Source organism: Picosynechococcus sp. PCC 11901 (assembly GCF_005577135.1).
Lineage (GTDB): Bacteria > Cyanobacteriota > Cyanobacteriia > Cyanobacteriales > MRBY01 > MRBY01.
In genome coordinates this window covers 1-115,343 of record NZ_CP040360.1, presented here as the reverse complement: position 1 = coordinate 115,343, position 115,343 = coordinate 1, and the positions used below count along the sequence as shown (strand labels likewise).

Sequence of the window (115,343 nt, the reverse complement as noted above, 5' to 3'; positions counted from 1 at the left end):
AGCGGGGGTGGAAATTGATCTGATTGTGCGGGGGATCTGTTGTCTCCGTCCCGGCGTCGAGGGCCTCAGTGAAAATATCCGCGTCATCAGTATTATTGGGCGGTTCCTGGAACACTCGCGCATTTACTATTTCCAAAACGATGGGGCTGAGGAAATGTACATCGGTAGCGCCGATTGGATGACCCGTAACCTGAGTCGTCGGGTGGAAGCAGTGACCCCCGTAGAGGATCCCAAGTTAATTGGCGATCTCAACGAGATCCTGGGGATTATGTTGTCCGATAACCGCTTATCTTGGCAGCTCCAGCAGGACGGCCATTACCACCAAAAAGAACCCCATGCCGATGGCCACAGCGACAGCACCCACGATATTTTGATGCAGATGGCTCTCCAGGACAGCTTAGATTAGTTTTCGTTGTCGCGCGTTTCAAATTCTGTGGTAGCATCCTAACGCTTTTGGCTTGAACTTTTTGTTACGGAGACACATTGAATTTAAGCGTTTTAAAACGGGAATGGTTTGCCAATGTGCGGGCGGATATGCTGGCTGGTGCAGTGGTGGGATTGGCGTTGATCCCAGAGGCGATCGCCTTTTCGATTATCGCTGGGGTTGATCCAAAGGTGGGCTTATATGCCTCGTTTATCATTGCGGTGATGACAGCCTTTCTGGGAGGCAGACCCGGCTCTATCTCGGCGGCCACAGGAGCAATGGCGCTGTTGATGATTGATTTGGTGAAAGATCATGGCCTGGAGTATTTGTTTGCGACGACCCTTTTGACGGGCGTGATTCAGGTGATCTTTGGGTTCCTCAAACTGGGCCGCCAGATGAAATATGTGCCGCGGGCGGTGGTCTTGGGCTATGTGAATGCTTTGGCGGTGTTGATTTTCTTGGCCCAACTGCCCCAACTGATCGGGAAATCGCCAATGGTTTATGTCCTCACGGCGTTATCCCTGGTGATTATCTATGGTTTGCCCCGGCTGACGACGGTGGTGCCTTCACCCTTGGTGACTTTGGCGGTGATGACGGTGGCGGCGATCGCCTTAAATCTAGACGTTCCCACGGTGGGGGATATGGGCGAACTGCCCACGGCCCTGCCCTTTTTCCGCTTACCCCAGGTGCCCCTGAACTGGGAAACGCTGCAGATTATTTTTCCCTATGCAATCACCCTGGCAATTGTCGGTCTCCTGGCTTCATTCTTAACGGCTTCTTTAGTGGATGAGTTGACCGATACCCCCAGTGATAAAAACCAAGAGGCGAAGGGGCAGGGCTTTGCCAACATTCTCACGGCCTTTTTTGGCGGCATGGCGGGCTGCGGCATGATTGGCCAATCGGTGATCAATGTCCAGTCCGGTGGCCGGGGACGTTTATCGACCCTGTGTGCGGGGATTTTTCTGTTAATTGCGATTTTGGGCCTCCAGGATTGGGTGCAACAGATGCCCATGGCGGCTTTGGTGGCAATTATGATCATGGTCTCCGTTGGGACGTTCCGCTGGTCTTCTCTCAAAAATTTATCCCGTCTGCCGCGCAGTGAATCCATGGTGATGCTGACGACGATGACAGTAATTATCCTGACCCGCAATTTTGCCCTGGGAGTCGCGACGGGCATTGTGATGAGTACGGTCTTTTTCTCCAATAAGATTGCCCAGGTTGTTTTGGTGGACAAGCGGGTGGAAGCCGGGGGCGATCGCCATGTTTATACTGTCCGGGGGCAAATCTTTTTTGTCTCTAAGGAAGAATTTTTTGACGCCTTTAATTTTGAAGAAGTCGTTGATCAAGTCGTCATCGATCTCAGCGCCGCCCATCTCTGGGATCAAGGGGCTGTGGAAATGCTTGACCGCATCGTGGCGAAGTTTCACCGTACCGGGGCCGAGGTGGAATTGCTGGGCCTCAACGCTGAAAGTGCGAAACTGGTAGATAAGCTGGCCACCTATAGTAAAAAACACACCGCGAAAGTGACCCCGGCCCCCGTAGACGTTTCTTGAAAAGCTTGAAAAACCATGCAACGAATTTTGTTATGCACCGACGGCTCCAATTTTGCCCAGAGTAATTATCAATATGCCGCTTGGTTTGGCGATCGCCTGGGGGCCACCATCGACGTACTCCATGTCACCGATGCCCGGAGTAGGGCCGCCGCCGATGCCCGTAATTTTAGTGGCAGCATTGGCCTGGGAACGTCTGAAAGTCTCCTTCAACGTTTGGTCGCCCTTGAACATGAAAAAGCCAAGCTTGATCATGAACGAGCAAAATTAATTCTCCAAGAAGCCCAAGAAACCCTAAGTGCCGCTGGCCAGCCCCCCGCAAAACTCCTCCATGAAGTGGGCTATTTTATCGATTGTCTCCAACACCTAGAACAAAATACTGATCTGATTATTTTGGGCAAGCGAGGGGAATCAGAAAATATCGCCCCCGATCACCTCGGAGCTAATTTAGAGCGTCTGATTCGGTCGAGTCATAAACCCTGCCTGGTCACTTCCCGCGAATTTCAACCCATTGATCGCCTCCTCATCGCCTACGATGACAGTCCCAGTTGCCGCAAACTCCTCGACTTTTTGAGTGAATGTGCCGCCCTCAAAGCCTTAGAAATCCATGTGCTGACCGTCACGAAAAAACCCGGTGATGCCACGACAAATCCCTGCCTTGCCCAGGCCAAGCAACGCTTGAGCGCCGCTGGCATTGAGGCCCATTACCACCTTGTTCCAGGCAACTCCGAAACGGCGATCGCCCAATTTTGTGACCAAGCCAAAATAAACCTGTTAATGATTGGTGCCTATGGCCATAGCCGCATTCGCCACTTCGTCATTGGCAGCACCACCGCCCAAATTCTCCGGAGCAGTCGTATTCCCGTCTTCGTTTATCGCTAACTGTTTACCGACCTCCGAGGAACACTCCAGAAAGTAAAAATAAAAGTATCATCTGGGACATTACAAAAAAATCATTCCTATAATTTCTAGTTATGTAGTGCACAGGGATTGGCTGTTGGCCAGGGTGATGGCTTGGGATTACCACCATTGTGAGACCAACCATGGCAACAAGTATCTCTGTGTTGACTCGCAAGAGGAAATTATTAATGCATGACCACATCACGAACACCGGCGGCAAATGTCCAGTAATGCACGGTGCCCTGACCACGAGCAGCATGGCGACAAACATGGAGTGGTGGCCAAAAGCCCTCAATCTGGACATTCTGCACCAGCACGACCACAAAACCAACCCAATGGGCGCAGATTTCAATTATCAAGATGCAGTCAAAACCCTTGATGTTGATGCTCTCAAGCGGGATCTCCATGCACTAATGACAGACAGCCAGGACTGGTGGCCCGCAGATTGGGGACATTACGGTGGGTTGATGATTCGTATGACTTGGCACGCCGCCGGCACCTATCGGATCGCAGACGGTCGGGGCGGTGCTGGGACGGGTAATCAACGTTTTGCCCCGATCAACTCTTGGCCCGACAACACCAACCTAGACAAGGCCCGTCGCCTCCTCTGGCCGATCAAAAAGAAATATGGCAATAAATTGAGTTGGGCCGATTTAATTGCCTATGCTGGCACCATTGCCTATGAATCCATGGGACTAAAGACTTTTGGCTTTGCCTTTGGCCGTGAGGACATCTGGCATCCCGAAAAAGATATTTATTGGGGTTCAGAAAAAGAATGGCTGGCTCCCAGTGATAACCCCCACAGTCGCTATTCCGGTGAGCGGGATTTAGAAAATCCGTTAGCTGCGGTAATGATGGGCTTGATCTATGTCAATCCTGAAGGCGTAGATGGTAATCCAGACCCCCTCAAAACAGCCCATGATATTCGGATCACTTTTTCGCGGATGGCGATGAACGACGAGGAAACCGTCGCCCTTACCGCTGGCGGCCATACCGTGGGTAAGTGCCATGGTAATGGGGATGCAACCTTACTTGGCCCAGAACCCGAAGCCGCCGATCTCGATGACCAGGGTTTGGGTTGGCTGAATAAGACCCAACGTGGCATTGGTCGTAACACCGTCACTAGTGGCATTGAAGGAGCCTGGACTACCTATCCAACCCAATGGGACAACGGTTATTTTCGACTATTGCTCAACTACGACTGGGAACTGAAGAAAAGCCCAGCGGGGGCCTGGCAATGGGAACCGATCAATATCAAAGAAGAGGACAAACCCGTTGATGTTGAAGATCCATCGATCCGCCTTAGCCCGATTATGACCGACGCCGACATGGCGATGAAAATGGATCCGGACTATCGACAGATTTCTGAGCGGTTTTACCAAGATCCAGCCTATTTTGCCGAAACCTTTGCCCGAGCCTGGTTCAAACTCACGCACCGGGATATGGGGCCGAAGTCCCGCTACATTGGCCCAGATGTGCCCCAGGAAGATTTATTGTGGCAAGATCCGATTCCGGCGGGCAAGACGGACTACGATCCGCAAGCGGTTAAGGACAAAATTGCGGCCAGTGGTTTAAGCGTTAGTGAAATGGTCTGTACGGCCTGGGACAGTGCGAGAACGTTTCGTGGCTCAGACAAACGCGGTGGAGCAAATGGCGCGAGAATTCGCTTGGCTCCCCAAAAGGATTGGGCAGGGAATGAACCAGCACGTCTAGCTAAGGTGTTGCCAGTACTAGAGGCGATCGCCGCCGAGACTGGAGCCAGTGTCGCAGATGTAATCGTTCTGGCAGGCAATGTTGGCATCGAGCAAGCGGCCCAAGCGGCGGGAGTGGAGATTACGGTGCCCTTTGCCCCAGGTCGTGGTGATGCGACGGCGGACATGACCGATGTCGAGGGATTCGCAGTGTTAGAGCCCCTCCACGATGGCTACCGGAACTGGCTCCAAAAAGACTATGTGGTCAGCCCCGAAGAGTTAATGCTCGACCGCACACAGTTGATGGGACTGACCGCCCCTGAGATGACTGTTTTGGTCGGCGGGATGCGTGTACTTGGCACCAATTATGGCGGCACCAAGCATGGCGTGCTCACGGACCGCGAGGGCGCATTGACCAATGATTTCTTCGTCAATCTGACGGATATGAAATATACCTGGAAGCCAGCCGGTAAGAATCTTTATGAAATTGGCGATCGCCACACCGACGAAGTCAAGTGGACAGCCACGCGGGTTGATCTCGTTTTCGGCTGTAACTCTATCCTGCGGGCCTATGCCGAAGTCTATGCCCAAGACGACAGCAACGAGAAATTTATCCAGGATTTTGTTGCGGCCTGGACAAAAGTGATGAATGCAGATCGCTTTGATCTAGCTTGATTTCCGAGTTAAATCCCCACAGGATCGCGCTTCTTTGAGTGGGTGAGTGTGGGGATTTAGAAAAAATTACTGATCCAATTTAAGAACTGCCATAAATGCCTCTTGAGGCACATCGACCGTACCAATCGACTTCATGCGCTTCTTACCTTTCGCCTGTTTCTGGAGCAGCTTTTTCTTCCGGGAAATATCACCACCGTAGCACTTGGCTAAAACGTCCTTGCGTAGGGCTGGAATATGCTCACTGGCAATGATTTTAGAACCGATCGCCGCCTGAATCGGAATCTTAAACTGGTGACGGGGGATTAATTCTTTGAGCTTCTCGGCCATTGCCCGTCCCACATTGTAGGCCTTGTCCCGATGGACAATCATCGCAAGGGAATCCACCGAATCCTTGTTCACCAAAATATCCAAGCGCACCAACTGTCCAACTCGGTAGCCAATAAGTTGATACTCCATGCTGGCATAACCCCTGGTGCGAGACTTCAACTGATCAAAAAAGTCCGTCACCACCTCTGCCAGGGGCAGTTCATAGATAATATTCGTGCGACTTTCGGTGAAATATTTCATGTCCTTGAAAATGCCCCGTCGCGTTTGGCACAGATCCATAATGGTACCCACAAACTCTTCCGGGGTAATGACATCCACTTGAATGTAGGGCTCTTCGATTTTTTCTCGTTTTTGGGGATCCGGTAATTGACTGGGATTATCAATTTCCATCACTTCCCCATCCGTCGTGGTAACTCGATAAACCACCGAAGGGGCCGTTGTAATCAAATCAAGGTTATATTCCCGCTCCAAACGTTCCTGGACAATTTCTAAGTGGAGAAGGCCCAGGAAGCCACACCGAAAACCAAACCCCATGGCGCTGGAAGTTTCTGGCTCAAAGGAAAGGGCCGCATCGTTTAGTTTCAATTTATCGAGAGCGTCCCGCAGATCTGAATATTGGTCGGCATCGGTGGGGAAAAGACCGCAGAAAACCATCGGTTTCGCTTCGGTGTAACCCGGTAGCGGTGCTGGTGCTGGGTGGACAGCGGAGGTGATCGTATCGCCGACCCGTGCGTCTTCAACGGATTTGATCGCCGCCGCAAAGTAGCCTACTTCTCCGGCGTGGAGAGCGTCTACTTGCACTTGGTTTGGTGCAAGGACGCCCAGTTCATCGATTTCATATTCTTTTTTGGAGGCCATCAGACGCACTTTGTCGCCTTTTTTAACTTCGCCATCCATCACCCGGAAATAAACAATTACGCCACGGTAGGGGTCATAGTAACTGTCAAAAATGAGCGCCCGCAACGGTTGATCGATGGTATCGGCCGGGGGCGGTACCTGTTGGACAATGGACTCTAAAATATCGTTGATGCCGAGGCCCTGTTTAGCGGAAGCTCGAATAATATCAGTGCAATCTAAACCGACCACTTCTTCAATTTCTTCGGTAACTCGATCGGGTTCAGCACCGGGCAGGTCGATTTTGTTTAAAACGGGAATGATTTCTAGGTTGTTGTCCAGGGCGAGGTAAACGTTGGCAAGGGTCTGGGCTTCAACCCCTTGAGAGGCATCTACGACCAGTAACGCCCCTTCACAGGCGGCCAAGGAGCGCGATACTTCGTAGGAAAAGTCAACGTGACCTGGGGTATCGATGAGGTTGAGGATATATTCTTCGCCATCCTTCGCCACATAACGCATCCGTGCGGCCTGGAGCTTGATGGTGATTCCCCGTTCCCGCTCCAGTTCCATATTGTCGAGGAACTGTTCTTTCATATCTCGTTGCGCCACTGTTTGGGTGTCCTGGAGCATTCGGTCTGCCAGGGTAGATTTCCCGTGGTCGATGTGGGCAATGATCGAAAAATTACGAATACGAGAGACAGGAACGTCAGTCATGGAAGATCCACTAATTTTTGAAAAACTTTACTTATTTTAACTAATGAAGGGAGTCTTCATCGCGAAAAGACGAGGGAAGGAGCCAGGATTGCCACGGATTTGGAGAGAATTTTCTGGAAAGTTAACGAGGGATTTAGGCTCGTTTGCGGCGACTGAGGTGAATCCCCTGTTCTTTGAGAATTTTACGCACGGTTTCGCGACAAATGTGTTTGACAATTTTTTGGGCTTTGAGTTCTCGCACCAGGAGACTGAGGGACCAATAGTCGTGGCCAGGGGGAGGCCCGTCGTGGTAGAGGGCAAGGAGTTTGGCGATCTTAGCGCCGCTGAGTTTGGGCTTGATTGGCGGTTGCGCCCTAGGCTTGCGACCGAGGGCTTGGGTTTCGCCGTCGCTGACAAAAAGTTTACGGACACGGGCGACGGTGTTGGGATGAACGCTCAGGGCCTGGGCGATTTGTTGGTCTTGCCAGTTGCCGTCGGGGTGGGCGCGGTCGGCCATGAGTAGAATACGGGCATGGAGCATTTTCTTGGCTGGTTGGTAACCGTTGCGGGCGATCGCCCAGAGTCTTTCCCGTTGTTCAGTGCTCAAACACACCTTGTATTTAGTCCGCCTGCCCATAGAACCCGATAAAATAAACTGAAAATTTGATTCAATCCTGCTCAAAATTCACAAAAAATCGCCCTTAATTTACCATGACTATTGCACCACGCAGACAACCTAGCCGTACCAAACGAAATCGTACCAGTCTGCTTTTTGAGCGGGGTATGGCTCTCTTGGCCTCTACTAATTTGGTGTTAGTCCTCTTTGACCTGAGTTACATCCCCCTGCGTAATTTCTGGTTACAGGGCCGAGTTCAATTTTACGCACGCATCGCTAAATATGAATGGAAATTTCCCGCCGAGCCGGTGCGCATTCTCCCGGTTAATGTAACCCACGCCTATGACTGGGTAAAGGGCATCGAAGAAAATCGCGATACTGCCTACTATCTCCAACGGGTCGAAGATCTCCAAGCAAAAATTCAGCAGATTAACGATCTGACCCTCCGGTCTACAGGTTCAAACAATGGCATTGTCGGTTCTGGCGATCGCCAAGACATCACCACCCAACTCCGCCGCTACAACCAAGAACAAGAAGCCATCCTTGCCGACCTCCGGGAACTGAGCGTTGAGATGGTGGATACCAATCCCTTTGAAATCGCCAACAAAACAGGCACCCTTGAGAAGATTAAAAACCGGATGCGTCGTCACGTTTTTGGCGATGCCTCTGCCTCCTCCAAAGACGCCTTTCAACTCTTTTGGAGCAGTGAATATCTCTCAGAAAATGGCTGGCGTGAAGAATTCAACTTTTACGAACGCGAAATCGAACCCCTCCTAGAAACCAACTATTTCCGTCCCATTGGCGAAAACGGCAAATACATTGATAACTTTGGCATTCTCGATTTTCCCTTCTTTCTCGCTTTCCTCCTCGAGTTTCTGGCCCGGAGTTGGTACATCAGTCGGCGTCGCACAGGCGTAAGTTGGTTTGATGCCATGCTCTGGCGTTGGTACGATATCTTTCTGCTGATTCCTCTTTTCCGTTGGTTACGGGTGATTCCTGTGATCGTTCGTCTCAATCAAGCCGACCTTATTGATCTCAGCGCAATCCAAAAGCAAGCCAGTCAAGGTTTTGTTGCTGGCATCGCCGAAGATATTACCGAAGTCGTTGTCATTCGGATTATCAATCAAATCCAAGGCTCCATCCACCGGGGTGAATTTGCCACTCTTTTGGCCCAAACCACCAGCCGAGAATATGTCGATTTAAATGACATTAATGAACCCGTCGAGCTCGCAAAGCTCATGGCCAACCTCTTAGTCCACCAAGTCTTACCCAAAATTCAGCCCGAGGCCGAAGCCGTCATTCGCCATACCCTGGATCGAGTCATTTCCATGTCCCCTGCCTACCAAGGCTTACAGATGCTGCCCGGCATTGGCGATCTTAAAGGCACCCTGGCCAAACAACTTTCCCATCAACTTTATCAAGTCACCGCAGACACCCTCAAAGCAGTCCTCGAAGAAGACCCTGTCTTTGAACAACTGCTCGAAGAACTCTTAACCCAACTCACCAGCAGCATCACCTCCGAGATCCAAGGCCAAGAAAGCCTCGCCCAAATGGAATCACTAATCAATGACCTCCTCGAAGAAGTCAAAATTAATTACGTTGAGAGGCTCTCTGAAGAAGATGTCGAAGACATTCTGGAACAAACCCGTGCCCTGCGGCAGATGACCCGTTAAATTCACCCATAAAAAAACGAGGGTAAATCACTTACCCCCGCTGTTTGTTTACATTGCCAATACGATTGAAATCACAATGGCGATCGCTTACTTGGTTTCAGAGAACTCTGCATCAATGACATCGTCTCCACCATCGTTGCCGCCACTACCACCGGGCGCAGCGCCACCCGCTGCCGCATTCGGGTCAAACCCTGCGGCGGAAGGATCACCACCAGCTTGTTGGTAGATGTTGCTGCCAATGGAGTAGAGCAACTGTTGCAGTTCCGGCATTAATGTCGAGATTTTCTCATCATTTTCCTGGGCAACCGCTTCTTTGAGATCTTTAATCATTTGGTCAGCTTTGCTCTTGTCGTCGGCGGGCACTTTATCACCGAGCTCTTCGAGTTGCTTTTCAGCTTGGTAAACGAGGGAATCTGCCTGATTTTTGCGGTCAATTTTTTCGCGGCGTTCCTTATCTGCTGCGGCATTGGCCTCTGCCTCGCTAACCATCCGTTCTACTTCGTCATCCGGTAATGTCGATGCACCAGTAATACTGATGGATTGTTCTTTACCAGTGCCCTTGTCTTTCGCCATGACGTTCAGGATACCGTTGGCATCAATGTCAAAGGTTACTTCGATCTGGGGTACACCACGGGGAGCCGGCGGAATGCCATCGAGACGGAAAGTCCCAAGGCTTTTGTTGTCCTTGGACATTTCTCGTTCACCCTGCAGGACATGGATTTCGACGTTGGTTTGACCATCAACAGCGGTGGAGAAGACCTCTGATTTTTTGGTCGGGATGGTGGTGTTTCTGGGGATAATCTTGGTCATCACGCCACCGAGGGTTTCTACACCCAAAGATAGGGGCGTAACGTCGAGGAGGAGAATATCTTTAACTTCACCCGCAAGGACGCCACCTTGGATCGCCGCACCGATCGCCACAACTTCGTCGGGGTTCACAGTCTGGTTGGGCTTTTTACCCAGCACGCGCTCAACGACATCTTGCACGGCGGGAATTCGGGTAGAGCCCCCAACGAGAACGATTTCATCGATGGCAGACTTGTCGAGTTTGGCATCACGGATCGCGTTTTCAACGGGGATGCGGCAGCGGTCGATTAAGTCAGCACAAAGCTCTTCAAATTTCGCCCGGGTCAAACTCATGTCGAGGTGCTTCGGGCCGTCTTGGGTCGCGGTGATGAAGGGGAGGTTGATGTCCGCTTGGGTAACGTTAGACAGTTCGATTTTTGCTTTTTCAGCAGCTTCGGTCAGACGTTGGAGGGCTTGTTTGTCTTTGCGGAGATCAATGCCTTCGGTGCGTTGGAATTCTTCGGCTAAGAAATCAACGATCTTTTTGTCGAAGTCATCCCCACCCAGGTGTGTATCACCGGAAGTCGCGAGAACTTCAAAGACACCGTCACCGACTTCTAGGATGGAAACGTCGAAGGTTCCACCACCAAGGTCAAAGACGAGGATCGTTTCGTTACTCTTCTTATCTAAACCATAGGCGAGGGAGGCCGCGGTGGGTTCGTTGATAATCCGCAGCACTTCTACCCCGGCGATTTTCCCGGCGTCCTTAGTGGCTTGACGTTGGGAGTCATTGAAGTATGCAGGAACAGTGATAACAGCCTGGGTAACGGGTTCACCGAGGTACTTACTGGCATCTTCGATCAACTTGCGGAGTACCTGGGCAGAGATTTCTTCGGGGGCGAATTTTTTCTCTTTGGCGGGGCAATCAATTTTGACGTTGCCGGTGCTGTCGCGTTCTACTTTGTAAGCAACTTCGGTGGATTCGTTGCTGACTTCACTGTGTTTGCGGCCGATGAAACGCTTCACGGAGTAAAAGGTGTTGCCAGGGTTCATCACGGCTTGACGCTTGGCGATTTGCCCTACGAGCAGGTCTCCGTTTTTGGCGTAGGCAACGACGGAGGGGGTAGTTCTAAATCCTTCTGCGTTGGCGATTACAGTCGGCTTACCGCCTTCCATAACGGATACGCAAGAGTTGGTGGTTCCGAGGTCAATACCGACAACTTTTCCCATAGCAGTGTGACTCCAAAGATCAGCGATTTAACTTGAATAAGACTTTCAAATATTGGTGCAAGTATGACGACTAGATATTCTAGGTTCGTTCATATGACTATTCCTATAGTGCTGCGTGATCTGGGGATCCTGATAGTGTAGGTTCCCGAACCTGTGGGGACGGTTTTGGGTCGCAAAATGGGTCAGCGACAAAGCACGATTCGGTAATGGGCCTCGCCACTTTTTAGGTGGGCGATCGCCTGGTTGACGTCTTCAAATTTGAAGGTTTCGATTTTGGGCTGAATTTTGTGCAATTTGGCAAATTCAAGCATTTTGGCGATGGTGGCGGGGCTACCGACGGGGGAGCCAGAGATGGAACGCTGTTGCATGATTAGGGCAAAGACGTTGATATCGAGGGGATCGAGGGCGGCACCAACGAAATGTAAGCGTCCGTGGGGTTTGAGGGTGCTGAGATAGGCATTCCAATCGAGTTTGACATTGACGGTCGAAATAATCAGATCAAATTGACCCGCAGCGGCGGCGATCGCCTCTGGATCACGGGAATTGAGGGTATGGTGGGCACCAAGCTCAAGGGCTTCGGTAATTTTTGCTTCGCTGGAGGTAAAGGCCGTCACTTCACAACCCCAGGCATTGAGGAACTGCACCGCCATGTGACCCAAGCCACCAATACCGATCACAGCGACCTTGGAAGTGGGTTGGATGCCGTATTGGACGAGGGGGTTAAAAACAGTGATGCCGCCACAAAAGAGGGGGCCAGCGGCTTCCAGGTCAATGCCATCGGGAATTGGCACCACACTATTGGCCGCCGCCCGGACTGTTTCTGCAAAACCACCATGGTGACCAACAATAGTCCCTTGGGCCGTGGCACAAAGATTCTGATCGCCTGTGGTGCATTGGGGACACTCATTGCAATAGCCTGCGTGCCAACCGAGGCCAACGATTTGCCCAACGCTGAGATTTTTGACGTTTTCCCCGACCTTGGCGATCGCCCCGACGACTTCATGGCCAGGAACCAGGGGATATTGGGTCATGCCCCACTCATTACCGATCATGCTGAGGTCACTGTGACAAATGCCGCAGTATTTCACCTCAATTTCTACCTGATCTGGCAGTAGCGCACCGGGGTCATACTCAAAGGGTTGTAAATCACCAGAAGGTTCATGGACAGCAAAGGCTTTAATCATTGGCATGGCGAGATTTTTTGGGTAATGGTCACTCTTTGCAGTGTGCCACAATTTTTTTCGCGCTGGCGTTTCGGGCGGGTGACAACCCAAGGATTTCAATGAAGCAAAACTTAACGGCAGTCGGCTTGGATGCCGGGGCTGGCAATGTGCGTCACCCAAAGATCGAGGGCTGGGTCGTTTAATTCTTGGGCAACTTGGACTTTGAGGGCTTGGGCTTGGGCGAGGGTTTCGCAGAGGGCAAACACACTGGGGCCGGAGCCCGACATCATCGTGCCGATCGCTCCATGTTTGGTAAAGCAGTCACGCAGTTGTTGCACCTGGGGAAATTCGGGTAAAACGACTTTTTCGAGATCGTTATGGAGTTCGCGGGCGATCGCCTGGATATTTTTTTGTTGAATGGCTTTGATCAGGCCGCCGGAATGGATTTGTGTCATGCGGGTATGCCAACTCGCCGCATCTTGTAAATAATGCTCCCCAAATTGAGCGCGGTAGGTTTGGTAGGCCCAGGGGGTAGAAACGGCAATGTTGCTGTACTTTGCGAGGACAATCGGGATGCCATCGAGATCGGGCAATGGGTCTAAAATTTCTCCCCGTCCGGTGGCGATCGCCGTCCCCCCACCAATGCAAAAGGGCACATCTGAACCTAATTCTGCTGCTAAGGTTTGTAATTCCGGTTGGGTTAACCCTAAATCCCAGAGCAAATTCAACCCCACCAATACCGCTGCGCCATCCGTTGACCCCCCAGCCAGTCCCGCCGCCACGGGGATATTTTTTTCGATGGTAATGTCAACTCCACCACCCACCCTGGTGTAGATATCCGCAAAGCGCATCATCATTAACTGGGCGGCTCGGTAGGCAATATTGCTGGCGGTGAGGGGGACTTCGGGGTGTTGGCAATAGAGATTAATCTCGCCGCTGCGGTTTTGTCGCACCCCAATCCGGTCGTATAAGCCAATGGTCTGCATCACCATCACCAACTCGTGGAACCCGTCGGGGCGATCGCCCAAAATTTCCAGGTAGAGATTAATTTTTGCGGGGGCAGTCAGAAGATAGGCGGACATCACACAGTACCAAGCAGTAAATCGAGACCATTATCTAGTTTCCCTTGTTTTTTTGGAAATCCCTCCGAATATGAGCCAAGCTTGACCCTTAATATTTCTTGAAAGATCCCTGGCGATCGCCCCCTACCCTTAAGGGCCAGCACCTTTCGCAGTAGCATAGATAGACGAATTGTTGTATGTGGCGGGGTAAGAACAATGCAAAAACCCATTCTTGTTGGCGGTTTAGGTTTAGCCTTATTTTTCGCAGTTTTGGGTCGCTGGCAGGGCAATATTTTCGACCTTGGGGAATGGTTATTTTGGGGGGCGATCGCCTGGGGCGGCCTCCTGCTTTGGCAAAAAAAACAACCCCAATACCCCCAGGACAATCCCCAGCATCCCCTCAAACGAAAAGACGTTGACCAAGCCATTGCAAACGCCCAACAGTGGGTGATGGCGCTCCAGCAAGAAGTGCCCGATCAAGATTTCACAACCCTCAGGCAAACCCTGGATAACCTCAATCAAGAATTTCAACGGGACCACTTCACCGTGGCGATCGCCGGTGGCCGGGGCACTGGAAAAACCACCCTCCTCAAGCAGCTCCAAGCCGCAGAATCTCCCTACAGCTTCCAGGAAACACCACCCCTATTTACCGACCTTGCCAGCTATGACCAAGCGGCCCAAAACCAAGTCTTTGCCGCCGACCTGGTGATTTTTCTGGTGAATGGGGATTTGATGGCCTCCCAATGGCAAACCCTCAACCATTGGCACCAAGCTCGCCAGACAATCCTTATCGCCTTCAACAAGCAAGATCAATATCAGCCGGAGCAACGGGAATTGATCCTGAACCAACTGCGGAACCATTGTCAGCCGGCGATCGCCCCCCAAAATATCCTCCCCATCACCGCCGCGCCTCAGGCCATCAAAGTTAAAAAAATCCAAGCCGATGGCACCGCCACCGAACATTTTGAACGCCCGGATCCAGTCGTTGCCCCCCTACAACATCAACTCCAAACTCTCCTCAGTCGGCCCGAAACCCAACAACAACTGCTGTGGTCAACCATCTGGCGCACCGCACGGCTCACCCAGCACAATGCCAAGCAAACCCTCAATCAATTCCGACGGGAACGGGCTTTACCGATCCTCGAAAAATATCAGTGGTTGGCGGCTGGGGCGACCTTTGCCAATCCCGTCGCTGCTTTAGATTTACTGGCCACGGCAGCCGTAACAGGACAAATGATTATGGATGTGGGAGCGGTCTATCAACAGCGTCTTTCTCTGGGTCAGGCCCAGGCGATCGCCACCACCCTCGGCAAACAAATGATCCAACTTGGCCTTGTGGAACTCTCCACCCAAGCCGTCGGCGGGATGCTCAAAACCAACGCGATCACCTACCTTGCCGGGGGTGCTGTCCAGGGAGTCAGTGCTGCCTATCTAACCCACATTGCGGGGCTGAGTTTAATCCAGTATTTCCAAGAACAAAACCCCCAAACTGCCGCTGAATCTCTTAATTTCGAGAAACTCGGCCAGATTCTTAAGCGAGTTTTTGAGCAAAATCAGCGATCGCAATTTTTCGGCAATTTCGTGAAAGGCACTCTAAATCGCCTATCCCCCCAAACGATTAGCTAAGATCTATAGCTAGCCCAAAAAATCATAAAATTCATAACTCCCCTAAATTCCCATGGATATCGAACTCGAAAACCTAGAGGCCTCCGTTGAAAATTTGTTATCTGCGGCGAAGACCCACCTCGAAGAAAAAAAATTACAGCAGCAGCGGGACGAACAATACCAAGATATTGTGCGCCAACGGGAAGCAAAACTGCACCCCCTGCTCAAAAAAGTCGAAGAGATGATCAGCACCTACCGGGCGGAGGGATATCATCATGCCGACATAATCCAACAATTACAAGAAAAAGCCGATGATATTCGCCGTGAAATAGCAGAAATACCCGAAAAAGCCACAGAAATTGTCGATGCCCAGCTTGTTCTCCGGGAAGAAAGACTTTTAGAAGAAAAAGCGCGGGAAAAAGTCCAACGCTGGCAGTCGGATCTCCGGGATGATCTGCTCGATATGATCTTTGAACAACAAGACTTTTTTAGTGCCACCGATGCGGCGATCGCCATCAAAGGCTATGTGGATGACCTCAAGGAAATAGGTTCCCTCGAAGAAGTGGTTGACGCCCTGATTAACCAAATAAACGAACACAGCGAAGAAGGCCCCGTGGCGCGACTGCGGGGAACCCATGAACAAACCCTAAACTTTATCTATAACAAAGCCCTCGAAAACCGTTCCCGTACAGAACACCATCCCAATATTCAACCCAAATCCCGCCACCGCAAATCGGACAAACGCCCGGAACTGTATGCAGACTTAGTTGGAAAAGTCTTAGTTTTTGGCGGACATGATCGCCTCCAAACCGCTGTAAAGAATCGCCTGCGCAGTTCCCAGGTGGAATTGCAATGGTATAGCGAACAGGATGGTCTACAACTTTCTGCCCAGGGGGAAGCCCAGGTTACCAATGTTGACCTCATTCTCATTATCACGGGTTATGCTAGCCATTCGATGACGGAGCGGGCCATGGAGGCCTGTAAAAAAGCAGACAGAAAATATGAAATTATCAACACCACAGGCATGACCAGGGTGCTAGAAGCCATCGAAGCAGGACTCAAAACCCAACAATTGGCGCAACTCTGGAATAAGTAATCGCTCTATGGCAGTTCCCCCGAAGTTTCTGATTCAAACGGCACAATTTGTTTGGCATCGCCTGTGGCAAACCCTGATGTCTCAATTGGCCCCCAGCGACCCAACGGGCAATTTTCAGCGGGTTGAGAGTCAATTTCGCCATTGGGTCGGTTCTGAGCAGTTTCCGCCAGAGCCAAACCGTTATCGACTCTACATTGGCCTTACTTGTCCCTGGGCGCACCGGGCAGCCATTACCCGTATCCTCAAGGGTCTAGAGGACGTTGTGGAGCTGAGTGTGGCGATCGCCGATGTGTCAGTGGGAGGCTGGCGTCTGGAAAATGACCCTACGGGCTGCCGCAGCATGAAAGAGCTTTATCAATTGGGCCAGGCGGGTTACAGTGGTCGCTGTTCTGTGCCGGTGCTGTGGGATTGCCAAACTTACCAGGTCGTCAATAACGAGAGCGCAGAGATTATTGTGATGCTCAATGATGCCTTTAATCGGTTTGCGAAATTCCCAGAGCGAGATTTATATCCAGAACCATTACGACCAGAAAGCGATCGCCTCAATGACCTCATCTATCACACTGTTAATAATGGCGTTTATAAATGTGGCTTTGCCCGCACCCAAGCCGCCTATAACCAAGCGATCGCAGCTCTTTTTCAAACTTTGGATCAGTTAGACCAACGCCTAGGCGATCGCCGCTATCTTTTGGGCGACCAACTCACCCTCTGCGATATCCGCCTATTTACCACCCTCATCCGCTTTGATCTCGTTTACCATGGCCTCTTTAAATGCGATCGCCGCCGCATCTGCGATTACAAAAATCTCTGGGGCTATCTACGGGATATCTATCAACTACCAGGTGTTGCTGCTACCTGCCCCCTCAAAACAATCCAGCAAGAATATTACAGTTCTTTATTTCCTCTCAATCCCAGCGGCATTATTCCCATTGGCATTGATCTTACTGAATTCCAAGCTCCCCACCACCGCTCAGAAAAGTTCACGACAAAAGAAAATTAACTTCTATGCCGACTCGTTTCCTCGAAATCGTTGCGACTGTTCAGTATATTCTGTTCCTTGTCTAAAATAATTGGCTGTGGCAAAGAGCAAGAAACCCATGGAAAATAAAAATTCTGCAAATTCCTGTTCTCTTGTTGAAATTACCGCGAATGGTAAATTACCTGTTGCATATTGAATTTCTACCAGAATATAAATAATCATTGCCACGCCAAAAAAGGACAGCAAATAAGAACCAGGAATCAAGTATTTTAATTTTCTTGCCAATGCAGGACTATCTTTTTGGCGAATTAGCGCATAGAGAACACCCAAGGCGATTAGGGCACAAATCAGAATAATGCCATCGCCCCAATAATCATTTAGCCACACTAAATTGTGGAGAGTTAGTTCTCCTTTGACATTATATTCTTCAAAAAATTCTGGTAATTGCCAGCCAAACAAGCGTTGCCCCCAACTAACCTCTTCACCACCCACCACAAAAAAGCAAAAACTATAGAAGCAGTAGGCTCCCCCAAGAAAAAATTGCTTCTTCTGGAAAAAACAACGGGCAATTAAAATGCCGATGCCCGTGGCGATAAAAAAAGCAAATACGGTGCCATATTCAAATAAACCGCCTTCGCTGTAAATTTCAATGTAATCATCTGTATTGCCTAACGCTACTTTTAGAATCACAACAACGGCGACAAAAACGAAAGGCACTAATAATATTTTTTGCTTAGTCTTATGCTTACGAATAATAATCCAATTTGACAGTCTGTTTTTAAGGTGTTTGTGCAAGCCAAACCATAAAAAAACACAACCAACAAGAATTGTTGCCCCTTGTCCCCAAGTAATATTCCACCCAGGATAAGATTCAAGCAATGGTGAAATTTGTAATAGCTGGGAAATAATTGCACCTAAGCCAAAAAGAATGCTGATGCTCTTAATGAGTACAAAAACATTTTGGAGTCGCTGTTCTAGGAAATCTTTAGGCAGAGTTGAATGTTGCATGGACGATTTCAATGAAGCTTTTGATAGTTAGTGATTTCGGCGTGTTCTTTGCCAAAGGCTGCAATAAATTATTTATTTGCCGATAGGTTTACTTAACCATATCTTAAGAAAGTTAAGACGAAAACTTTAGGGGATCTCGAAAAATAGCTTGAAGCGAAGCAAGAATATGAGATCATAGATACCAAAGTATCGCCAAAGCAGTGTCTCAAGATGAGTCAATTAGGATTCTGGGATTGGGAAAAACGACATCAGTATTTGGAGGAGAAACAAGATATCCTCGTCAAGCTCAATGAATGGATTCCTTGGGAAGAATTTAGAGAGATTCTCAATCAGGTTCAACCAAAAGAGAGAAAAAGTAAGGCGGGCAGGAAAGCAATAGATCCCGTACGAATGTTCAAATTGCTGATACTGCAAAGGCTCTACGGTATTAGTGATGAAGCTCTAGAATATCAAGTCAATGACAGGCTATCATTCATGAAGTTTGTCGGTTTGGGCATCGAAGATAAAGTACCAGATGCGACAACAGTCTGGCTATTTAGACAAAAGCTAGTAGAGCAAAAGCTAGCGGCAGCACTGTTTGAGAAATTTGAAGGCTATTTGCAAAAACAAGGATATCAAGCAGAAGAAGGACAAATAATTGATGCAACACTCATCCCAGTACCGAGACAGCGCAATCGTCGGGAAGAGAATGAAGTAGTGAAATCAGGCAAAATTCCCGAAGACTGGAAAGATAAGCCCAGGAAAAAGCGACAGAAGGATTGTGATGCTCGCTGGACAAAGAAAAATCAGGAGAATCACTTTGGCTACAAGAACCACATCAATGTCGATGTGAAATATAAACTCATCAGAAAATATGCAGTGACAGCAGCTTCAGTGCATGACAGTCAAATGTTTGCGGCAGTCTTGGATGGCAGTAATAGAGGGGATGGCATCTGGGCAGACAGTGCTTACCAAATCCAAGTACGGGAAAGAGTATTAGCACTGATGGGTATGGACAGTCATATTCATGAGAAGGGGAACCGTAATCATCCCCTAAGTGAGACACAAAAAGCCAGAAATAAAGAACGCTCTCATGTCCGTTCGAGAGTGGAGCATATCTTTGGTACTTTTGTGACCTCTATGGGGGGCAAGATGGAAAGGGTGATTGGTCATGCTCGTATTGAGACACAAATTGCCCTGAAGAACTTAGCCTACAACTTCCGACGGTACGTCTACTTGCAGCAATCTTGTGCCTAAAATCAAAAAAAATGGAGGCAAATAGGGTGAATTGACAACATCATATGAGCAAATATTTTTGCTTTTATGCTGTGACTGATAGTTTTTCTCAAAGCCTATCCATTTTTTGAAAATTTCGAGGTTCCCTTTAGACAAAAAAATCCACAAGTTAGTTGTGGATCGAGATTGCCTTCTGATTTTCTTGGAAAATTGCTCAGAACAGGTCTTTTTTAAAGATTAATCGAGGTCAGTATCATCATCGTCGTCATCATCTTCGAAGCCATCTTCATCCATCAGCTCAGATAAATCTTGATCATCTGCCATCTCATCGATCAAGTCGTCTTTTTTCTCGCGGTAAATAATGCGACCGTTTTCTTCTAGCCATTCTAGTAATGATGTCTTTTGCTCGAGGGCAATCACGGAGGCAGGCGCGTATCGAGGTTCTTGGCGCAGGGAAGGATTTTTCATAGTCAAAACTAGGCGATCGCTACGGATATGTGAGCAGCTTTTTAGTATAGCTTATTCAGGATTCGGGCAGGACTTTGGATGGGGTTATTTTTTAAGCCAAAACCGTACAAGGAGTCCCTGGCGTCGGTTCTAAAACCAGGGTGTCGGGTTGTTTTTCGTGGAGCATCTGCTTAAAGTCAGCGACCGTACCTTGGGGTTTGAGGAATTTCATCACCAGCCCTTCAAAGTTGACATCTCCACCAGCGGCGGTGGGCAAAATGACCTGGGGTTTTAGCCATTCACAAACCTGTAGGGCACTGGCTTGACCTTTGATCACGGGGCCGAGGAGGGGCAGGGTGAGATTAATTAATGGCGTCACCACAACGTCAATCGGAGCATACTGCTTCAATTCCGGGGAATGGTAGCCGTGGGGTTCGTAATAGAGCGTTTGGCCAGTGCTGAGATCCTTGAGCAGGTAGCCATTTTCCAAGGTGGTTGGCCCCACCGGAGACCCTTTCAGAGCCAGAATTTCTAAATTATCAATGGTGTATTTCTGGTGATGCTCTAGGGTGTGGATGGTTTGATAACCCAGAGACTCCACGACCTTGGCCGCATTAGGGGAAGCGACAACGGGTAATGCATGATCCAACTGCTCTAGGGTAGGTACGTGGGCATGGTCTGGTAGCCCTTGGGATAGGAGTATTAAATCTATATTTTCGGGAATGGGACGATCCTGGGGGCGATCGCCTTTAAATAACCAAGGCGTATTCCCAAACATCAACGAACCCACTAGCCAAGGATCTAGCAAAATACGTTTTCCGGCCATCTCAATGAGCCAGCTATTACTGTCGAGGTATGTCAATTCCATGGGTGAGCCTAGAGTACTTATTTACAGATCTTAACAATTTCTGTCCTGGGGTTAACGGCGAGACTCCAATACGGCCTGGGGATAAGCAATACGCTTATGGTTGTACTGCTCCCATACTTTTACAAAAACATCCACAATGGACGGCAACTCATTTTTTGCAATGCCAGATTCAGCTAATTGACCATCTTGCCAACGGGCCCGAAATATACGATTGACCATAATTGCCGCCTGGTCTGGGGTCGCTTCTTTCAAGGAACGTAGGGCTGCTTCACAACTATCTGCCAGCATTACCACCCCTGTTTCCCTTGATTGGGGGATCGGGCCAGCATAACGGAATAACTGTTCATCCACACTGTCTGGAGGGTGGCCTTCTTTTTCGGCAAGGGCACGGGCCTGATGATAAAAATACGAAATTTGCATCGTCCCTTGGTGTTCTGGGATGAAGTCACGGATTGCCTTGGGTAGCTTGTGTTTTTTGGCCATTTTTTCCCCTTCCGTTACGTGCTTGCGAATAATCTCGACGCTTTCATAGGGGCTGAGTTGGTCATGTTTATTGGGGCCACCCTGCTGATTTTCAATAAAGCCTTCGGGGTCGTGGGTCTTGCCAATGTCATGGTATAGGGTTCCGGCGCGGATTAATTCCACATCACAGCCTAATTGGCGACCAGCAGCTTCGGCGAGGGAGGCGACAAATAGCGTGTGTTGGAAGGTTCCGGGGGTTTCTTTAGCAAGCTTGGCGAGCAGAGGACGATTCGGGTTGGAAAGTTCAGCTAAGCGAATGGGGGTCAACAGTTCAAAGAAGCGTTCTAGATAGGGGGATAGTCCGAGGGCAATAATAATCCAGACGGTGCCAGAGAAGCCAAAAATTAATGCTTCTGGTAAGAGGACATACCAGAGGGTCTCGGCACTGGCACTGGCAATGAGATTCCAGGCGAGGCTGACGACAGCTTGCATGGCCCCAATGGTGAAGCCAAGGCTGGCTTGTTCTTCGCGCGATCGCAATTTGCCGCTCTGTTGGGCGGCAATGATTCCGCCGACGGTGGCCGCAATGAGGTGATCCCATTTAATGTTTTCGTTGCTAATGCCCGTAATCCCGGATAAGAGGGCCACTTGGGTGATCGCAATGTGGGGATGGTAGAGGCTACCGGTGAGTAATCCGACGGCTGGTAAGTTGTTGTTGTAGGGAAATTTCGTCAGGCCCAGGAGGGGGGTACTCAGGCTAATGAGCAGCAGCAGCACCCAATCACGCCGCCGCAGGTTTTTCTTGGTTTTGGTAACGACAAGGATGGTTATGGCAACGCCACCGCTAACTAGGAGCGCATAACCGCCGAGACCCAACCAGTTAATTTGGCGATCGCTGAGGCCAAAGCCATCGAGTAGCACAAAATCTTCCTGGCTAATTTGCTCTCCCTTGGTGACAATGACCTCGCCCGAATCAATGCTTACAACGACGGGTTCTACGGCAAGGGCTGCCTGTTCGGAACGGCGTTTGGTTTCTTCGCGGTCTTCGATCAGGTTGGGGCGCAGGGTTTGGCTTAAAGTGTCGATGGCAAAGGCGCGCCCGGATCTATCGTTTTCGAGTTGTACCTGGATAGTTTCTTGGAGGAGGCTTGGGGAAATGCCTGGGGGAATCCCTTGGGTCAAAATGCGATCGCCAGCCTGGAGAATATCATTACGAACTTGCTCCCATTCTGCGTCAGACAGGCGGAGTAAAAAGGTTTGGTGGGTTTGAAACAGGTCAGTGTTAAAGGTGGTTTGGGCTTCGGCGATCGCCTGTTGGTAGCCTTCCCGGGCCACCATGATCGTCGTGATCACCCTTTGCACTGCCGCAGGGCCAGCTCCCCCGGCATAGGCGTAGAGTTCCCGGGTCGGGGTCGCCAAATTTGCATCCGTGGGCAGCAGGGTATCAAGGGGCGGCAGGGGAGAAATTTCGAGTTGATCGGCGATTGCCAATACTGTTTCCCACTGGGCAGCGCTGGCTTGGCGGAGTGTTGTTTGGCTTGGAATCGATAAAATTTGGGGATCGAGAAAGGGAAATTCACCGGAAATGGTACGGACTCGGCTAATGTCATCGAGGAGGGTTTTGAGGTCTTGCTTGATAGCTGGCGTAACTTCTGGATCTCGCTTCAAACTAGGGATTGCGCCCTGGCGAATTTCCTGGCGTTTTGCCTCAGTGGTCTTGGTATCCTCAAATTCACCATCGCTGGGAGCCGTGATCGTCTTCGGGGCAATGGTATCCACCGCCAGTTGCGGCTGGTTATAAAAGCGATCGCCAATTACGCTAGTCAAGGACGTGACCGCAACCACTGCCAATACCGAAGCAGAAAGTTGACTAGGCGATTTCCGCCGGGTGGGAGATTGCCCTTGGCCCCGATGCTGTTTGGAATTAGACCAAAAATTCATATGCAAATTGAAAAAAGATGCGATTCATTCAGACGTCCACCCAGTGCAGAAAGATGCAATCGATCGCGGGATGCTAAACAAGGTGGCGTTGGGAAATAAGTTGAAGCTGGGGACGATATTGGAGAACGGACTGACTTGCAATAAGGGGTACCTGCTCCAACTGTAACTGATTTTCTGGGGGAAGTCCCGACCAGCGGCTCCAAAACCGTAAGACTTGGGTTTCCATTGCCTCTAAATCATGGTGTAGCCGTAAACATAGGGGTAAATGGCGATCGCCCCGGAGGACACCGACAAAAATGGCGACCCAAAGGCTGATAATACTCGATTCTGACCGGACTAGGGCGAAACTCTCTGACCAACGCCCGTCACCATAGGCGATCGCCCCATAGATTAGCAAAAGTTGTCGCGTTGCCTGATCAAGCTGTTTTTCGGCTCGAATCGTCCGACTGAAGCTTGTCCAGGTCTGTTGGGGAGTCCAGGGGGATGGTAGTAGTGTGCCGACCGGGGAATATTGCGCGATGTGGGTGCGGAATGTCCCAGGGGTGAGTTTTTCTCGGAAACAAGCACTCAAGGCTCCAGCCAAATCCAGCACCATAGGGTACTGCGCCGGGGGCAGGTCAAATTTTCCCAGGTGATCGCCTAAATCCTGGGGATCTTCATGGCAAAACACCAACAGTGGCAACAACAACAACGCATTTTCTAAGGGCTCTTCGGTGAACGGGGGCCGCCAACTGCCCGGTGTGCCGGTTTCGCTGTATTGGTTCATCAGGGTCTGCATTGGAAGGAGCAGGGGCGAGGTGTCATGGCCCTCAAATTGGCTGGCGATCGCCAACATCATGCCCAATAATCGGTGATAAAGACTCACAATCATTCCTGAACCTCCCCCTCGGAAGCCTGCCACGCTTCCCACAGATCTGGCCGCCGGGCCTGGGTGCGTTGGATTTGCTGGGCTAAACGCCATTCCGCAATTTTTTGGTGATTACCAGACCGCAAGACCGCTGGTACTTCCCACTCCCGAAACTTAGCCGGGCGCGTATATTGCGGATAGTCCAACAGCGGCACCTGAAAACTATCGGCTTTCAGGGATGCTTCTTTGCCCACCGTGCCCGGCAGTAAGCGAATCACGCCGTTGAGCAACGTTAATGCCGGAATTTCGCCACAGGTCAAGACAAAATCGCCCAAGGAAATTTCCCGGGTTACCAAATGCTCCCGCACCCGTTCATCGACCCCTTCATAATGGCCGCAGATTAGAACCAACTGGTCATAGGTGGTTAATTCCGCCAAAAGTTGTTGGTCGAGTCGTTGTCCCTGGGGTGTCATCAAGATCACTTCCCGCTTAGGTTGCATGGGTAAAGACTCGACTGCGGCGAAGAGGGGTTCTGGTTTTAATAACATCCCCGCACCGCCCCCATAGGGTTCATCATCAACGCTCCGGTGTTTATCCGTCGTGAAATCCCTGGGGTTGGTGAAGTTAACGGTGGCAATGCCTTTCCCTAAAGCTTTTCCCAGGAGGCCGGACTGGAGCGGCGAGGTAAAAAAATCTGGAAAAAGGGTCACAAGATCGAAATGTAAAGCCATAGAAAAAGGGGGAGTGAAAGTGATGGTTTTTTGACCTAAAAAAGAATAATCAGCTAATTTGAGAATGACAAGGACTATGCAATAATTGTGGGGATTTTTCTGGATTTCTCTGGTTCTTTTGGTAAGGGTTCAGACCGCAGGAATCTGGTCAATGGCTCGGCCCCCATGGTGGCTTCACCAAGTGCAAACGGATCTGGAATTTCGCCTCTCACCTGTCCTCAAGATTAAACTAATGCCGTCAGAAACTTCTCTTGCTCAGCAAACTTCTTTTAAGAGTTCCATCCTTGTCATTGGGGGAGCGGAAGATAAGGTTCATGGTAAGGAAATTCTCGCTTCGTTTTTCCGACGGTCTGGGGGCACTGGGGCGGCGATCGCCATTATTCCATCGGCATCCCGCGAACCGTTACTGATTGGCGATCGCTACCAACGGATCTTTGAGGATATGGGCGTCGCAAAGGTTAAGGTCTTAGACGTGCGCGATCGCATCCATGCTGAAGACCGCTATTACCAAGAATTTGTTGAAGATTGTACTGGCGTTTTTATGACGGGCGGCGACCAGCTTCGCCTCTGTGGTCTACTTGCAGATACGCCACTAATGGAACGCATTCGTCAACGAATTCACAGCGGCGAAATCACCCTCGCTGGCACTAGCGCCGGGGCCGCGGTGATGGGCCACCATATGATCGCTGGGGGCAGTAGCGGCGAATCTCCCAACCGGGGTCTGGTGGATTTGGCCATGGGCCTGGGGATGATTCCAGAAATTATCGTCGATCAGCATTTTCACAACCGCAATCGCATGGTGCGTCTCCTGAGTACGATCGCCGTGCATCCAGACCGCCTGGGGATTGGCATTGACGAAGATACGGCGGCGGTCTTTGAACAGGAAGGGTACTTAGAAGTCCTGGGCCGGGGGACAGTCACCATTGTTGATGCCCAGGATTTGACCCACACAAATCAGTCCCGTGTCGATACATCGGAACCGCTGAGTCTCCACAATTTGCATCTGCATATTCTCTGCCATGGCGATCGCTATGACCTCAAAAACCATCGGCCAATGTCCGGAAACCTTTAAATGATGGTCACTAACCGACAAATAATCCACGAACAAATTGTCCTAGAATAATTAGCAATTCTAGGGCGATCGCCAAATGTCATACTCCAGTTCACCATTTCCCCTTGACAGGCCACTGCTGCGGATAGCATTGGTCTAACGCCGCTTATCGTCCACCCAGCGGCATTTGCGCCCAGCCCCACCAGACTTTCAACCACGCCAACCTATGAGAATCCTCAAGACCCTAACCCTCAGAGGCCCCAATTATTGGAGTATTCGACGCAAAAAGTTGATCGTCATGCGTCTCGATCTCGAAGAAATTGCGGAAATCCCCTCCAACGAAATTAGCGGATTCTACGAAGCCCTCAGCGAAACCCTCCCGAGTCTCGTCGAACACCACTGCTCCCCCGGTTGCCGGGGTGGTTTTTTAAGCCGTGTCCGGGAAGGAACTCTCATGGGTCACATCGTGGAACATGTCGCCCTCGAACTCCAAGAATTAGCGGGTATGCCCGTTGGGTTTGGTCGCACCCGGGCCACTGGCGATCATGGTGTCTACAATGTCGTTTTTGAATATATTTATGAACAAGCCGGACGTTATGCCGGACGGGCCGCCGTACGCCTCTGTCAATCCATCCTTGATACTGGGCGCTATTCCCCCAAAGAACTAGAGCAGGATCTCGCCGATCTCAAAGATCTCTGTGCCAGTTCAGCCCTCGGCCCCAGTACCGAAACCATCGTCAAAGAAGCCGAATCCCGTGGGATTCCCTGGTCATTGCTCAGTGCCCGTTCCATGATTCAACTGGGCTATGGCCTACATCAGCGACGACTGCAAGCCACCCTCAGCAACCAATCTGGCATTTTAGCCGTTGAATTAGCCTGTGACAAAGAAGGCACCAAAAATATCCTGGCCGATGCGGGTGTCCCCGTGCCCCGTGGTACCGTGATTCGCTATTTAGATGACCTTGAGGATGCCATTGAAGATGTCGGTGGCTATCCCATTGTGATTAAACCCCTCGATGGCAACCATGGCCGTGGCATTACCATTGATATCAAAACCTGGGCCGACGCAGAACACGCCTACGATCTCGCCAGTGAAGCCTCAAAAACCCGCTCCGTCATCGTAGAACGTTACTACAAAGGTAGTGACCACCGGGTATTGGTTATCAACGGTAAGCTCGTTGCTGTCTCCGAACGGGTACCAGCCCATGTGGTCGGGGATGGTCACTCAACCATTGAAACCCTCATCGAAGAAACAAACCGCGATCCAAACCGGGGCGACGGCCATGATAATGTCCTCACTCGCATCGTCATCGACCAAACAGCCCTGAAGGTGCTCGATCGCCAAGGCTTATCCCTGGATACCGTACTCCAGGACGGAGAAATTGCCTATTTGCGAGCCACGGCGAACCTCAGTACCGGGGGTATTGCCGTTGATCGTACCGATGATATCCACCCCTACAATGTGTGGCTCTTTGAGCGGGTGGCCAAAATTATTGGCTTGGATATTGCCGGGATTGATGTGGTTACTGAAGACATTACTCAGCCCCTCCCCGATACCGATGGGGTGATTGTGGAGGTCAATGCGGCCCCTGGTTTTCGGATGCACGTGGCGCCAAGCCGTGGTTTACCCCGAAATGTGGCGGCTCCGGTACTGGATATGCTCTATCCCGATGGTGCCCCCAGTCGGATCCCCATCATTGCCCTGACGGGAACCAATGGCAAAACTACCACTACCCGTTTAACGGCCCATATCTATCGCCAAACAGGAAAAGTCGTGGGCTATACCAGCACAGATGGGGTTTACATCGGTGATTATCTCGCCCAAAAGGGTGATAATACTGGCCCCCAAAGTGCGGCGATGATTCTCCAAGACCCAACGGTGGAAGTGGCCGTCCTGGAATCAGCCCGGGGCGGTATTTTACGGGCTGGTTTAGCCTTTGATCGCTGTGATGTAGGAGTCGTCCTTAATGTCGCAGCAGATCACCTAGGTCTAGGGGATATCAATACCATTGAGCAAATGGCCCAAGTCAAGGGCGTGATTGCTGAAACGGTTAGTCCCGATGGCTATGCGGTTCTGAATGCGGATGATCCCCTCGTTGCCGCCATGGCCGAAAAGGTGCGGGGTAAGGTCACTTATTTTTCGATGCAGCCGGATAATCCCTTGGTTTTAGAGCACATACGACGGGGTGGCCTCGCAGCGGTTTATGACAATGGTTATCTGACGTTGTTAGAAGGGGAATGGAAGCTGCAGGTGGAGCATGTGAAGCACGCGCCGGTGACAATGGGGGGCATGGCTCCGTTTATGATCGCCAATGCCCTCGCTGCTTGTTTGGCCGCCTTTGCCCAGGGCGTTGATATTGAACATATTCGCCAGGGGTTACGCACCTTTAAGCCTTCGGCAGCCCAGACCCCAGGACGGATGAACCTTTTTGATTTGGGAACGCACCACGCGCTGGTGGACTATGCCCATAATCCGGCGGGTTATGAGGCCGTTGGTGCCTTTGTGAAAAACTGGCCCGGCGAACGAATCGGGGTGGTGGGTGGCCCTGGCGATCGCCGCAATGAGGATTTAATTTTGTTGGGGCGCATTGCCGCTGCGGTTTTTGACCGAATTATCGTTAAAGAAGACGATGACAAACGGGGCCGCCACGCAGGGGAAGTGGCAGATTTAATCCGCCAGGGGATTCAAGAAGAAAATCCCAATTGCCAATACGAGACCATTCTTGATGAACAACGGGCCTTGAATGTTGCCCTCGATGAAGCGCCCCAGGAGGCTCTGGTGGTGATTTTCCCCGAAAGTGTGACCAGGGCGATCGCCATGATTGAGCAGCGCCTACCCAGCCAAACTAACCCTGGCCTGAATGGGACGACGACTGTCTCTTCCGAAGCTCCGGTGAATTCTCCCTCCATCGCTAGTTAAGGGGTCGTTTGTCCGTAATTCACCTAATTTTTTCAAACAAAAAACGAGCATCCTACGCCTGGAGATCAGGGGCGGGCGTTGCCCCTAGGGAAACTAAAGGAATCGTGCGGTAGTTGCCGAGGATTTTTAAAATTTCTGTGTGGGTCTGGAGTTCCGTCAGGGCTGCTTGAACATCGGGATTTGTAAGACAACCATCGAGATCGACAAAAAATAAATATTCCCCCAGGGAGCGTTTCGTGGGGCGCGATTCAATGCGGCTGAGGTTAATTTTGCGGCGGGCAAAGACCTCTAGGGCACTCACGAGAACCCCAGGAATTTTTGCGGGCAGGGTAAAGGCAAGGGAAATCACATCCCCAGCCGTCTGGACGTCCTTCCCTAAAACCCAAAACCGGGTGCAATTTTGCGGAAAATCACCAATGGCATCTACCACGATGGGTAAGTGGTAAAGATGTGCTGCCCGGGGCGCGGCGATCGCCCCTAGGTGAGGATTGTCCTTGAGATTACCCAAGACCGCCGTGGTTGAATTCGCTTCAATGAGCGCCGCATGGGGCAGATGTTTTTCCAGCCACCGTTGGCATTGGGCCAAGGCCTGGGGGTGGGAGCGGACTTCTTTGATCTCGCTAAAGTCCTGGGCAAAGGAAATTAGGGCATGGTGGATGGGCAGAATAATTTGATGGCAGATGGATAAAGGGTGCAATTCCCAGACCAAATCTAAGGCGATCGCCACCGACCCTTGAATCGAATTTTCCACCGGGATCACTGCTAACTGCACCTCATCGTGGGCGAGGGCATACAAACTCTGGGCAATGCTTTGGCAGGGTACTAGATCCACAGCCGGCGATTGTTCCCGCTGCAACCATCCTTGATAGGTCTGTGCCGCTGCTTCGGCGTTGGTGCCCGCTGGCCCAAGGTGAGCAATTTTTATGGTCATACCCGACGATCAATCTGCGAATGTTTCCAATCCTACCAATTTTTAAGGGCGTTGCCGCTGCCGTGGTCGCGTCGTCCACCAGATCATCGCCCCACTGGCCAGGAGCAAAAGCAAGCCCAGGGCATTGAGAAAAGGATAGATCACCTCTAAATTCACAGGGCCAAAATGTCCCCGGTGGAGCTCTAACAACCAATAAAAATCCGCCGTATTGCCCGTCAAAGAAGCCACTTGAAACAGGGATCCCGTCAACACCGTAATCAACAGAGGCGCGACCATAATCGGCACAAGACGGCGGTGGATTTGACGGAGATCGCGTTGGGGAAAAGCCATAGCTGCTGTTACCTCGAAAAATAATCCCCTCTATTGTGGGATGTTTTCCAGAGATTGGTGGGCTTGGGCCGGGGCTGTGGCTTGGAAATATTTGTGGGCCGTATGGGCGAGGGTAATGACCCCTGTCAGAATTGCGCTTTCATCAATGTCAAAGAGGGGATGGTGCAGGGGATAGTTCAAGCGGTTTTGGTGGCCGACCCCCAAGCGAAACATCGTCCCGGGGAGATTTTCGAGGTACATGGAAAAATCTTCGGCCCCCAGGGAAGGCTCCGGCAAAATTTCTACATGGCGATCGCCTAGGGCTTCCCGACTCGCTTGTTCGAGGATTTTTGTCAAACCGGGATCATTTTGCACCGAAGGCACCCCCCGCTGGTAGTTGACCTTATACTTTGCGCCGTAGGTATTGCAGATATTGGCGACAATATTTTCAATCCATTGGGGTAAATCCGCATGGGTTTCTGGGTGGAGTGATCGCACGGTGCCAGTCATGTGTACTTCATCGGCGATGACATTGGCGGCCCGGCCCCCGTTAATTTTGCCAATGGTGAGGACAATAGGTCGCAGGGGATTTTGGGTGCGGCTGATCGACTGTTGCAGGGCCGTGACCACCTGGGCAGCAATCCAAATCGCATCAATGGCTTGGTGGGGTCGCGCCCCATGGCCCGATTCACCGTAGATAAAAATTTCTAAATCATCGGCGGCAGCCGTCAGGGCACCATAGCGAATCCCAATGTTTTTAGCGGGAATGGTCGGGAAAACGTGTAAGCCAATCACCCCATCGATCCCCACCAAGGCACCGTCATCAACCATCCACTTCGCCCCCTGGGCAATTTCTTCGGCGGGCTGAAATAAAAAACGAATATTACCGGCGATCGCCTCCGGGAGTTGGGCCAAGACCATCGCTGCCCCCAGACCCACCGTTGTGTGTACATCATGGCCGCAGGCGTGCATCACCCCCATGCGGGTAGAAGCGTAATCTAATTTTGTACATTCTTGGATCGGCAGCGCATCCATATCGACCCGGATCCCTAGGGTGCGCGGATCGGTGCCTTGGCCCCGGAGGTTACCAACCACCCCTGTTTTTCCCACGGACTCCTGTACCGCAATGCCGCAGGAAGACAAAACCCCAGACACATAGGCCGCTGTCTGTTGCTCCTCGCCGCTCAGTTCGGGGTGGGCGTGGATATGGCGACGGATTTCAATTAAACGGGGCGCTAAGGTTTCGGCAAGGCTTTTAATTTCGGCGAGCATAGGGGCGGTCAACTTTGGACTGGCAGTTGCAATGGAGGTTTAGCCTTTTATTTTAAAACAGCTAATTTGCTGGCGTTGTTCGGAGTTGTTGCTCACTGACGGCGATCGCCCCTGGATTTTTTCAACAACCACCCCACAACAAAAATCCCCAGAAAAACTCCGGGGATCCAACAACCTTCTCCAAAACAAAAGACAAAACGACGAATTTTAAATAATGACAAGCTCAAATCAAACCAGCAAACACAGGTTTTTTAGATGGCACCCATGCTACCTAGGCCGAGGATTACCCCAACACCGAGGATATGTCCGAAACTCGTGGTTGCGAGGAGTGCAGGGAGACCCATGCCACCGAACATATCAGGCATCGGCAATTCGGGGCCTTCGGCGGGGTGCTTAATGGTGGCTTTCCCAATGGCGATCGCCAAAACATTGCAGATCACCATCACAACGGCGACTTTGGGGCTCCAGGCCATGGTGGTGGGCACAGCAGCGGCAAGGGTAAGGGCAAGGGACATAAATCTTGACTCCTAAATAACGATTAAATAAATTTTGGATTTTTTAGCGTAATTGTCCCTAGTTTTGCCCAAAGCTGAGCCTTTGCTTTATTTCCTTTGCAATACTTAGCAACATCGTAAAGTTTTATAAATGGATCGCCCCCATCGGCTACTCAGTACGAATTAATGCCAGTTCAATTTCATCTTCTGTGGGTTGGGCGATCGCTGCCGTCACGTTCGGGCCAAAAAAACGCTCGATTTTTTCCTGACGTGTCTGCCAATCTTCCAGGGAAAATAACGGCGACTTAAATTCCAGTACCAACGCATAGCGTCCTTCCCGGGATTCCTCGCGGATGTGGTGTAATAGAGGCCGTTCCTCGTCCGTCGGGCTTAATCCTAAGCGTTCTAGGGCATCATCTAAATGACAGTCCTGACCATAGCGATACCGGGTCACATCTTTTCTGATTTGCTGTTGGGTTGCCGTTGCCTGGCTTTCCCGCAGTGCTTCTAGTTCCGGTGAAAGCGCTTTGCTGTAGGCGATCGGTTTAATTTCCGCTGCCTTGAGGGCCAACCCCCCCAAAAGAATCGGGATGCCGTAGAACATTCCCGCCAAATTCAAGGTGGCATTACCAAAGCCATAGGCCGCAAAGCCGACCACCGAGAGAATACCTCCCACCACTAAACCCACACTACCCAGGGAAATTTTGCCGAACATCCAGTTGCCCCATTAATCCTAAAAAACACAAAACGTTACTAATCTTAACATGGTGATTTTAAGTGGTTGGTAAACTGTAGTCGCTATTGGGCGTGGAAGGATCAGTAATTGTCGCCACCAAAGTCTTGATCACGTCCTTCGCGCCTTTGCCACCAGTGACAATCACCCGATGGGCTAAAACAAACGGTGCAAGGTATTTGATGTCATCGGTCGTAATGAAATCTCGATCCGCCAAGAACGCATAGGCCTGGGCCGCCCTTTGGAGAGCTACCGTGCCCCGGGGACTCACCCCCAGAATAATCCCTTCGTAATTACGGGATTTTTGGACAATTTTGACAATATATTCCTGGATCGATTTTTCGACGTGGATTTGATTCACAAGGCTTTGGAGTTCACGCATCTCCTCTAGGGAAATACAGGGCTTGAGTTCCTCTGGGGCAATGCGGGATTGGTGGAGTTGGAGCATATCCACCTCCTCAGAAAAGCCAGGATAGCCGAGGGTAAGCGAAAGAATAAAACGATCCATCTGGGCTTCTGGGAGCGGAAAGGTGCCCTGATATTCGATGGGGTTCTGGGTCGCAATCACGAAGAAAGGTTTAGGTACTTTACGGGCTTCACCATCGACGGTCACCTGTTGCTCTTCCATCACCTCAAGAAGTGCGGACTGGGTACGGGGGGTGGCCCGATTAATTTCGTCGGCGAGGAGGACATTGGCAAACACAGGGCCGGATAAAAATTCAAATTCACGGCTACTGGGGTTCCAAATGTTGGTGCCTGTAATGTCACTGGGCAAGAGATCGGGGGTGCATTGAATCCGCTGAAAGCGGCCATTGACGGAACGGGCGAGGGATTTTGCTAAAAGGGTCTTGCCAACGCCGGGGACGTCTTCGAGGAGCACATGGCCGCCACTTAACATCGCCACAAGGACAAGACGAATGGCATCTTCTTTACCGACGATGGTTTTCGAGAGGTTATCGGTGAGGTCACGAATGCGTTCTTTCATGCTGATTGGAGGTGGTGGTGAGCAGGGTACGGGCGCGATCGCCATCCTGGTGAATTTGATTTTGGAGGGCCTGGAGGGAGGCAAATTTTTGTTCTGGACGCAGGTAATGGAGGAGATCAACTTTCAGGTTGGCCCCATAGAGATCCTGGTGATAATCCAAGAGGTGCACTTCCACCGTCGGCAGGGCAGTGGTTGTGACCGTGGGACGACACCCAATGTTTAGTATGCCCCATTGGGCGGTGGGCAAAACATCGCTGGTGACTTGCACCGCATAGACTCCGTATTTCGGTAAAAATTTCGTCGCTTCTCCCTGGAGATTGGCGGTGGGAAAACCGATTTGACGGCCTAATTTTTGACCATGGGTTACGGTGCCTTGGAGGGAATAGGGACGACCGAGCAGTTGATTTGCGTATTGAATTTGTCCCGTCGCCAGGGCTTCGCGAATGGCAGAACTGCTAATTCTTGTTTCGGCTTCCCGGCACAGGGGCGTGATATGAACATCGATCCCAAAGCTTTTGGCGATCGCCTGGAGATCGGTGGCACTGCCGCTCCGCCCCCGACCAAAGGAAAAGTCACTACCGACGCTAATGGACTGGGTTTGCAGTTGCTTGACGAGGATTTCCGCCACAAACTCCTGGGGGGAGAGGGCCGCCAGTTCCCGGTCAAAGGGGAGCAATACCAATTGTTCGATGCCAAACTGCGCCAAAAAGGCTTGTTTTTCGGGGAGGGGGGTCAGGAGATGTTGAGGATTCCCAGAGAAAAATTCCCGGGGGTGAGGGTCAAAGGTGACAACGGTGGCGTAAATTTTGGGAGAACTTCGGGGGCGATCGCCAGCCACAATCCCTTGGGACAGCGCCCTGGCTTGGGTGACTGCGGGGGCAATGACCCGCTGGTGTCCCCGGTGAACCCCATCAAAATTGCCCAGGGCAATGCAAGTGGGTGTTAGCGCTTCAGTTGTTGATGAGATTACCCGCACGCTTTACAGTCCGAAACATTTGACCGTATTTTATACCGATATCAGACGGATAGTGCTTGGGCCGACCCAGGTAGCCAAGGATTTCCTTCTCCGGAGGCTTGCAAAATAATGCTATATCCCTCCTGAGCGATCGCCGTTTGGGGGAAAATAGCCCGCGCCGCTTGTTGGATGCCATCGAGGAAATCATCACCATGGCTTGGATCATGGTGAAACAGGATTAATTGCTTAACGTTGGCGGCCTGGGCCACCTTCACCGCCTCTTGCCAGGTACTATGGCCCCAGCCCACTTTGCTATGGCGCGGATCATGATATTCCTCGTCCGTGTAGGTCGCATCCATGATGAGGACATCGGCTTCCTGGGCGAGCCGTAGCACTTGATCATCGAGGCGATCGCCGTAATGTTCCGTGTCTGTGATGTAGGCAACTCCCAAGCCTTGCCAATCGACCCGATAACCCACCGCGCCACCGGGATGATTCAAAGGCCCATTGGTGACTCGTACTTCTCCGAGGGACACCGTTTCCCCCAGGGCTAAGGCAATAAAATTTAACTCTGCCCGCATCACCTGGAGAGGCACCGGAAAGTTGGGATGGAGCATTTGGTCATGGAGCCGTTTTTGAATCGGGATCTCGTCGTCCGCAGTGACGCCATAGATATTGAAACGATTTTGCGGCTGAAAAGCGGGCGTAAAAAAAGGAAACCCCTGGATGTGATCCCAATGGGAGTGGGAGAAAAATAAATGGGCAGCAATCGGTACCGATTCAGCGACCAACGCTTCACCCAGCAGGCGCAGTCCCGTACCGCCATCAAAGATTAGGCGTTGATTTCCCGCGCACATTTCCACACAGGAGGTATTGCCCCCGTAGCGGACGGTTTCTCGTCCGGGACAAGGAATACTGCCACGCACCCCCCAAAACTTGATCTTAAATTCCGTCTGGGCCTGGGCCATGGCTCGTAAATATTACGTGAACATTAAATGAATTGACGTGGGAAGGGGGTCTTGCCTGAGATCGTTGGTTTTTGGCGATGCTAAGACTGCCCTAGAGCTTCGATGCGACCAGCATTTCTATTGGTAAAACAAGCAAGATAGTAAGAATAGCTACCGTTAGACTAACAAACCCTGCCATCGATTTAGGGGGTTTGCATCACTTACGTAGCGTGATTTGGATCACCAGATCAACGACCTAGGTGGTGCAGTTGATTAATAACCTCGGTACAGGTTTGGGTTACTTGGTTCAGGGATTCTTTTTTCACGGCCGGGGGCGGGGCGATCGCCTCACCGATGCGCACGGTTAAGGGTACCGATTGGGGCATTTTCTTTCCCTTGACTAAAATTTTTTCGGTACCCCAAAGACTGATTGGCAGGAGAGGCACCTGAGCTTTTGCCGCAATGAGGGCTGCACCAGGTTTAGGATCGGTGATCGTACCTTCTGGAGTCCGGGTTCCCTGGAGAAAAATACCTACGCCCCAACCTTGTTCAAGGGCTTTGATCGCTGCGCGGATCGCCCCCCGATCCCCGGCCCCCCGCTTCACTGGGTAAGCGCCATAGAGGGCGATCGCCTGCTTGAGAATTGGCACCTGAAATAATTCTTCCTTCGCCATAAAAGCCACCGGACGACAGAGGCAGTTAGACAAAATCGGCGGGTCAAAGTTACTGGCATGGTTACTCACCGCGATAAATGGCCCCTCCCTGGGCACATGCTCAACCCCATACACCCGGCCCCGAAAATACGTCCGAAACACTGGGTTCACAAATCCCCACTTAAAGGCACGGTAAAGAATCAAGCTACTCAAAGGTTCCCTGGCGCGGGGAGATTCTAACTCAGGCATGGTGAAACAAGCGGCGAAACAACGGATTTGATCAGTCGATATTACCGCGATCGCCGGATCGATACCTAGACTCTCGGGACGAATTCAGAGAATTCTCTCCTTCGTGACCTGTGGTGATGGAATTCCTGATGATTTGTCGAGTTTTGCCCATTGGCTTTCGTCTTGGCCCCAAGCGTTATTTTGTAGCTTAAAGAACTTAATTTTTTCTTAAGATTCTTTTGGGGATCCAGAAACACTTTTAAGAATAAGGTTTTATATCAAAAATTGTTACTTAAATTACAAAAGAAAAATTCGGAAAACATCTTGCCAAAATGCGAATAGATAAAGAAATATCAAACTTTCAAGAAGAACTATTTTGCTTAGCTTATGTCTTTGTAGTAGACGTTACAACCATTGGGGATCAATCGGTGTTAGCTTATCATCGAGAGATATAAAAGACTATTTAAATATTTACCCAGGAATCCCATGGCTCAAATTCTTGATCCCATCCCAAATGATGACAACAAAGCTCTACTTTGCTGCTATGTAAATGCAACCAGTCAAATTCAAGTTGCGCGTATTACAAATGTTGAAGATTGGTATTTTGAGCGGGTTGTTTTTCCCGGGCAACGGCTAATGTTTGAAGCCCTCCCCCAGGCGATCTTAGAAATTCATACGGGGATGATGGCGAGTGCTATTTTATCGGACACGATCCCCTGCTATCGTCTGGCAATGCAAGAAACTGGCTCGGAAACAGATGAACCAGAACCGGCCCCGGTGAATCAAGATATTCCTGCGGCTAGACCAGTGGCGATCGCCCCCTAAGTTTTTCCTTAAATTTTTGCCACGAGCCATCCTCCGGGGTGGTTTTATTTTGTCTTCCCCCATCGTTAAACCCCAAAGCCAAAATGTAAGATAGAATACCGCTCCTAACTCTATTTGACCTTGACCGCCCATGACTAAAACCCTGCCTTCTGTAACTGTAATTGGTGGTGGCCTCGCTGGCACAGAAGCCGCCTGGCAAATTGCCCAAGCCGGGGTTCCGGTCACGCTCTATGAAATGCGCCCCGTCCAAAAAAGTCCAGCCCACCATACCGCCGACCTCGCTGAATTGGTTTGTAGTAATTCTTTTGGGGCGGCCTCCAGCGATCGCGCCGCCGGATTGCTTCACGAGGAACTTCGTCGCCTCCAATCCGTGATCATCAGCACCGCCGACCAACACCGGGTTCCTGCGGGGGGAGCCTTAGCCGTTGACCGGGGCGTTTTCAGTCAAGATCTCACCCAAAAGCTTGCCGAACATCCCCTCGTCACCTTTCGCCGGGAACCCCTAGACCAAATCCCCAGCGAAGGAATTACCGTTTTAGCGACTGGGCCTCTGACCACCGCTGCCCTCGCCACAGAACTGCAACAATTCACGGGCTTGGAATATATGAGCTTCTTTGATGCCGCCAGTCCGATTATTGTTGGTGAAAGCATCAACCAAGACATTGCCTTTCTCGCCTCTCGCTACGACAAGGGAGAAGCTGCCTATCTCAATTGCCCGATGGATCCAGCCCAGTACCAGGCGTTTCGGGCGGCCCTTTGTGAAGCAGAGCAAGCAGAATTGAAAGATTTTGAACTGGAGACCGCGAAATTTTTTGAAGGCTGTCTTCCCATCGAAGAATTAGCCCGCCGTGGTGAAGATACCATGCGCTTCGGCCCCCTAAAACCCGTAGGTCTTTTTGATGCCCGCCTTGGAGATTTTCGCGCCCCCGAAAATAAAGGCAAACGTCCCTATGCAGTGGTGCAATTGCGCCAGGAAGATAAACAAGGTCAACTCTGGAATATGGTGGGCTTCCAAACCAATCTCCGTTGGGGCGAACAAAAGCGGGTGTTCCGGATGATCCCTGGGTTAGAAAATGCTGAATTTGTCCGCATGGGCGTGATGCACCGCAATACGTTTTTAAATTCCCCTGAGTTGCTCGAAGCGACACTTCAATTTAAAAAACGCCCGACCCTCCTCGCCGCTGGCCAGTTAATTGGCACCGAAGGTTATACAGCAGCCGCAGCAGGGGGATGGCTCGCCGGAACCAATGCCGCGCGGTTAGCCCAAGGATTAACACCTTTGACCTTGCCGGAAACCACCATGATGGGCGCTCTCTTCGAGTTTATCCACAGTGCTTCCCCCAAGCATTTTCAACCGATGCCCCCCAACTTTGGGATTATTCCGCCCCTGGCAGAGCGTGTACGGAGCAAGAAAGAACGATATGGCGTTTATCGCGATCGCTCCCTCACTGACCTGGAGCAATGGCGGGAAGAATCTTGTCGTCCAGCCGCCTTGGTCTAATAACGTCACAACGTCCGTCCCCCAGGTTCACCAAGATTTTTGACTCAGCAAGCGTACTTTGATGGTGCGCTTTTTTTTGTAGATGGAAGGGTAGGCGATCGCCAAAAAAAATCCCCCGATGATTACCGGGAGATTTACGGGTTAATTAGGCGTAATTCACATAATTCACATTAAACAGAAGTGAGTTGCTTTGCCGCCGCATTAACATTGGCTTCAGGGCTATCGGCCTCAGAAGGAGGAACCACTTGCCAGAACTGGGGTAAATAGTTAGCCCAATTTGCAAGAATTGCCTTGGCTTTCGGGCTACCGGTTTTCTCGGCGTGGGCTGTGATCAGATCCTTCAATTGTTTTTCCCCTGCTGTAGTACCGACCCGTTGAATGTTCACAATCTCTGTATTCATCTTTTCGGGGAGAGTGTTGTGTTCATCGAGAATGTAGGTGAGGCCGCCGGTCATTCCCGCGCCCACATTACGACCCACATCACCGAGCACCACAATTACGCCACCGGTCATGTATTCGCAACAGTGGTCGCCAGTACCTTCAACAACGGCTTTACCCTTCGAGTTCCGCACCGCAAAACGTTCACCCGCACGACCATTCGCATAGAGGGTGCCGCCGGTAGCCCCATAGAGACAGGTATTGCCGATGATTACGTTATCTGACGCTGCATATTGGGACTGGGTTGGGGGAACGATGATAATTTCACCGCCATTCATCCCTTTACCCACATAGTCGTTGGCTTCCCCTTCGAGGTGCATGGTCATTCCCAAGAGATTAAAGGCCCCAAAACTTTGACCAGCAGAGCCTTTAAAGTTGAATTTGAGTTCTCCTTCAAAACCTTCATTGCCGTACTGCTTGGCGATAAAACCGGAAACCCGGGCACCGACGGAGCGATCAGTGTTGATGATCTTGATCTCTTGACTCAGGGAGCCTTGTTCACGGATGGCCTGTTGAACCGCCGCATTTGCCAAAATTTCATCATCCAAGACAGGGCCATTACTGTGCACATCACCGTGGTTTAACCAGTCGCGATTGTCGCGGACATCTGGTAGGTTGGTCAGGCAATCTAGAACGAGACCACTGGTCTTCGTGAGCTTGACGTTTTCACGGGGCTTGAGCAGATCGGCGCGGCCAATAATCTCATTGAGACTCCGGTAGCCGAGTTTGGCCAAGATGGCACGAATTTCTTCGGCGATGAAGTAGAAGAAATTAACCACGTGCTCAGGAATGCCCTTAAAGCGATCGCGGAGGCGTTGTTGTTGGGTTGCGACCCCAACGGGACATTGGTTAGTGTGGCAAACCCGCGCCATGATACAGCCTTCGGCAATCATTGCAATGGAACCAAAACCGTATTCTTCGGCCCCCATGAGTGCGGCCATAATCACATCCCAGCCAGTTTTTAGACCACCATCGGCTCGGAGGATGACGCGATCGCGCAATTGATTATCCATGAGGGTCTTGTGCACTTCTGTCACACCCAATTCCCAGGGGCAACCTGCGTGCTTAATGGAACTGAGGGGCGAGGCACCAGTACCACCGTCATGGCCAGAAACCATAATGACATCGGCATTAGCCTTGGCGACCCCAGCGGCAATGGTTCCAATGCCAATTTCGGCAACCAGCTTCACGGAAACCTTCGCGGCAGGATTGATCTGGTGGAGATCGTAAATCAGCTGGGCGAGATCCTCGATGGAGTAAATATCGTGGTGGGGCGGCGGGGAAATGAGGGTCACGCCGGGCTTAGAATTTCGCAGCATCGCGATGTATTCACTGACTTTTTTGCCGGGTAGTTGTCCCCCTTCGCCAGGTTTCGCCCCTTGGGCCATCTTGATCTCTAGCTGACGACCACTCATTAAATATTCAGGGGTCACCCCAAAGCGGCCGGAGGCAATTTGTTTAATGGCGGAGTTGGCGGTGTCGCCATTGCGCAAGCCGTGGAGGTGGGGCAAGGTGGGAGAATCGCCGCTCGCATTCACATCATCAAGGATCTTAAAGCGCACGGGATCTTCGCCCCCTTCACCGGAGTTGGATTTGGCTCCCAGGCGGTTCATGGCGATCGCCAAGGTTTCATGGGCTTCCCGGGAAAGGGAACCTAAAGACATCCCACCGGTGCAGAAGCGTTTAACAATACTTTCTACGGACTCGACTTCACTGAGATCAATGGCTTGGCGATCGCTCTCGAAATCAAGCAAATCCCGGAGTGCCGTCGCAGGGCGATTTTCTAGATAATCCTGATAGTTGCCGTAGTGATCAAAGGCTTCCTGCTGATCGTCGTTGTAAGCTGCCACCGCCTTATGGAGGGCCTTGGTCATTTCAGGGGAATTCATGTGATATTCACCCCCCTTGCGGTAATTCACAAAGCCATAGTTGGCCAGCTTACTGCCGGAAAGTTCAGGGAAAGCACGACTATGGAACGCAATCCCTTCCTGGGATAGGTCGGCGAGGGTCATGCCACCCACCCGGGACGTGGTGCCCTTGAAGGCGACATTAATCACTTCCATGCCGAGGCCAATCGCTTCAAAGATTTGGGCCCCGTGGTAGGACTGAAGCAGGGAGATCCCCATCTTGGACAGAATTTTTAGTAGCCCCGCTTCAATGGCATGGCGATAGTTGTCCTGGGCTTTTTCGATTGTCATGGCCGGAATTTGCTCGGCGGCCATTTGCTTCTGGACCCGGGGAATATGCCACCAGTGACGGACGGCTTCTAAGGCGAGGTAAGGACAAACGGCAGAGGCTCCATAACCCACGAGACAGGCAAAGTGATGGGTACTCCAACATTGGGCGGTATCGACCACAATGGAGGCACTCAAGCGGAGGCCAACGCTGATGAGGTGGTGATGCACTGCCCCCACTGCCAAGAGAGGTGGAATAAAACTGTGGTCTTGATCGACGGTGCCGTCGGTGCGATCGCTCAGGATAATAATTTTATTGCCAGCCCGCACGGCAGCTTCCGCCGCTGCACAGAGGCTTGTGAGGGCACCCCGGAGACCATCGGGGCCATTGGCGATCGCATAGGTCGTTGCCAGGGTCGTGGCCCCCAGTTGGCTATCCCGGACCCGTTGCAGTTCTGCTTCGTTGAGAACGGGGCTATTCAGCTTGAGCACCTTGGCATCTTCGGTGCCGCAATCCAAGAGATTACCCCGTTCGCCGAGGTACATATTCAAGGACATGACCAGACTTTCCCGCAGGGGGTCGATGGGAGGGTTGGTGACCTGGGCAAAGCGTTGCTTAAAGTAGTCGTAGAGCAGACGGGGCTTGTCGGACAGTACCGCCAGGGGAATGTCATCGCCCATGCAGAAGGTCGGTTCTTTGCCCATCTCCGCCATGGCATTGATGATCATCTCGACGTCTTCGGCGGTGTAGCCAAAGGCCGTTTGGAGCCGGAGCAGATCGGTTTCGCTTTGCTGGCGATCGCCAACGAAATCTTGGGATTCGAGGACTTGACGATTTTCCTTGAGCCAGGTGCCATAGGGTTGGGATTCAGCAACCCGCTGTTTGATTTCCCAGTTTTTGAGGAGTTCTTGGGTTTGGAAATCAACGGCGACCATCTGGCCAGGGCCGAGGCGACCTTTTTCCACAATATCTTCGTCGAGGACATCCACAACCCCCGCTTCCGAAGACACAAGAATATAGCCGTCCTTGGTGATGCAATAGCGGGCCGGGCGTAAACCATTCCGGTCTAGGGTTGCACCGACAGTTTTACCGTCACTGAATACGAGGAGGGCCGGGCCATCCCAGGGTTCTTGCATACCCGCGTAGTAGTCATAAAAATCGGTGATTTCCGGGTGTTCTTTGAGGCTGGGTTGATTTTGATAGGCTTCTGGCACGAGGATCATCGCCGCTTCCATGGGCGATCGCCCAGCCCGAACCAACAGCTCCATCGCACTGTCTAAATTGAAAGAATCACTATTATCGGTATTGACAATCGGGTGGAGGGCTTCAATATCATCCTTGTCCCAACCGGGAATTTCGAGAATATTTTCCCGGGCCTTCATCCAGTTGATATTTCCGATGAGTGTATTGATTTCCCCATTGTGACCCAACAAACGCATCGGGTGCGCCAGGGGCCATTTAGGCATGGTATTCGTGCTAAAGCGACGGTGGTAAACCGCAAATTCACTCTTATACAGCGGGTTGGTTAAATCCTTGTAGAACTTACCCAAGACTTCTGACTGTACCATGCCCTTATAAACGATAGTGCGACAGGACAAAGTACACACATAGAAAACATCAGTGAGGTGCTTCCCAATTTCCGAGCGGGCAATATAAAGGGCTTTATCCAGTTCATCGCCAGTTAACCCCTGTTCCGAGACCACAAACACCTGCTTCATCTGGGGTTGGTTTTCCCGCGCCTGAATACCTAGGGTTTCTGGGGCCACAGGTACATCCCGCCACCCTAAAATGTTGAATTGACGACGGGTTAGCACATCTTCAACTAACGCTTTTGCCGCTGCACATTCTGCTTCAGCCTGGGGGAGGAACACCATCCCAACGCCGTAGGTTTCGGGGGCTGGCTGGGTAATCCCTTCCGCTTGGAACCATTCAGCAAATAATTCGTGGGGCAACGCCGTCATCACCCCTGCACCATCACCGGATTCACGGTCGGCGGTACAACCACCCCGGTGCTCCATGCAGCCGAGGGCCGTCAGGGTTTGTTCAATTAATTTATGGGTTTTGCGACCATCTTTATAGGCCAAAAAGCCAACACCACAGGCATCCCGTTCTTCCACAAGCCAACGGGGACCGGTGTAGTAGTTTGTTGTTTCTTGATGATTGTTTTGGGAGAAGGTGCCTTGATGGTTCATTATGTCTCGGTCCATAGGTTAGGAATTTTAGGGTAGAAAAAACCTGGTGTGCTGTGGGGAGGGGACGTATTTTTGGGGACGACTGGCCTCTACACGAACCCACTGGAAATGCTTGACTAGAAATCTCCGTTGGGCTTATTTAGAATAGCGATATTTTGTCGGACGTCAAGTTTTGGGGACGATGATCTCTATCCACTGCTGATCATTCGTGGCTTTGGGCAGGATTTTAGCGACTGCATTTCCCCAGGGGATGACGTTAACGCTCTTTAATTTTTAACTTGACAAAATCTGCGCTAAAGACAGCGTAGCAATATTATAGGAAATAAATTCATTTAACAATAGGGAATACCGTTAAAGGGCAGTCGTTTGGGGGGCGTGAAACATTTCCCCTGGGATAAAGTCAGTGTTTGTTGATGTTGTAAGGAAAGAGTAGGCTTTGATGGGATTACGTCGTTGGCAATGGTTCTTGGGGACAGTGGGTTGTTTTGGGCTGAGTTTTGGGACACCTAATTTGCGGGTGGGAGACTTGGCAAGTCCGCGGGCGATCGCCAATCCCGTGAGCCTTAATACCCAAATCCAAGCCAAGGGCAGTCAAATTCGCCTCAATGGGCAAACCCTCCGGGGAGCCTGGGCTCAGTGGTCAGAAAATGGCACAGTGCGTCTGGGGATTGAGTCGATGACCTTGGAAAAAACCCTGGGGATGGAATTGGGGAATGGCCTCGATTTGGGACAACAACCAGTCACCTGGTTTGACAATACTCCCTACCAATTGCCGATTCGCTTTGCCGCTCCCTACCGTTACCTTGATGTGACCGCTTTGGCCGCAGCACAACGGTGGCAGGCTCGGCCCAACGGCAATGTCCTTGAGCTGACGACGCCTAAGGGGCAAATTTTGAGTGTCCGCCAGGGGCAACAGACCTGGGGCACGCGCTTGGTCATTGATCTAGACCGGCCTGTACTCTGGCAAAAGGTGAGCCCCACAAAACTGCGGCTCCAGAGTGATTATGGAGTGACGGCCCAACGGCTTAGGGCGCAATTAACGGCGAATGCACTGCCGTTTACCCTCAACGATAGCAACGGTTTAACGGAACTTGTCTTTAAAGCGGGGGCCCCAGAGATCCAGGTCTTTAGTTTGGCGAATCCCCCCCGCCTAGTGGTCGATTTGCGATCGCAACCAGAAAATCAAAATCGGTCTGTGCAATGGCTCCCCGGGGTGCAGTGGCGACAGGAAAATTTTGCGGCCAGTTCTGGGCCTGTGCGGGTGACTTGGCTCGAGATTGACCCCACCCAACGGCAACTCCAGCTTAAGCCAATCACTCCAGATAACAACACAATCGTAGGGTTAGCGCCCCTGTTGATCCAGGCAGAAACCAATCAGGCGATCGCCGCCATTAATGCGGGCTTTTTTAACCGCAATAACCAGTATCCCCTGGGAATTGTCCAAGGCAATCGAGCTTTGCGTTCGGGGCCGATTCTCAATCGGGGGGCAGTGGCCTGGGATAATGCGGGCCGCTGGGAATTTGACCGCCTCAAAGTCGAAACCGATATTGTTGCGGGCAATGGTGAACAGGTCGGGGTTGAACTGATCAACAGCGGCTATGTGAAAGCCGGGGCCGCCCTGTATGACCGTGCCTGGGGCAGTCGTTACACCACAGCCGTTGATAATGAAATTGTGCTGACGGTGATGACCTCCGGGGGCCGCGACCAGGTCATTCGCCAGGAAACGGCGGGGAAAGCGGGCCAAAACAGTTATGAAATTCCCCAGGGTGGTTATTTGTTGGTCTTCCGCTCCTTTCGCACTGGGGCGGCCAAATTTCCCGTGGGGGTGACCCTAGAACGGCGACCCAGATTTACCCCCAATAGTTTTGCGACGTTACCAAATATTGTCGGTGGTGGCCCGCTCCTCCTGAAGAATGGTCAGGTTGTTCTCAATGGCCAAGCAGAACAGTTTAGTACGGCCTTTAATATTCAGTCAGCTTCCCGCAGTGCGATCGCCAAAACCCGAGACAACAAAATATTGTTGGTGACCCTCCACGGCGCGGCAGAAGAAACGGCCGGGGCAACCCTCAACGAATGGGCGAATATTCTCCGCCGTCTGGGAGCCACGGATGCCTTGAATTTAGATGGAGGTGGATCTTCGGCCCTCGCCCTTGGCGCCAATTTAAGCGATCGCCACCCCACTACCGCCGGACGGGTTAACAACGGCATCGGCTTGTTTTTAGAATAGAACCGACGCAAATCCCTGCCCGAATTACCGATGAATAAACGCCTTGTCCAAGTCATTGTCTTTGTGATGATCGTTCTGTTGCTGGTGCCCCTCCTGGCAACCCCTGCCTTTGGTGCTGATCTCGACCAGGGAGCCCAGATCTTTGAAGCCCATTGTGCCGGCTGTCATCTCAATGGTGGCAATATCGTCCGGCGCGGCAAAAATCTTAAAAAACGGGCCATGGCGAAAAATGGCTATACCTCCGTAGAGGCGATCGCCAATCTTGTTACCCAGGGGAAAGGCAATATGTCCGCCTACGGTGACAAACTCAGCTCTGAAGAAATCCAAGCTGTTGCTCAATACGTTCTCCAGCAATCCCAAACCGACTGGAAATCCTAAAAATCAAAGTAAATGTAAGGAATATTCCCCTCTGGCCCAAAAATCAAAATACCGTAGAAACAGAGGGGAATTAGCGCCACTTTAAGGCCCCAATTCAGTTGCAGTTGCCATTGGCGTTGCACTAGATATGCGCCTCCCATGCCCAATAGGAGCAAACCCAACAGCACCAAAAAATCAGGTCTTCCTAAACCAAGCCCCTCCAAATAAATTTTTTGGGTAAATTGCAGATCCCCCGGATAATGCCACAGATGCCGCAAAAGCAAGACAGCACGGGGGCCATCTGGTAAACGGAAGGGAATCCAACTCAAAAACACAAACGCCTGGGTCAAGAGCCATGCTCCCAGTATTCCCGGCAGCGACGCCCAAAAATTCTCTAACCACAGCCAACGATCCGCAAACCATTGTCCCAATCGATGAATCCCTAGACCCAAACCATGGAGACAACCCCAGAGGACATAACCCCAGGCGGCCCCATGCCACAATCCGGCTAAAAACATCACTACAAAAAGATTGGTACAGGTGCGCCCCAGACCTCGCCGAGAGCCTCCCAGGGGAAAATACAGATAGTTGCGTAGCCAATCGCCCAGGCTGATGTGCCAACGTCGCCAAAATTCTGCCAAACTCGTTGAAAAGTAAGGGAAATCAAAATTTTCGGGGAGCTGAAAACCGAGCAACTTAGCACTGCCCAGGGCCAGATCCACATAGCCGCTAAAGTCAAAGTAAAGCTGGAGGCCATAGGCCAGAATAAAAAGCCACAGATCGCCGCTGCCTGCCCGTTCGATGTTATTGGCACAAAGTTCCACAAAAACCCCCAGATTGTCGGCGATGAGGACTTTTTTTACCGCCCCGCTGGCGATGAGCCATAATCCTTCGACCCCTTCGTCGAGTAATAAGCCTGCGGTTCTACGGCTTTGCCCAGAAAAAATATGAAAGCGAGTAATCGGCCCCGACAGGAGTTTGGGAAAAAATAATTTATAGCTGCTAAATGTCAATAGGGACTGGGCCGCAGGAGCACCCCGGTACACATCTACCAGATAGGCGATACATTCAAAGGTGAAAAAGGAAATCCCCAGGGGCGCGATTAGGGTTTCTGGGAAGGCGATCGCCCATTGCTCTAGTCCAGGCCAGGGCCAGAGCCACGCTAGATTCTCCAGGGTAAAAGGAATATATTTAAACCCAAAGAGCACCGCCAGATTTAGAAAAATACCTAAGCCCAGCCAATACCCAGGCTGCCATTGCCACAATCGAAAAGCTTGCCGCAAAGACTGGGGGCGATCGCCCGATGGGCCTTGGCGCACGAGGAGTTTACCCCAAAAAAAGTTCAAGGCCGTCAGACCCACTAGCAATGGTAAAAACTGTGGTTGTAGCAGGCTATAAAACAAGACACTAGCCAGTAGTAGCAGCCAGCGTTGCAAAGGCGGCCAAAACCGTCCCAAACCCCAATAGCTCACCACCGTTCCCAGGAGGAAACAGCCATAGCCGAAGGATACCAGCCTCATTGGTTCGTCAAAAAAACATCAGGGTCACCATAGCAGCCCTGTCTCGGAATTAATAGCCCTGGCCCGGATCAAAAGGTTCTACAATTTCTACTTCAACGGCCTTTTCAATTTCTGGTTCCGCCTCAATGACCAAAGGAGCCGACACGGGTTCTAGTTCCGGTAAGGCGATGCGCTGGGGTGCTTTTTCTTTCACAAGGTCTGGCATTGGTTCTGCCTTATCTAGCCAGTATTCCGCCACCGGTAACGTGTGCTCTAAATCTTCTAGCAGTCGCGGAATAATCATCACCGCGTGGAGCTCACCGATCCGTTCTGCTTCGTGCATCCCCGCATCAATGGCCATCGCTACGTTGGAAACAGTCCCGCGAATAATCGCCGTACACAGCCCATCACCAATGGTTTCATAGGAGGCCAGTTGTACATCAGCGGACTTTAACATCGCGTCGGCGGCCCCCACCATCGCCGGAAAACCACGGGTTTCTAGGAGACCGATAGAACGATTACTCAAGCGACTATAACCCCGTTGCTGCTGGGCAATTTCTGCCAAGTGACTCCCAATGGGAAAAATGGCTTCGAGGTTTGGCAACGGTCGGGGAATGACTAATTTAGAAACGTATTGATCAAACTGAGCAGCGGTGCGTGCCCCCTCTTCGACGGCCAGGCGGACATCTGCTGTTTTCCCCCGAACCACGGCTGTACAGTAGCCGCCCCCAGTTTTTTCGTAGCCGACAAGGGTAACTGCCGCTGACTTGAGCATCATGTCCGCAGTGCCCACAATTGCCGGAAAGCTCTTGGTGGAAACGAGTCCCAAGGCACAATCTTGAAACGGATGCGCACGGTGGGGTGCTTGGCGGAGGGGTTGCCGACGGGCAGGAAAATTCATAGGAACTGGGGGAAGGATCGGTTTAGAACAGTCTCGCTTTATGATTAAGTTTATCGGGCAAATACTGATTTACCTATCATTTTACGTTATTCCACTTTTGATTCGGCTTTATGATTGGACAACCGCAATCTCCAGAACACAAACTCTCCCCTGAAGAAACGGACGCTTTATTCCGGTCACTACTCCACAAGGAAGGGACTTGGGTCGAGTGGGGCGTCGGTTGCCAACAACTCCAGCAGTCAGGCCATAGCGCCCAGGAAATTTTTGAGCAGACAGGTTTCCAGACGGCCCAGCAAAATATGATCATTGTGGCGGCCCAGGTGTACCAAAGCATCGCAAGCAGTGGTGTGCCCGAAGATCTGCTGGCCTATTGCCGTGGCCCCCGTTCTGATGTGCTATATGAGCTACGGATTTTGAGTCATAGCCAAAGGGAGATCGCCGCCCAGGTATGCCAGGCCAAAAGCCTTGAATTTGATGGAGCAAAGGAACTGGCCCGGGCGATGCAAGAGTTTGCCCGCTTACCCCAAATTCCCGATGGTTTCACGGAACACCCTGGGGATGCCGTTGCCTACCAAGCCTGGCGCTCCGCCAAGCAAAAAAAAGATTTACAAGACCGCACCCGCCTCATCGCCAAGGGATTAAAGTTTGCCCATTCCGCCACGGCCCGGCAAAAAATCGAGCAACTCCTCAGTGATCTCACCACCAGCCCCACCAAGGCGGCTCCACTCCTCCCCCTCTACCGTTACGACGAAGACACCAATGTTCCCCTGCTAATTCCGGTGGCGGGATCTTTACCGTTAGAAAGCGATCGCCTGTTGAGCGTGCCTCCCCTCAAGCAAGCGTCTCCTTTTAATCTCGTGACAGTTGCCGCAGCGACAAGTCTGGTGCCGCTACCCAGTTGGCAAAATGTGCTGACAGCGGGGGATCCGGTAGTGATCTTCCACCAAACCGATCAACTGCCCCAGCCCATTCCCGGTAAGCCGGAACCCGTTTTGATTTTGCTCGATCGTCAACAAACTGTTTGGAATGACAACAGCTACTTTGCGGTGGATGCCGACGGCAAGGTGGAATTGGGTTGGTTTGCCGAAGCACCGATCGCCAAAATTTTAGGCCAAGTCCTCTTGGTGATGCGCCCGAAAAAAATTCTCGATGAGAATAACCTCCGGGAACCCTGGCAAATGGACGATTAAGCGCAAAAAATGCTGCTTTTGCCCGAATTTCTCTCTATTTAGCGCCAAAATTTTTATCGGGAAATTTCCCCTAACGGTGTACTAGATAGCATTACTTTTCTGGGCGATTGCGTTACAGTATGAAATACAGAGCGTTATTCCTGAGGTGAAAAATGCCGCACTCGACCACTGCCTACACTGAAGCATCTCCAGATCACGCCATTTGGGATAGCCTGAAGCAGGCGATCGCCCGCAGTTCTGGTTTCAAGCGCTGGTATGCAAACCATTGCGAAATCCTCGCCCTTGAGAACCTCAGCGTCGATCAGCAAGTCACCATTTACCTCAAGGAAACCCTAGAGACCCTCGCTTATTAAGCGCCCCTCTCAATAGGGATCTGGTGGGAAACTACCAGCAAATCTTCAAGTTTCGTTATTCGTTCCAAACATCTTTCAAGATCAAAATAGTCAGCGGCGTTTTCCCTTCGGTTTGCGGCTGGCTGTTTTTTTGTGGGGCGATCGCTGGTTTGGCTTGGCTTTTTTTACCAGGTTTTGTAAGGCTCCAATTTCCGCCGTCGTTAAGTGCCGCCATTCCCCCGGCCCTAGACCAGTGAGGGTTAATTTCGCTGGCCCTGCACCCATGGCGACGCGCATAAGGCGTAACGTGGGATGCCCCACTGCGGCGGTCATGCGGCGCACCTGACGATTTCGCCCTTCCGTTAAGGTCAGTTCTAACCAGGCTGTCGGGACATTTTTCCGGAAGCGGATCGGGGGTTCTCGTGCGGGGACGGTTGGCTCAGGGATCAAGAGATTGGCGATCGCCGGCCGCGTTTTTTTCCCTTGCACCATTACCCCCTGGCGCAACTGTTCTAACGCCTGCCCGTCCGGAATATTTTCCACCTGTACCCAATAGGTGCGGGGGTGGGCAAATTTCGGTTCGCAAAGATAATGCTTCAAAGGAGCATCATTGGTCAATAATAAAAGCCCTTCGCTATCCAAATCTAAACGACCTACAGAATAAATATCTGGCACAGGCACAAAATCCTTCAACGTTTGCCGCTGTGACCCTTGGGGGCTATTATCAGTAAACTGACAAAGGACGTTATAAGGCTTGTGGAGCAAAACGTATGAGTGCTGCATTAGAACAAGAGATGACTACTAACATCATGCCCGAAGTCACCTCCCAGACACCAGAAAAAATCCAACTTCAGGAAACCCAACCCAGCCCCCTTGCGACTGCCCCGGCGGTGGTTCCTGAAACAAAAGCAGGGGAAAGTCCCCTCCTTGGCTTACTTTTGCTAGTGCCCTTTATTTTTCTGATTTTGATTGCAGCCGTTGTCGTTGAGCGCCTGGTTAAATGGGGTTTGCGAAAATTCTTTGCAAATCAAACCTCTCCAGCAACTTCAATGCCGTCGTCTCCCTTTGCGATCTTCCGTGGCTGACCCCCATTTTTGTTAAAAACGAAAAGTTTTCATGGAGTCACCCTCTCTCTTTTTTAAAGATTAGAAAAAGTTTGTTTATGATGTCGCCATAGCAATGCTTAAAATTTAAAGCCAAACTATCGAAAAAGGGAATTTTTTATTGCCTTGTGGCTTGCGCAAACTAAAAAATAGAACAATTGGCCCTTTGTCCTCTGTGACTCCGTGAAAATGCGGAGGCTTACTTTACAAAAAAGATGAAGTAACGGGATCAAGTGGGTCGCTGTCGGCTGAAAGTGTACCAAGACAAAACTGAAAAATATGACTTTTTTTATATAGAATAGGGTTGATCTCGACCTAAGGTTCTCGCAGTTTTGGTTAAAATCATTCGCCGTAAGTTCATTGGCCATGCGCCGACCTATGATATTGGACTCAGTCAAGACCATAATTTCTTATTGGGTCAGGGTCTTATTGCGGCTAACTGTTTTAATAAATCCCACTCAACGGCCTATGCCTACGTCACCTACCAGACTGCTTACCTGAAGGCAAACTATCCCGTTGAATACATGACGGCACTGCTCAGTGCCAGCAGTGGAAATAAGGATAAAGTCCGCAAGTACCGGGAAAATGCCGAGCGCATGGGTATCCTGGTCTTGCCACCGGATATTAACGAGTCAGACCTGGATTTTAAGCCCGTAGGTCAAGGGATTCGTTTTGGTTTGTCAGCGGTTCAAAACCTTGGTGAAAATGCGATCAATGCCATTTTAGCGGCCCGGGAAGCGGGGCCTTTTTTAAGTTTGTCTGACCTCTGTTCTCGGTTAGATTTGCGTGTTGTGAACCGCCGCGCCCTAGAAACTTTAATTACCTGTGGTGGACTGGATTCACTCCATGATAATCGCCAGGCAATGCTGAAGGGTCTGGATTTAATGATGGATTGGGCACAGTTGAAAGCGAAAGAAAAGGCCAGTGGTCAAACGAATTTATTTGAAAGTCTGGGAGATACGGCAGCGGCATTTGATGAAGCCCCTGTGTTACCCAAGGTGGCTGATTTAACCTTAGAAGAAAAGCTCCGGCAAGAAAAAGAATTGCTGGGATTTTATGTTTCTGAACATCCTTTAGAAAAGCTGCGGTCAACGATTTCGCCGATTTTATCGCCCATTAGCCTTACGGCGATCGCCAACCACATCAATAAAAAAGTCAGCGCCGTGGCGATTCTCACGGACATGCGCAAGATTTTTACGAAGGCCAACAATGAACCTATGGCCTTTATTCAATTAGAAGATATTTCGGGTCAAGTAGAAGGGATTGTCTTTCCCCGCACTTATCAGAAAGTTGAGCAACTCTTACAGCTTGATAGCCGTGTCATTGTGTGGGGCAAAGTGCAACAGAAAGAGGATCGAACGCAACTGATTGTGGACGATCTCGAACCCATTGAAGAGGTGCGAATGTTGATGATTCGCCTCTCTCCGAGTGAGCTTCATCACACCCAAAGTCAGCAACGACTGAAGCAAATTTTGTCACAGCAGGCTGGGGATAAGAAGAAGCGGGGGCGGATCCCGGTGATCGTGATCGTTGGGAGGGGCGGCGATCGCACCTTTATTCGCCTTGGGCAAGACTATTGGGTCGAGGACGATCACCAGGCCCTCTTGGCACTCCGACAGGGGGGCTTCCATGTCTACCGCGAAAACCTGATTCCCCAGGCCCAAGCGAGCTAACCATTACTTCTACTTTTTAAAAGAAACCCATAAAACCCATAAATCCTATGTCTTACACTTACGAATATCCAAAACCGAGCGTTACCGTTGACTGTGTTGTTTTCGGCCTCGACGCCACCCACACTCTGAAAATGATGCTGATTCAGCGGGGCGTTGAACCCTTTAAAGGGGAATGGGCCTTACCGGGGGGTTTTGTACGCCTTGATGAATCCCTCGAAGAAGCGGCCATGCGCGAACTCCGGGAAGAAACGGGCGTCGAAAAAATATTTCTAGAGCAGCTTTACACCTTTGGGGCTCCGGATCGTGACCCCCGCGATCGGGTGATTACCGTAGCCTACTATGCTTTGATTAACCTAGAGGATCACCCAATTCATGCCCAAACGGACGCCGATGCTGTGGCTTGGTTCTCGCTGGATGAACTGCCCAATGTTGCTTTTGATCACCAGCAAATCATTGATGTGGCGACCCAACGGCTCCAGGGTAAACTCCGCTATGAACCCATTGGCTTTGAGCTGCTGCCCCGTAAATTTACCTTGACCCAACTCCAAAAACTCTACGAGCAGATTTTAGGAACCCAGTTAGATAAGCGGAACTTCCGGCGCAAAATCCTTAAAATGGATCTCCTGATTAAATTAGATGAGTTGCAAACTGGGGTCGCCCACCGTGCGGCACGGCTTTACTCCTTTGATGAGGCTAAATATCAACGGCTCAAGGAGGCTGGCTTTAATTTCGAGCTTTAAGGCAGGTTTGGAGATCGTTCAGTTTGTCAGAGTCGCATCATTTTGAAGGCGATCGCCAAAAGTAGATGGAACCCATCGAGGAAAAACGCGATCCGAGTCTCTGGTATCGGCTTTACTGCGCAGGCTTAATGCTGGGCCAGGTGCTATGGCGTCTCCTGCGCGGGAAACTCCGGCGTGACCAGATCACGGAACAAATGCTAACGGCGGGACCGAAGGCGTTGGTGCCAGTGCTGTTGGTCGCTTTTTTTGGGGGCATGATCTTTACGATCCAAACTGCAAGGGAACTCACCACCTTTGGGGCCGAAAGTTTTGTCGGGGGAGCGTTTGCGATCGCCTTTTGTCGGGAACTGGCCCCGATTTTGACCGCGAGTATCATTGCAGGCCAGGTGGGTTCTGCTTTTGCAGCGGAATTAGGCTCGATGAAAATTACCGAACAGATCGATGCTCTGTATATGCTCCGGTCTAATCCCGTTGATTATTTGGTGATGCCCCGGGTGGTGGCCTGCTGTTTGATGTTGCCGATTTTAACGGTCTTTGCCTTGGTGGTGGGGGTGATCGGGGGTACCGGAGCCGCCTATCAGTTCTATGATCTTGCCCCCATTAATTTTTTAACGTCTGTACAAACTTTTCTCCAGCCCCGGGATCTGATTAATGTCGGCGTCAAAGGGATTCTGTTTGGTCTGTTGGTAGGGATTATCGGCTGTAGTTGGGGGTTGACCACCGTCGGCAGTACGCAGCAGGTGGGCCGCTCTGCCACCTCAGCGGTGGTGACGACTTGGATCGGTATTTTTATGTTGGATTTCTTTTTATCTCTCTTGTTGTTTCACCAATCTCCCCTGGGTTAAAGGAGTCCGCAAAGATTTACTCAGCCTGAGGTCAGGGGGATATGTTATTTTCCAAGGAGATTCTTTTATTCCGAGTGCTACATGTTACTGAGCGATGATCTGTTGTTGAATTTTAAGCGGTGTGAACGTCGGGCTTTTTTAGACCTGTATGGCGATCGCACTGAGCAGACATCGGAAAAAGATTTTCTCCAAAAATTACGCAAGGAAAACCAGCGCCAAATTCAGGAATATCTGGGTCAACGCCCCTACCACGAACCCGCCGCCGCCGATTGGGAAACCTGTGCCGCCGAAACAGAAGCCCTGATGGCCGCAGGGGTCGAATGCATTTATCGGGGGGTCTTACTCTATCACTTCGACCAATGGCCCGGTACCCCTGTTGAACAGTTAACCCTGGTGGGGAAACCCACGGTTCTCTTGCGACAGGCTGGCCCTTCCCGCTGGGGCAACTGGCATTATCGACCGATCAGCGTCAAATTAGGCCAAAAACCAAAGCCAGAATACAAGCTGGTGGCAATGTTCCACTCTTTTCTATTGGAAGCGATCCAAGGGCGATCGCCCCGCTTAACCCAACTCATTTTGCGGGCTCGCCGTCCCCACCGTGTTGACGTAGACCTCTGGGCCGACAAACTCCAGGAAACGATCACCGACTGCATTAACCTCCTATTACCCGAATTAGAGCCGGAAGTTTTTATTTCCCGGCAACGCTGTCACCTCTGCTCTTGGCACAACCATTGCTATGCGATCGCCCAGGCCGATAACCATTTATCCCTCGTGCCCGGCGTCACCCCCAACCGCTACGAATCCCTCCAGGGCATCGGCGTCAACACCCTCGAATCCCTCGCCCAAACTTCCCCCAAACACCTGGGCCAACACCTGGGGGCAGATATCGCCATGCAACTCCAACAACAAGCGCGGGCGATCGTCCATCAAGAAGTCGTCTGGCGCATCAACCGTCCCAACAAAACCCAGCCCGTTCCCCAGGGAACCGTCGAACTTTTTTTTGATATCGAAGCAGAACCCGACCGCAACGTTGATTATCTTCTGGGGGTGTATCTGGTTGATCGCCAAAACCAAAAGGAAAAGTTTTACGGTTTTGTGGCAGAAACTTTAGAGGAAGAAGGCAAAATTTGGCAAGAATTTGTGGCATTTGTCACGCAATTTCCCGAAGCACCGATTTTTCATTTTTCCCCCTACGAACGGGACACCCTCAATCGCCTGGGGAAAAAATACGGCACACCGCCCCAGCAACTCCAAAAAATTGTGGGTCGCCTAATGGATATTCACCAGTGGGTGACAAAATATCTCGTGTTTCCCGTAGAAAGTTATTCCCTTAAGGCCCTGGCCAATTGCCTCGGCTACCAATGGCGCGAACAGGGGGTCAGCGGCGATCAAACCGTGTGCTGGTATGACCAATGGTTAGAAACAGGCGATCGCCAATTATTAGAGGCCATTGTCCGCTACAACGAAGATGATTGTCGGGCAACCCATCACCTCAAACAATGGATCACCAGCTTCCTAGAATCCCAGCAAAAAACCATGGTTTTACGTTGATCCCGTGGGCTACAGTAAGCCGCGATAGCGAATAAACATTAAAATCGCCGCCCAGGAACCCAGGGCAACCTTGACCGCCACGATGATATTGAGGATCGTGATCCAACCACCACTAAATAACGTGCCAAATTCACCGTGGGGGAGCTGGAAGCCCATCAGGGACAACGCTGCTAAGAGGAAAAAGACCAGTACCGAAATTTTTTCGAGAATCGCTGCATTCCACTTTTTATAAATGGCATCCATCCATTGGGGCGAAGAGACGATCGCCACCAAACCAATGGCCGTCCCCCCCGCAACACCAGCGGCAAACCCCCCCCCAGGGCTGAGGTGTCCCCGAATGGCCAGTTCAATCCCAATCAGGGCCGCAATGGTCGCCCCCAACCGCGCCAGGACAATGGAAGGGGAATCGGTAAATTGCTTAACTTCCTTCGAGGGGTGTTCGTCGGCCAGTAAAAAACGCACGCCCATGATCGCCAGGGTAAAAACCATCACTTCAAAGCCGGTGTCGTAGAGGCGATTGCGCAAAATAATCCCCGATACGGCATTGGGTACCCCCGCTTCGGCGGCCACCACTTCGGCGATCGCCCCAATCTCCCCTTCCATCGCAAAATTCGGGAAGACGAGCATTTTCACAAATAAAGAAATACCAAAGGCAAGGTAAACCCACTTCATGATTGATGATTCTCCATAAGGGATTGCGGCGACGATGGCCCAACGACTTCAGGGGTAGGCTGTGGCTCTAGCAGTTGCAGTTCGATCACATCCGTCAGGGCTGAGGTTTTAAAGATTTCATAGAGCCGTGGTACACGGGTTTTCAGGACATGAAGGTGCCCATCGCCATCCACCTGCAAAATACAGTGCACATTTTTCTGCGCCAGGGCTTGACCCAGGGCTTGGGTATCTTCAAATACCACGGGTTCCAGGCGTAAATGATATTTGCCCAGTACCTGCTTGAGCAGAGGATTAATTTTTTGGATGAGATTAACGGTATCTGTGCCAGTGGCCAAAACCCCTAAACGCATACTCATCGAAGAACGCACGGCCACCGCATAGAGGGTAATGGACAGCATCGTCCCCACCAACGCTTCGGTTAAAGCCACATCCGCCGCCCCGAACATTGCATAAAGGAGCGCGGCGATCGCCCCCAGGATCCCCCGAATCACCAACGCATAGTAGGGATTTCTTTGGGCGACTAATAATCCCCCCGTCACGGGCAATAACAAGGCGATCGCCCCCACAAACCAGTCAAAATTAGATCCGTTCATCACCGCCTCCACGACTCGAACAATAGGCCAGCACATACCCCAGTACCGTATTCCAAATGGCGAGGGCAATAATCGCCAAAATCAGCAGGGGCCATTCCCTAGGAATTTTTAGCAGTAGCCCCGCCATAATCGCCATCGAACCCAAGGTGTCAGAGACCGACAGAGTATGTAATTTAAACAACACAGAACGATTACCCAGCAGGGGAGCCGTGCCCCAAAACCAAAAGATCACCCCCACAATGATGCAGCCGTAGCTGAGGATATTGATCAAAGTGCTCATGGTAAATTCACCCGCCTCAAAATGTGAGCTAGTAGCATTAACGCCGCATTGCCGACGCACAAAATTAGGACACCGACAACCCCGACCGTCCAGTCATCCCGCAGCACCGAAATCACCAAAATCATCACCGAGGTCTTACTGGCAATGCTGGCGAAGGCCAGGAGCTTTTGCCAAATATCTTGATCCTGTATTGCTTCATAAATTGGCAGCAGTAACGCGCCGATCATCGCCCCAAAAATCCAAGTCATTTGAGTTTCCTCCTTTGCACACGGTGAACTTCGTACCAACCGTCTTTGTGATAATGCAGCACAATTGTTTTCGGGGTAAAGGTAATCAGAAAAATATCGAGAAAAATTAAGCCTGGAGTCCGATTTGGCTTCACCCGCTCCATGGTGACGGTTTCATAGAGATGGGGGCGAAAAATCATTTCAAAGGCTTCAAAATAGGCCTGGGGAATCGCAATGATAATTTCCCAAAACACATGGAGCCAATCTTTGATCTGAGCCGCATCAAAGCGTTTACCGGGCATCAAGATCGCAATAATCACGCCGATGAGAATATTGGCGGCACTCAGGTCTGCTGTGAGCAGAAACCAGATCATTAAAATCAGAAAAATATCGAGAATGCCGATCATAGGGTCACCATCCAAAATAATCCAGTTAAGACAACGCTCATGCCGCCGATCAGCTGCTCAAATTCTTCAAAGATCCGGGGCAGCTTAAATTCGAGACGTTTCATAATCAGCCAGTACAACACCCAGCCAACAGCAATTTTGATCAAGGCCTTGGGGATATTAGAAAATTCATAGGCTTCGAGATAAAAACCATTGCCGAGGATGACACCGCTTAATAAAAAGGCGATCGCCCCCCAGAAGGTCACACTTTTTGCAGTAAATTTCGTCGCGGCATCATGGGGAATAAACAAGAATTTGGCGAAGGCCAGGGCTGTCCCCACGGCGGCAATATTCAGACCCATTTCCTGCCAGGGCGCAATATTTTTAAGCAGGAGGGCCTTTGAGCTAAAGCCAAGCAGCAACGGCATCCCGACCATCGACAGGCAGGCGATCGCCAAGGGCAGCCACAGACTGCTCGCGATTTTAGTTTGGCGCAGTTTCTGAAAATTGCGGGTGGGCAATTGCCCCGCCATCAAAAATAAAGAAGATTTCACTAAACCATGGGAGAGGGCCGCCAAACCCGCCACCGCCGGTGCTGAGAGCAACAACCCTAATTTTGAGATGGTGCTAAAAGCCAGTAAACGTTTGGCATCGGTTTCGAGAATGGCAAAGGTAATCCCCAACAGAGCAGTGGCCAGCCCGAATAGCCTCAGCCACAGATCCAGGTCTGGCACCAAAATGCCGCAGCGCAGGAGGGGAAAGATCCCCGCTTTAACCACGACACCGGACAACATCGCCGATACGGGGGTTTCTGCTTCGGAGTGGGTTAGGGGCAACCAAAATCCCGAAATAAAGACGCCCCCCTTGGTGAGTAGGCCCAGGAAAATCAGGGCGATCGCATCGCTGGGGGCTTCGGCCAGACCCGCAAAAGCGAAGGATTTTGTTGCTTGGTAAACTAGCACCGCCCCAATGAGATAGAACAGCATCGCCGTATTGCTGAGGAATAAATACCTGAGACCAATCCAAATGGAACGGTCGGTACGCTGGTAGGTCATCAACAAAAAAGCCGCAATGCTAATGGCCTCCAGGGCAACGTAGAGGCTAATCAGATCGGCGCAGACAAAAACGGCATTGAGGGCCCCGTGCAAAACCACCAACTGGGTAAAGAAAAAAGCACTTTTGTTACTTTTCCAGCAGTACACCGTCACGGCGATCGCCACCGCCGCATTGGTCAAAATAAAATAGCCGCTCTGGTCATCCACCAGTAGATCCACCCCATACATCCCCAGGAGCTTAAGGCTGTAGGGTTCCGGCTGAAAAATTTGGACAAGGCCAAAGATTAACGAACCAATAGAAACGAAAATCGCCAGATAACGATCAATCTTGGGCAGTAAATAAATACTAAAGCCCACCACAAAGGGAAAAATTACCCAGCCAATGGTCAATTCATTCATGGTTATCGTCCTCCCTAAACTAACGACCACTGAGAGTTGTCCTAAGCCAACACCAGCCAAAACAAACCCGTCAACACAAGACTCATCACCCCCACCAGATGTTCAAATTGCTCCACGACCCGGGGCAGCTTGACCGTAATCCGCTGGAAAATCAGCCCATAGGCCAGCCAGCCGATGCCGATGGTGACTAACGCCTTGAGGATATTACTGGGTTGATAGGCTTCCAGGTAAAAGCTGTTGGTCACAAACAACCCCCCCAGGAGCAGCACAATTGCACCATAAAAATTCGGCAAAATTTTGAGGTTGGGGTCTGTTTTTTTCGGGAGGAAAATGAATTTCGCAAAGGAAATCGCTGTCCCCACCGCCGCCACATTGAGGGCGAAGCTTTGCCAAGGCAGAATATTTTTCATCGTCAGAATTTTAGAACTGTAGCCCGCCAAAAAGGGCAAGCCAGAGATCGAAGCACAGGCCAACACCAAGACCCACCAGTAAGCCCGGGGAATCGACTGTTCGCGCAAAACTTTAAAATTGCGACTGGGTAACTGTCCCGCCGTGAGAAAAAGCGCGCCTTTAACGAGGCCATGGGTAAGGGCATAAAACCCACCCACCGCTGGCGCGGCCAACACAAAACCCAATTGGGAAACGGTGTGAAAAGCCAACATTCGTTTTGTATCTTTCTCAAAAACCGCATAGCCAACCCCCAACAGAGCCGTACCCACACCGAATAATCGCACCACAGGATCAAGCTCTGGCACTAATAGGGCACAGCGAGCCAGGGGAAAAACGCCAGCTTTAACCACAACCCCTGATAAAAGCGCGGATACGGGGGTTTCTGATTCTCCATGGGTGAGGGGGAGCCACAGACCAGAGACAAAAATGCCCCCCTTGGTCAGTAAGCCGAGGAAGATTAAGGCGATCGCCTCCTTGGGGGCCACTGCCAAACCCGAAAAAGCAAAGGAATTACTCGCTTGGTAGACCAATACCGCACCAATGAGATAAAACAACATCGCGGTATTGCTAATGAAGAGATAGCGCAGGCCGACCCAGAGGGAGCGATCGCTCCGGGAATAGGTGATTAACAAAAATGCAGCAATCCCAATACACTCTAGGGCGACATACAGACTGATCAGATCGGCACAGCAAAACGTCGCGTTTACGGCCCCATGGAGGATCACCAGTTGGGTGTAGAAAAACGGTGATTTCTGTTTGTCAAAACAATAAAGAAGTACAGCCCCCGTCACCAGCCCATTCATCAAAATGAAATAGCCGCTCAGTTCATCGAACATCAGGGTGACGCCGAAGCTATCCAAGAGTTCTAGGGTAAAAGGCTCTAGACTCCAAAGCAGACCGATACTATAGATCACCGATAGAGCGGCGATCGCCAAAGCAAAGTAACGGTTCCAGCGGGGCAAGAGATAAATACTGAACCCCACAACAAACGGCAACAAAATCCAAATAATTGTGATGTCGTCGATCATGGCGTGTGGCTTTTCTCGATTTCGCTGGTTTCTAAGGTCGGATTATCCCGTGACAACTTCATCACGCCCACGAGCATCAAGGCCTGAATCGAAAAGCCAATCACAATTGCCGTCAAAATCACGGCCTGGGGCACCGGATCGGCATAGGCGATCGCCCCCTGGTCAGCATCCACAATGGGAGCAAAAATCCCCCCACGGGCCGCCACGAGAATGTAATACGCAATCACCCCTGTACTCATCACATCCATGGCTAGGATTTTCATAATCAGATTTTTTTTGAAAATGATGCCGAAAAACCCAATGAAGATTACTGCAAACACACAGGCTTCGAGCATAGACATCGACATGGCTGAATTCCCTCCGTCCGAGTGGGGGATGTCCCTGACGACAATCCCCCAGTAATGATTTCCTACACCGACAAACTTTTCTCAAGGGCTTCCCGGTCGGCAGGCACATCCGGATCCTGGGGCTTATTTAAAACAGCCTGGAGGAGCGGCGGTGCCAAGAAAGTGGTCAAGATCACCATCACAATGATGGCTGCTTCTAGGGGCTTATCTAACACACCACTAGCAGAACCAATGCCCGCAAAAACGAGGCCCACTTCTCCCCGGGGAATCATGCCAAAACCAATGGCCAAGCGATTCACCCCCGGTTGACCAAAGACGGCCCAGCCCGTGATTACCTTCCCGACAATCGCCACAACGATGAGGAACGCAGCAATCACTAATCCGGCGCGGTTGGCAGACTCGAAGGGGTTCAGAACACCAAGGTCTGCTTTTGCTCCCACAGTTACAAAAAAGATCGGCACTAAAAAGTCGGCAATGGGCATTACTTGACGGTCTAACTCCTTACGGAGATCCGTTTCATCCAACACGAGACCCGCCGCGAAGGCCCCTAAAATGGCTTCTAAATGGATGAGGTTCGCAATAATCGCCATCACCAACGCAAAGGCAAAGGCCGGAATCAACAGCGCGCCCCGGGTTTTTAGTTTGGCGGCGATCGCCTCAAAACCTTGGTTAAAGAATTTACCGAGTAGAATCGAACCCAACAGAAAAGCACTGGCCCCAATAATCAGATAGACCACATTCAGGAGATCCACTTCCCCGGTCTTAGCCAAACTCGCGACGACCGCTAGAACAATAATCCCCAGCACATCGTCAATCACCGCCGCACCAACGATAATTTTGCCTTCGGTGGACTTTAGCTGACCCAAGTCCGACAGTACCTTCGAGGTAATGCCAATACTCGTGGCCGTGAGGGCGGCCCCCGCAAAAATAGCAGGGATAATCGGCGTATGGAACAACGTCACTAGGCCCACCGTCCCCAAAAGGAAAGGTGCCACCACCCCGACAATCGCGACCACCGCAGCCTGGGAACCCACTTTACTCAGCTCCCGGAGGTCTGATTCGAGGCCAATCTCAAATAACAGCACAATGACCCCAAGCTCTGCCAATACCGAGATCACTTCGCTTTGGCTGGCAAAAATATGCTCAAGGGCAGTGCCATCTAAACCACCAAGCTGCTGCAAAAACAGCATTAAACTTGAGTCGGCCGCCGTGGCCCCTGTTTCCGGAAAGACAATCAAATGTAAAGCAGAGACCCCAACCAGGACGCCTCCGACCAGTTCCCCTAGCACGGGGGGTAAGCCGACTCGTTTGGAGAGTTCTCCCCCCAACTTACTCATGGCATAGATCACGACCAGGGTCATTAAAACGCCGGTTAAAACAAATGAACCATAGTCAGCTTCCGGGGTTGTCGCCAGGGACAAGGAAGGAACGAAATTCGTCAATCCTGGCAGACTACCAGAAAAGATTGTGGGACTTAGCATAGAATTTTTGCCTCAAACGTTGTGGTAAAAAGCGATCGCAAATATTTCAGGGATGGGACAAAAGGGAAAAGGGATAGGTTGCATCGAACCCGGAGAGGGCTATCTGCCGACCATACCGCCCTAAGATAAGCCGGAAGGTTAGACCACGATAGCCAGGAACCCACCGCAGATCAGGGCCTTAACCCATCTCTGAACTGGGAGCCGTCACACCATCCGCCAAATGGGGATAGATTCCGAGCACGGCATTCTTGAGGGCTTCTTCCCGCGACATTAAACATTTATCGGGGGGAACCCGCTTAAAGAGCTTGAGTTTTTCCAGACGGCGACGGGTTTGGCCCGCAGCACCGACAATATAAACCTGACGTTCTTTGTCGAGGGCCTCTTCAATGGCATTTTCTAAGGCTAGGGAAGCGGTCACTCCCATGTGGGGCACTTCACCGATATCAAAGACGAGGGCGTCACAGTCACCCATGGCATTGTGTTCCCTGGCGATCGCCTTTGCGACCCCAAAGATCATCGGCCCACTGAGTTGGAACAAAAGAACGCGGCCTTGGCCTTCATCCAACCAACGTTTTTCGGTGGTAGTCAGGCGGATATTATCGTCAGCATCACTGACCGTTTGGACTTTTTCGGACTGGAGATTACTCATCCGTTCGATGGTGAGCACATTAGCCACAAAGACACCCACACCCACGGCAACAATCAAGTCAACTAAGACCGTTAACAGAATAACGCCGTACATAATAAGGGCTCCCTTGGGGGAGATTTCATGGGCCCGTTTCAGGAAACTCCAGTCAATAATGTCAACCCCGACCTTGAAGGCAATCCCTGCTAACACAGCCAGGGGAATGGTTGCCGTCAAACTCGCAGCCCCCAGGATCACAACCAACAGGACAAAGGCCCGCACCAATCCCGACAGTGCAGATCGACCACCGGACTGGATATTCACCACAGTCCCCATGGTGGCCCCAGCCCCGGCAATCCCGCCAAACAAGCCAGAAAAGAGGTTCCCTAGACCCTGACCAATTAATTCTTTGTTGGAATTATGTTCTGTCCGGGTCAAGCTATCAGCAACGACCGAAGTCAAGAGGGCATCGATACAACCGAGCATCCCTAGCACTGCCGCATCGAGAATCATCCTCTGGAATCCACCTACACTGAAGCTCGGTCTGACCAGCTCTGGGAACCCGGCTCGAATTTCACCGATGCGACGGAGATCGCTTACTTCTGGCGGGAAAACAAAAAAGGCGATTACCGTCCCCAGGACAAGGGCGACCAATTGGGGCGGGATTACCTTTTTAAACTTCTCTGGCATAAACCAGATGATCGCCACGGTGCCTAAAGCTAAGGCTGTTTCGCCCGGTTGAATATTACTCAGTAGTGTGGGTAAATTTTGGAGCGTGCCGATGACGCCGCCCCCCGGACTCGCCTGTCCCAGGAAGGGTGCTAATTGCAAAATGACCAGGATAATCCCAATCCCTGACATGAAGCCAGAAATCACGGTGTAGGGCATCATGGTGACGTATTTGCCGAGTTTGAGGGCGCCAAAAATAATTTGGAACACCCCGGCCATCATCACGACGGTAAAGGCGATCGCCAAACCTTCTTCTGGAGTAGCGGCGCTGGCCGTAAAGTGAGCAATCACAGCGGTCATAACCACCGTCATCGGCCCTGTGGGTTCAGAAATGAGGGTGGGGGTTCCCCCAAAAAGGGCGGCAAAGAAGCCCACAAGCACAGCACCCCAGAGACCGGCCTCGGCCCCGGCGCCGGATGCCACCCCGAAGGCGAGGGCCATGGGCAACGCAATGACCGCCGCCGTTAGCCCGCCAAAAATATCGCCGCGGATATTCCTAAAGTGAATTTTGTTGGTTATCTGCATGGTTACGCATTTTTCAGATCAGTAGTGAGCAAAGCACTTAAACAAACCATAAAGGATTCGTTGCTTAGCCTGTTGGGTGTGAGTTAAGTTGTCAGTGCAACAGGAGCATAGTTTAATGTCTATGAAAATTTTATTTTGTATTGATTAATATCTAACCATAGCCCCCTACCAATTGTCTCCATTGGGAAAACTATCTTTTTGATGAATTGAATAAGTTTTTTTTATCTAAAACATAGGAGGCGATCGCCCATGGCCGGACGCAATCGGGAGATTTCTAGGCTTCAAGTTACAATGGCAAGATTCTGTGGGGCGTCTAAGGAAAGAAGATGTTATGAAAATTTTTTGGTCAAGTCTAACCATTGCCACCCTGGGAGCCAGCGCAAGTTTGGTCAGTCAACCGGGCCTCGCCCAGGTACTCCAACCGACCACAACCCCAGAGGCGATCGCCTTACCGGATTACGGCCTGTGGCAAAACCAAGAACGCCAAAAGTTACTCAACGCTATTGACCATAGCTTGCGCTACATCGATACCAATACCGCCCAAGCGGATTATGCAGCGGTACAAGTCCCCGGCTTCAGTCGGGAAAAGGTGCGGCGATCGCTGGTGCGCTTTCGGCAGTTGGTGCAACAATATCCCGACCCCCGCCAATTACACCAAGCGATCCAGCGGGAATTTATTTTCTATCGCTCTGTGGGTAAAGATGGCACGGGCCAGGTGGACTTTACCGCTTATTTTGAACCAGCCTACGTCGCCAGCCCCGTTAAAACTAACGAATTTCAATATCCCCTCTATCGTCAGCCCCCCGGGTTTAAAACTTGGTCGCAACCCCACCCCGGTCGTGTAGCCTTAGAAGGCCGTGATGGTATTCCGCCGAGCAATAGTCCCTTGCGGGGGCATGAATTGGTTTGGCTAAAAAGTCGCCTCGAAGCCTACCTAATTCAGGTGCAAGGTTCCGCCCGGTTGCAACTGACCAACGGCCGCACCATGACCATTGGTTTTGATGGCAGTACCGATTATGAATATGTCAGCTTGGGCAAAGAATTGATTAACGAGGGCATTTTTCAGCCAGAAGAATTGAGCCTCCCCAAATTAATTGACTATTTTGAGGCGAATCCCACAGAACTCAGTAATTACATTCCCCGCAATAATCGCTTTATCTTTTTCCGGGAAACCTTCGGGTCGCCGCCCATCGGTAGTATTGGGGTGCCCGTCTTGGCAGAGCGGTCGATCGCCACCGACAAAAGCATTTTTCCCCCAGGGGCGATCGCCTTTATTGCGACCCAGCTTCCTTACCAGCGGGCCAATGGAGACTGGTTAAAACTCCCCGTTAGTCGTTATGTCCTCGATCAAGACACAGGCAGCGCGATCAAAGGGGCTGGCCGGGTTGATATTTTCCTCGGCACCGGGCCAAACACCCAAACTCGCGCCGGTCTCGTCAACGATCCGGGTAATCTTTACTATCTCCTCCTTAAGGATTAAGCTTCGCCTAATTTCTCGATCAAAAATCCCCCTAAATTTTTTCATCTAGGGGGACTGAATCTTAAGGTTCAAAAGCGTGTTAAATATCAACAACGGCCTTAGTTGGCGTCTGGAAATCGGCACATTCTTTGAGCAGGGCATAATCTAGCTCACTAGGAACATTGATCGGTTGGAAACCCGCCGGAACCATTTGCAACGTCGGGCGATCGCCACCAGCAGCGACAAACCCCTTAGCTACATAATCCAATTGATAATCGTAGGCCACCTGTTCGTAGGGATCGAGGACGGCTAAATCTAACTTACCGTTGTTAATCGCGCCCGAAAAGCAAGCATATTCCGAATTCACTTGGTAAAAGACCCCTTGCACCCGGTTGTTGTCATTCACCTGGAGCACCATGTAGTCCTGGCCTAATTGTTGGGCAACGGGAGAAGTTCCATAAACAAAGACGGCACTTTGCTGCTGGGCAATCAAGCGGGTATTTAGGGATGCAAAAAAGTTTTCACTCCGACTTAGGGCACGGTGTTCGAGGGTTGCTCCCTGGGCTAAATTTGGGGCGATCGCCGTCAGACCTAAACCCAGCAGCAGCGCCACCGGTCGCGCCACGAAATGACCTGCGAATTTTCTTAACTTTTGCCACACCATATTGCGCTCCCTAAATCTCTATCAACTGCCAAAAATCTCGATTATGTCCCGAAAAATTCCCCAATTTTTGGATTACTGGCAAAAAATTTTTCTGTGACTTTATTTGATTTCCTCATCTCTGACTGTAACGTAAATCGAAACCCTAATGGAAGGGGAAAAAAGCCTTTCTTCTCATAAGTTTACGATGTGATTTTTTGCTCACAAAAAAAGACCCGGCCGGGTCAAGAAATGTAAATATTCCCTGGGATTTAGACTGAATATTTTGAGCAGTAACCGTTAAGCCCACCACCAGGGGAGTGATGTTAAAGGCTTAATTTTGGAGGGCGCGGCGGATTTGTTGCATTAGTTGTGGCGCGGCAACGGCCCCTTCGATGCGGGAAACTAATTGTCCTTTGTTGTAGAGCACGAGGGTGGGATAGGCATGGACACCGTGGTGGGAGGCCAGGGCCGGATAGCGATCGCCGTCTACTTTAACGATTTGAATTTCATTGGCCATTTGGGGGCTGATTTCTTCGAGGGTTTTGCCCATAATTTGGCAGGGGCCACACCAAGTTGCATAAAAATCGACTAAAACAGGCTTTTCGGCAGCCTGTAACATTGCTTCAAAACTGGAAAATTGTTTTTTGACAGCCATGGAAAATAGCTCCGAAACGAGATTGCGAGGGGAATTGTTGCGATCGCACGACCCTAACTCCTATGATAACCCAGTCATCAAAACGCAAAGACTTTTGGAGAGATAGGCAATGGAGCTTTTACCCGCCGCGCAACAACGTCTGAAGGATCAAGTGGCCATCGTCACCGGGGCCTCTCGGGGGATTGGGAAAGCCACGGCGATCGCCCTCGCCACAGAAGGTGCCAAGGTGGTGATCAACTACGCCTGTTCCAGTGCTGCTGCCGAGGCATTGGTCGCGGAAATTCAGGCCGCCGGAGGTGAGGCGATCGCCCTTCAAGCCGATGTGTCCCAGGAAGATCAAGTCAACGATCTCATCGAAAAAACCCTCGCCCAATGGGGCCAGATCGATATCCTCGTCAACAACGCCGGAATCACAAAAGATACCCTGCTGATGCGCATGAAGCTCGATGCCTGGCAGGCTGTCATTGACCTCAACCTCACGGGCGTCTTTCTCTGCACCAAAGCCGTCACCAAACCGATGATGAAAAAACGCCGGGGCCGGATCATCAACATCACCTCTGTGGCCGGACTAATGGGGAACCCTGGTCAAGCTAACTACAGTGCCGCCAAAGCCGGGGTGATTGGTTTTACGAAGACTGTCGCTAAGGAACTGGCCAGTCGAAATATCGTGGTTAATGCCGTGGCCCCTGGTTTTATTACCACTGACATGACCGAAGGCCTCGAAGCCGATGAAATTCTCAAGTACATTCCCCTGGGCCGCTATGGTCAACCGGAAGAAATTGCTGGGATGATCCGTTTCCTCGCCGCTGATCCCGCCGCTGCTTACATTACAGGTCAAACGTTTAATGTAGATGGCGGGATGGTGATGCACTAAAGCGATCGCCTATTTCTTTTGCAAGATCCCCCAATGTTCATCCCCTTGCCGACTCGGCACAGAATTTTGAATTGGATCGAGGGCAAGAATCTTAAATTGTGGGGAAAAAAACTGAATCACTTCCTGGGGGGTTGTGCCAAAGGGCGGGCCTCCCGTTTTGTTGTGGGTGTAGAAAATGCCGTAGAGTTTGGCCCCTGGTTTAAGGATTGTGGCCGCCAAGGTAACGTAATCGGGACGCTGCTCTGGGGCGATCGCACAGAAACAGGTATGCTCGAACAGATAATCAAAGTGACTTTTATGACTTTTTTTAAGATCAAAAATATTTTCTTCGAGTAAAGTAAGAGTAACACCATGATCTTGACTTAATGCTTTCGCGGCGGCGATCGCCGCTGGGGCAAAATCAACCCCCGTTACTGAGAACCCCTGTTTTGCTAAAAACACAGCATCATGGCCCTGGCCACAACCCAAAACCCCCCATTCCCCTTGGGGTAATGGCGCTGTCTTTGCGAAAAAATCCTGGAGCGGTGGCGCTGCTTGGCCGAGATCCCAGCGATGTTGAGCCGTTTGATATTTTTCTTCCCAAAAATTTTTTTCCCGAACCATTATTATTGCCCAACCTTAAAGCTTAGTTGCAAAGCACTCATGAGTTTATTTAATCAGTATTAGACTAATTTCCAGAGGCTTTCTTATCAAACTTTTCAAATTGATTGCCGTTTAAGGGTCAGCAATTTCCCATCATTTCTCGTCTGATTTTTCTTTTTTTCTGTGCGTCTTATCCCACCCTGCCCATGCAATATAATCCTGCTCTAATTCAAGCCCTCGGCGACATCGTCTATGAACGCTGTTTAACCTCAGGTGCAATGGTTTGGTACGGGGATTTTACGCGGGTTTTGGGGTATTCGGCGGCGGAAATGGGTAATGATTGTCAAACTTGGCTAGAGCGGCTCTATCCGGACGATCAAACGAAAGTTTTGGCCACCCTCGAACAAGCCTTCGCCCAACAGCAAGCCTACGAGTTGGACTATCGATTCCAGCACCATGACGGTTCCTATGTTTGGATCCAAGACCGAGGAGTTCCTAAGGATATTACTGCGCAAGATTCGGATCAGTTTTGGGTGATTGGGGTGATGCGTGACATTAGCGATCGCAAACAGGTAGAGCTAGATATGCACAATGCCCTGATGCGCGAAAAAGAACTCAATCAACTGAAAACCCGTTTCATTGACATTGCCTCCCATGAATTCCGCACCCCTTTGACCTCGATTTTGGGCTTTACTGAACTCCTCGAACAATACGCCCATAAATTCAACCCAGAAGCGCAACGGCGGCATCTACAGCGAATTAAAGGGGCGGCCCAACGGCTCCAAACCCTCGTTGACGATGTCCTTTCGGTCAGTCGCGTCGATGCAGGACAACTCACCCTAGAGCCAGCGCCCGTGCATTTTGAAGGGCTGTGCCAGGACATTATCGAAGAGTTGCAAGTGGTGTTTGGCCATACCCACCCGATCCAGTTTGATTTCGTTCCCCAATACCAAGGCGATCGCCGCCTCTTACCCGTCCTAGACGCCAAGATTATCCGCCACATTCTGTCTAATTTACTCTCGAATGCCCTCAAATACTCTTTTCCCGGTGAAGCCGTCAGCTTGGCAGTTTGTTGTGGCGATCGCCAAATCAGCATCACCATCACTGACCGGGGAATTGGCATTCCCCAAGCCGATTTACCCCATTTATTTGAACCCTTTCACCGGGCTCAAAATGTTGGCAAAATTCCAGGCACAGGCTTAGGGTTACACATTGTGAAACGTTACATTGACTTACACAATGGTACGATTATGGTCGCAAGTCTCGTGAATTCTGGCACCACATTCCGCGTTAAAATTCCCTGCTCTTTCGTAAGTAAACCCTGACTGACGCATCAAGTCCCATGAGAAACATCTACTATGGTTGCCTCCTCACTTTCCCCCACCATTCTCGTCATTGAAGACGAAGATTCGATCCGAGAGCTCATCGTCACCTTGCTCATTGCCGAAGATTATCAGGTGCTAGAAGCAGAAAATGGGCAGATTGGCGTCGGCATTGCCATTGAAAATCGTCCAGATTTAATTATTTGCGACATCATGATGCCGGGCATGGACGGTTATGGTGTCTTAGAAGTGCTCCAAGCAGATCCAGAAACCGAAACGATTCCATTCATTTTTTTAACGGCCAAAGGTACGAAAGAAAACATTCGCCAAGGGATGAACTTGGGGGCCGATGATTACCTCACAAAGCCCTTTACCACCTACGAGTTACTTGACGCCATTAAAACACGTTTGCGGAAACATCGCTCCTGGCAGGGGTATTTTCAGCAAAAAAAACAAGCTGGCGATCGCCAACAAATCAACTACGCCGTTACCCACGATCCCATTACCCAGCTTCCCAATCAACTCGCCCTCCGGGATGACCTCAACCGCCTCCTAAAACAGTGGGAACCGTTCGTTCAGCAGCAACTCCAACCCCATGAGTCATGGCAAATTCCCATTTTCTATCTGAGCGTTGATCGCTTTGAAAAAATCAACGAATTATTTGGCTATCAATTTGGTAATGCTGTCCTCAAACATATCGTGCGCCAGTTGGTGACGGTGGTGGCGGAGGAGGCCTATTTAGCCTGTTTAAATTACACAGATTTTGTGGTGATTTATCCCCCCAATTGTGCGGTGGATGAGACAGAGATAGAGCTCAATCAAATGGCAGAGGATCTCCTAGAAGCCTTTAGGAGTCCCATGATAATTAATGGTCAAAAGATCTTGATTACTTGGCATATTGGGATAATCACCATGCCCTACCGAGAATATAACTTCGATAAGTACCTCAACCAAGCAAAAGAGGCGATGGAGACGGCGCGTCAACGGGGCAGCACGAACTATTATTTCCATTTTCAAGAAGCGCAAATTAATGCCACTCACCAAAACCTGCTGCTTGATGCGGATCTTTACGATGCCATCCAAGAAAATCAACTGACCCTATATTACCAACCCAAAATTAGTGTAGCGACTGGCAAAATTGTTGGTGCAGAAGCGCTCATCCGCTGGTTTCATCCCACCTTAGGCATGGTGTCCCCGGCGAAATTTATTCCCCTCGCCGAGAAAAATGGCTTGATCACCAGCATTGGAGAATGGGTGTTTCGGGCCGCCTGTCACCAGGCCCAACAGTGGATGCAAGGGGGAATTACCTATCCTAAAATCGCTGTTAACCTTTCTGGACGGCAGTTTTATCAGGCTCAACTGGTGGAAAATCTGGTCGAAATTACCCAGCAATATGGGATTAATCCGGCTCAAATCGAACTGGAAGTGACCGAAAGTATTTTGATCTCGGATGTGGAGTTGGCGATCGCCCATCTGCAAGCCCTAAAAAACTCCGGTTTTCCCATTGCCATTGATGATTTTGGGACAGGCTACTCCTCCCTGAGTTATCTCCAAAATTTCCCCTTCGATATCCTTAAAATAGACCGCTGCTTTGTCCGCAACGTCGCCCACAACATTACCAACTCCACCATCGTCAAACACATCATCATGATGGCGAAACAACTCGAACTGACCACCGTCGCCGAGGGGGTCGAAACCATGGCCGAATTAGAGTTCCTCAAGACGCAACATTGTGACGAGATCCAGGGGTTTTTGTTTAGTCCGCCGGTGCCCGCCGAAAAATTCACAGCCATGCTCCAGGCCGACCAAAACTTTTACGAGCCATGTCCCATCTCGCCTAATCCCGCCTAGCTTCCGACCCTGACGCTACGAAAGAACCGGAGTACGATAGGATTAAGCCTATTCCAAACTTTTTTCGTATCAGACATTTATTCACAATGACTGCAGAGCCTAATCCCGCGATCGCCTTTTCCATGGACGACTTTGAGCATGCCCTCACCGAACATGACTACCATTTCGAACAGGGACAAGTGGTCACAGGGAAAATTTTTGAACATCTATCCGATGGCGTCCTCGTGGATATTGGTGGAAAATCACCTGGGTTTTCTCCCCTCCGGGACGCACTCCTGGCAGGTGAAACAGATGCCCATGTAGCTCTGCCCGTGGGCGAAACCGTTGAATTTTTGATTGTCCGGGGCCAAAATGCCGAAGGCCAAGTCACCCTGTCCCGCCGCAAATTAGCCGAACAACGGGTATGGGAAGATCTCGCCCAGGCGGCCGAAGCTGGCAACTCCGTCCAAATGCGGGTTACAGGTAGCAATCGGGGCGGCGTCACTGGTGATGTTCAAGGTCTGCGGGGCTTTATCCCCAACTCCCACCTAGTCGATAAAAATATTGATAATCTGATGGGACAACTCCTGACGGTCAACTTCCTGGAGTTTGACCAAGAGCGTCGCAAATTGGTTCTGTCCCAACGCTATGCCGCCCAAGCCGAAGTGATGCGTCGCCTGTCGATTGGGGCTTTAGTCAGTGGTACCGTGGTGAACATTAAACCCTACGGCGTTTTTATTGAACTCGATGGGATGACCGGGCTGCTCCACCGCAGTCAAATTAGCGCCAAGCCCGTTGACCAACTCGAAGCCCTTTTTGGTATTGGCCAAACGGTGCGGGTGCTGATCACGGACATCGAAGAAAATAATAATCGCATTTCCCTTTCCCTCCAGGCCCTCGAAAAATTCCCCGGTGAAGTGATTGAACAGTTTGACACAGTACAAACCAATGCCGAGGAACGGGTAGAGGCAGCCCGCAAAAAACTCAATCTGGTTTAAGGCATAAAAAATAAGGGAAAAGTTTCCCTTGTGAACCGAAATCAAACAACTTGATTATTTGAGGTGGTTTTTTAGACCATCTTTTTTTTGGGCAAATTTTGCCAGCGACTATTCAAAATCTAAGTCCGTATGGAGAGAACCTGATTCCACTAAGCTCGATTCTAGGTTCATGCGTTGTTCCATCTGACCGAGGAAATAGCCCGTCATCATGGCGGACGCCAGGAGATTTGCTAAATTTTCGCGGTCGGTGGTGATGCTCACTTGAAAATCATCTGGGGGTAAGACACCGATTAAGCCTCTGACATTGTGGGCGATGATATCTTTTATCTCCGAGCTAGCGGACTGGGCCACCCGTGCAAGTACGTCCGGATTTTGCTGTTGCAAGTATTCCATTAAATTGTTTGCGGCTTGTTCGTCAACGTCGGCGGAAAAGAAGTCAGAGTTAAAAATCATTCCTTAGTCCGAAAATATTTACTGCTCACCCCCCACTTTAGCTTTTATTTATCGGACTGTACATGGTGGGTAACCGGAGAGCCCAGAGAGAGCGTTAGGGGCCAATGGTGTGAATCACGAAGGCGATCGCCCCCAAAATTCCCCAGGGAAGATCACCTGTAAAATAGATTACGCCCACAAACCCTGTTGTATTCATTTCGACGATGACCGTAAGCCCGCCTCGCCAACCCACTGATTTCCGTGTCAATCTAGTCAACGGCCTTTTAGCGATCCGACCAATCGCCGCCCTGGCAAAAAACCGTGCTAGGGCAATGATGATTCAACGGGCTGAAAAGTTAGGGGTGCCCTGGCGAGAAACTGTGGCGACCCTACAAAAACGGGATTGGCAAGCAGATCTCGCGGCGGTTGAAAATCCAGATTTAGCTTATCCCGAATACTACCTGCGTTCCTTCCATGCCTATGAAGCCGGAAATTTGGGTTGGGAACCGGCCCTAGAGGTCGAGTCGGCGGCCTATTCTGTCCATTCAACCTTGTTTGGGGAACCGAATGTCCAAGGGGATGCGTTGTTGCGGGACAGTTATCACCAAATTTTGAAATTCAACATCGATATTACCCCGGAAAAAATTGTTGATATTGGCTGTAGTGTGGGCATGAGCACGGAGGCGCTACAGCAGGTTTTCCCCAATGCTCAGTTAACAGGGGTGGATTTGTCGCCCTATTTTCTCGCAGTGGCAAAATATCGCACCGCCAATCACGCTGATCAGTTTACTTGGTGCCACGCGCCCGGAGAAGATACTCGACTGCCTGGGCAATCTTTTGATTTGGTGTCTTGTTCTTTGATTTTCCATGAGCTTCCCCAAACAGCGGCGATCGCCATTTTCCGGGAGGCGAAACGACTCCTCAAGCCCGGCGGTTACTTCGCGCTGATGGACATGAACCCCCAGGCGGAAGTTTATAAAAAAATGCCCCCCTATATTTTGACGTTGCTCAAAAGTACAGAACCCTATTTGGATCAATATTTCGGTCTCGATGTGGCCCAGGAATTGCAGCGGGCTGGGTTTGAAGCGCCCTTCATCCAAGAAAATACGGCTCGTCACCGCACGGTTATTGCCAAGGTCAGGGATTAAGCGATGGTAAAACGGGTTGTGATTTTGGGTGCAGGGGTCGTTGGGGCGGCGATCGCCTATGAATTGAGTCAACTGGATCAGTTCGAGATTACGGTTTTGGACACAGCCCAACCCGCCAGGGGCTCGACGGGGGCTGCCTTGGGGGTGCTGATGGGGATCATCAGTCGCAAAACGAAAGGACGTGCCTGGACATTACGCCGCCGCAGTATGGAACGCTTTCCGAGACTTTTAGAGGAACTTGCCGCCGCAGGTCAGCCAGTACCCCACAATCCCCACGGCATTTTGAAATTATTGCGGGAACCAGAAGAACTAGAAAAAGGCGATCGCCTCCGGGAATTGCGCCAAGCATCGGGCTGGCAGTTGGCAATCTGGGATCAAGAAATCATTCAACAACATTGTCCCCACCTCCAAGCCAAGGAAGCCGCTGGCGGCATTTTTTCGCCCCAGGATTTCCAGGTGCAGCCCATCCCCTTTACCGAAGCCTTACTAGCCGTCGCCCAACAGAATGGTGCGCATTGCCACTTTGGCATTTCCCAACCCAAGTTGGAGATAACGGATCAACATTGTCAAAAAATTAGCACAGATCAAAATGGCTATCCTTGCGATTGGCTCATTGTTTCAGCGGGTCTGGGTTCCCTGGAAATTACGAAACATCTAAGCGAAAGCCTGTCCCTGGGGCCAGTGTTGGGGCAAGCTTTTCACCTGCGCGTGCCAAAAAATCTTGAACCGCAAACCCCTTTTCAACCCGTGGTTAGCTTTGAAGATATCCATGTGGTACCCCTGGGCCAAGGGGAATATTGGGTAGGGGCGACGGTGGAATTTCCTGCGGAAACAGGTGGAATCACTCCAGACACCGACCTCGCTGATCAAGTGCTCCAAAAGGCGATCGCCTTCTATCCGCTTTTAAAAAATGCAGAAATTCTCCGGCATTGGTCAGGGAAACGGCCCCGGCCCAATGGTCAAGGCGCTCCCGTTCTCAAAGGGTTAGCGGGTTACGACAATATCCTCCTGGCCACAGGCCACTACCGCAATGGCGTTCTCCTGGCCCCAGCGACGGCCCTAACGATTCGCGATTGGCTCCTGGCCCCAGAAACCATTCCTTTTTAGTTTGTCCCAGTCCCTAATTTTTCTCACGTAAATCATGACGACCTCCGGCACCCTTTATCTGGTGGGCACCCCCATCGGCAATCTCGATGACATGACTTTCCGGGCGATCGCCACCCTCAAAAGCGTCGATCTAATCGCCGCCGAAGACACTCGACACACCGGCAAACTCCTCAAGCATTTTCAAATTGCCACCCCCCAAATTAGCTACCATGACCACAACCGTCACCAACGGCAGGCGCAACTCCTCGAAAAATTACGCAGTGGGCTAAATATTGCCCTCGTGAGTGATGCCGGATTACCGGGGATCAGCGATCCGGGTTTTGAATTGGTCGCCAGTGCGATCGATACAGAAATTACAGTGGTGCCCATTCCTGGGGTTAGTGCCGGACTCACGGGCTTAATTGCCTCTGGATTATCGCCGGAAAAATTTGTCTTTGAAGGTTTTTTACCTCCCAAAAAGAAGGATCGCCACCAGTTACTAACACAGCTATCCCAAGAACCCCGCACCCTGATTTTCTACGAAGCGCCCCACCGATTGGTGAAAACCTTAACGGATTTGCTGGAACATTTTGAAGGCGATCGCCCCCTTGTGTGCGCCAGGGAACTGACAAAACTCCACGAAGAATTTTGGCGCGGCCCCCTCGAAACCGCCCTCACCCATTACCAGCAGCACAATCCCAAGGGAGAATTTACCCTGATCTTGGCCGGAGCAAGCCCACAAACTGACCACGAGGCACTGACCGATGCTGAAATTTTGGCCCAACTTCAGGCGTTAATGCAACAGGGCATGAGTCGTTCTGGGGCTAGCCGCACCCTCGCCCAACAGCTGAATTTATCCCGCCGCCATATCTACCAACTCAGCACAGAGCTAGAGGGTTAATTCTAGGAAGACGCTTGGGTTTTGGGCTTGTTGTTGTCTGCTTTAGCCTGGTAAGTAAATTCTTCGACAGCACCGGGTTCCCCTAAACGGTGGGGTTGCTGGTTGTTGATGGTGATGTAAACGGCCCCCGCATTGCCGGAACGGACGCGCACACTTTCATCGGCAATCCATTGTTTTTGGGTGCCCTTGGCGAGGGTGCCTTCAAAGGCCGTTTGACCATCGATTTCGACGCGCATCCAGGCCATTTCCTGGGCGCGAATATCCACCACCACGGACTCTGGTACATCTGCCCCATTGTTGCTGGAGTCGATCGGGGCGGTGACTGACGGGGATAGTGCTGTGGTCTGGGCTGTGTTACGTTCCTGACGGGCGGGGGTTGTGCTCTCCAGGAGCGCTGGATCGAGTTGGGGCGTCAGACTGGGGTTTTGGTTGCGGACGATGTTGCCCAGGGATTGCACCGTGGCAACAATGATCAACAAATAGGCAAGGTACAGATGACTCGGCCGCAACTGGAAATGGTAAATAAATTGGCTCCAGCGGGGAATATGCCAACGGTTCTGGGTTTCGGCTTGGGGAAATTCCTGGGCGATCGCCGTTCCATCAAGGCCAAGACATTCCGCATAACAACGCAGGAGACCTTGGAGATAAACTGGTTCTGGGAGTTGCTCTAGGCGACCCGCTTCAATATTTTCAAGAAGTGCCCGACGAATGTTCGTTTTACGGGCAACAAAGGCGAGGGACCAGTCTTTGGCGAGGCGTTGTTGCTGCAACTGGACACCAATTTGGGTGAGATATTCTTGCTGGGGAATGGGGGAATGGATCGCTGTCTCCTTCATGCTTGGTACTCCCGGACTGGGGCGGATGAATGGAATGGGAAATTAGAATTATATTGGGATCGGAGCTGTTTGATCTCCGCTTTCGTTAAGGGACGGGCTTGACCCCGTTGCAGATCGCCCAAGTGTAGGTTACCAATGGCGAGACGATGGAGTTTTACCACAGGAAAACCGAGCTGTTCAGCGACCCGACGGATCTGGCGGTTGCGCCCTTCGGTAAGCATGATATCAATACAGGTTTTATCTTGGGTAATGGTTTTGAGGTGAATTTGGGTGGGCAAGGTACGGCGATCGCCCAACATTACCCCCTGACGCCACTGATCGAGGACATGCTCTGGTACTTTTCCCTTGAGCCAAACGCGATAGGTTTTGGGAATGTGGTATCGAGGATGAGTCAAGGCCAGGGTGAAATTACCGTCATTGGTCAGCAGCAACGCCCCTGTCGATTGGGCATCGAGGCGGCCGATAGGATGGATCCCCTTTCCCTGTCGGAGCGGTGGGGGCAGCAAATCTAAAACCGTCGATCGTCCCTTGGGATCAGCGCAGGTGGAAACGACTCCCTTGGGTTTGTGAATGAGGTAATAGTAATGTCGCGGGCGTTCGGTCGCCTTGAGGGGTTTACCGTCAACACAGAGGCGATCGCCTTCTGGATCGGCTTGATCACCCAATTGAACAGGTTTGCCATTGAGGGTCACCCGTCCAGCGAGAATGAGTTTTTCTGCGCCCCGCCGTGACGCAATGCCCCAACGGGCGAGAATTTTTTGCACCCTTTCAGCCATAGATTATGGAGTGCTGGTTTCTAAAAAGCCAGGAAAATTGCAAGTCATATTTTACAAATCTTAGCAGGTGTTGTTTCCCCGCATAAATACCTAAAATCAAAGGCGGATGTCGAAATTCCTTGACAAAAGTAAGCCAAAGCGTGGGCTAACCTTGATCGTTTACCCACGACATCCGGTGTAATTTCGTCGGCTTAACGACCAATGGTGATGTTCCCCACCCGGATGGGGACGCAGGCGTGGGTCATTTGGGCAATCTGCATTGGTTCGCCTTTGCCGCACATATCGGTGCCCCGTTGTTCTAATTCTGAGGCCGGGGCGATCGCCTCGACTTTATTCCAAAATTCTGTGGTCATGCTCTGGTAGGTAAGATTTTTGACCATGCCTTGAAGCTGGCCATTTTTAATCCGCCAGACGCCATTGCCGCCAAACTGGAAATTCCGCCGTTGTTGGTCAATGGAAAAAGTATCATCCCCGTCGATGAGATAACCATCTTTGGTATCGGCGATCATTGCCGCGAGGGTTGCCGTGCGATCGCCCCCTGGTTCCCCTGGTTCGAGGCCCAAATTCGGAATCCGCACCATGGGGACACTGGCCCAACTATCGGCAAAGGCACAGCCATTACTCTCCGGGCGACCAAGGCGATGGGCGGTTTCCCGGTCGGTGAGATAATCCGTCAAAATACCATCTTTGACCACGTACCATTCCTGGGCCTTGACTCCTTCGTCATCATAGCCAGCGGTGCTGCGGCCACCGGGTTGGGTGCGGTCGGCCTTGAAATTGACCCAGGGGGCTGCGTATTGCAGTTGATTGAGATGATTTGTTGTGGCGAAGCTCGTCCCGGCAAAATTTGCCTCATAGCCATAGACCCGGTCTAACTCTGTGGGATGGCCGACGGATTCATGGATCGGCAACCAGAGATGACTTGGCTTGAGGATCAAGGTGGTTTCACCGCTGGGGGCTTCGGGGGCGTGGACTTTCTCAATAGCTTCCTGGGCGACGCGCGCGACATTGTTCCGGAGGGTTTCCGGTTCGATGTGTTCGTAGCCGAGGTTCAAAGGCGATCGCTCGTATTTGCGACCCTGGGCATCCCCATTGGCCACTGCCGTACAACCCATCTCGACGCCACTGCGATAGAGCCGTTGTTCAATTAACGACCCTTCCGTCGATGCAAAAATTTTATCTTCTTGGGTAAAGCTCAAATAGGCATAGGCTTTTTTAATCTGGGGATCATGGCCTAAGAACCGATCCGTTAAATCGAGGAGGAGGTCTGTCTTTTCCGTGAGGGATACCGCGAAGGGATCAATTTGAATCGGTGTTTCGTAGCGATCGCAGTAGGCTGGCACTGGCACCAAGCGAATCGGTTCCCGTTGGCTGAGACGACTGCCTTTAGCAATATCAATGGCCAACTGCACAACGCGCACAATTTCTGCGGTCGTCCGCCGGTGACTCGCGGCAAATCCCCAAGCCCCCTGCCACAGTACCCGCACCCCAAAACCGGCACTGACATTATCACTGAGGCGTTTGAGGGAACGATCTTGGGCCCAAAGTCGCTGCTTACGATAGGTACAGAGACGAATTTCGCCGTACTCACAACCCTGTTGCCGGATCAGCTGAATAGCAGCTTGGGCAAGGTCGCTAAACGTCAAATGTTGGGGGTGAGGCGCGGCTTGAACCATGGTTTAAAAAAGAATGAGGTTGTTGTGATCTTAGTGAATATTGTTGGCGATCGCCTGACCCGCGAGCCAACTAGTCGTCCAAGCACTCTGAAAATTGAAGCCCCCCGTAATCCCATCGATGTCGAGCACTTCCCCAGCGAAATAGAGACCCGGACAACGGCGACTTTCGAGGGTTTTGAAGTTCACTTCCTTGAGGGAAACGCCGCCACAGGTGACAAATTCTTCCTTAAAAACGCCTTTCCCTTGGATGTTGTATTGGCCCTGGGTTAATTCTTGGCAGAGGATATTGAGTTGTTTCTTTGATAAATCCGCCCAGTTTTGATCGGGACTAATCCCGGCAGCTTGGGTCAAACTTTGCCATAGACGCTTGGGAATATCCACTGGGGCGAGGGTTGTAATTTTCTTTTTAGGATGTTGGGTCTTAAAAGTTTGGATGTCTTGACGGAGGGTTTCTGGGTTGATGTCGGGGAGCCAATTGACCGTGAGGGGCATTTTGTAACGATGTTCGGCTAACGTGCGCGCCCCCCAAGCGGAGAGTTTTAAAACCGCTGGCCCACTAAGACCCCAATGGGTAATTAGGAGTGGCCCCGTTTGGGTGAGTTTTTTCTTTTGATCGAGTTTGATGCTCACAATTGCTTTGGGCACGCTCACCCCGGCGAGACCTTGGAGCCGCGGATCGTTGATCTGAAAGGTAAAGAGGGACGGTTTCGGCGGCACAATCTTGTGGCCCAAGGTGGCAGCGAATCGATGGCCCGAAGGATGACTCCCCGTGGCTAACAAAATGCAGTCGGCAGAAAGGCGATCGCCCCCCTTGAGATTCACCTGAAATTGTCCTGTTTCATCTTGAATAATGCTTTGCACAACAGCCCCGGTGCGACATTGAATCTTTGCCGTAGTTGCCGCTGCGAGAAAGGCGCGAATAATCGTTTCGGAATCGTCCGTCACCGGGAACATTCGTCCGTCGGCTTCGGTTTTGAGCTTGACCCCTTCGGCCTTGAGCCAAGCAATCATGTCCTGGGGTTGAAACTGACTGAAGGCCCCCCGCAATTCCCGCTGGCCCCTCGGATAGGCCTTGACTAATTCCACGGGATCAAAGCAGTGGTGGGTGACATTACAGCGGCCGCCCCCAGAGATTTTTACTTTACTGAGAAATGTTTTACCCGCTTCGAGGATAATCACCTCTAACTTTGGGTTCGTCCGGGCAGCGGCGATCGCCCCAAAAAAACCCGCCGCACCGCCCCCAACGACGATTAATCTTGCCATGGTTTGTTAGTAATTCTTTGTCCACTCCAGCCCATAGAGGATCCCAGAAAGGAGCGTCAGGAGCAACATGATATTGATAATGCCCCCCGGCAGTAGCGTAAAGGGCGGCACCCCAAACCCCCGCAAAATCCAGAGCAACAAAAAGCAGACGAGACAAGTAATAAAGAGGTAGAGAACACCGGAAGAATTGGAGCGATTCACAGGGCGACACACCGGGTCAAATAACGTCTCTAGTTTAACATTTGCCCCTTGGGGCCGCCCAAAACCCGCTATCATAAACAGTTGCAAAAATATCTAGATCAACACCCTCCTATGACCCAGCAATACCGGATCACCCTCCTCCCTGGCGATGGCATTGGCCCCGAGATTTTGGCCGTGGCAGTGGACGTTTTAAAAACCATTGGCCAACAATTTGATCTAGAGTTTGTTTTTACCGAAGCTTTGATGGGGGGCGCGGCCATTGATGCCACTGGGGAACCCCTCCCCCAAGCGACCCTAGATGCTTGTAAAGCCAGCGATGCGGTATTGTTTGCGGCCATTGGCGGCTACAAATGGGATAACCTGCCCCGGGCGCAACGGCCAGAAACGGGTTTATTGGGTTTGCGGGCGGGCCTCGGTCTGTTTGCAAATTTGCGTCCGGCCACGATTTTGCCCCAGCTCATTGATGCCTCTACCCTGAAGCGGGACGTGGTCGAAGGGGTAGACATTATGGTGGTGCGGGAACTTACTGGCGGTATTTATTTCGGGAAGCCCAAAGGCAGCGTCACTTTAGAAACGGGCGAGAAACGGGGCTTTAACACCATGGTCTATGACGAATCGGAAGTGGATCGCATTGCGAAAGTCGCCTTTGACATTGCCCAAAAACGGGGTAAGCGTCTCTGTTCTGTGGATAAAGCAAACGTTCTGGATGTGTCGCAACTATGGCGCGATCGCCTCAATTTGATGGCCGAAAATTATCCCGATGTGGAACTGTCCCATCTCTATGTGGATAATGCCGCCATGCAGCTCATCCGCGCCCCCAAGCAGTTTGACACCATTGTCACGGGGAATTTGTTTGGGGACATTCTTTCCGACGCGGCCGCCATGCTTACGGGGAGTATCGGGATGTTGCCCTCGGCTAGTTTGGGGGCGGATGGCCCTGGGGTTTACGAGCCAGTCCATGGGTCTGCGCCAGATATTGCTGGCCAGGATAAGGCGAATCCTCTAGCGATGGTGCTCAGTGCGGCGATGATGTTGCGCTATTCTTTTGACCAACCAGAAGCAGCAGCCAAAATCGAACAAGCGGTACAAACGGTCCTCGATCAAGGCTTCCGCACCGGCGATATTATGTCCGAGGGCATGACTCTCCTGGGTTGCAAAGGCATGGGCGAAAAACTCTTGGCGGCCCTCAATGCTTAGGTCTTACCCTGGGTGTTGATGCTGAAAAAAAATTCGGCAGGCTATTTTTTTGAAAACACTTTTTGGCCATGGGGAACCTGAACTTTTCGAGACGGATTCCCCTACTGTCAAATTCTCCAGACAAAAATACAATAAATGGGTAAGTTCTAGGGTTTCTTTTCGGAGAAGCGATGGGACTTTATCTTAATATTTATTGTTCTGTCCTATGCAACCCACTAACCCGAATCAATTTACCGAAAAAGCCTGGCAGGCGATCGCCCAAACGCCGGATCTTGCCAAACAAAATCAGCAGCAGCAGATCGAATCTGAACATCTGCTACAGGCACTGCTAGAGCAAGACGGCCTCGCGAAAAGTATTTTTACCAAAGCAGAGATTCCCCTCGCCAAATTGCGAGACCGCACCGCAACCTTTATTGCCCAGCAACCGAAAATATCCCAACCGAGCGAATCAGTTTATTTAGGCCGGAGTTTAGACCTCCTTTTAGACCGCGCCGATCAACACCGAAAATCCTTTGGGGATGACTTTGTTTCCGTTGAACATTTAATCTTGAGCTATGCCAAAGATGACCGTTTTGGCAAAAATCTCTACAAAGAATTTGACCTCACAGAAAATAAATTAAAGACGATCATTACGCAAATTCGAGGTAATCAAAAGGTGACCGACCAAAACCCGGAAGGGAAATACGAATCCTTAGAAAAATATGGCCGTGATTTAACGAGTCTCGCCCGCAACGGCAAACTAGACCCGGTCATTGGTCGCGATGATGAAATTCGCCGCACGATTCAAATTCTCTCCCGCCGCACGAAAAATAATCCGGTTTTGATCGGGGAACCGGGGGTCGGGAAAACGGCGATCGCCGAAGGATTAGCCCAGCGGATCGTTAACCGTGATGTCCCCGAATCCCTAAAAGACCGCACCCTGATCGCCTTGGATATGGGGTCACTCATTGCTGGGGCAAAATATCGCGGCGAATTTGAAGAACGTCTCAAGGCCGTTTTAAAAGAAGTCACCGATTCCGAAGGGCAAATTATTCTCTTTATCGACGAAATCCACACCGTTGTCGGTGCTGGGGCGACCCAGGGGGCAATGGATGCCGGGAACCTGCTTAAACCCATGCTCGCCCGGGGTGAACTGCGCTGTATTGGCGCGACAACCCTCGATGAATACCGTAAATACATCGAAAAAGATGCGGCCCTGGAACGGCGCTTCCAGTCGGTGATGGTCAACGAACCGAATGTGGTCGATACCATCTCGATTCTGCGCGGCCTGAAGGAACGCTATGAGGTACACCACGGGGTTAAAATTGCCGATACAGCCCTCGTTGCGGCGGCGATGCTCTCCAACCGTTACATTAGCGATCGCTTTTTACCGGATAAGGCCATTGATCTGGTGGACGAAGCAGCGGCAAAACTGAAGATGGAGATCACCTCTAAGCCGGAAGAGCTAGACGAAATTGACCGGAAAATTCTCCAGTTGGAAATGGAAAAACTTTCCATCCAAAAGGAAAAAGATGAAGCCTCTTTAGAACGGCTTGCCAAACTAGAGAAGGAATTAGCCAACCTCAAGGAAGAGCAATCCCAACTCAACGCCCAGTGGCAATCGGAAAAAGAATTCATCGACAAAATTCGCTTTCTTAAGGAGGAAATCGATAAAACCAACCTAGAAATTCAACAGGCCGAACGCAATTATGACCTCAATAAGGCGGCAGAGTTGCGCTACGGGAAGTTGACGGAACTGCAACAGAAAATCAAAGATATCGAGAGCAATCTCGCGGCCCAACAGGTAACCGGAGAATCTCTGCTACGGGAAGAAGTGATTGAGTCGGATATCGCCGAAATCATTTCAAAATGGACAGGTATCCCGATTAGTAAATTAATCGAATCAGAAAAAGAAAAGCTGCTCCACCTCGAAGCAGAACTCCACCGTCGGGTTGTCGGCCAAGAAGAAGCCGTTACCGCCGTTGCCGAAGCGATCCAGCGATCGCGTGCCGGACTCGCCGATCCCAACCGTCCCACGGCTAGCTTTATTTTCCTGGGGCCGACGGGGGTCGGGAAAACAGAACTTGCCAAAGCCCTCGCCCAATTTCTCTTTGATACCGAAGAAGCCCTCGTGCGGATCGATATGTCCGAATACATGGAGAAACACGCCGTTTCCCGTTTAATGGGAGCGCCTCCAGGGTATGTGGGCTATGAAGAAGGGGGCCAGTTAACGGAAGCAATTCGCCGCCGTCCCTACTCGGTGATTCTCTTTGATGAAATTGAAAAGGCCCATGCCGATGTGTTTAATGTGATGCTGCAAATCCTGGATGATGGCCGTTTGACCGATTCCCAGGGGCGGACAGTGGACTTTAAAAACACGGTGATCATCATGACCAGTAATATTGGTTCCCAATTTATCCTCGATATTGCCGGCGATGATGCCCGTTACGAGGAAATGCGCAATCGGGTAATGGACGCGATGAATGCGAACTTCCGGCCGGAATTCCTCAACCGCATCGATGAACTGATTATTTTCCATGGCCTACAAAAGGATCAACTGCGCTCCATTGTTCAACTTCAGGTGAATCGCCTCGCTGAACGCCTCGCTGAACAGAAGATCAGCATTCAACTCACCCCAGAAGCCTATGATTTCATTGCCGAGGTGGGCTATAACCCGGTCTATGGTGCGAGACCCCTCAAGCGGGCCGTCCAGAAATATGTCGAAACGGCGATCGCCAAAGGGATCCTCAAGGGTGAATTTAAAGCAGGCAGTGCCATTACAGTCGATGTGAAAGATGAACGTTTGACTTTTATTTAAAGGCAATGGGTTGAAATCCCCGCCCCTTGGGGCGTAATCCTCTATAATCATGGTGTTGACATGGCAACAGATAGCGAAAACCAAGCTAGACACATACAAAGTATTTTTTGTGACCATGAGCTTTGCCCTCAGGAACTGGGGAGTCAGCCTATCGCCAGAATATTAAGACTCGCTATTCTTCGGAATAAAAAGCTGTTCTTTGGGTAGGAAGCTCCGCTGCTTGCGGCGGGGTAGTTCACACGCCTTTGAAATTCATCTTCATAAATGAACCCTGTGTTAAAAGCTTAGAAGCTAACACAGGGTTTTAAGTTTCTAGAATTTATTTACGTCAACTCAACGCAAGAAAAAGCCTAGCGTGGCATCACATTGATGTTTACCAAGCTCATGGCGTTGCCTTCTGGGTTGGAGACAATCACTTGATTCGTTGCAGGAATAAATTCAATCCCTTCTGGCTCAAACCCAGCCTCTTGATCGGCCCGAACAACATCAGGGTTGAGAACGACAGTATCGAGTAGCTGAACATTTCTGGGGTTGGAAATGTCATGGATTGTGATCGCATCTGAACGCTCGATCGCCACGAATGCCAGGGTACGACCATTTACAACACCAACAGAAACAACCTCAGGTTCTGGGCCTTTGCTGTTACAGCGCTGGGGCAAGCCGAGGGCAATGATGCTTTCTTCGATGGAATTGCCGCTATCTCCCAAAAGTTCACCCGTGGTTGCGTCAAAGACACTAATACTGCGGGTACCATGGGGACTTAAGGGAATTCCTTCGTAGGACTGGTTATTGACATTGGTCAAATTATCTTCATCGGCGGTGACAAAGTAGCGACCATCTGGGGTAATGGCAATGCCATCGGGTTCACGGGCAGAGGTGAATTCTTGTCTGAGGGATAGGTCATAGCTGCCAGAACGACAGCTTCCTTCTCCAACTTTATCTTGAACTAAACCGAAACCCGTACGAATGCCGACATCAAAGTTTTGCACCGAAAAGATATCAGGGGTTAGACGTCTGGGTAAAGGAGAGGGAATTTCAATGCGAGCGACAGCATTGTTTTCTTGTAGTGTGGCGACAATAAAAGAGCTATCAGCCGCGATGCGAACCGTCTCAGGCTGTGGGTCGTGGGGGAAAAAGGGAATATTGTCGGGGGGAATGGGCACCTCGACCTGGGTCATACGATTGGGGCCACGTCGGAGATCAATGATCGAAACGGTTCCAGCACCATTTTCTAGGTTCGTCAGATCTTCTTCGTTTTCTTCATCTTCATTGGCGACGGCAGCAAACTGACCGTTCGGGGCGATCGCCACGGAGTCTGGGCCGCGACCTACAGTTACGTGCCCAAGGGGTTCTAGATCGGGGAGAGAGAGGGCCACGACCTTGCCTGGCATTTCGTCAAAGGTATCCAGATTTGCGTCATCTGCGTCTTTGACCCCGATGAGTGCGAAGGCCCCGTCTGGGCTAATGGAAACTCCAGTGAGTTCGGCGTCCGCAGAACCTGCGGGCAAAAATTCGTCCGTTAGGGTCCAAGTCCCTTCGACGGTTAAGGCATTATCTTCGATCGCCACTAAGGTCGCTGTTTTTGCGCCGACCACAAGGGCGTGGCGACCATCTTTTGTGACAGCGAGCATTTCTGCACCGGCGAGATCCGTTAATGTGAAAACAACTTCACCTCGAATAGTTGCGTTTTGGGCGATCGCTTGGGGCGGAAAGATTAGCGTGCCCAATGGAAGGCCGGCAAGAGTCGATAAGAGAGCTAACTTGAAACCAGTTTGTAGCTTGGGCTTCACCATTGATGCCACTAAGCTTTTCACACCACTATTTAAGTTCATTACCTAATATTTATCTGATTAATACCACGACCCCAACGATACAATGGAAAGAGAATTGATTGAGTTAAAAAGAAACTAAGCAAAGTTTAATTTTAGATTTTATAAAGACTATTTTTCGTGATTTTATTATTCTTTTTTAGTCAAATATTTTTTAGTTAAGGTGCAACTAAAAGTAATTAAATCAAGAAGATAATGTCTTACATTAGGCGAAGGGATTAGAGCTATGCTGAAGCATTGTTAACCTTGACCTTCCCGCATGGATCCATGGTGGAGTTGCTTTCCTTTTTCTTTCTCCGGCACAATAGAAGACCGTGCAGTTTAGTCAGGGAAACATAACGATGGCCAGTCAGTGGGAAAATTTTCTAAAAAATCTGGGGAACTGGCGCGGTTCCTTTGCGGGGGTCAATCTAGATGGCGAGATCATCACGGAAGTCCCCTCTATTTTGACCCTATCACTCATCGACGGGAACCGGGATAAGGTGCTGTTTACCCTGCGGCGCTTTGAAAATGGCGGCTATGACAGCGAACCCACCAGCAATATGTCCCAGGAGTTTACCGGATTGGGGCGGCACACGATGTTTTTCGATACGGGCTCTTTCTCGAAAGGTTCCATGTGTCTCTCGTCCATCTCATCGTTTATCGCCGAATATGGATTTATCAAAGGCGATCGCCGGATGCGGATGGTGCAAATGTATGGCGATGCCTTTACCTTCAATAAATTGGTCTTTATCCGAGAATTTCGCGAAGGAAGCAATGCCCAGGAACGACCACCACTGACTGTGGAACAACTTTTGGGTACCTGGGAAGCGGAATACCACGTTTACACCCCCGACCTTGATCCCCCCAAGGTGCACCAGAGCCGCTTAACCCTCAGCAAAGAAGGCGATTATCTCCACCAGACCCTCGAATTAGAACACCAAACCATCGCCTCCAAAGGACAGATCCAAGGCAACACAATTCATTTTACGGAAGGCAGGACGCCCCGCAATCTGGTGCTATTACCCGATGGGACTTCGATGAATGTGCCGCCCCAATTGGCCCAGCGGCAAGCTTTTTTTGTGGAAGCAGGTTGGCTCGTCAGCGACAACGAACGACAACGGATCATGCGCAATTACAATGACCGGGGTGAATGGGTTAGTTCGACGTTGATTTTTGAGCGACGGGTGGCCTAGGCTCCGGTTGGCAGAGGGTTTGGTGTAGTTGATAGCGGTATTCGGCATCGAGAAATTGGTGCTGGAGTTTTGTCCACTGGTGCCAAGTTTGGTGGCGATTATCGTGGAAAATTTGACAGAGGGTAGGCAACTCCTGATCGAACGTTTTACCGAGGGCTTTTTCTAAAAATGTTTGTAGTACTGCATCATCCTGGAGCAAACCGATGAGGGTTTGGACTTTCTTAATCGCCTGGAGCTGACCGGCATAATCTTCGCCATAAAAAGGCGCAAAAATTTCCATGGTATAGCGCGATCGCTTGGCGGCCTTGCGGAGGTCATGGAGAATTGGGCTGTCGGTTGCAAAAAGTGTTTCTAATTGTTTTTTCGAGAGCTTCTTCGGACTATAACCGACCCACCAACCGGGATGGAGCAACAGTTCGCTGAGTTGGGGCAAGAGTAAATCCGGCAAGATCAGCTGAATATCCACCGAGGCGATCGCCTGATATTGAGGTTGATCCAACCAAGCCTGGGTCGCCCCTTTGAATTCCCCATAACGGGCCGAGTTGAGAAATTTCCGCACCTTAGTCAGTTGTTTTTGACGACGCTTGGCTAATTTTTTGAGGGCAATTTCGAGAATCGTAACTTCAACGGTCGGCAGTTGGGGCAGATATCGCTCCCGAAAAGTCAGAGTCATCACATCCACATCCCGCAACTTCCCCAGAACCCGACCATAACGGCCCACCTGTTTCGGGGTCAAAGCCTCCGGTAAAACCAGGACAGGGGCAAACCCTAACAACACACTCCGCAAGCGTCGCATCCCCACCCGCATTTGGTGCAATTCTTCCGGATCACGGTCGGCTAAAACCCCCGCTTCGTGGCTGAGGATTTTTTTGTAATGCTTGGCGATCGCCTTATGTGCCCAATCGCCAAAACTTTGTGTTTGGGGTGGCTGCATCATTTATGCCCAAATCAATCTCACCACTTCGATCTTAAGAGGTGCAATTGTGAACTACCCCGCCGCAAGCAGCGGGGCTTCCTACCCAAAGAACAGCTTTCTATTCCGAGGAATAGCGAGTCTTATATTCTGGCGATAGGCGGACTCCCCGGTTCCCGAGGACAAAAATCACGGTTACAAAAAATACTTTGTATGTATTTAGCTTGGTTTTCGCTATCCGTTGCCGTGTCAACGATATGATTTATGATTATAGAGCATTAATTACGCCCCAAGGGGCGGGGATTTCAACCCTTTGTCGTTAAAACCCGATTAAGAACACACAAGGCTTAATGATTCTGGGTTACAGTGTTTTTCCTCCTAAAGCAAAGCCCCAGTCCAATGTCTAAAGGAACTGTCGTGCTTCTGTCACCCATTGCTTGACCAACCCCAGGGGCGGCGCCAAATCCTTGCGCTGGAGATTTGCCACCTGTAACTTCATAATATTTTGGTGGAGTCGCGAAAAGGGTGTTTGGGCGAGCTGATTTACCGATGCCACGCCACTGTGCAATACTAGGCCGCAATATTGTGTGCCAATACTCGGCACTCTCGCCAGATCCGCCAGGGCCACCCATTTCAAAACGTAATTGGGATGAATTTTGAGGCGACGGGCTAACTGTTGTTTTGCCTGAGGTGTGCGAGTAGCTAACAAAAGCTGATGGGTGGTGCGAATCCCTTGGGCGGCGAGTTGGGTCTGTTGTTCTTTGCTCAGGCCGGGTAACTCCGCAATCCGCCAATTACAGGAAGCCATAGGAATCCTTGTTAAAATGGAAGCACATGATATCAAGAAAAATTGTCGTTATCCTAAAACTTTAGAAAATTTATGACTGTTGGTATATCTGTCGAAAAAGGAAAGCAAGATACTCCTCCCTTAGAACTCCATTACCTCGGCGACAAAGTGCTACGCCAAAAAGCAAAACGCATCGCCAAAGTGGATGACGAAATCCGCACCCTGGCGAAGGAAATGCTGCAAACCATGTATTCTTCCCAGGGAATCGGTCTGGCTGCGCCCCAAGTTGGTGTTAACAAACGCATCATTGTCATTGATACCGATCCAGAAAATCCGGCCAATGCACCACTGGTTTTAATCAACCCTGAAATTAAAAAAACAGGTAAACAGCTTTGTTCTATGGAAGAAGGTTGCCTGAGCATTCCAGGGGTTTACCTTGGGGTGATCCGCCCGGATGAAATTGAAGTGAGCTATCGGGATGAGCAGGGCAAACCCAAAAGAATTAAAGCTTCTGGGCTGTTGTCCCGAGTGATTCAACATGAAATGGATCACCTCGATGGGGTGATGTTTGTGGATCGCGTCGAAAATGAAATTGCCCTCAGTAGCCAATTAAAACAACGGGGATTTGCCCTGAAATCGGTACAGCGCATCGCCTAAATTTTTTTTGGCCTTTTCCACGTTTCAACATGACGGCAACTTAGTACTCTACGACGTTTGTGTGAGGCGATCGCCGTCCAGTGAGATAGACGTTCTGCCCCGTGAGGTGGTCGTCTTTTTTATTGCCTAATATTTGGCAAGGTTGCGTTTTGTATCAAACAGCGAAAAATTTACGTTTCGTTAGCAAATGCCTGGGGTAGTCCAGAAGGATCGTTGCCACAAACATTGTTTTAAATCTCAGATTTTACAAAAGACAGAAGCTGGCTTTCGTCTATGGAGGGCTGTTGGCCTACTGCGGGGATTATGTGGGGGCATCAGATTTGGCGATCGCCTTTTTGGATAGAACCTGTATTTATACTCAGGTTTATTTGTAAATCCAGTTTTTGTTTATTGTCTTTATTTATATAAATCAAAGACATAAATAACATCTAAAAAGTTTTTATTGCAGTTTTGAGTGATTTTTAGGCTTTTAAAGGTTTCATAAGAATCCTAAGTCTCTTTAGATCTGTTTGAACGCCAAATCCCAAACAGTCGCGCCTTTCAATTCCCCCAAGGATTGCCAATAATGCAGCTAACGGAATTTTTTAGGAGCACGCAATCCCATGACAATGACCCTCGCGGTTTACGGCAAAGGTGGCATCGGCAAATCTACCACCAGTTGTAATATTTCCGTCGCCCTCGCCAAACGCGGTAAAAAGGTTCTCCAAATTGGCTGTGACCCCAAGCATGACAGCACTTTTACCTTGACGGGCTTTTTGATCCCGACGATCATCGATACTCTCCAGGAAAAAGATTTTCACTACGAAGACATTTGGCCAGAGGATGTTATTTACAAAGGCTATGGCGGCGTCGATTGCGTGGAAGCAGGCGGGCCGCCGGCTGGGGCAGGCTGCGGCGGTTATGTGGTCGGGGAAACGGTCAAGCTCCTCAAAGAACTCAATGCCTTCGATGAATACGATGTGATTTTGTTTGATGTGTTGGGAGACGTGGTCTGTGGGGGCTTTGCGGCACCACTCAATTACGCAGACTACTGTTTGATCGTGACGGACAATGGCTTTGATGCGTTGTTTGCGGCGAATCGCATTGCGGCTTCTGTGCGAGAAAAAGCGCGGACACACCCCCTCCGCTTGGCTGGTTTAATTGGGAACCGCACCTCGAAGCGGGATTTGATCGAAAAATATGTAAGCCATGTGCCGATGCCTGTGCTGGAAGTGTTGCCCCTCATTGAAGATATCCGGGTGTCGCGGGTGAAGGGAAAGACCCTCTTTGAAATGGCAGAAGGGGACTCGATGTTGGATTATGTCTGTGATTTTTATCTCAATATTGCCGATCAAGTATTAGCGGCTCCAGAGGGAGTTGTGCCCAGTGAAGCTTCGGATCGGGAATTGTTTAGTTTGCTTTCGGATTATTATCTCAATCCGCCCGTCGAAAAGACCCAGGAGGATGAGCTGGATCTGATGATGGTCTAGGCCAGAGGATGCTGGGCTTGGTCTCGAAATCGCTGATCCGACAATCGCTCACCTGGATCGTCTTCATGGGTTAAATTTTGCTTCAAAATAGAGGCGATCGCCCTAAACGGCACTAATGATCAAAAAAGGCGATCGCCAATGTCAAACAACCCTTGCAGTGGATTTACGAGGAGAGTAAATATTGTGAGCTTTTTCGAGCAAATTAAACCCAGCATCAAAACCAAATGGCTAGATTACTTTGAAAATAACCAAGACTGGCTAAATATCCTGATGGATCGTGGCGAATCTGTGGCGACCCCCGACGGTGGCCGCCGCCCCCAAGGTTCCGTGATTCTCGGTGCCATCAGCGCCAAGGAACCCCGTCTCGCCGAAAGTCTTTATCTGTTTTCTTTAGTTGAAGCGAATTTTGACACGATTGTTGATGTTTTAGGGCTAAACTTTGACCCACTCTTGGAACTCCGAAACCTAGAGGAAAAAGGAGCGGCCGCAAAGCCAATGATTACGCCCCCTACTCCTGCTCAGATTTCAATGCCAACCGAGTAGTCAAATAGTTTGCATAATCCCCCTGAATTTTTTAGGGGGCACTCACTTTCATCAATCAATAATTTTTTCAAAATGAACTTCACACAAGAATTAGAAAAACTCAAACATGATATTTGTGAAAAATGGCTTGATTATTGTCAAAGAAATGAAGAATGGATTTGTACGCTTATGAATGCCAATAGTCTTTGGCGAAATACAAATGAAGAGATAGATCAATACTTAATTGAAGCAGATCAAGAAAAATTTGAATCTTGGAATACATCTAGACCTAATGCTGATTTCATTATTGGTGTTGTTTCTAACTTTAATTTAGAAGCTCAATCACTTATAGGATTCACAACTACATTATCGACAAATAGAGATGTCATTATTCAGTCCCTCGGCTTAAATTTTGATCCTTTTTTAGAGATTGAAAGAAGAAAATTTAGTCAAAGTCAACAAGCAACTTTAATACCTGCTTCTTCTGAATTAGACGACATTCGTGAACAAATTAAACAAAATAGTGGAGAAATAACATGACTGTTGCTCAAGAAACCCCGAACTTAACCTTTGATTGCGAAACAGGCAATTACCACACCTTTTGTCCGATCAGTTGCGTCGCTTGGCTTTATCAGAAAATTGAAGATAGCTTTTTCCTAGTCATCGGCACCAAAACCTGCGGCTATTTCTTACAAAATGCCATGGGCGTGATGATCTTCGCCGAACCACGCTATGCCATGGCCGAACTCGAAGAGGGTGATATTTCTGCCCAACTCAACGATTACGACGAACTCAAACGGCTCTGTCTGCAAATTAAACGCGATCGCAATCCCAGCGTGATTGTCTTTATCGGTACCTGCACCACCGAGATTATCAAAATGGATCTCGAAGGCTTTTCGCCGCGCCTCGAAGAAGAAATCGGCATTCCCATCGTGGTCGCCCGTGCCAATGGCCTAGATTATGCTTTCACCCAAGGTGAAGATACCGTCCTCGCAGCAATGGCGAACCGTTGTCCCAGCGAACCCCCGGCCCCAGCAAAAGAAAAAGAAGAAGATGCTGCTGCCGCCACTCGCTTCCAAAAACTTTTGAATTTGGGCCTCAAGAAAAAAGAAGACGCGCCCCCTGTGGCCACAGAACAAAAAGAGCATCATCCCTTAATTTTGTTTGGCTCTTTACCCGATCCCGTGGCGGCAAACCTAGAACACGAACTGAAGAAACAGGGCGTTAAAGTCTCTGGTTGGCTCCCCACCAAGCTCTATACAGAATTACCCGTTGTGCAAGAAGGCTATTACGTGGCGGGAGTGAATCCATTTCTCAGCCGCACTGCCACTACCCTGATGCGTCGCCGCAAATGTAAGCTCGTTGGTGCTCCTTTCCCCATTGGCCCCGACGGCACTAGAGCTTGGGTAGAAAAAATCTGCTCCGTGCTGGACATCGAACCCCAGGGCTTAGCAGAACGGGAAGCACAAATCTGGGAGAGTTTAGAAGACTATCTCCAGCTCATTCGCGGCAAATCGGTCTTTTTTATGGGGGATAACTTACTGGAAATTTCCCTCGCCCGATTCCTAATCCGCTGCGGCATGACCGTCGCTGAAATTGGCATTCCCTACATGGACAAGCGTTACCAAAAGGCGGAACTGGATTTCCTCGCCCGCACCTGCCAAGAAATGGGAACGCCGATCCCCAAAATTGTCGAAAAACCCGACAATTACAACCAAATTCAACGGATTAACGCCCTGCAACCGGACTTGGTGATTACGGGCATGGCCCATGCGAATCCTTTGGAAGCGCGGGGAATCAATACGAAGTGGTCAGTGGAATTTACCTTTGCCCAGATTCACGGCTTTACCAATGCGCGGGATATTCTCGAACTGGTCACGCGCCCCCTACGCCGTAATACAAACCTCAAGGATTTGGGCTGGAATAAGTTAGTCCGCGAAGAAGTGCTCACCTGAATAACACCACAATTTGAGTGCTCAACAAAGAGAATCATCAAGACGATGGTTCTTTTTTTATTGGGTTTTAACGGTTAAAACTTGAGGTGGCGTCGCATCAGGAGGATAGCGCAGTTGGATATTCACTAAACGGCGATCGCCTGGGGGCATTTCCAAGGTGACGAGGGGTTCCCCGGCTTGACCACGCTTTTGCACAAGGTGGAAATAATCGGTACGCAAACGGCCCGTATCATCTTTGTAGTTGACCCGCACTGGCCCCCGGAAAAAGGTCGCCGTCGGCAGGGGATCAAAAAATCGCAAAGCCTCGTCGGTGGCATCTTGTTTGATGGGTGTTTCAAGGGCGATCGCCACGGTTTGGGTTGCCTCGGTGGGATTGTGGAGGGGCAGCGTCAAATCGTAGAGCACCCCATAGTTGCCGTGGGCAGCATAGGCGGTATCAGGATAGCGGCGCAACATTGCTGCCGTTTGGATCTGGCCCGTGCCATGGGTGCCGCCGACGAGGCTGCTAATGCCATAGGAAAAAGCTTCCCCTGGGGCGGGAATCGTGAGATCCCAGGTGGGACTGTCATAAATTTGGGTTTTCCAAGTGCTGCCTTCAGAAACACCAGCCACCCGACCATAGATTAATCCCCCTGGGGCACCGGGAACGGAGGGAGGGCGATCGCGGGGGCTAGAGAGTTCTCCCGTTTCTAAGAGCGCTTGCCATTCTGCCAGGGTGGGAGGCCGGAAATCACCTTGACCATCGGGTTTTTCAAAGAGGGCTAAACTCGCCACATACACGGGGCCAGTGCTGGTTAGCTCCAGGTAGGTCGAGCGGCCATTGAGGGGCGGTTCCAATTCCCGCACCGGAATCGGTAGATCAAAAATCATCTGGTAGCTCTGGGGGGCGATGGTCAACTGCTTCGGGAACTGTTCCTGGAGACGACGGCGCAGCAGATTATCCATTACCCGACTGCCCGGCCCAGCGTAAACATTCCCCCTCGGATTCGGCACTTGGGGATCAAGGGTAATAAAAGGGGCATCTGGTTGACTTAAATAGCTGGCTCCATTGAGAAAATAAAGGGTAACGGGTTGATCGCTCGGATTGTAGGCGATCGCCCCAATGTGCAGACTGCGTAGATCCTCCGGGGAACCCTGGGCGACGTGGTGGGCAAACAGATCAAACCGTCCTGAAAAAGAAAAATCTAGGTGGGCATCTGGATGGGTTTTGCCAGTGGCGGGAAATGTGGACAGCAGAATTCCTTCCCCCAACACCTTTTCTGGGCTGTTGCTATTAAACACAGGGATTTGGTCTAACTGCCCTGGTAAAACTCGTACTTCCTGGGGACGGACAATTTCAACTGGGGGCGGCGCTTGGGCAACAAAGAAGGGAAAAAACATACCAACATTCCACACACATTGCCGCCCATTGTATTGAGTTTTTTCGCTTTTTGGGTAATTACACCAGATCGCGATCCGTGAGGATTTCGTAGCCCGTTTCCGTCACCAGCACCGTATGTTCAAACTGGGCTGACAGGGACTTATCGGGGGTAATCACCGTCCATTTATCTTTGAGGGTAATGGTTTCCTTGGTTTTGGCATTGACAATCGGTTCGATCGCCAGCACCATGCCCGCTTCTAGGACGACATTGGGCAGGTCACGGGTACGGAAATTAAACACCGATGGCTCCTCGTGGAGCGCTTGGCCGACCCCATGGCCTGTAAAGTCTTCCACCACCTGGTAACCGTAGCTGTGGACATGGTCTTCGACGGCCCCGGCAATATCCAGGAGCGTATTGCCTGCTTTTACCTGCTCAATGCCTTTGTAGAGCGCTTCTTCGGCCGCCTGCATCAGCCGTTTGGCCTCTGGTTTAATCTTTTTGCCAACGCCGACGGTAATACAAGAATCGCCATGGTAGCCATTGAAGAAGGCCCCCGTATCGACTTTGACGATATCCCCTTGGTGGATGCGTTTATCGCCTCGGGGAATGCCATGGACAACTTCATCGTTGATCGAGATACAGATCGAACCGGGAAAACCGTAGTACCCTTTAAAGCTTGGTGCCGCACCCATTTCGCGAATCCGCTGTTCGGCATAGGTATCCACTTCGAGGGTCGTCATCCCCGGCTTGATGATTTCACTCACTTCTTTAAGGACGGTGGCTACAATCCGCGCCGATTGCCGCATAATCGCAATTTCAGCGGCGGTTTTGATTTTGACTTTGCTTTTTTTACGGCGACGGGGGAGGCCCACTTGGGCTTTTTTGGGTTCGGGAATGAGGAGGTTGAGTAACTGTTTCAATGGAGTACCTTGAGGAAATCAATGGCAGATTGGGCAATTATTGCGGCGGCGGGATCGAGATCCGCGACAATGCGCCGGGCATGGTAAAAATCTTGGCGATCGCCATTGAGGTAATCGTCTAATTTTTGGCCCGTAAACGAACCGTCGCGTAGCCCCAGCACGAGGATGCTCGCCGCGAGGTGAGGTTCGGCAGCAAAGTCTGGGTGATCGACGAGGTTAACCCCGGTGCGATCGCCCCACCGGGTATAGTTTAACCGACCCGCAATTTTTACGAAGCCCCGGCCCTGGTAGCGCAGTCCATCGCCCGGTTGGATATTTCCCAAATCGCGGCGACCTTCGAGGTTTGGGTCTGGGGTCGGCTCCACAAGACTGGCACCAAAATCGCCTGCATGGCCCGCCGTAGCGAGAATATAAGCCACTTGAGTTGGTTCGATGATCCCGCAGCGTTGGCAGGTTTCTAAAAGCATCGGGATCGTTTTGCGGGCGGCATCCTGATGGGGATGATTTTCTAAGGAGGCAATCAGGCGATCGCCATAGCTTTTGAGGGGGCGTAGGGGCAAATAAACTTCCACCCATTGATTCAAAAGCGTCATCCAAGTTTGAGCACCAACGACGCCATCGATGGTTAATTCTGCAATCATCTGAAAGCGTTTAACCGCCTGTTCGGTTTGGGGGCCAAAGTGACCATCAATGGGGAAATGCTCCAGGGACAGCAGCCGCTGCAACAAGCGTTGTAAATAGCGCACCGAGGCGTGGAGTTGAGGCGTCGCTAAACCATCGCCCAAGTGAAGGATGGGATATTTGCGGTCACTGGCTTGGAAGTCCCCAGTGGCAAAATGTTGCAAATCAGCATATTTTTTGGCGATCGCCTCTTGATCCCAAACGAATTTCTCCAAAGCTTCCCAGGTGGACAGCCCCACAATGCCATCGGCCACCAGTTTTTGGCGCACCTGAAAAAATTTCACGCCATTTTCCGTTTGCCGACCAAACTTTCCGTCCAGCTTAGCCGTTTCTGGGATAAATAGACCCCGTTGCAGCAATTTTTGCAGATAATATACGGCCTGCTGTTGGGGCGAAATTTCAAAGCCAGCCCCCCGGCGCAACAGAAGCTTTTCGGGCCGATCTTGTTGTAAAAGGGAAGTGGCTTCTGGGGCCTGTTCGGAGGGAGGTTCAGCCGTCGCGGGAGAAGCTAAAAATAATTGTTGGTAACGTTCAATGGTTTGCCAGGTGCGGGGATCAACGGTGCCTGTTTTCGGCAATTTATTCGCCCGTTGAAATGACCGCACCGCCGCTTCCGTGGTGCGCCCAAAAATGCCGTCAATCACCGCTGAACGGGGTAAAAATCCGGCGGCCCGCAAAAAAGCTTGCAAATAACCCACATCATCATTGGCGATCGCCTGGCATTGCAGTTGCCGGGGGCGTTTGAGGGAGGGACGTTCACAGACAGTGGTGGCGGACTCACGGTGACGCTTCATATTATGATTGGGGGTGATGGGAGGGGCGATCGCCTTCCATTGTAAGAAATCAAAAAATAAACCACCGCCACCATGTTCAGAATTCTTCACTTCGCCGATATCCATATGGGCAGCGGTTTTTCCCATGGCCGGGTGAACCCAGAAACCGGACTCAATTCCCGCCTCGAAGATTTTGAGCAGACCCTAGGGCTTTGTATCGACCGGGCGATCGCCGACCCCGTAGACCTTGTTATTTTTGCTGGGGATGCCTTCCCCGATGCCACCCCCGCCCCTTACATCCACGAAGCCTTTGCGGGACAATTTCGCCGCCTCGTCGCCCACAATATCCCGGCAGTGCTCGTCGTCGGCAACCATGACCAATATTCCCAAGGCAATGGGGGCGCTAGTTTAAATATCTATCGCACCCTGGCGGTGCCTGGTTTTATCGTGGGCGATCGCCTACGCACCCACACCCTCGAACTGCCCAAAGGCCCCCTGCAAATCATTACCCTGCCCTGGCTGAACCAAGCCACCCTCCTCACCCGGCAACAAACCGAAGGCAAAACCCTCAACGAAATCCACCAGATCCTCCTTCAGAAACTCGAACCAATCCTCGAAGCAGAAATTCGTCGCCTCGATCCCGATATTCCCGCGATCCTGGTGGGTCATCTCATGGCCGACCGCGCCAACCTGGGGGCCGAGCGCTTCCTCGCTGTGGGCAAAGGCTTTAATATTCCAGTGGCCTTCTTGAACCGTTCCGAACTCGATTATGTAGCCCTCGGCCATGTGCACCGCCACCAAAACCTGAATCCCAGCAATGATCCCCCCATCATCTATCCTGGCAGCATTGAACGGGTTGATTTTAGCGAGGAAAAAGAAGCAAAGGGCTATGTTTTAATCAACCTCCGCAAAGGTCAAGCGGATTGGGAATTTGTGCCCCTCCCGGCCCGGGCGTTCCGCACGATCAAAATTGATGTCAGTGATGCTGATGAACCCGAAACCGCGATTCTCGACGAAATTGCACAGGTTTCGATCACCGATACCGTTGTCCGTCTCATCTACAAAATTCGTCCCGAACAAACAGAACTCATCGACCAACGTGCCCTCAGAAAAGCCCTCAAAGCCGCCCACCAAGCTTCCATTCAAGCGGAACTGGTGAGTCAACTGTCCCGGCCCCGTCTGCCGGAACTGGGCATTGGTCAATCCCTCGACCCGATGAATGCCCTAGATACTTACCTCACGAACCGCGAGGATTTGCAGGATATTGCCCTGGCTATGCGCGAAACCGCCACAGAACTGATGTCACAAACCTCAACTTGAAACTTAAAACACTTAATGGCCAATGCCCACATAGCGGAACCCCAGGGTTTCGAGGGCGTCTCGGTCGAGGAAATTCCGGCCATCGATAATCAACCGATTTTGGAGGCGATCGCCTAGCTGTCCATAGTCGAGGTGCAAAAATTCTTGCCAGTCCGTGACTAAAACCAGAGCATCACAGGTATCTGCTAACATTTCTGGGCTATCTTCGATAATTACTCCTGATAGGCCGTGGCCAATGCCGTTTTGGGACACAATCGGATCGTAGGCTTTTACCCGTGCTCCTAGACGATTAAGTTCTGCAATCAGCTTCAGGGATGGAGCATCGCGCATATCATCGGTGTCTGGCTTGAAGGTTAACCCCAACAAACCAATGGTTTTCCCCTTAAGAATTTTCAATTCCTGTTGGAGTTTTTCGACGACGATTAATTTTTGCCGATTATTCACCGTCACTGCCGCTTCGAGGAGTTGCGCTTGGTAGCCATAATCTTCGGCAGTGTGTACTAAAGCGGCCACGTCTTTCGGGAAACAGGAACCGCCCCAACCCAAGCCTGCCTGGAGAAATTTATTACCAATGCGACTATCGAGGCCGATGCCCTGCGCCACCTGGAGAATGTCTGCCCCCACGCGATCGCACACATTCGCCACTTCGTTAATAAAGCTAATTTTCGTTGCGAGGAAAGCATTGGCGGCATATTTAATCATTTCGGCGGAATTGAGATCCGTTTCCACCACCGGAATCGGTTTGGGATGTTCTGGCGCGCTAAATTGCCCTTGGATGAGGGGATCATAAAGCTGTTTCATCAGGGCGATCGCCTTGGAGTTGCTACTACCTAGAACAATGCGATCGGGGTTAAAAGTATCGAAAATTGCTGACCCTTCCCGGAGAAATTCGGGGTTACTGACCACATCAAACTTCACCGTATGGCCGTTTTGCTTCTGTTTGACTCCATCGAGGACAATCATCCGCACCCAGTCCCCTGAACCAATCGGAACCGTTGATTTGTTAACAATTACTTTGTAACTATCGACGGGTAAATGTTCACCAATACCCTTCGCCACGGCCTCCACATAGCGGGTGTCGCTTTCCCCCGTTGGCAAGGCTGGGGTACCCACAGCGATAAACAGAATTTCCCCATGATTGACACCAAAACTGAGGTCTGTACTAAATTGCAAGCGTCCGGTGGCCATTTTCTGCTGCATCAGTTCCGCTAGACCGGGTTCATAAATCGGCGATCGCCCCGCCTGCATGAGCTTGATTTTCTGCTCATTATTGTCGATGCAGATGACATCATGGCCCATGTGCGCCAGGCAAACCCCTGTGACCAAGCCCACGTAACCCGTTCCAATTACACAAACTTTCATCGCAATTTCTAGTGAATTTCTCGTGTTGTTGTCCGTTAGTTATTCTGCGAGGCGATCGCGGAAATAGGCGATCGTTTTTTCTAAGCCCACCTTGAGGGGCACCGTCGGCTGCCAATCCAAGTAGGTTTTAGCACGGGTAATGTCCGGTTGCCGTTGACGCGGATCATCCTGGGGCAGCGGCTCAAAGGCCACCTCAACATCAGGATTGACCATATTCTGAATCGTTTGGGCCAACTCCAAAATCGTGTACTCATCGGGATTCCCTAAATTGACAGGGCCGATAAAGTCTCGGTTCATCAAACGAATCAAACCTTCGACCAAATCACTTACGTAGCAAAAACTCCGGGTTTGGGAACCATCCCCATAGACCGTCAGTGGTTTGCCTTGCAAGGCTTGGACGATAAAATTACTCACTACCCGCCCATCATTCGGCAACATATTGGGGCCATAGGTATTAAAAATTCGGGCGACACGGATATCAACATTATTAGAGCGGTGGTAATCAAAAGCCAGGGTTTCCGCCATCCGCTTCCCCTCGTCGTAACAGGAGCGAACCCCAATTGGATTCACATTGCCATGGTAAGTCTCGGGCTGGGGATGAACTTCCGGATCGCCATAAACTTCTGAGGTGGACGCCAACAGAATTCTCGCTTTGACCCGTTTGGCTAACCCCAGCATATTTAGGGTGCCCATGACATTGGTTTTAACGGTTTTGATGGCGTTGAACTGGTAATGGATCGGTGAGGCAGGACAAGCGAGATGATAAACCTGATCCACTTCGAGGCGGATCGGTTCGGTGATGTCGTGGCGCACCATTTCAAAGTAGGGGTTGCCAATCCACTGCAACAGGTTATGCTTGCGGCCTGTGTAAAAGTTATCGAGGCAAATGACTTCATGGCCTTCGGTCATCAGGCGATCAATGAGATGGGAGCCGATGAACCCTGCGCCGCCGGTCACTAGAATTCGCATGGTTAGTTCTGGAACGATGACTGTTCAGATGGTTTTCCTAACGGTAGCGAGAGATAGACACTTTGTCTAGCCATCTAGTTCTCCTTCGAGGATCGTGGCGATCGCCTGCCTGGTATTTTCTTTGAATTCGCGGATATTCACGTTATTGAGAATAAAAATGGCACTGAACATCCCCACGGCTTGGAGCACAAAAACAGAACTGTAGGCCAAGAGGGGGGTTTGAAAAATTGCCCGTCCAATATCTAACACGACTCCCCCCATTAAAGTGGCGATCGCCCGGGACATCGCTTGGGCCAGCGCCCAGGTGCCAATGAAAGTACCAGCGGTTTCGGCGGCAGTGAGATCAAGCATTAAACTAATCGCGCCAATGGTGCCGATCCCCGTGGCTATCCCAAAGAGGACGAGGGCATATCTCAGGATCTGGGGCTGTTGGGTGAACCCTGCCAAAATAATTAAAAAGAAACAAGCCGCTGTGAGCAAACAACCTAAACGGGCAGTATTTTTTTTCCCCAGGCGCGGCACCACCAAAAATCCGGTCACGCTATAGCCCACGAGAACACCGATCCCCCAGTAGGAATTGAGCAGGGTACTTTCGCCGATGGACATCCCAAACACTTCACCGCCATAGGGTTCCAGCACTGCTTCTTGCATAAATAGGCTGATTGTAAAAGTTACCAGAAAGCTAAAGAAAATGGCTGTTTGTGGACTGCTACGGACGACTTTAATAGAATCCCGAAAGGTGATTTGGTCTTCCCGCGTTGTGGGGGCAGTCCGTCGACTAAAGCGAGAATATTTGCGTTCGATCCCAAGGATACCGAGTAGCCCCAAACCAAAGGCGATCGCCGGCACGACTAGAAAGAGAGAATTAATTGGCCCCTGTAAACTTTCGATGGGCGTATTCAGGAGCTTTTCCCCTTGGGTGATGATTGCTCCGGCATTGGCCCCCAGGATGACCCCGGCCTGTTGTACCTGATCGAGGAAAATACTGCCACTGATCCCGCCAATCACAACCCCCAGCAACAACATCGACCAGACCACCGCCACAATTTTTGAGCGATTATTTTCATCGGAAATATCCACTAACAATGCCGTAAAGGGGGTGGACGTAGAGCTGAGGGCCAGGCCATAGAAACCGAGCACTGCCCCCAGGGCGATCGCCCACAGCAACATCTCTCCAGACCAGGCCCAGCCGCCATTTTCTCGTACCGCTAGGGCCAACTGCCAGACGATTTGTACCGCCACAAAGATTGCCGAACCGAACAACACCGTCCCAATCCAGACATAGCCACTGCGGTGGAGCTTAAAAATCTTTTTGCTGTCGGACAGTTGCCCGAACCAGACCCGCGCGGGGGCCATAAATTGTGGTACCGCCAAAGCCCCTGCCGTCACCGTCGCCGGAATATCCAGCTCACTAATCATCACCCGGTTGAGTACCGCCAGGGTCAACACTGCCATCAAACCCAAGCCCAGATTAAAAAGTCCCAGGCGAAACATGGTAAAGGGGCCAACAGTGGGTAAATTTTGCGCGGAGGTAGAGCTAAGTTCAGAAGTGGTCATGGGGCGATCGCCACAGGGCTTTAAGAATCACGGAAAACACCCTACATTCTAGGACGCATCGGCCTCGAATGCCCCTTCCAAGTAAGTAGCTAGGCGGAAACCCTGGGGAAAGGTTGCAGTTTTGCTATGGGTAACAAGGGCCACATCAAAGCGACAACCGTAGGTTTCATATTGGGGAAATTTACTTAAAAATTGCATCGCCGCCCGGACGGTTTTGCGTTGTTTGCTGGGGGTGATCGCCAGTAAGCCTTGATGGTCTAAACTGCGCTGTTGTCGGGTTTTTACCTCTACAAAAGCGAGAATTTTTGTCTGGGCATGGAACGCCACCAGATCCAATTCTCCCCAACGACAGCGCCAACGGCTGGCGACAATTTGCCAACCTTGGCTTTCGAGGTGCTGCTCTACAAAAAGCTCTCCCTGCTCACCAACGGCAAGGGCCGCTAATTTTTCGGGTGAAGGGGTGTCGGCCATGGCAAATGCTTACATCCCTCCAGATTCTGAATAGCCCTGGAGATTTTCCGGATTTTGTTCCTGGAGAAGCCGGGTCACCAAATCGCGGTATTTGTTCAACTCATATTTATAAATCACGAGGTATTTCCCTGCATTGAGGCGATTGCGATAGGGTAGGGCATCGCCACTCCCCACCGCCAAACCAACGGTTGTGCCGACGAAATAGCTCCCCATGGCCCCGCCAACAGCTCCAGCGAGACCCCCGACAATATGATTACCCGGTGTGCCAGCCCAGGCGAAGGTATCTAACCCCGTAATGTAATCGAAGACAAAACCCCCAAAGAAGCCGAAGGGGATTAGCCAATAGGCCATCAATTTTGCTCGCTTGCGCCCCTGCTTAGAGGGATCGATAAAGCCAAATTCATCGGCGGTTTGGTAGCCTTGACCAACAATAGCTAGATTTTTGGTGGGAACTTTAGCTTTTTCCAGTTGGGTATAGGCTTCTTCGGCGGTCATACGGTCTGGGAATACGGCGATCAGATAATTCATAGCAACGACAAACCAATGGAATCTTCAAAGTTTGATTGTAGGCGATCGCCTTGAATGATTCTTTGGGAACATCGACAAACAAGGCATGAAACCAAATTCAACGTAACTCTCTGGCCCTAGGATGAAGTGATAAGCGATTACCCTGTGCAATTATGCCTGCCTTGATCCCCTTTCGAACCGTAGCATTTCTGATAGGAACTTCCTTATCCTTCATGGGGATATACACCCTGTCTAGCGATTCACCAGGATTGGCAGCAGCGCCCCTGTCCCTTACCACAGTATCGGAGACGGTTGATTTCCAGCAGCATTTCCAAGCCCTGGAAGTCGAGGGGTCGATCCTAATCTACGATCTGAAAGCCAACCGGACTTTTCAGTACAATGCCCACCGCAACCGCACCGCTTTTCCGGTCGCGTCAACTTTTAAAATTCCCAATTCCTTGATTGCCCTCGAAACGGGGGTAATCCCCAATGAGCTGGCGTTACTCACCTGGGATGGGATTACGCGGGAATTACCGGTGTGGAATCGGGATCTGAATCTCAAGGAAGCCTTTAAACATTCGGCGGTGTGGTTTTACCAAGTCCTCGCACGGCGGACGGGCCATGACCGGATGAAACAGTGGATCGAGGCGATCGCCTATGGCAATCAAACCATTGGCACTCCAGAGAATATTGATCAGTTTTGGCTGAATGGCACATTACAAATCACCCCCCAAGGTCAAGTGGACTTTTTGCGCCGTCTCTATGCCAATGAATTACCTTATTTCGGAAAAGGCGATCGCCAATTGGTCGATGTCTGCGGGGGTGGTGAAGTAATGGGTACAGGCGCGGATACAGTCCGGGAAGCGGATCGTCCGGAGACAAAACCCCTGGGCTTCGAGGGCTTTGACAATATCACTGTGGCTTTGGGCGGTATCGACTTGAAAGGAGACTAACCCCGAAGCGGGTGGCGTAGCCTTGAGACATTGCACCTGGGGGATCGCGTTGAGTTTTTCCCAACAGTAGGCACTGCGATCACAGATTTGTTGATAACGGCTGGCCGTATCACCCCATTGTTGATGGAAGCGGATCGCCTCCATTAAGCCAACGTAGAGAGGATAAGCGGAAGTTGCGACTTCATAACGGCGGGCATCCTGGGCGAGGGCCACTTCAGTTGTTGTCTCCCACTGGGTTACCCCCCGCCAGCCAATAAAGGTCGGTCGATGCTGGGCGATCGCCTCGGTGGAAATATAAAGTCCGCCGACCCCAGCCGGGCCGCACCACCACTTATGACCCGTAAAGGCATAGAAATCGACCCCCAAGGCTGGCAAATCAAGGGGTAGCATCCCGAAGGATTGGGCCGCGTCCACCAGCACCAGGGTATTTTGGCCATGGCAGAGGGTACAAATTTCCTTTAAAGGCAATATCTGGCCTGTATTCCAAAAAAGATGGCTGATCACCAAGAGGCGAGTTGGGGGGGTTAAATGTTGGGCGATCGCCGCCGTGGGATCACCCCCATTGAGGGTGTCAAAGAGGGGACAAATGCGAATCTTCACGTCGAAGCGGGCCGCAATCTCCTGGACAATGCCGACAATGCCTGGATGCTCACAATCACCGAGGAGGATTTCGTCCCCCGGTTGCCAGTTGATTCCCCAGAGGGCAATGTTGCAGCCAGCGGTTACATTTTCGGTGAGGGCAATATTTTGGGGTTGAGCTTGGAGTTCAGCGGCGATCGCCCCCCGCAATTCTTGAATGATGCCCGTTTCCCATTGACCCTGGGCGAGGGAAAAAGGCCCTTGGCGATCGCCCTGGTGATAACTGTCGAGGATGGCATTAAGGCTCGACTGGGGTAACGGCCCCTGGCCACCGTAGTTAAAGTAAGTTTTGTGGGCGAGGGCAGGAAACTGTTGGCGATGTTGGTGCAGATCGGGCATGGGAGAATGAATGAAATTATGGGGGTAAAAATGAACAGGGTTATTGCTGGGGCGAAAACTGACGGGTATTGGGATCGTAGCGCCAGGGAATATTATCGGGATCTTTAGCCTGACTCCATTCGGCAAAATTATCACGGCCCCGGCGTTTACGGAGGGTGCTGGGATGTACGGAAAAACGTTTCGCGAGTTCCGTTTGAATCATCGGTGCTGGCGGTGATTTTGAAGCCAAAGGTGTTGGAGGCGTGGGTTCCTGGGGGTCTGGCTCTGGGATTTCGGGATCACTGCCATTGAACATACTGCCCAGGGCACTGCTGGTCAAAAAATAATAAACAATGCCTGTTTTTTGGTAAACCACAGCTTGGGCGGCGTACTCCTTTGCTTTGCGTTCGAGAAACCAACGGACATCATTCCCCGATAAGCCCGTAGCAAGGGTTAAGTCGGCTACGGTAATTTTCCCTTGGTTGGCTTCGATCAGGCGACGGAAATCGGGGGTGAGGGTGATTGAGAGTTGCTGCCAGCGGTACTGTTGCCAGAGATACCAGGCCACCACACAGGCGATCGCCACCACACAGATCGTCCAAACACTGAAAAATACAGTCATTAACAGGGTGCAGGGAATGATCAGGATCAAGGGGCTTTTCGCATCTTTCTCCATTGGTTTTGTCAGGCAGTGCTGGTGAGAAGGGTCTACTTGCTAAGTTTAAACGGGGTTGCTTAAATGGGGCTGCTCGATACAGACAATGTGAGGCGCTGGAACATGGTCTGGCGTGCTTGGTGGGCCAGTTGATCGTCGAGGGGATCAAGGTGAATTTCGGTGTTGTACTTCCGTTCCAGGGCTTTTTCGAGGAGCCAATCGGCTAGAAATGGATTTTTCGGTAGCAGTGGCCCGTGGGCATAGGTGGCGATCGCCTTTTGGTAGAATGCCCCTTCCCAACCATCTTCGCCGTTATTACCGTAGCCCTTGAGGACTTTGCCTAGGGGTTGCACCTCTCCTAAGTAGGTACGCCCACCGTGGTTTTCAAAGCCGATGGCAATGGGGCGATCGCCGAGTTTGGCCTTTAATTCTGTGGCGAGGGGTTCGGCCGTGATTTCAAAGGCGACATTCCCGATGCAACGTTTTGCCCCAAAGCCTGGATGTTTGCTGACAAGATCTAAAATGCCGAGACCTTCAATGCGTTGGCCGAGGGCGGGTTCATAATATTTACCGAGTAGTTGTGGTGAGCCGCAGGTGAAGACGCCTGGCACTTGATCTTCGATGAGGGCTTTTAATTGTTCGGCCTTGGCCCCCTGGAGATCCCGCATGACAATTTCCTGCTGGCGGTCTTGGGCGCCGCCGCCCACAATCAGATCTACCTCTTCCCAAACGTTTAGGGGCGCTTCTTTATCGAGGGGGATCACTTCAACGGTAATCTGTCGCCATTGGGCTCGTTTTTCTAGGCAAATCACATTGCCGCGATCGCCATAGGTGCCCATGAGGGTGGGGTAGAGCCAGCCGAGCTTGAGGTGCATCGTCATTGAGCCATTCACCGAAAAAAAGAATGCCCCTTATCTTAACCCCTGGGGGTCAACTCCGAAAAAGGCGAGTGTATTGGGTTTCATGGTTCATACTCGCCAAACTTAAACCCCAGGTACAGGCATAAAGATCCATCTCTTTTTGCGTCACCAAAGTCTCTGCGATCTCGGTGATTAGGGGTTGTAACTGGTAGATGATCCGTTGGCCTTGGGTTTGTCCGAGGGGAATCAACTTTACCCCCGCACTCACCAAGTTACTCAGCCAGCTATGGAGATAACCTAAAACGGCCTGGTGCGGCTCAATGTCCCAAAGAGCCACAGCAATCCCAAAGGCGATCGCATAATGGCAGCTTTTGCCGATCTGCTCCCGGCAAGCCCCTAGCTGCGGTCGTTTGTTTTCGTCTAAATCTCCCAACAGTTTCAACAAACTATTGCCCATCTGGATACTTTGTTGCCGGAGTTCCTTGGTTTCCCGCGTCCCATTCAACCAACTATTCCAATACTGCAATTGGGTCAAATCATCAGCGGCGATCGCCTGTACAATCCGCAGCACAACGCTCACTTCAGCGCGGATCGAACCATAACGCAGGTGCAACCCCAACCAATCCTGAAAGCTTCCTATCTCAGAACATCCAGCCGACTCTACCAAATATTCCAAACCCTCCGAATAGTTATAAGCTCCAAGGGGAAAGTTTGAATTAATCAGTTGCCAGAGAATCAGTTGTTGCACCAGTGACCTCGTATGGACTAGAGAAAATCACGCTTAAGGTAGGGCCGCAGCACCTCCGGTACAGCCACCGTTCCGTTCGGTTGTTGATAATTTTCGAGGATTGCCGCCATGGTGCGACCGATCGCCAACCCAGAACCGTTGAGGGTATGGACAAACTGAGTGCCTTTTTTCCCTGCTTCCTTAAAGCGAATCCCCGCCCGTCGCGCTTGGAAATCATAGAAATTAGAACAACTAGAAATTTCCCGGTAGGTGTCTGCGGAGGGAAGCCACACTTCCAGGTCATAGCATTTCCCGGCACTGAAACCGAGATCGCCACTACAGAGTTCGAGAACGCGATAGGGCAGCTTGAGGGCTTGGAGAATCGCTTCGGCATTGGCGACGAGTTTTTCGTGTTCTGCCGCCGAGGTTTCAGGATGAACAAATTTTACAAGTTCGACTTTATTAAACTGATGCAGCCGAATTAGCCCACGGGTGTCTTTGCCATAACTACCCGCTTCCCGCCGAAAACAAGGGGTGTAGGCACAATGGTAAATGGGCAAATTTTCCGCTTCGAGGATTTCATCGCGGTAGAGATTTGTGACGGGCACCTCAGCAGTGGGAGTTAGCCAGAGATCATCGTCAGCACAGCGGAAACTTTCCTCGGCAAATTTTGGCAGTTGTCCTGTTCCAGTAAGGGAGTCACTATTGATCAACACCGGGGGCATTACTTCCACATAGCCCGCCGCAATTTGCTGATCTAACATGAAGTTGATCAAAGCCCGTTCTAGGGCTGCTCCTGCACCGACGAGGCTCACAAAGCGACTTTGGGCAACTTTTACGGAGCGGGCAAATTCGAGAATGCCAAGCTGTTCACCAATTTCCCAGTGGGGCAAGATGTTTTCATTGGTGGGCTTATGTTCTTCTCCCCAGCGGCGCACTTCGACATTTTCAGTTTCATTGGTGCCCACGGGGGTGCTTTGATCCGGCAGATTCGGCAGCGCTAACAGCAGATTGTAAATTTGGGCTTTGAGTTCTTTTTCCTGGGGTTCGAGGTCGGCGAGCTTTTGTTTTATTTCATTCCCCTCCGCTTTGAGGGTGGCAATTTCTTCGCCTTTGGGATCGGCACCGCCTTTAATCTTTTGGCCGATGAGTTTACCGATCTCATTGCTGCGGGCCTGGAGTTGGCTGCGATCGCCTTCGAGGGTGCGTTGTTGAATATCTAGATCAAGAATTGGTTGAATATCGTATTCTCCCGCTTTACGGGCATCGAGGCGTTCTTGGACAAGGGTCGGATTTTCGCGGAGGAGTTTAATGTCTAGCACGGACTTTGCTTTGCTGCGGTTGAATCACCCAACATTATTCATGATGGGCTAGTAATAATCAATCGAATTCTGCTTGGTACTGTCTCTAGGGACACCCCTCTAGCTCCCCTAACGGAATAGTCACCCTCCGCCTTCGGCACCTCCCTCTAGGGAGGATTTTTAGAACTTTCCAGTGCACCGGCCAATTATCCCCTCCTGGGAGGGGCTACGGGTGGGTTGACTGAGAACACCCCTCTAACTCCCCTACGAGGGGAGAATGGCACCCTCCGGTCTTCGACCACCTCCCTCAAGGGAGGATTTGGGCAAGGGGATTGCGACATTTTGCGGAGAAAGCACACCTCTTTGGTATGATGCTGGGATTCTAAACATTTCTACATATAGAAGCGAACAACTCATGGCACCAGATTTCCCATGGTTGACGGCAATCATTGCCCTGCCAGCTCTTTCGACCCTATTGATCCCGTTGCTTCCTGATAAAGAAGGAAAAACTGTACGTTGGTACGCCCTAATCGTCGGTTTAGTCGATTTTGCGCTGATGTGTTTTGCCTTTTGGCAACATTTCGATCCCCAGGCGACGGAGTTTCAATTGGCAGAAAGTTATCGTTGGCTGCCGTCCTTGGGAATTCAGTGGAGCGTGGCGGTAGATGGAATTTCCGCGCCCCTTGTTCTCCTCGCTGGTTTTGTGACGACCCTCGCGATGTTTTCGGCCTGGCAAGTTAATCAACGCCCCCGGCTTTTTTATGCGTTGATGCTGCTGCTCTATTCGGCGCAGATTGGGGTATTTGTCGCCAAGGATTTATTTTTATTCTTCCTAATGTGGGAGATCGAACTGATCCCTGTGTATCTCCTCGTTTGTATTTGGGGTGGAAAACGCCGTCGTTATGCAGCGATGAAGTTTCTCCTCTACACAGCCGCAGCTTCTATTTTCATTCTCGTTGCGGCCCTGGCCCTGAGCTTAAATCTTCCCGGTGGCCCGAATTTTGACCTGGAGGCGATCGCCCAACAGGATTATCCTCTGGGATTACAAATGTGGCTCTATGCTGGGCTGTTAGTTTCCTTTGGCGTGAAGTTAGCGATTTTTCCCCTCCACACCTGGTTGCCCGATGCCCATGGCGAAGCTTCCTCTCCCGTTTCCATGCTCCTGGCTGGCGTCCTGCTGAAGATGGGGGGCTACGGTCTCATGCGCTTCAATATGGAACTGTTGCCCGATGCCCACGTGCGGTTTGCGCCCCTGTTGGTGATTTTGGGGGTGGTCAATATTGTTTATGGCGCGTTTAGTTCCTTTGGCCAGACCAACATGAAACGTCGCCTCGCCTACTCCTCTGTGTCCCACATGGGATTTGTCCTGATTGGCATTGCCTCCTTTACGGATCTAGGGATCAATGGGGCGATGCTGCAAATGCTCTCCCACGGCCTGATTGCGTCGGTGCTCTTTTTCCTCGCTGGGGTGACCTATGATCGCACAAAGACGATGGTCCTCGCGGAAGTGGGGGGCCTCGGTCAGGTTATGCCCAAGGTTTTTGCGATGTTTACGGTGGGGGCTTTGGCTTCCCTGGCACTACCGGGCATGAGTGGTTTTGTGGGGGAACTCTCGGTATTTGTGGGCCTCGCCACCAGCGATACCTACAGTGCAACCTTCCGTACAATTACGGTTTTCCTTGCCGCCGTCGGCGTAATCCTCACGCCCATTTATCTGCTCTCGATGCTCCGGGAAATGTTCTATACCTGCGAGATGGATCTCAGTTGCGATCTCGGTCAACCGACCAATGTGGCGATCGCCGGGAATGCCCCCGTGTGTTTTGGGAATGACTGCGTATTACCGAGCAATGCCATTTATGAAGATGCGCGGCCCCGGGAAATCTTTATCGCCACTTGTTTTACTGTTTTGATTATCGGCGTGGGACTCTATCCGAAACTGCTGATGCAAATGTACGATGCAAAAACCCAAACCCTCAATACCAGCGTGCGTCAGGCCCAGGCGATCACCAAACAACCCAGCGAACCCATCGCCGCTTTACAAGCCCCAAAATTAAGCCCCCTGCGCTAAATCTGTGTGCAGTTTTCAATGAAGTAATATCCCTAAGTCCCCGATCCGTCAGGGATTTTTTTGTGCTTGAACCCGAGGCGCAAAAAAATAGAAGCGCTTCCCAAGGGAAACACCTCTAAATGTTCTATTTATCTAATTGCCCAAGGTGGGCCGAGAAATTCTAGTAGAGTTCTTCCTCTTTGTTAGTTTCGATGGTGACATCAGATTGAGGATAAGCAATACAGGTCAGAACGTAACCTGCTTCAATTTGATCATCATCGAGGAAGGACTGTTCGGATTGGTCAACAGTACCGGAAACGATCTTACCAGCACAGGTGGAGCAAGCACCGGCACGGCAGGATGCAGGAAGGTCATAACCAGCATCACCGGCGGAGTCTAGAATGTATTCATCATCGGGAGCGTCGTAGGATACTTCGCCGTCGGGAGTGATGAGTGTAACCTTATATGTAGCCATTAGTGTTTCCTCTGGTGTAACAGGGTGTTTACAAGGATTTCATCCGGCCATTCGAGAGCGTGCTTGGGCCTAAGCCTTGGGCAACCCACTAAATGCCTTCTGAAATTGATGGATCATTTTCTGATGATAAAGGAAAACAAAAGAGAACGAATGTCGCATTAGGAATGAAGTTAGCCCACACACTTTATATAAGACTGGCTTATGTTTTTTGGAGCAACAAAACTAGGGCAATAGAAGAATCCCTATAGCTTGCAAATCCGAGTGCTTCAGCGACCTAAGTCATGGAATGTGGTTATCGCCCCTTGTCATCTTCCTTTAAAACTGCATCAGGAATACTTATGCGATCGCCGCTGGATCGCCCAATTAGTAGAGATCTTCTTCTTTGTGAGTCTCGATCACACAGTTAGATGTGGGGTAAGCGATGCAAGTGAGCACATAACCTGCGGCCACCTGTTCAGGGCTGAGGAAATTTTGATCACTCTGGTCAACGGTGCCCGAAATCAGTTTCCCGGCACAACTAGAACAAGCCCCGGCCCGACAGGAATGGGGAATATCGATCCCTTGGTTTTCGGCTTCGTCGAGGATATACATATCATCGGGAACGCTGACGGTATATTCACCTTCGGGGGTTTTCAGAGTAACTTCGTAACTTGCCATTGCGGTAATGTAATTTTGCAACTAGGGTTTTCAGTTTCCATTAAACCCGTTTGGGGGCTCCGGGAAAATACCTGCCCCAGCAAGCACACAGCAGTTTGAGGAAAAAGCGTTAGGCGATGGCAAAATTTCGAGTGGGCATTGTCGGTACTGGTTACGCAGCTAAACGGCGGGCAGAGGCCTTTTTACGGGATGGACGGGCAGAACTAATGGCCGTGGCGGGTCAATGGCAAACGGCACGGGAGCAGTTCGCTAGTAACTATGATTTAGCGGCGATCGCCTCCTGGGAAAACCTCATCCAGCGGGACGATCTCGATTTAATCGTCGTGTGTACGGTCAACCGACGCCATGGGGCAGTGGTGCGGGCGGCCCTCGAAGCGGGGAAACACGTAGTGGTGGAATATCCTTTGTCCCTCGATCCCACCGAAGCGGCTGAATTGATTCAACTGGCCCAGGCGAAAAAACGACTCCTCCATGTGGAGCATATTGAACTGTTAGGGGGACTGCACCAAACGATTCGCCGAACCCTACCGGAACTGGGCGCGATCGCCTATGGCCATTACATTACCCTTGCTCCCAAAGCGAAAACCCTACCCCACTGGACATATCACTACGAAGATTATGGTTTTCCGTTTGTGGCGGCCCTGTCACGGGTGAACCGATTGCTGGATCTTTTTGGCACGGTCGAAACAGTCACCGGGGCAGCCCAATTTCTCCCAGCAGAGTTGCCCGGCTACTACCAAAATTGCCTCTGTACGGCGCAACTGAAGTTTCAGAGTGGTGTGATTGCCCACCTCACCTACGGTAAAGGAGTCTTGATCCCCAAAGGCGATCGCCGTTTTAGTCTCTATGGCGAAAAAGGCACTTTAGAATTCAACGGCAACCAAGGCACCCTAAGCCAAGGCGATCGCCAGACAAACCTCGATGCGGGCAGTCGGCGTGGCGTTTTCTTGCAGGATACAGTGGCAGTGCTGGATCATTTAACCACAGGCAAACCCCTCTACATTCAGCCGGAACAAAGTTTATATGCTCTCCAGGTGGCCGCCCAAATCCAACGGGCTGCCCTAGGCCAAACCTAAATATTTCCCCGACTTCGCCGCTCTCGGCCCATGCCGCTCGATAAAATAGAGTCACGATTTACCCTGGGGAAAATTATGGTTGCGTTGTTCTCTGCCCAACACAGGACAAAATTTTGGGGGCCAGTTCTGCTGCTGACTTTGATGCTGCTGAGTAGTTGTGGTGGTGGTGAAAATTCCCCAGAGGAGGCCGTTGTCCCTGAGTCTCAACCCCTGCCCACGGAAGAAATCCCCGTAGAAAATGCGCCCCAAGTTCCTAACGCGAAAAATAACAATAGCCCCCCCAAAGATAATCTGGTGGTGCAGGGGGAGCCGATCCAAAATGCGCCCGCCGACAGTGCCGCCCCCAAGATCACCAATAAAACGACCCTAGAGGCCGGGGCCTATTGCTACCGCACCGAAGAGCAAACCATCCAGGCGATCGCCGAACTGCTCGTGGAACCCACAAACGATGTCAGCGGCACTATCGAAGCGACGATTACCAACGATGAAGCAGGCTATTACACTTCCTATAACCAGAGAATTGCCGGGGTCTTGGACACAGAAACCCTAAGTGCCGCCGTTGTCACCAACATTGAAAACGATGTGCAAAACTCCCAGGAAACCTGGACGTTGAATCGCAATGTATTTAGCAATGGCCGGGATATGAACCTGAAGCGGGTGAGTTGCGAAGAAATTATTGCCCTGAAAGCTAACCGCAAAAATAGTCCCTAATGGCTGTGGTCGTGGCTGTGATCATGGTCGGGTTCTGCCAGCGGTGCAGCGGTGGGCATGGTTGAATTTTCGCTCGGTAAACTGTGCTGGTGAGGTTGGTTGAGGGTCATATTTTGCCGCCCAAAGGAATAAAGCCCCATGGAAACGGCCCCCACACTCAAGGCTCCCATGGAAACCAGGCCACAGGAGATCACCCCCATCGCCACAACTCCTAGGGAAATAATGCCGTGGGTCGCGACCCCAATCGCAACGATCCCGTGGGCAGAGATACCAATCGCAATGGTGCCGTGGGCGGAGATGCCAATGGAAAGAAATTTGGTTTTCGAGAGGGGAGAAGGCTTGGTGATTTGGGTTTCTGGGTGAAAAGTCGTCAT

General features: G+C 50.9%; 105 protein-coding genes and 1 pseudogene (1 of these 106 running past the window's edge). 44 read left to right on the top strand and 62 right to left on the bottom strand.

The annotated features are described in order from the left end of the window. The 4 genes from ppk1 to katG all read left to right on the top strand — a co-directional run. Positions 1-406 carry the 3' portion of a polyphosphate kinase 1 gene (gene ppk1, locus FEK30_RS01690; protein ID WP_062435799.1) on the top strand. 1,751 nt of this gene lie to the left of the window's left edge, so 406 of the gene's 2,157 nt are visible here — the last part of the coding sequence; its start codon lies beyond the left edge, outside the window; its stop codon occupies positions 404-406. A gap of 77 nt (positions 407-483) precedes the next feature. Next, positions 484-1,977: a SulP family inorganic anion transporter gene (locus tag FEK30_RS01685; protein WP_065711257.1), complete on the top strand. Its 1,494-nt coding sequence runs from the start codon at positions 484-486 to the stop codon at positions 1,975-1,977. Between the two features lie 15 nt (positions 1,978-1,992). Further along, positions 1,993-2,856 (top strand): universal stress protein, encoded by an 864-nt coding sequence (locus FEK30_RS01680; RefSeq protein WP_138071404.1) that lies wholly within the window; start codon positions 1,993-1,995, stop codon positions 2,854-2,856. A 161-nt stretch (positions 2,857-3,017) separates the two neighbouring features. Further along, complete coding sequence (gene katG, locus FEK30_RS01675; RefSeq protein WP_315862697.1) at positions 3,018-5,240, top strand: catalase/peroxidase HPI; 2,223 nt, start codon at positions 3,018-3,020, stop codon at positions 5,238-5,240. 66 nt (positions 5,241-5,306) lie between these two features. Here the strand turns inward: katG and lepA are convergent, their stop codons facing one another. Further along, positions 5,307-7,115: a translation elongation factor 4 gene (lepA, locus tag FEK30_RS01670; protein WP_012308017.1), complete on the bottom strand. Its 1,809-nt coding sequence runs from the start codon at positions 7,113-7,115 to the stop codon at positions 5,307-5,309. A 133-nt stretch (positions 7,116-7,248) separates the two neighbouring features. Continuing rightward, on the bottom strand, positions 7,249-7,701 hold the full coding sequence (locus FEK30_RS01665; protein WP_168191104.1) for a helix-turn-helix domain-containing protein: 453 nt from the start codon (positions 7,699-7,701) through the stop codon (positions 7,249-7,251). 104 nt (positions 7,702-7,805) lie between these two features. On the opposite strand from FEK30_RS01665, the gene FEK30_RS01660 reads away from it, so the two are divergent. Next, positions 7,806-9,383, top strand: a complete 1,578-nt coding sequence (locus FEK30_RS01660; protein ID WP_138071400.1) for a hypothetical protein — start codon at positions 7,806-7,808, stop codon at positions 9,381-9,383. Between the two features lie 87 nt (positions 9,384-9,470). On the opposite strand, the gene dnaK is transcribed toward FEK30_RS01660, so the two are convergent. The 3 genes from dnaK to ispE all read right to left on the bottom strand — a co-directional run bounded on the left by dnaK (position 9,471) and on the right by ispE (position 13,644). Further along, positions 9,471-11,399, bottom strand: a complete 1,929-nt coding sequence (gene dnaK / locus FEK30_RS01655; protein WP_138071398.1) for a molecular chaperone DnaK — start codon at positions 11,397-11,399, stop codon at positions 9,471-9,473. 182 nt (positions 11,400-11,581) lie between these two features. After that, complete coding sequence (gene ahr, locus FEK30_RS01650) at positions 11,582-12,583, bottom strand: NADPH-dependent aldehyde reductase Ahr (protein ID WP_138073712.1); 1,002 nt, start codon at positions 12,581-12,583, stop codon at positions 11,582-11,584. A 110-nt stretch (positions 12,584-12,693) separates the two neighbouring features. Further along, on the bottom strand, positions 12,694-13,644 hold the full coding sequence (ispE, locus tag FEK30_RS01645) for a 4-(cytidine 5'-diphospho)-2-C-methyl-D-erythritol kinase (protein ID WP_138071396.1): 951 nt from the start codon (positions 13,642-13,644) through the stop codon (positions 12,694-12,696). 195 nt (positions 13,645-13,839) lie between these two features. Here ispE and FEK30_RS01640 point away from each other — a divergent pair, with 195 nt between their 5' ends. Genes FEK30_RS01640 through FEK30_RS01630 form a run of 3 tightly spaced genes read left to right on the top strand, consistent with a single transcriptional unit; the run spans position 13,840 to position 17,324 of the window. Beyond that, positions 13,840-15,249, top strand: coding sequence for a slr1306 family protein (locus tag FEK30_RS01640; RefSeq protein ID WP_138071394.1), 1,410 nt, complete (start codon positions 13,840-13,842; stop codon positions 15,247-15,249). Between the two features lie 52 nt (positions 15,250-15,301). Next, complete coding sequence (locus FEK30_RS01635) at positions 15,302-16,324, top strand: DUF2325 domain-containing protein (RefSeq protein ID WP_012308010.1); 1,023 nt, start codon at positions 15,302-15,304, stop codon at positions 16,322-16,324. 7 nt (positions 16,325-16,331) lie between these two features. Next, a complete protein-coding gene (locus tag FEK30_RS01630) occupies positions 16,332-17,324 on the top strand; it encodes a glutathione S-transferase family protein (RefSeq protein WP_138071392.1) in 993 nt (330 codons plus the stop codon). A 3-nt stretch (positions 17,325-17,327) separates the two neighbouring features. Here FEK30_RS01630 and FEK30_RS01625 read toward each other — a convergent pair whose 3' ends face one another. After that, the gene (locus FEK30_RS01625) at positions 17,328-18,311 is read right to left on the bottom strand and encodes a hypothetical protein (protein WP_138071390.1); all 984 of its coding nucleotides are present in this window, start codon (positions 18,309-18,311) and stop codon (positions 17,328-17,330) included. 210 nt (positions 18,312-18,521) lie between these two features. On the opposite strand from FEK30_RS01625, the gene FEK30_RS01620 reads away from it, so the two are divergent. Next, positions 18,522-19,547: an IS5 family transposase gene (locus tag FEK30_RS01620; protein WP_138071033.1), complete on the top strand. Its 1,026-nt coding sequence runs from the start codon at positions 18,522-18,524 to the stop codon at positions 19,545-19,547. A 216-nt stretch (positions 19,548-19,763) separates the two neighbouring features. Here the strand turns inward: FEK30_RS01620 and FEK30_RS01615 are convergent, their stop codons facing one another. The 5 genes from FEK30_RS01615 to trmD all read right to left on the bottom strand — a co-directional run bounded on the left by FEK30_RS01615 (position 19,764) and on the right by trmD (position 24,822). Next, complete coding sequence (locus FEK30_RS01615; protein WP_041443620.1) at positions 19,764-19,994, bottom strand: DUF3134 domain-containing protein; 231 nt, start codon at positions 19,992-19,994, stop codon at positions 19,764-19,766. A gap of 91 nt (positions 19,995-20,085) precedes the next feature. Continuing rightward, the gene (locus FEK30_RS01610) at positions 20,086-20,841 is read right to left on the bottom strand and encodes an MBL fold metallo-hydrolase (protein ID WP_062435773.1); all 756 of its coding nucleotides are present in this window, start codon (positions 20,839-20,841) and stop codon (positions 20,086-20,088) included. Positions 20,842-20,892: 51 nt separating this feature from the next. Further along, complete coding sequence (locus FEK30_RS01605; protein WP_099238424.1) at positions 20,893-23,244, bottom strand: HD family phosphohydrolase; 2,352 nt, start codon at positions 23,242-23,244, stop codon at positions 20,893-20,895. A 73-nt stretch (positions 23,245-23,317) separates the two neighbouring features. Then, the gene (locus tag FEK30_RS01600) at positions 23,318-24,115 is read right to left on the bottom strand and encodes a hypothetical protein (protein ID WP_138071388.1); all 798 of its coding nucleotides are present in this window, start codon (positions 24,113-24,115) and stop codon (positions 23,318-23,320) included. Beyond that, complete coding sequence (gene trmD / locus FEK30_RS01595) at positions 24,112-24,822, bottom strand: tRNA (guanosine(37)-N1)-methyltransferase TrmD (RefSeq protein WP_138071386.1); 711 nt, start codon at positions 24,820-24,822, stop codon at positions 24,112-24,114. Before trmD ends, FEK30_RS01600 begins: the two co-directional genes overlap by 4 nt. Positions 24,823-25,054: 232 nt before the next feature. Between trmD and FEK30_RS01590 the strand changes: the two genes are divergently transcribed. Together FEK30_RS01590 and cphA are read left to right on the top strand one after the other, a co-directional pair. Continuing rightward, positions 25,055-25,894, top strand: coding sequence for a cyanophycinase (locus FEK30_RS01590; RefSeq protein WP_012308002.1), 840 nt, complete (start codon positions 25,055-25,057; stop codon positions 25,892-25,894). A gap of 205 nt (positions 25,895-26,099) precedes the next feature. Continuing rightward, entirely contained in the window at positions 26,100-28,793 is a 2,694-nt protein-coding gene (gene cphA, locus FEK30_RS01585) for a cyanophycin synthetase (RefSeq protein ID WP_138071383.1), read from the top strand. A gap of 52 nt (positions 28,794-28,845) precedes the next feature. On the opposite strand, the gene pheA is transcribed toward cphA, so the two are convergent. The 9 genes from pheA to FEK30_RS01540 all read right to left on the bottom strand — a co-directional run bounded on the left by pheA (position 28,846) and on the right by FEK30_RS01540 (position 36,321). Then, positions 28,846-29,724 (bottom strand): prephenate dehydratase, encoded by an 879-nt coding sequence (pheA, locus tag FEK30_RS01580; protein ID WP_138071381.1) that lies wholly within the window; start codon positions 29,722-29,724, stop codon positions 28,846-28,848. Positions 29,725-29,766: 42 nt separating this feature from the next. Further along, on the bottom strand, positions 29,767-30,054 hold the full coding sequence (locus tag FEK30_RS01575; protein WP_030006891.1) for a hypothetical protein: 288 nt from the start codon (positions 30,052-30,054) through the stop codon (positions 29,767-29,769). A 30-nt stretch (positions 30,055-30,084) separates the two neighbouring features. After that, a complete protein-coding gene (locus tag FEK30_RS01570; RefSeq protein WP_138071379.1) occupies positions 30,085-31,305 on the bottom strand; it encodes a M20 family metallopeptidase in 1,221 nt (406 codons plus the stop codon). A 251-nt stretch (positions 31,306-31,556) separates the two neighbouring features. After that, positions 31,557-31,820 (bottom strand): photosystem I reaction center subunit PsaK, encoded by a 264-nt coding sequence (psaK, locus tag FEK30_RS01565; RefSeq protein WP_138071377.1) that lies wholly within the window; start codon positions 31,818-31,820, stop codon positions 31,557-31,559. A 148-nt stretch (positions 31,821-31,968) separates the two neighbouring features. Further along, complete coding sequence (locus FEK30_RS01560; protein ID WP_138071375.1) at positions 31,969-32,514, bottom strand: DUF2854 domain-containing protein; 546 nt, start codon at positions 32,512-32,514, stop codon at positions 31,969-31,971. Between the two features lie 58 nt (positions 32,515-32,572). Further along, positions 32,573-33,517: an AAA family ATPase gene (locus FEK30_RS01555; RefSeq protein WP_012307995.1), complete on the bottom strand. Its 945-nt coding sequence runs from the start codon at positions 33,515-33,517 to the stop codon at positions 32,573-32,575. Next, positions 33,498-34,493: a bifunctional riboflavin kinase/FAD synthetase gene (locus FEK30_RS01550; RefSeq protein WP_138071373.1), complete on the bottom strand. Its 996-nt coding sequence runs from the start codon at positions 34,491-34,493 to the stop codon at positions 33,498-33,500. Before FEK30_RS01550 ends, FEK30_RS01555 begins: the two co-directional genes overlap by 20 nt. A gap of 41 nt (positions 34,494-34,534) precedes the next feature. Then, the gene (locus FEK30_RS01545; protein WP_138071371.1) at positions 34,535-35,440 is read right to left on the bottom strand and encodes an MBL fold metallo-hydrolase; all 906 of its coding nucleotides are present in this window, start codon (positions 35,438-35,440) and stop codon (positions 34,535-34,537) included. A gap of 227 nt (positions 35,441-35,667) precedes the next feature. Next, positions 35,668-36,321 (bottom strand): lysophospholipid acyltransferase family protein, encoded by a 654-nt coding sequence (locus tag FEK30_RS01540; RefSeq protein ID WP_138071369.1) that lies wholly within the window; start codon positions 36,319-36,321, stop codon positions 35,668-35,670. A gap of 465 nt (positions 36,322-36,786) precedes the next feature. On the opposite strand from FEK30_RS01540, the gene FEK30_RS01535 reads away from it, so the two are divergent. Together FEK30_RS01535 and trmFO are read left to right on the top strand one after the other, a co-directional pair. Continuing rightward, complete coding sequence (locus FEK30_RS01535) at positions 36,787-37,125, top strand: DUF1830 domain-containing protein (protein ID WP_030006887.1); 339 nt, start codon at positions 36,787-36,789, stop codon at positions 37,123-37,125. Between the two features lie 130 nt (positions 37,126-37,255). Further along, positions 37,256-38,626, top strand: coding sequence for an FADH(2)-oxidizing methylenetetrahydrofolate--tRNA-(uracil(54)-C(5))-methyltransferase TrmFO (trmFO, locus tag FEK30_RS01530; RefSeq protein ID WP_065711238.1), 1,371 nt, complete (start codon positions 37,256-37,258; stop codon positions 38,624-38,626). 170 nt (positions 38,627-38,796) lie between these two features. Here the strand turns inward: trmFO and gltB are convergent, their stop codons facing one another. After that, positions 38,797-43,431, bottom strand: coding sequence for a glutamate synthase large subunit (gltB, locus tag FEK30_RS01525; RefSeq protein WP_138071367.1), 4,635 nt, complete (start codon positions 43,429-43,431; stop codon positions 38,797-38,799). 439 nt (positions 43,432-43,870) lie between these two features. Between gltB and FEK30_RS01520 the strand changes: the two genes are divergently transcribed. Both FEK30_RS01520 and FEK30_RS01515 read left to right on the top strand, forming a co-directional pair. Then, positions 43,871-45,658, top strand: a complete 1,788-nt coding sequence (locus FEK30_RS01520) for a phosphodiester glycosidase family protein (RefSeq protein WP_138071365.1) — start codon at positions 43,871-43,873, stop codon at positions 45,656-45,658. Positions 45,659-45,688: 30 nt separating this feature from the next. Continuing rightward, the gene (locus tag FEK30_RS01515; protein WP_138071363.1) at positions 45,689-46,036 is read left to right on the top strand and encodes a c-type cytochrome; all 348 of its coding nucleotides are present in this window, start codon (positions 45,689-45,691) and stop codon (positions 46,034-46,036) included. Here FEK30_RS01515 and FEK30_RS01510 read toward each other — a convergent pair. Together FEK30_RS01510 and ccmO are read right to left on the bottom strand one after the other, a co-directional pair. Then, entirely contained in the window at positions 46,033-47,535 is a 1,503-nt protein-coding gene (locus FEK30_RS01510; RefSeq protein ID WP_138071361.1) for an MBOAT family O-acyltransferase, read from the bottom strand. The two genes, FEK30_RS01515 and FEK30_RS01510, sit on opposite strands and share 4 nt — an antisense overlap. A 49-nt stretch (positions 47,536-47,584) precedes the next feature. Further along, on the bottom strand, positions 47,585-48,415 hold the full coding sequence (ccmO, locus tag FEK30_RS01505) for a beta-carboxysome assembly protein CcmO (protein ID WP_012307985.1): 831 nt from the start codon (positions 48,413-48,415) through the stop codon (positions 47,585-47,587). A 110-nt stretch (positions 48,416-48,525) separates the two neighbouring features. Here ccmO and FEK30_RS01500 point away from each other — a divergent pair, with 110 nt between their 5' ends. Together FEK30_RS01500 and FEK30_RS01495 are read left to right on the top strand one after the other, a co-directional pair. Then, positions 48,526-49,605, top strand: coding sequence for a RuBisCO accumulation factor 1 (locus FEK30_RS01500; RefSeq protein ID WP_138071359.1), 1,080 nt, complete (start codon positions 48,526-48,528; stop codon positions 49,603-49,605). Positions 49,606-49,757: 152 nt separating this feature from the next. Continuing rightward, the gene (locus FEK30_RS01495; RefSeq protein ID WP_012307983.1) at positions 49,758-49,958 is read left to right on the top strand and encodes a hypothetical protein; all 201 of its coding nucleotides are present in this window, start codon (positions 49,758-49,760) and stop codon (positions 49,956-49,958) included. Positions 49,959-50,048: 90 nt separating this feature from the next. On the opposite strand, the gene FEK30_RS01490 is transcribed toward FEK30_RS01495, so the two are convergent. Then, complete coding sequence (locus FEK30_RS01490) at positions 50,049-50,720, bottom strand: pseudouridine synthase (protein ID WP_138071357.1); 672 nt, start codon at positions 50,718-50,720, stop codon at positions 50,049-50,051. Here FEK30_RS01490 and FEK30_RS01485 point away from each other — a divergent pair. From FEK30_RS01485 to FEK30_RS01465, 5 genes are all read left to right on the top strand, one after another. Beyond that, positions 50,708-51,022, top strand: coding sequence for a hypothetical protein (locus tag FEK30_RS01485; protein ID WP_030006880.1), 315 nt, complete (start codon positions 50,708-50,710; stop codon positions 51,020-51,022). The genes FEK30_RS01490 and FEK30_RS01485 overlap by 13 nt on opposite strands. A 350-nt stretch (positions 51,023-51,372) precedes the next feature. Then, positions 51,373-52,713: a helix-hairpin-helix domain-containing protein gene (locus FEK30_RS01480; protein ID WP_012307980.1), complete on the top strand. Its 1,341-nt coding sequence runs from the start codon at positions 51,373-51,375 to the stop codon at positions 52,711-52,713. A gap of 47 nt (positions 52,714-52,760) precedes the next feature. Next, complete coding sequence (locus FEK30_RS01475) at positions 52,761-53,453, top strand: NUDIX hydrolase (protein WP_012307979.1); 693 nt, start codon at positions 52,761-52,763, stop codon at positions 53,451-53,453. Positions 53,454-53,518: 65 nt separating this feature from the next. Further along, entirely contained in the window at positions 53,519-54,298 is a 780-nt protein-coding gene (locus tag FEK30_RS01470; RefSeq protein ID WP_012307978.1) for an MlaE family ABC transporter permease, read from the top strand. An 81-nt stretch (positions 54,299-54,379) separates the two neighbouring features. After that, positions 54,380-55,849: a TM0106 family RecB-like putative nuclease gene (locus FEK30_RS01465; protein WP_138071355.1), complete on the top strand. Its 1,470-nt coding sequence runs from the start codon at positions 54,380-54,382 to the stop codon at positions 55,847-55,849. A 9-nt stretch (positions 55,850-55,858) separates the two neighbouring features. Here FEK30_RS01465 and FEK30_RS01460 read toward each other — a convergent pair whose 3' ends face one another. The 10 genes from FEK30_RS01460 to bicA form a co-directional block, all read right to left on the bottom strand. Beyond that, positions 55,859-56,521 carry a Na(+)/H(+) antiporter subunit B gene (locus FEK30_RS01460; RefSeq protein WP_012307976.1) on the bottom strand — a complete coding sequence of 221 codons (663 nt, stop codon included), beginning with the start codon at positions 56,519-56,521 and terminating at the stop codon, positions 55,859-55,861. Beyond that, a complete protein-coding gene (locus FEK30_RS01455) occupies positions 56,518-57,114 on the bottom strand; it encodes a DUF4040 domain-containing protein (protein WP_099238938.1) in 597 nt (198 codons plus the stop codon). Before FEK30_RS01455 ends, FEK30_RS01460 begins: the two co-directional genes overlap by 4 nt. Beyond that, positions 57,101-57,385 (bottom strand): monovalent cation/H(+) antiporter subunit G, encoded by a 285-nt coding sequence (locus FEK30_RS01450; RefSeq protein ID WP_041443973.1) that lies wholly within the window; start codon positions 57,383-57,385, stop codon positions 57,101-57,103. Before FEK30_RS01450 ends, FEK30_RS01455 begins: the two co-directional genes overlap by 14 nt. 5 nt (positions 57,386-57,390) lie before the next feature. After that, complete coding sequence (locus tag FEK30_RS01445; protein WP_012307973.1) at positions 57,391-57,642, bottom strand: hypothetical protein; 252 nt, start codon at positions 57,640-57,642, stop codon at positions 57,391-57,393. Continuing rightward, positions 57,639-58,028 carry a cation:proton antiporter gene (locus tag FEK30_RS01440; RefSeq protein WP_030006875.1) on the bottom strand — a complete coding sequence of 130 codons (390 nt, stop codon included), beginning with the start codon at positions 58,026-58,028 and terminating at the stop codon, positions 57,639-57,641. The genes FEK30_RS01445 and FEK30_RS01440 overlap by 4 nt, the downstream gene beginning before the upstream one ends. Further along, positions 58,025-59,461, bottom strand: a complete 1,437-nt coding sequence (locus FEK30_RS01435) for a cation:proton antiporter (protein ID WP_138071353.1) — start codon at positions 59,459-59,461, stop codon at positions 58,025-58,027. The genes FEK30_RS01440 and FEK30_RS01435 overlap by 4 nt, the downstream gene beginning before the upstream one ends. A 41-nt stretch (positions 59,462-59,502) precedes the next feature. Beyond that, a complete protein-coding gene (locus FEK30_RS01430) occupies positions 59,503-60,936 on the bottom strand; it encodes a cation:proton antiporter (protein ID WP_138073711.1) in 1,434 nt (477 codons plus the stop codon). After that, the gene (locus FEK30_RS01425) at positions 60,936-61,286 is read right to left on the bottom strand and encodes a cation:proton antiporter subunit C (protein ID WP_012307969.1); all 351 of its coding nucleotides are present in this window, start codon (positions 61,284-61,286) and stop codon (positions 60,936-60,938) included. The genes FEK30_RS01430 and FEK30_RS01425 overlap by 1 nt, the downstream gene beginning before the upstream one ends. A 62-nt stretch (positions 61,287-61,348) precedes the next feature. Then, complete coding sequence (locus tag FEK30_RS01420) at positions 61,349-62,767, bottom strand: cation:proton antiporter (protein ID WP_138071351.1); 1,419 nt, start codon at positions 62,765-62,767, stop codon at positions 61,349-61,351. Between the two features lie 178 nt (positions 62,768-62,945). Next, positions 62,946-64,646 (bottom strand): bicarbonate transporter BicA, encoded by a 1,701-nt coding sequence (gene bicA, locus FEK30_RS01415; protein WP_138071349.1) that lies wholly within the window; start codon positions 64,644-64,646, stop codon positions 62,946-62,948. 331 nt (positions 64,647-64,977) lie between these two features. Here bicA and mltA point away from each other — a divergent pair, with 331 nt between their 5' ends. Further along, entirely contained in the window at positions 64,978-66,126 is a 1,149-nt protein-coding gene (gene mltA / locus FEK30_RS01410; protein WP_138071347.1) for a murein transglycosylase A, read from the top strand. Between the two features lie 79 nt (positions 66,127-66,205). Here mltA and FEK30_RS01405 read toward each other — a convergent pair whose 3' ends face one another. Both FEK30_RS01405 and FEK30_RS01400 read right to left on the bottom strand, forming a co-directional pair. Then, positions 66,206-66,769 (bottom strand): hypothetical protein, encoded by a 564-nt coding sequence (locus FEK30_RS01405; protein WP_065716955.1) that lies wholly within the window; start codon positions 66,767-66,769, stop codon positions 66,206-66,208. A gap of 310 nt (positions 66,770-67,079) precedes the next feature. Then, on the bottom strand, positions 67,080-67,403 hold the full coding sequence (locus FEK30_RS01400) for a thioredoxin family protein (protein ID WP_012307964.1): 324 nt from the start codon (positions 67,401-67,403) through the stop codon (positions 67,080-67,082). Between the two features lie 109 nt (positions 67,404-67,512). On the opposite strand from FEK30_RS01400, the gene fabG reads away from it, so the two are divergent. Next, the gene (fabG, locus tag FEK30_RS01395) at positions 67,513-68,277 is read left to right on the top strand and encodes a 3-oxoacyl-[acyl-carrier-protein] reductase (protein ID WP_138071343.1); all 765 of its coding nucleotides are present in this window, start codon (positions 67,513-67,515) and stop codon (positions 68,275-68,277) included. 9 nt (positions 68,278-68,286) lie between these two features. On the opposite strand, the gene FEK30_RS01390 is transcribed toward fabG, so the two are convergent. After that, a complete protein-coding gene (locus tag FEK30_RS01390; RefSeq protein ID WP_255447915.1) occupies positions 68,287-68,880 on the bottom strand; it encodes a methyltransferase domain-containing protein in 594 nt (197 codons plus the stop codon). A gap of 185 nt (positions 68,881-69,065) precedes the next feature. Between FEK30_RS01390 and FEK30_RS01385 the strand changes: the two genes are divergently transcribed. The 3 genes from FEK30_RS01385 (at position 69,066) to FEK30_RS01375 (ending at position 73,009) form a co-directional block, all read left to right on the top strand. Beyond that, positions 69,066-70,184, top strand: a complete 1,119-nt coding sequence (locus tag FEK30_RS01385) for a PAS domain-containing sensor histidine kinase (RefSeq protein ID WP_062435686.1) — start codon at positions 69,066-69,068, stop codon at positions 70,182-70,184. Between the two features lie 33 nt (positions 70,185-70,217). Beyond that, positions 70,218-72,032, top strand: coding sequence for a putative bifunctional diguanylate cyclase/phosphodiesterase (locus FEK30_RS01380; RefSeq protein WP_138071339.1), 1,815 nt, complete (start codon positions 70,218-70,220; stop codon positions 72,030-72,032). Positions 72,033-72,118: 86 nt separating this feature from the next. Further along, the gene (locus FEK30_RS01375) at positions 72,119-73,009 is read left to right on the top strand and encodes a S1 RNA-binding domain-containing protein (RefSeq protein WP_138071337.1); all 891 of its coding nucleotides are present in this window, start codon (positions 72,119-72,121) and stop codon (positions 73,007-73,009) included. Positions 73,010-73,117: 108 nt separating this feature from the next. Here FEK30_RS01375 and FEK30_RS01370 read toward each other — a convergent pair whose 3' ends face one another. Beyond that, positions 73,118-73,462, bottom strand: coding sequence for a DUF760 domain-containing protein (locus tag FEK30_RS01370; protein WP_012307958.1), 345 nt, complete (start codon positions 73,460-73,462; stop codon positions 73,118-73,120). Positions 73,463-73,665: 203 nt separating this feature from the next. Here FEK30_RS01370 and FEK30_RS01365 point away from each other — a divergent pair, with 203 nt between their 5' ends. Genes FEK30_RS01365 through rsmI form a run of 3 tightly spaced genes read left to right on the top strand, consistent with a single transcriptional unit; the run spans position 73,666 to position 76,576 of the window. Further along, positions 73,666-74,589 (top strand): class I SAM-dependent methyltransferase, encoded by a 924-nt coding sequence (locus FEK30_RS01365; protein WP_138071335.1) that lies wholly within the window; start codon positions 73,666-73,668, stop codon positions 74,587-74,589. 3 nt (positions 74,590-74,592) lie between these two features. After that, complete coding sequence (locus FEK30_RS01360) at positions 74,593-75,696, top strand: NAD(P)/FAD-dependent oxidoreductase (RefSeq protein WP_138071333.1); 1,104 nt, start codon at positions 74,593-74,595, stop codon at positions 75,694-75,696. 34 nt (positions 75,697-75,730) lie between these two features. After that, positions 75,731-76,576, top strand: a complete 846-nt coding sequence (gene rsmI, locus FEK30_RS01355; protein WP_099238916.1) for a 16S rRNA (cytidine(1402)-2'-O)-methyltransferase — start codon at positions 75,731-75,733, stop codon at positions 76,574-76,576. A 2-nt stretch (positions 76,577-76,578) separates the two neighbouring features. Here the strand turns inward: rsmI and FEK30_RS01350 are convergent, their stop codons facing one another. The 5 genes from FEK30_RS01350 to FEK30_RS01330 all read right to left on the bottom strand — a co-directional run bounded on the left by FEK30_RS01350 (position 76,579) and on the right by FEK30_RS01330 (position 81,403). Then, positions 76,579-77,412, bottom strand: a complete 834-nt coding sequence (locus FEK30_RS01350; protein WP_138071331.1) for a helix-turn-helix domain-containing protein — start codon at positions 77,410-77,412, stop codon at positions 76,579-76,581. Beyond that, positions 77,409-78,188, bottom strand: coding sequence for a pseudouridine synthase (locus tag FEK30_RS01345; protein ID WP_012307953.1), 780 nt, complete (start codon positions 78,186-78,188; stop codon positions 77,409-77,411). Before FEK30_RS01345 ends, FEK30_RS01350 begins: the two co-directional genes overlap by 4 nt. Before the next feature lie 191 nt (positions 78,189-78,379). Continuing rightward, the gene (locus FEK30_RS01340) at positions 78,380-79,864 is read right to left on the bottom strand and encodes a TldD/PmbA family protein (protein ID WP_138071329.1); all 1,485 of its coding nucleotides are present in this window, start codon (positions 79,862-79,864) and stop codon (positions 78,380-78,382) included. Positions 79,865-79,894: 30 nt separating this feature from the next. Next, on the bottom strand, positions 79,895-81,127 hold the full coding sequence (locus tag FEK30_RS01335; RefSeq protein WP_138071327.1) for a BaiN/RdsA family NAD(P)/FAD-dependent oxidoreductase: 1,233 nt from the start codon (positions 81,125-81,127) through the stop codon (positions 79,895-79,897). A gap of 6 nt (positions 81,128-81,133) precedes the next feature. Further along, on the bottom strand, positions 81,134-81,403 hold the full coding sequence (locus tag FEK30_RS01330) for a hypothetical protein (RefSeq protein ID WP_198158652.1): 270 nt from the start codon (positions 81,401-81,403) through the stop codon (positions 81,134-81,136). A 36-nt stretch (positions 81,404-81,439) separates the two neighbouring features. On the opposite strand from FEK30_RS01330, the gene leuB reads away from it, so the two are divergent. Further along, entirely contained in the window at positions 81,440-82,525 is a 1,086-nt protein-coding gene (gene leuB / locus FEK30_RS01325) for a 3-isopropylmalate dehydrogenase (protein WP_012307950.1), read from the top strand. Between the two features lie 205 nt (positions 82,526-82,730). Next, complete coding sequence (gene clpB, locus FEK30_RS01320) at positions 82,731-85,322, top strand: ATP-dependent chaperone ClpB (protein WP_138071325.1); 2,592 nt, start codon at positions 82,731-82,733, stop codon at positions 85,320-85,322. 350 nt (positions 85,323-85,672) lie between these two features. Here clpB and FEK30_RS01315 read toward each other — a convergent pair whose 3' ends face one another. Further along, complete coding sequence (locus FEK30_RS01315; protein WP_138071323.1) at positions 85,673-87,049, bottom strand: choice-of-anchor I domain-containing protein; 1,377 nt, start codon at positions 87,047-87,049, stop codon at positions 85,673-85,675. Between the two features lie 443 nt (positions 87,050-87,492). On the opposite strand from FEK30_RS01315, the gene FEK30_RS01310 reads away from it, so the two are divergent. After that, positions 87,493-88,326 carry a DUF3598 family protein gene (locus FEK30_RS01310; protein ID WP_138071321.1) on the top strand — a complete coding sequence of 278 codons (834 nt, stop codon included), beginning with the start codon at positions 87,493-87,495 and terminating at the stop codon, positions 88,324-88,326. Here the strand turns inward: FEK30_RS01310 and FEK30_RS01305 are convergent. Together FEK30_RS01305 and FEK30_RS01300 are read right to left on the bottom strand one after the other, a co-directional pair. Further along, positions 88,289-89,263: a CHAD domain-containing protein gene (locus tag FEK30_RS01305; RefSeq protein ID WP_065711211.1), complete on the bottom strand. Its 975-nt coding sequence runs from the start codon at positions 89,261-89,263 to the stop codon at positions 88,289-88,291. The genes FEK30_RS01310 and FEK30_RS01305 overlap by 38 nt on opposite strands. Before the next feature lie 379 nt (positions 89,264-89,642). Then, a complete protein-coding gene (locus FEK30_RS01300; protein WP_138071319.1) occupies positions 89,643-90,047 on the bottom strand; it encodes a DUF4332 domain-containing protein in 405 nt (134 codons plus the stop codon). Positions 90,048-90,119: 72 nt separating this feature from the next. On the opposite strand from FEK30_RS01300, the gene def reads away from it, so the two are divergent. The 6 genes from def to FEK30_RS01275 all read left to right on the top strand — a co-directional run bounded on the left by def (position 90,120) and on the right by FEK30_RS01275 (position 94,629). Continuing rightward, the gene (gene def / locus FEK30_RS01295) at positions 90,120-90,683 is read left to right on the top strand and encodes a peptide deformylase (RefSeq protein ID WP_062435641.1); all 564 of its coding nucleotides are present in this window, start codon (positions 90,120-90,122) and stop codon (positions 90,681-90,683) included. A 7-nt stretch (positions 90,684-90,690) separates the two neighbouring features. After that, positions 90,691-90,813 carry a hypothetical protein gene (locus FEK30_RS17040; protein WP_255447914.1) on the top strand — a complete coding sequence of 41 codons (123 nt, stop codon included), beginning with the start codon at positions 90,691-90,693 and terminating at the stop codon, positions 90,811-90,813. Between the two features lie 472 nt (positions 90,814-91,285). Then, on the top strand, positions 91,286-92,152 hold the full coding sequence (gene bchL / locus FEK30_RS01290; protein WP_012307943.1) for a ferredoxin:protochlorophyllide reductase (ATP-dependent) iron-sulfur ATP-binding protein: 867 nt from the start codon (positions 91,286-91,288) through the stop codon (positions 92,150-92,152). A gap of 183 nt (positions 92,153-92,335) precedes the next feature. After that, positions 92,336-92,695, top strand: a complete 360-nt coding sequence (locus tag FEK30_RS01285; RefSeq protein ID WP_138071317.1) for a DUF5331 domain-containing protein — start codon at positions 92,336-92,338, stop codon at positions 92,693-92,695. Positions 92,696-92,767: 72 nt separating this feature from the next. After that, complete coding sequence (locus FEK30_RS01280) at positions 92,768-93,214, top strand: DUF5331 domain-containing protein (RefSeq protein ID WP_138071315.1); 447 nt, start codon at positions 92,768-92,770, stop codon at positions 93,212-93,214. Then, positions 93,211-94,629, top strand: a complete 1,419-nt coding sequence (locus FEK30_RS01275; protein ID WP_138071313.1) for a ferredoxin:protochlorophyllide reductase (ATP-dependent) subunit N — start codon at positions 93,211-93,213, stop codon at positions 94,627-94,629. The genes FEK30_RS01280 and FEK30_RS01275 overlap by 4 nt, the downstream gene beginning before the upstream one ends. Before the next feature lie 57 nt (positions 94,630-94,686). On the opposite strand, the gene FEK30_RS01270 is transcribed toward FEK30_RS01275, so the two are convergent. From FEK30_RS01270 to FEK30_RS01260, 3 genes are read right to left on the bottom strand one after another with little or no spacing between them, the layout of a single operon-like run. Beyond that, positions 94,687-96,009 carry a DUF3370 domain-containing protein gene (locus FEK30_RS01270; protein ID WP_138071311.1) on the bottom strand — a complete coding sequence of 441 codons (1,323 nt, stop codon included), beginning with the start codon at positions 96,007-96,009 and terminating at the stop codon, positions 94,687-94,689. Between the two features lie 58 nt (positions 96,010-96,067). Continuing rightward, entirely contained in the window at positions 96,068-96,910 is an 843-nt protein-coding gene (gene map, locus FEK30_RS01265; protein WP_138071309.1) for a type I methionyl aminopeptidase, read from the bottom strand. Further along, complete coding sequence (locus FEK30_RS01260) at positions 96,907-98,490, bottom strand: peptidoglycan-binding protein (RefSeq protein WP_168191103.1); 1,584 nt, start codon at positions 98,488-98,490, stop codon at positions 96,907-96,909. Before FEK30_RS01260 ends, map begins: the two co-directional genes overlap by 4 nt. Here FEK30_RS01260 and sbcD point away from each other — a divergent pair. Further along, the gene (sbcD, locus tag FEK30_RS01255; protein ID WP_138071305.1) at positions 98,458-99,684 is read left to right on the top strand and encodes an exonuclease subunit SbcD; all 1,227 of its coding nucleotides are present in this window, start codon (positions 98,458-98,460) and stop codon (positions 99,682-99,684) included. The genes FEK30_RS01260 and sbcD overlap by 33 nt on opposite strands. Positions 99,685-99,696: 12 nt before the next feature. Here the strand turns inward: sbcD and FEK30_RS01250 are convergent, their stop codons facing one another. From FEK30_RS01250 to FEK30_RS01230, 5 genes are all read right to left on the bottom strand, one after another. Beyond that, positions 99,697-101,046, bottom strand: a complete 1,350-nt coding sequence (locus tag FEK30_RS01250; RefSeq protein ID WP_138071303.1) for a UDP-glucose dehydrogenase family protein — start codon at positions 101,044-101,046, stop codon at positions 99,697-99,699. A gap of 39 nt (positions 101,047-101,085) precedes the next feature. After that, entirely contained in the window at positions 101,086-102,015 is a 930-nt protein-coding gene (locus tag FEK30_RS01245; protein WP_138071301.1) for a UDP-glucuronic acid decarboxylase family protein, read from the bottom strand. Between the two features lie 66 nt (positions 102,016-102,081). After that, positions 102,082-103,572 carry a BCD family MFS transporter gene (locus FEK30_RS01240; protein ID WP_138071299.1) on the bottom strand — a complete coding sequence of 497 codons (1,491 nt, stop codon included), beginning with the start codon at positions 103,570-103,572 and terminating at the stop codon, positions 102,082-102,084. A 48-nt stretch (positions 103,573-103,620) separates the two neighbouring features. Continuing rightward, positions 103,621-104,043: a YraN family protein gene (locus FEK30_RS01235; protein WP_138071297.1), complete on the bottom strand. Its 423-nt coding sequence runs from the start codon at positions 104,041-104,043 to the stop codon at positions 103,621-103,623. Between the two features lie 9 nt (positions 104,044-104,052). Beyond that, complete coding sequence (locus FEK30_RS01230; protein WP_062435601.1) at positions 104,053-104,571, bottom strand: hypothetical protein; 519 nt, start codon at positions 104,569-104,571, stop codon at positions 104,053-104,055. Positions 104,572-104,723: 152 nt separating this feature from the next. Here FEK30_RS01230 and FEK30_RS01225 point away from each other — a divergent pair. Further along, positions 104,724-105,308 (top strand): annotated as a pseudogene (locus tag FEK30_RS01225) (penicillin-binding transpeptidase domain-containing protein); the annotation flags it as partial. A 15-nt stretch (positions 105,309-105,323) separates the two neighbouring features. Here FEK30_RS01225 and FEK30_RS01220 read toward each other — a convergent pair. The 5 genes from FEK30_RS01220 to serS all read right to left on the bottom strand — a co-directional run bounded on the left by FEK30_RS01220 (position 105,324) and on the right by serS (position 110,024). Further along, entirely contained in the window at positions 105,324-106,481 is a 1,158-nt protein-coding gene (locus tag FEK30_RS01220; RefSeq protein WP_138071295.1) for an aminotransferase class V-fold PLP-dependent enzyme, read from the bottom strand. A gap of 40 nt (positions 106,482-106,521) precedes the next feature. Beyond that, positions 106,522-107,082 (bottom strand): hypothetical protein, encoded by a 561-nt coding sequence (locus FEK30_RS01215; RefSeq protein WP_255447913.1) that lies wholly within the window; start codon positions 107,080-107,082, stop codon positions 106,522-106,524. 113 nt (positions 107,083-107,195) lie between these two features. Continuing rightward, complete coding sequence (locus FEK30_RS01210; RefSeq protein WP_138073710.1) at positions 107,196-107,990, bottom strand: type 1 glutamine amidotransferase; 795 nt, start codon at positions 107,988-107,990, stop codon at positions 107,196-107,198. Positions 107,991-108,045: 55 nt separating this feature from the next. Then, entirely contained in the window at positions 108,046-108,726 is a 681-nt protein-coding gene (locus FEK30_RS01205) for an urease accessory protein UreF (protein WP_315862726.1), read from the bottom strand. A gap of 14 nt (positions 108,727-108,740) precedes the next feature. Beyond that, positions 108,741-110,024 carry a serine--tRNA ligase gene (serS, locus tag FEK30_RS01200; protein WP_138071288.1) on the bottom strand — a complete coding sequence of 428 codons (1,284 nt, stop codon included), beginning with the start codon at positions 110,022-110,024 and terminating at the stop codon, positions 108,741-108,743. A 394-nt stretch (positions 110,025-110,418) separates the two neighbouring features. On the opposite strand from serS, the gene FEK30_RS01195 reads away from it, so the two are divergent. Beyond that, entirely contained in the window at positions 110,419-112,071 is a 1,653-nt protein-coding gene (locus FEK30_RS01195; protein ID WP_138071286.1) for an NAD(P)H-quinone oxidoreductase subunit 4, read from the top strand. Between the two features lie 160 nt (positions 112,072-112,231). Here the strand turns inward: FEK30_RS01195 and petF1 are convergent, their stop codons facing one another. Both petF1 and FEK30_RS01185 read right to left on the bottom strand, forming a co-directional pair. Then, positions 112,232-112,525 carry a ferredoxin PetF1 gene (gene petF1 / locus FEK30_RS01190; RefSeq protein WP_012307922.1) on the bottom strand — a complete coding sequence of 98 codons (294 nt, stop codon included), beginning with the start codon at positions 112,523-112,525 and terminating at the stop codon, positions 112,232-112,234. A gap of 363 nt (positions 112,526-112,888) precedes the next feature. Further along, on the bottom strand, positions 112,889-113,182 hold the full coding sequence (locus FEK30_RS01185) for a ferredoxin (protein ID WP_138071284.1): 294 nt from the start codon (positions 113,180-113,182) through the stop codon (positions 112,889-112,891). A gap of 116 nt (positions 113,183-113,298) precedes the next feature. On the opposite strand from FEK30_RS01185, the gene FEK30_RS01180 reads away from it, so the two are divergent. Together FEK30_RS01180 and FEK30_RS01175 are read left to right on the top strand one after the other, a co-directional pair. Further along, on the top strand, positions 113,299-114,258 hold the full coding sequence (locus FEK30_RS01180; RefSeq protein WP_138071282.1) for a Gfo/Idh/MocA family protein: 960 nt from the start codon (positions 113,299-113,301) through the stop codon (positions 114,256-114,258). A 75-nt stretch (positions 114,259-114,333) separates the two neighbouring features. Continuing rightward, on the top strand, positions 114,334-114,969 hold the full coding sequence (locus FEK30_RS01175) for a hypothetical protein (RefSeq protein WP_138071280.1): 636 nt from the start codon (positions 114,334-114,336) through the stop codon (positions 114,967-114,969). On the opposite strand, the gene FEK30_RS01170 is transcribed toward FEK30_RS01175, so the two are convergent. Then, positions 114,966-115,343 carry a hypothetical protein gene (locus FEK30_RS01170; RefSeq protein ID WP_138071278.1) on the bottom strand — a complete coding sequence of 126 codons (378 nt, stop codon included), beginning with the start codon at positions 115,341-115,343 and terminating at the stop codon, positions 114,966-114,968. The genes FEK30_RS01175 and FEK30_RS01170 overlap by 4 nt on opposite strands.

Coding starts and splice junctions, on each gene's coding strand:
- FEK30_RS01400 (WP_012307964.1), bottom strand. CDS start 67,403: ATGGCTGTCAAAAAACAATTTTCCAGTTTTGAAGCAATGTTACAGGCT.
- FEK30_RS01245 (WP_138071301.1), bottom strand. CDS start 102,015: ATGCGAATTCTAGTGACCGGCGGCGCAGGGTTCATCGGCTCCCATCTC.
- petF1 (WP_012307922.1), bottom strand. CDS start 112,525: ATGGCTACATATAAGGTTACACTCATCACTCCCGACGGCGAAGTATCC.
- FEK30_RS01535 (WP_030006887.1), top strand. CDS start 36,787: ATGGCTCAAATTCTTGATCCCATCCCAAATGATGACAACAAAGCTCTA.
- trmD (WP_138071386.1), bottom strand. CDS start 24,822: ATGGCTTTACATTTCGATCTTGTGACCCTTTTTCCAGATTTTTTTACC.
- FEK30_RS01575 (WP_030006891.1), bottom strand. CDS start 30,054: ATGGCTTTTCCCCAACGCGATCTCCGTCAAATCCACCGCCGTCTTGTG.
- FEK30_RS01485 (WP_030006880.1), top strand. CDS start 50,708: ATGAGTGCTGCATTAGAACAAGAGATGACTACTAACATCATGCCCGAA.
- FEK30_RS01210 (WP_138073710.1), bottom strand. CDS start 107,990: ATGCACCTCAAGCTCGGCTGGCTCTACCCCACCCTCATGGGCACCTAT.
- FEK30_RS01615 (WP_041443620.1), bottom strand. CDS start 19,994: ATGAAAAATCCTTCCCTGCGCCAAGAACCTCGATACGCGCCTGCCTCC.
- FEK30_RS01660 (WP_138071400.1), top strand. CDS start 7,806: ATGACTATTGCACCACGCAGACAACCTAGCCGTACCAAACGAAATCGT.
- FEK30_RS01380 (WP_138071339.1), top strand. CDS start 70,218: ATGGTTGCCTCCTCACTTTCCCCCACCATTCTCGTCATTGAAGACGAA.
- FEK30_RS01350 (WP_138071331.1), bottom strand. CDS start 77,412: ATGAAGGAGACAGCGATCCATTCCCCCATTCCCCAGCAAGAATATCTC.
- FEK30_RS01280 (WP_138071315.1), top strand. CDS start 92,768: ATGAACTTCACACAAGAATTAGAAAAACTCAAACATGATATTTGTGAA.
- FEK30_RS01230 (WP_062435601.1), bottom strand. CDS start 104,571: ATGAATTATCTGATCGCCGTATTCCCAGACCGTATGACCGCCGAAGAA.
- trmFO (WP_065711238.1), top strand. CDS start 37,256: ATGACTAAAACCCTGCCTTCTGTAACTGTAATTGGTGGTGGCCTCGCT.
- FEK30_RS01555 (WP_012307995.1), bottom strand. CDS start 33,517: ATGAAAGAACGCATTCGTGACCTCACCGATAACCTCTCGAAAACCATC.
- katG (WP_315862697.1), top strand. CDS start 3,018: ATGGCAACAAGTATCTCTGTGTTGACTCGCAAGAGGAAATTATTAATG.
- lepA (WP_012308017.1), bottom strand. CDS start 7,115: ATGACTGACGTTCCTGTCTCTCGTATTCGTAATTTTTCGATCATTGCC.
- FEK30_RS01275 (WP_138071313.1), top strand. CDS start 93,211: ATGACTGTTGCTCAAGAAACCCCGAACTTAACCTTTGATTGCGAAACA.
- FEK30_RS01390 (WP_255447915.1), bottom strand. CDS start 68,880: ATGGTTCGGGAAAAAAATTTTTGGGAAGAAAAATATCAAACGGCTCAA.
- FEK30_RS01270 (WP_138071311.1), bottom strand. CDS start 96,009: ATGTTTTTTCCCTTCTTTGTTGCCCAAGCGCCGCCCCCAGTTGAAATT.
- FEK30_RS01340 (WP_138071329.1), bottom strand. CDS start 79,864: ATGGTTCAAGCCGCGCCTCACCCCCAACATTTGACGTTTAGCGACCTT.
- FEK30_RS01635 (WP_012308010.1), top strand. CDS start 15,302: ATGGATATCGAACTCGAAAACCTAGAGGCCTCCGTTGAAAATTTGTTA.
- FEK30_RS01610 (WP_062435773.1), bottom strand. CDS start 20,841: ATGGAATTGACATACCTCGACAGTAATAGCTGGCTCATTGAGATGGCC.
- clpB (WP_138071325.1), top strand. CDS start 82,731: ATGCAACCCACTAACCCGAATCAATTTACCGAAAAAGCCTGGCAGGCG.
- FEK30_RS01545 (WP_138071371.1), bottom strand. CDS start 35,440: ATGGCCCAGGCCCAGACGGAATTTAAGATCAAGTTTTGGGGGGTGCGT.
- FEK30_RS01625 (WP_138071390.1), bottom strand. CDS start 18,311: ATGCAACATTCAACTCTGCCTAAAGATTTCCTAGAACAGCGACTCCAA.
- FEK30_RS01370 (WP_012307958.1), bottom strand. CDS start 73,462: ATGATTTTTAACTCTGACTTCTTTTCCGCCGACGTTGACGAACAAGCC.
- FEK30_RS01540 (WP_138071369.1), bottom strand. CDS start 36,321: ATGCCTGAGTTAGAATCTCCCCGCGCCAGGGAACCTTTGAGTAGCTTG.
- FEK30_RS01175 (WP_138071280.1), top strand. CDS start 114,334: ATGGTTGCGTTGTTCTCTGCCCAACACAGGACAAAATTTTGGGGGCCA.
- FEK30_RS01630 (WP_138071392.1), top strand. CDS start 16,332: ATGGCAGTTCCCCCGAAGTTTCTGATTCAAACGGCACAATTTGTTTGG.
- dnaK (WP_138071398.1), bottom strand. CDS start 11,399: ATGGGAAAAGTTGTCGGTATTGACCTCGGAACCACCAACTCTTGCGTA.
- FEK30_RS01475 (WP_012307979.1), top strand. CDS start 52,761: ATGTCTTACACTTACGAATATCCAAAACCGAGCGTTACCGTTGACTGT.
- FEK30_RS01490 (WP_138071357.1), bottom strand. CDS start 50,720: ATGCAGCACTCATACGTTTTGCTCCACAAGCCTTATAACGTCCTTTGT.
- FEK30_RS01360 (WP_138071333.1), top strand. CDS start 74,593: ATGGTAAAACGGGTTGTGATTTTGGGTGCAGGGGTCGTTGGGGCGGCG.
- FEK30_RS01590 (WP_012308002.1), top strand. CDS start 25,055: ATGCCGTCAGAAACTTCTCTTGCTCAGCAAACTTCTTTTAAGAGTTCC.
- FEK30_RS01345 (WP_012307953.1), bottom strand. CDS start 78,188: ATGGCTGAAAGGGTGCAAAAAATTCTCGCCCGTTGGGGCATTGCGTCA.
- FEK30_RS01620 (WP_138071033.1), top strand. CDS start 18,522: ATGAGTCAATTAGGATTCTGGGATTGGGAAAAACGACATCAGTATTTG.
- FEK30_RS01470 (WP_012307978.1), top strand. CDS start 53,519: ATGGAACCCATCGAGGAAAAACGCGATCCGAGTCTCTGGTATCGGCTT.
- FEK30_RS01510 (WP_138071361.1), bottom strand. CDS start 47,535: ATGAGGCTGGTATCCTTCGGCTATGGCTGTTTCCTCCTGGGAACGGTG.
- FEK30_RS01180 (WP_138071282.1), top strand. CDS start 113,299: ATGGCAAAATTTCGAGTGGGCATTGTCGGTACTGGTTACGCAGCTAAA.
- rsmI (WP_099238916.1), top strand. CDS start 75,731: ATGACGACCTCCGGCACCCTTTATCTGGTGGGCACCCCCATCGGCAAT.
- FEK30_RS01405 (WP_065716955.1), bottom strand. CDS start 66,769: ATGGTGTGGCAAAAGTTAAGAAAATTCGCAGGTCATTTCGTGGCGCGA.
- bicA (WP_138071349.1), bottom strand. CDS start 64,646: ATGCAGATAACCAACAAAATTCACTTTAGGAATATCCGCGGCGATATT.
- FEK30_RS01375 (WP_138071337.1), top strand. CDS start 72,119: ATGACTGCAGAGCCTAATCCCGCGATCGCCTTTTCCATGGACGACTTT.
- FEK30_RS01560 (WP_138071375.1), bottom strand. CDS start 32,514: ATGTTCGGCAAAATTTCCCTGGGTAGTGTGGGTTTAGTGGTGGGAGGT.
- FEK30_RS01460 (WP_012307976.1), bottom strand. CDS start 56,521: ATGAAGTGGGTTTACCTTGCCTTTGGTATTTCTTTATTTGTGAAAATG.
- FEK30_RS01170 (WP_138071278.1), bottom strand. CDS start 115,343: ATGACGACTTTTCACCCAGAAACCCAAATCACCAAGCCTTCTCCCCTC.
- FEK30_RS01235 (WP_138071297.1), bottom strand. CDS start 104,043: ATGGCCGACACCCCTTCACCCGAAAAATTAGCGGCCCTTGCCGTTGGT.
- FEK30_RS01680 (WP_138071404.1), top strand. CDS start 1,993: ATGCAACGAATTTTGTTATGCACCGACGGCTCCAATTTTGCCCAGAGT.
- sbcD (WP_138071305.1), top strand. CDS start 98,458: ATGTTCAGAATTCTTCACTTCGCCGATATCCATATGGGCAGCGGTTTT.
- FEK30_RS01420 (WP_138071351.1), bottom strand. CDS start 62,767: ATGCTAAGTCCCACAATCTTTTCTGGTAGTCTGCCAGGATTGACGAAT.
- FEK30_RS01305 (WP_065711211.1), bottom strand. CDS start 89,263: ATGATGCAGCCACCCCAAACACAAAGTTTTGGCGATTGGGCACATAAG.
- mltA (WP_138071347.1), top strand. CDS start 64,978: ATGAAAATTTTTTGGTCAAGTCTAACCATTGCCACCCTGGGAGCCAGC.
- FEK30_RS01440 (WP_030006875.1), bottom strand. CDS start 58,028: ATGATCGGCATTCTCGATATTTTTCTGATTTTAATGATCTGGTTTCTG.
- FEK30_RS01640 (WP_138071394.1), top strand. CDS start 13,840: ATGCAAAAACCCATTCTTGTTGGCGGTTTAGGTTTAGCCTTATTTTTC.
- FEK30_RS01260 (WP_168191103.1), bottom strand. CDS start 98,490: ATGGATATCGGCGAAGTGAAGAATTCTGAACATGGTGGCGGTGGTTTA.
- FEK30_RS01365 (WP_138071335.1), top strand. CDS start 73,666: ATGACCGTAAGCCCGCCTCGCCAACCCACTGATTTCCGTGTCAATCTA.
- FEK30_RS01515 (WP_138071363.1), top strand. CDS start 45,689: ATGAATAAACGCCTTGTCCAAGTCATTGTCTTTGTGATGATCGTTCTG.
- pheA (WP_138071381.1), bottom strand. CDS start 29,724: ATGACCATAAAAATTGCTCACCTTGGGCCAGCGGGCACCAACGCCGAA.
- FEK30_RS01425 (WP_012307969.1), bottom strand. CDS start 61,286: ATGTCGATGTCTATGCTCGAAGCCTGTGTGTTTGCAGTAATCTTCATT.
- FEK30_RS01605 (WP_099238424.1), bottom strand. CDS start 23,244: ATGAATTTTTGGTCTAATTCCAAACAGCATCGGGGCCAAGGGCAATCT.
- FEK30_RS01335 (WP_138071327.1), bottom strand. CDS start 81,127: ATGGCAAGATTAATCGTCGTTGGGGGCGGTGCGGCGGGTTTTTTTGGG.
- FEK30_RS01195 (WP_138071286.1), top strand. CDS start 110,419: ATGGCACCAGATTTCCCATGGTTGACGGCAATCATTGCCCTGCCAGCT.
- cphA (WP_138071383.1), top strand. CDS start 26,100: ATGAGAATCCTCAAGACCCTAACCCTCAGAGGCCCCAATTATTGGAGT.
- FEK30_RS01220 (WP_138071295.1), bottom strand. CDS start 106,481: ATGCCCGATCTGCACCAACATCGCCAACAGTTTCCTGCCCTCGCCCAC.
- FEK30_RS01570 (WP_138071379.1), bottom strand. CDS start 31,305: ATGCTCGCCGAAATTAAAAGCCTTGCCGAAACCTTAGCGCCCCGTTTA.
- FEK30_RS01495 (WP_012307983.1), top strand. CDS start 49,758: ATGCCGCACTCGACCACTGCCTACACTGAAGCATCTCCAGATCACGCC.
- FEK30_RS01310 (WP_138071321.1), top strand. CDS start 87,493: ATGGCCAGTCAGTGGGAAAATTTTCTAAAAAATCTGGGGAACTGGCGC.
- FEK30_RS01435 (WP_138071353.1), bottom strand. CDS start 59,461: ATGAATGAATTGACCATTGGCTGGGTAATTTTTCCCTTTGTGGTGGGC.
- FEK30_RS01520 (WP_138071365.1), top strand. CDS start 43,871: ATGGGATTACGTCGTTGGCAATGGTTCTTGGGGACAGTGGGTTGTTTT.
- ccmO (WP_012307985.1), bottom strand. CDS start 48,415: ATGAATTTTCCTGCCCGTCGGCAACCCCTCCGCCAAGCACCCCACCGT.
- gltB (WP_138071367.1), bottom strand. CDS start 43,431: ATGAACCATCAAGGCACCTTCTCCCAAAACAATCATCAAGAAACAACA.
- FEK30_RS01185 (WP_138071284.1), bottom strand. CDS start 113,182: ATGGCAAGTTACGAAGTTACTCTGAAAACCCCCGAAGGTGAATATACC.
- FEK30_RS01330 (WP_198158652.1), bottom strand. CDS start 81,403: ATGATAGCGGGTTTTGGGCGGCCCCAAGGGGCAAATGTTAAACTAGAG.
- def (WP_062435641.1), top strand. CDS start 90,120: ATGACTGTTGGTATATCTGTCGAAAAAGGAAAGCAAGATACTCCTCCC.
- FEK30_RS01600 (WP_138071388.1), bottom strand. CDS start 24,115: ATGATTGTGAGTCTTTATCACCGATTATTGGGCATGATGTTGGCGATC.
- FEK30_RS01455 (WP_099238938.1), bottom strand. CDS start 57,114: ATGAACGGATCTAATTTTGACTGGTTTGTGGGGGCGATCGCCTTGTTA.
- FEK30_RS01300 (WP_138071319.1), bottom strand. CDS start 90,047: ATGGCTTCCTGTAATTGGCGGATTGCGGAGTTACCCGGCCTGAGCAAA.
- FEK30_RS01500 (WP_138071359.1), top strand. CDS start 48,526: ATGATTGGACAACCGCAATCTCCAGAACACAAACTCTCCCCTGAAGAA.
- bchL (WP_012307943.1), top strand. CDS start 91,286: ATGACAATGACCCTCGCGGTTTACGGCAAAGGTGGCATCGGCAAATCT.
- FEK30_RS01445 (WP_012307973.1), bottom strand. CDS start 57,642: ATGACTTGGATTTTTGGGGCGATGATCGGCGCGTTACTGCTGCCAATT.
- FEK30_RS01250 (WP_138071303.1), bottom strand. CDS start 101,046: ATGAAAGTTTGTGTAATTGGAACGGGTTACGTGGGCTTGGTCACAGGG.
- ispE (WP_138071396.1), bottom strand. CDS start 13,644: ATGTCCGCCTATCTTCTGACTGCCCCCGCAAAAATTAATCTCTACCTG.
- ahr (WP_138073712.1), bottom strand. CDS start 12,583: ATGATTAAAGCCTTTGCTGTCCATGAACCTTCTGGTGATTTACAACCC.
- FEK30_RS01240 (WP_138071299.1), bottom strand. CDS start 103,572: ATGACCACTTCTGAACTTAGCTCTACCTCCGCGCAAAATTTACCCACT.
- fabG (WP_138071343.1), top strand. CDS start 67,513: ATGGAGCTTTTACCCGCCGCGCAACAACGTCTGAAGGATCAAGTGGCC.
- leuB (WP_012307950.1), top strand. CDS start 81,440: ATGACCCAGCAATACCGGATCACCCTCCTCCCTGGCGATGGCATTGGC.
- psaK (WP_138071377.1), bottom strand. CDS start 31,820: ATGTCCCTTGCCCTTACCCTTGCCGCTGCTGTGCCCACCACCATGGCC.
- FEK30_RS01465 (WP_138071355.1), top strand. CDS start 54,380: ATGTTACTGAGCGATGATCTGTTGTTGAATTTTAAGCGGTGTGAACGT.
- FEK30_RS01385 (WP_062435686.1), top strand. CDS start 69,066: ATGCAATATAATCCTGCTCTAATTCAAGCCCTCGGCGACATCGTCTAT.
- FEK30_RS01215 (WP_255447913.1), bottom strand. CDS start 107,082: ATGACTGTATTTTTCAGTGTTTGGACGATCTGTGTGGTGGCGATCGCC.